The organism is Winogradskyella jejuensis (assembly GCF_900129745.1).
Classification (GTDB): domain Bacteria; phylum Bacteroidota; class Bacteroidia; order Flavobacteriales; family Flavobacteriaceae; genus Winogradskyella; species Winogradskyella jejuensis.
In genome coordinates this window covers 1-115,343 of the sequence record NZ_FQWS01000002.1, presented here as the reverse complement: position 1 = coordinate 115,343, position 115,343 = coordinate 1, and the positions used below count along the sequence as shown (strand labels likewise).

118 protein-coding genes, 2 tRNA genes and 1 pseudogene (1 of these 121 running past the window's edge) are annotated in these 115,343 nt (G+C 34.8%); 41 read left to right on the top strand and 80 right to left on the bottom strand.

Annotated elements, in window-relative coordinates:
• Positions 1-80: the final stretch of an orotate phosphoribosyltransferase gene (locus BUB95_RS08315; protein ID WP_073085418.1), read on the top strand. 316 nt of this gene lie to the left of the window's left edge; only the last 80 of its 396 coding nucleotides appear in the window; its start codon lies beyond the left edge, outside the window; its stop codon occupies positions 78-80.
• On the opposite strand, the gene BUB95_RS08310 is transcribed toward BUB95_RS08315, so the two are convergent.
• The gene (locus tag BUB95_RS08310) at positions 77-808 is read right to left on the bottom strand and encodes a biotin--[acetyl-CoA-carboxylase] ligase (protein WP_073085416.1); all 732 of its coding nucleotides are present in this window, start codon (positions 806-808) and stop codon (positions 77-79) included. The genes BUB95_RS08315 and BUB95_RS08310 overlap by 4 nt on opposite strands.
• Positions 809-902: 94 nt before the next feature.
• Between BUB95_RS08310 and rsfS the strand changes: the two genes are divergently transcribed.
• The 6 genes from rsfS to BUB95_RS08280 all read left to right on the top strand — a co-directional run bounded on the left by rsfS (position 903) and on the right by BUB95_RS08280 (position 5,671).
• Positions 903-1,274: a ribosome silencing factor gene (gene rsfS / locus BUB95_RS08305; protein WP_073085414.1), complete on the top strand. Its 372-nt coding sequence runs from the start codon at positions 903-905 to the stop codon at positions 1,272-1,274.
• Between the two features lie 15 nt (positions 1,275-1,289).
• Complete coding sequence (gene ftsH / locus BUB95_RS08300) at positions 1,290-3,227, top strand: ATP-dependent zinc metalloprotease FtsH (protein WP_073085412.1); 1,938 nt, start codon at positions 1,290-1,292, stop codon at positions 3,225-3,227.
• A gap of 105 nt (positions 3,228-3,332) precedes the next feature.
• On the top strand, positions 3,333-3,941 hold the full coding sequence (locus BUB95_RS08295) for an LUD domain-containing protein (protein ID WP_073085410.1): 609 nt from the start codon (positions 3,333-3,335) through the stop codon (positions 3,939-3,941).
• Entirely contained in the window at positions 3,942-4,766 is an 825-nt protein-coding gene (locus BUB95_RS08290) for a phosphatidate cytidylyltransferase (protein WP_073085409.1), read from the top strand.
• Entirely contained in the window at positions 4,756-5,412 is a 657-nt protein-coding gene (locus BUB95_RS08285) for a phosphatidylserine decarboxylase family protein (protein WP_073085407.1), read from the top strand. Before BUB95_RS08290 ends, BUB95_RS08285 begins: the two co-directional genes overlap by 11 nt.
• Positions 5,405-5,671 (top strand): acyl-CoA-binding protein, encoded by a 267-nt coding sequence (locus BUB95_RS08280; RefSeq protein ID WP_073085405.1) that lies wholly within the window; start codon positions 5,405-5,407, stop codon positions 5,669-5,671. Before BUB95_RS08285 ends, BUB95_RS08280 begins: the two co-directional genes overlap by 8 nt.
• 6 nt (positions 5,672-5,677) lie before the next feature.
• Here BUB95_RS08280 and BUB95_RS08275 read toward each other — a convergent pair whose 3' ends face one another.
• The 36 genes from BUB95_RS08275 to rpsL form a co-directional block, all read right to left on the bottom strand.
• Positions 5,678-6,589, bottom strand: coding sequence for a dimethylarginine dimethylaminohydrolase family protein (locus tag BUB95_RS08275; protein WP_073085403.1), 912 nt, complete (start codon positions 6,587-6,589; stop codon positions 5,678-5,680).
• A 69-nt stretch (positions 6,590-6,658) separates the two neighbouring features.
• Entirely contained in the window at positions 6,659-7,945 is a 1,287-nt protein-coding gene (locus BUB95_RS08270) for a citrate synthase (protein ID WP_073085401.1), read from the bottom strand.
• A gap of 176 nt (positions 7,946-8,121) precedes the next feature.
• Complete coding sequence (gene eno / locus BUB95_RS08265) at positions 8,122-9,414, bottom strand: phosphopyruvate hydratase (protein WP_073085399.1); 1,293 nt, start codon at positions 9,412-9,414, stop codon at positions 8,122-8,124.
• Between the two features lie 205 nt (positions 9,415-9,619).
• Positions 9,620-10,720 carry a glutamine-hydrolyzing carbamoyl-phosphate synthase small subunit gene (gene carA / locus BUB95_RS08260; protein ID WP_073085398.1) on the bottom strand — a complete coding sequence of 367 codons (1,101 nt, stop codon included), beginning with the start codon at positions 10,718-10,720 and terminating at the stop codon, positions 9,620-9,622.
• A gap of 228 nt (positions 10,721-10,948) precedes the next feature.
• Positions 10,949-11,422, bottom strand: a complete 474-nt coding sequence (gene rplQ / locus BUB95_RS08255) for a 50S ribosomal protein L17 (RefSeq protein ID WP_073085396.1) — start codon at positions 11,420-11,422, stop codon at positions 10,949-10,951.
• Between the two features lie 69 nt (positions 11,423-11,491).
• Entirely contained in the window at positions 11,492-12,484 is a 993-nt protein-coding gene (locus BUB95_RS08250; protein ID WP_073085394.1) for a DNA-directed RNA polymerase subunit alpha, read from the bottom strand.
• Between the two features lie 98 nt (positions 12,485-12,582).
• On the bottom strand, positions 12,583-13,188 hold the full coding sequence (rpsD, locus tag BUB95_RS08245; RefSeq protein WP_073085392.1) for a 30S ribosomal protein S4: 606 nt from the start codon (positions 13,186-13,188) through the stop codon (positions 12,583-12,585).
• 202 nt (positions 13,189-13,390) lie between these two features.
• Positions 13,391-13,774, bottom strand: a complete 384-nt coding sequence (gene rpsK, locus BUB95_RS08240; RefSeq protein WP_073085390.1) for a 30S ribosomal protein S11 — start codon at positions 13,772-13,774, stop codon at positions 13,391-13,393.
• Between the two features lie 101 nt (positions 13,775-13,875).
• Positions 13,876-14,250: a 30S ribosomal protein S13 gene (gene rpsM, locus BUB95_RS08235; protein WP_073085388.1), complete on the bottom strand. Its 375-nt coding sequence runs from the start codon at positions 14,248-14,250 to the stop codon at positions 13,876-13,878.
• Between the two features lie 118 nt (positions 14,251-14,368).
• Positions 14,369-14,485 (bottom strand): type B 50S ribosomal protein L36, encoded by a 117-nt coding sequence (gene ykgO, locus BUB95_RS08230; RefSeq protein WP_008269159.1) that lies wholly within the window; start codon positions 14,483-14,485, stop codon positions 14,369-14,371.
• Between the two features lie 22 nt (positions 14,486-14,507).
• Entirely contained in the window at positions 14,508-14,723 is a 216-nt protein-coding gene (infA, locus tag BUB95_RS08225) for a translation initiation factor IF-1 (protein WP_007094967.1), read from the bottom strand.
• A gap of 10 nt (positions 14,724-14,733) precedes the next feature.
• On the bottom strand, positions 14,734-16,080 hold the full coding sequence (gene secY / locus BUB95_RS08220) for a preprotein translocase subunit SecY (protein WP_073085386.1): 1,347 nt from the start codon (positions 16,078-16,080) through the stop codon (positions 14,734-14,736).
• A 10-nt stretch (positions 16,081-16,090) separates the two neighbouring features.
• Positions 16,091-16,543: a 50S ribosomal protein L15 gene (gene rplO / locus BUB95_RS08215; protein ID WP_073085384.1), complete on the bottom strand. Its 453-nt coding sequence runs from the start codon at positions 16,541-16,543 to the stop codon at positions 16,091-16,093.
• A gap of 17 nt (positions 16,544-16,560) precedes the next feature.
• Positions 16,561-16,740 carry a 50S ribosomal protein L30 gene (rpmD, locus tag BUB95_RS08210; protein WP_073085382.1) on the bottom strand — a complete coding sequence of 60 codons (180 nt, stop codon included), beginning with the start codon at positions 16,738-16,740 and terminating at the stop codon, positions 16,561-16,563.
• Between the two features lie 13 nt (positions 16,741-16,753).
• Positions 16,754-17,278, bottom strand: a complete 525-nt coding sequence (rpsE, locus tag BUB95_RS08205; RefSeq protein WP_073085380.1) for a 30S ribosomal protein S5 — start codon at positions 17,276-17,278, stop codon at positions 16,754-16,756.
• A 6-nt stretch (positions 17,279-17,284) separates the two neighbouring features.
• Positions 17,285-17,641, bottom strand: a complete 357-nt coding sequence (rplR, locus tag BUB95_RS08200) for a 50S ribosomal protein L18 (RefSeq protein ID WP_073087346.1) — start codon at positions 17,639-17,641, stop codon at positions 17,285-17,287.
• Positions 17,642-17,651: 10 nt separating this feature from the next.
• Complete coding sequence (rplF, locus tag BUB95_RS08195) at positions 17,652-18,194, bottom strand: 50S ribosomal protein L6 (protein ID WP_073085378.1); 543 nt, start codon at positions 18,192-18,194, stop codon at positions 17,652-17,654.
• Positions 18,195-18,207: 13 nt separating this feature from the next.
• Positions 18,208-18,606 (bottom strand): 30S ribosomal protein S8, encoded by a 399-nt coding sequence (gene rpsH / locus BUB95_RS08190; RefSeq protein WP_073085372.1) that lies wholly within the window; start codon positions 18,604-18,606, stop codon positions 18,208-18,210.
• A 79-nt stretch (positions 18,607-18,685) separates the two neighbouring features.
• Positions 18,686-18,955, bottom strand: a complete 270-nt coding sequence (rpsN, locus tag BUB95_RS08185) for a 30S ribosomal protein S14 (protein ID WP_073085370.1) — start codon at positions 18,953-18,955, stop codon at positions 18,686-18,688.
• A 2-nt stretch (positions 18,956-18,957) separates the two neighbouring features.
• Positions 18,958-19,509, bottom strand: a complete 552-nt coding sequence (rplE, locus tag BUB95_RS08180; RefSeq protein WP_073085368.1) for a 50S ribosomal protein L5 — start codon at positions 19,507-19,509, stop codon at positions 18,958-18,960.
• 2 nt (positions 19,510-19,511) lie between these two features.
• A complete protein-coding gene (gene rplX / locus BUB95_RS08175; protein ID WP_073085366.1) occupies positions 19,512-19,823 on the bottom strand; it encodes a 50S ribosomal protein L24 in 312 nt (103 codons plus the stop codon).
• A gap of 14 nt (positions 19,824-19,837) precedes the next feature.
• On the bottom strand, positions 19,838-20,206 hold the full coding sequence (gene rplN, locus BUB95_RS08170; protein WP_073085364.1) for a 50S ribosomal protein L14: 369 nt from the start codon (positions 20,204-20,206) through the stop codon (positions 19,838-19,840).
• 2 nt (positions 20,207-20,208) lie between these two features.
• Positions 20,209-20,466 (bottom strand): 30S ribosomal protein S17, encoded by a 258-nt coding sequence (gene rpsQ / locus BUB95_RS08165; protein ID WP_073085362.1) that lies wholly within the window; start codon positions 20,464-20,466, stop codon positions 20,209-20,211.
• 17 nt (positions 20,467-20,483) lie between these two features.
• Complete coding sequence (gene rpmC / locus BUB95_RS08160; protein ID WP_073085360.1) at positions 20,484-20,675, bottom strand: 50S ribosomal protein L29; 192 nt, start codon at positions 20,673-20,675, stop codon at positions 20,484-20,486.
• A gap of 11 nt (positions 20,676-20,686) precedes the next feature.
• Entirely contained in the window at positions 20,687-21,106 is a 420-nt protein-coding gene (gene rplP / locus BUB95_RS08155) for a 50S ribosomal protein L16 (RefSeq protein WP_073085358.1), read from the bottom strand.
• A gap of 23 nt (positions 21,107-21,129) precedes the next feature.
• Positions 21,130-21,852 (bottom strand): 30S ribosomal protein S3, encoded by a 723-nt coding sequence (gene rpsC, locus BUB95_RS08150; protein WP_073085356.1) that lies wholly within the window; start codon positions 21,850-21,852, stop codon positions 21,130-21,132.
• A 9-nt stretch (positions 21,853-21,861) separates the two neighbouring features.
• Positions 21,862-22,269, bottom strand: coding sequence for a 50S ribosomal protein L22 (gene rplV, locus BUB95_RS08145; RefSeq protein WP_073085354.1), 408 nt, complete (start codon positions 22,267-22,269; stop codon positions 21,862-21,864).
• A gap of 5 nt (positions 22,270-22,274) precedes the next feature.
• Positions 22,275-22,553 (bottom strand): 30S ribosomal protein S19, encoded by a 279-nt coding sequence (gene rpsS, locus BUB95_RS08140; RefSeq protein ID WP_008269180.1) that lies wholly within the window; start codon positions 22,551-22,553, stop codon positions 22,275-22,277.
• A gap of 13 nt (positions 22,554-22,566) precedes the next feature.
• A complete protein-coding gene (rplB, locus tag BUB95_RS08135) occupies positions 22,567-23,394 on the bottom strand; it encodes a 50S ribosomal protein L2 (protein ID WP_073085352.1) in 828 nt (275 codons plus the stop codon).
• A gap of 10 nt (positions 23,395-23,404) precedes the next feature.
• A complete protein-coding gene (rplW, locus tag BUB95_RS08130) occupies positions 23,405-23,695 on the bottom strand; it encodes a 50S ribosomal protein L23 (protein ID WP_073085351.1) in 291 nt (96 codons plus the stop codon).
• 7 nt (positions 23,696-23,702) lie between these two features.
• Positions 23,703-24,332, bottom strand: a complete 630-nt coding sequence (gene rplD / locus BUB95_RS08125; protein WP_073085350.1) for a 50S ribosomal protein L4 — start codon at positions 24,330-24,332, stop codon at positions 23,703-23,705.
• Positions 24,332-24,949 (bottom strand): 50S ribosomal protein L3, encoded by a 618-nt coding sequence (gene rplC / locus BUB95_RS08120; RefSeq protein ID WP_073085349.1) that lies wholly within the window; start codon positions 24,947-24,949, stop codon positions 24,332-24,334. Before rplC ends, rplD begins: the two co-directional genes overlap by 1 nt.
• 121 nt (positions 24,950-25,070) lie before the next feature.
• Positions 25,071-25,376 (bottom strand): 30S ribosomal protein S10, encoded by a 306-nt coding sequence (rpsJ, locus tag BUB95_RS08115; protein ID WP_007650482.1) that lies wholly within the window; start codon positions 25,374-25,376, stop codon positions 25,071-25,073.
• A gap of 18 nt (positions 25,377-25,394) precedes the next feature.
• Positions 25,395-27,521, bottom strand: coding sequence for an elongation factor G (fusA, locus tag BUB95_RS08110; RefSeq protein WP_073085347.1), 2,127 nt, complete (start codon positions 27,519-27,521; stop codon positions 25,395-25,397).
• A gap of 6 nt (positions 27,522-27,527) precedes the next feature.
• On the bottom strand, positions 27,528-28,004 hold the full coding sequence (rpsG, locus tag BUB95_RS08105; RefSeq protein WP_073085345.1) for a 30S ribosomal protein S7: 477 nt from the start codon (positions 28,002-28,004) through the stop codon (positions 27,528-27,530).
• 22 nt (positions 28,005-28,026) lie between these two features.
• Positions 28,027-28,401: a 30S ribosomal protein S12 gene (gene rpsL, locus BUB95_RS08100; RefSeq protein ID WP_008269190.1), complete on the bottom strand. Its 375-nt coding sequence runs from the start codon at positions 28,399-28,401 to the stop codon at positions 28,027-28,029.
• A 180-nt stretch (positions 28,402-28,581) separates the two neighbouring features.
• On the opposite strand from rpsL, the gene BUB95_RS08095 reads away from it, so the two are divergent.
• The 3 genes from BUB95_RS08095 to rlmB all read left to right on the top strand — a co-directional run bounded on the left by BUB95_RS08095 (position 28,582) and on the right by rlmB (position 32,784).
• Positions 28,582-30,270 carry a POTRA domain-containing protein gene (locus tag BUB95_RS08095; protein ID WP_083573351.1) on the top strand — a complete coding sequence of 563 codons (1,689 nt, stop codon included), beginning with the start codon at positions 28,582-28,584 and terminating at the stop codon, positions 30,268-30,270.
• A 72-nt stretch (positions 30,271-30,342) separates the two neighbouring features.
• Positions 30,343-31,986, top strand: coding sequence for an aryl-sulfate sulfotransferase (locus BUB95_RS08090; protein WP_073087342.1), 1,644 nt, complete (start codon positions 30,343-30,345; stop codon positions 31,984-31,986).
• Positions 31,987-32,049: 63 nt separating this feature from the next.
• Positions 32,050-32,784, top strand: a complete 735-nt coding sequence (rlmB, locus tag BUB95_RS08085; protein ID WP_073085343.1) for a 23S rRNA (guanosine(2251)-2'-O)-methyltransferase RlmB — start codon at positions 32,050-32,052, stop codon at positions 32,782-32,784.
• Positions 32,785-32,787: 3 nt separating this feature from the next.
• Here rlmB and BUB95_RS08080 read toward each other — a convergent pair whose 3' ends face one another.
• On the bottom strand, positions 32,788-33,522 hold the full coding sequence (locus BUB95_RS08080) for a rhomboid family intramembrane serine protease (protein WP_073085341.1): 735 nt from the start codon (positions 33,520-33,522) through the stop codon (positions 32,788-32,790).
• Positions 33,523-33,608: 86 nt separating this feature from the next.
• Here BUB95_RS08080 and BUB95_RS08075 point away from each other — a divergent pair, with 86 nt between their 5' ends.
• Complete coding sequence (locus BUB95_RS08075; protein ID WP_073085340.1) at positions 33,609-34,886, top strand: replication-associated recombination protein A; 1,278 nt, start codon at positions 33,609-33,611, stop codon at positions 34,884-34,886.
• On the opposite strand, the gene BUB95_RS08070 is transcribed toward BUB95_RS08075, so the two are convergent.
• From BUB95_RS08070 to radC, 4 genes are read right to left on the bottom strand one after another with little or no spacing between them, the layout of a single operon-like run.
• On the bottom strand, positions 34,883-35,779 hold the full coding sequence (locus BUB95_RS08070; protein ID WP_073085338.1) for a hypothetical protein: 897 nt from the start codon (positions 35,777-35,779) through the stop codon (positions 34,883-34,885). The two genes, BUB95_RS08075 and BUB95_RS08070, sit on opposite strands and share 4 nt — an antisense overlap.
• Before the next feature lie 49 nt (positions 35,780-35,828).
• The gene (locus BUB95_RS08065) at positions 35,829-36,515 is read right to left on the bottom strand and encodes a YjjG family noncanonical pyrimidine nucleotidase (protein WP_073085336.1); all 687 of its coding nucleotides are present in this window, start codon (positions 36,513-36,515) and stop codon (positions 35,829-35,831) included.
• Positions 36,508-37,806 (bottom strand): polysaccharide deacetylase family protein, encoded by a 1,299-nt coding sequence (locus BUB95_RS08060; protein ID WP_073085334.1) that lies wholly within the window; start codon positions 37,804-37,806, stop codon positions 36,508-36,510. The genes BUB95_RS08065 and BUB95_RS08060 overlap by 8 nt, the downstream gene beginning before the upstream one ends.
• The gene (gene radC, locus BUB95_RS08055; RefSeq protein WP_073085332.1) at positions 37,806-38,507 is read right to left on the bottom strand and encodes a RadC family protein; all 702 of its coding nucleotides are present in this window, start codon (positions 38,505-38,507) and stop codon (positions 37,806-37,808) included. The genes BUB95_RS08060 and radC overlap by 1 nt, the downstream gene beginning before the upstream one ends.
• Positions 38,508-38,568: 61 nt before the next feature.
• Between radC and BUB95_RS08050 the strand changes: the two genes are divergently transcribed.
• The 3 genes from BUB95_RS08050 to BUB95_RS08040 are packed head-to-tail and all read left to right on the top strand — an operon-like array spanning position 38,569 to position 40,230.
• Positions 38,569-39,012: a DUF1569 domain-containing protein gene (locus BUB95_RS08050; RefSeq protein ID WP_073085331.1), complete on the top strand. Its 444-nt coding sequence runs from the start codon at positions 38,569-38,571 to the stop codon at positions 39,010-39,012.
• Positions 39,012-39,602, top strand: coding sequence for an FMN-binding negative transcriptional regulator (locus tag BUB95_RS08045; protein WP_073085329.1), 591 nt, complete (start codon positions 39,012-39,014; stop codon positions 39,600-39,602). The genes BUB95_RS08050 and BUB95_RS08045 overlap by 1 nt, the downstream gene beginning before the upstream one ends.
• Positions 39,603-39,627: 25 nt before the next feature.
• Positions 39,628-40,230 (top strand): hypothetical protein, encoded by a 603-nt coding sequence (locus tag BUB95_RS08040; protein ID WP_073085327.1) that lies wholly within the window; start codon positions 39,628-39,630, stop codon positions 40,228-40,230.
• A 137-nt stretch (positions 40,231-40,367) separates the two neighbouring features.
• Here BUB95_RS08040 and BUB95_RS14445 read toward each other — a convergent pair.
• Positions 40,368-40,613 (bottom strand): annotated as a pseudogene (locus BUB95_RS14445) (phage tail protein); the annotation flags it as partial.
• A 241-nt stretch (positions 40,614-40,854) separates the two neighbouring features.
• Here BUB95_RS14445 and BUB95_RS08030 point away from each other — a divergent pair.
• The 3 genes from BUB95_RS08030 to BUB95_RS08020 all read left to right on the top strand — a co-directional run bounded on the left by BUB95_RS08030 (position 40,855) and on the right by BUB95_RS08020 (position 44,105).
• Positions 40,855-42,699: a PLP-dependent aminotransferase family protein gene (locus BUB95_RS08030; RefSeq protein WP_073085325.1), complete on the top strand. Its 1,845-nt coding sequence runs from the start codon at positions 40,855-40,857 to the stop codon at positions 42,697-42,699.
• Positions 42,700-42,845: 146 nt separating this feature from the next.
• The gene (locus BUB95_RS08025; protein ID WP_073085323.1) at positions 42,846-43,145 is read left to right on the top strand and encodes an immunity 53 family protein; all 300 of its coding nucleotides are present in this window, start codon (positions 42,846-42,848) and stop codon (positions 43,143-43,145) included.
• 75 nt (positions 43,146-43,220) lie between these two features.
• A complete protein-coding gene (locus tag BUB95_RS08020; RefSeq protein WP_073085321.1) occupies positions 43,221-44,105 on the top strand; it encodes a dienelactone hydrolase family protein in 885 nt (294 codons plus the stop codon).
• 10 nt (positions 44,106-44,115) lie between these two features.
• On the opposite strand, the gene BUB95_RS08015 is transcribed toward BUB95_RS08020, so the two are convergent.
• The 7 genes from BUB95_RS08015 to BUB95_RS07985 all read right to left on the bottom strand — a co-directional run bounded on the left by BUB95_RS08015 (position 44,116) and on the right by BUB95_RS07985 (position 52,483).
• On the bottom strand, positions 44,116-45,468 hold the full coding sequence (locus BUB95_RS08015; protein WP_073085319.1) for a UDP-N-acetylmuramate--L-alanine ligase: 1,353 nt from the start codon (positions 45,466-45,468) through the stop codon (positions 44,116-44,118).
• Positions 45,469-45,545: 77 nt separating this feature from the next.
• Positions 45,546-46,211: a helix-turn-helix domain-containing protein gene (locus BUB95_RS08010; RefSeq protein WP_073085317.1), complete on the bottom strand. Its 666-nt coding sequence runs from the start codon at positions 46,209-46,211 to the stop codon at positions 45,546-45,548.
• An 88-nt stretch (positions 46,212-46,299) separates the two neighbouring features.
• The gene (locus tag BUB95_RS08005; protein ID WP_073085315.1) at positions 46,300-47,703 is read right to left on the bottom strand and encodes a TolC family protein; all 1,404 of its coding nucleotides are present in this window, start codon (positions 47,701-47,703) and stop codon (positions 46,300-46,302) included.
• A 3-nt stretch (positions 47,704-47,706) separates the two neighbouring features.
• Positions 47,707-49,059 carry an HlyD family secretion protein gene (locus BUB95_RS08000; RefSeq protein WP_073085313.1) on the bottom strand — a complete coding sequence of 451 codons (1,353 nt, stop codon included), beginning with the start codon at positions 49,057-49,059 and terminating at the stop codon, positions 47,707-47,709.
• 11 nt (positions 49,060-49,070) lie between these two features.
• Positions 49,071-50,732 (bottom strand): peptidase domain-containing ABC transporter, encoded by a 1,662-nt coding sequence (locus BUB95_RS07995; RefSeq protein WP_073085311.1) that lies wholly within the window; start codon positions 50,730-50,732, stop codon positions 49,071-49,073.
• 3 nt (positions 50,733-50,735) lie between these two features.
• Positions 50,736-51,413: a TetR/AcrR family transcriptional regulator gene (locus tag BUB95_RS07990; protein WP_073085309.1), complete on the bottom strand. Its 678-nt coding sequence runs from the start codon at positions 51,411-51,413 to the stop codon at positions 50,736-50,738.
• A 119-nt stretch (positions 51,414-51,532) separates the two neighbouring features.
• Positions 51,533-52,483 carry a tetratricopeptide repeat protein gene (locus tag BUB95_RS07985; RefSeq protein WP_073085308.1) on the bottom strand — a complete coding sequence of 317 codons (951 nt, stop codon included), beginning with the start codon at positions 52,481-52,483 and terminating at the stop codon, positions 51,533-51,535.
• A 174-nt stretch (positions 52,484-52,657) separates the two neighbouring features.
• On the opposite strand from BUB95_RS07985, the gene BUB95_RS07980 reads away from it, so the two are divergent.
• Both BUB95_RS07980 and BUB95_RS07975 read left to right on the top strand, forming a co-directional pair.
• A complete protein-coding gene (locus BUB95_RS07980) occupies positions 52,658-58,774 on the top strand; it encodes an alpha-2-macroglobulin family protein (protein WP_073085306.1) in 6,117 nt (2,038 codons plus the stop codon).
• A gap of 99 nt (positions 58,775-58,873) precedes the next feature.
• Complete coding sequence (locus BUB95_RS07975) at positions 58,874-59,245, top strand: DoxX family membrane protein (RefSeq protein WP_073085304.1); 372 nt, start codon at positions 58,874-58,876, stop codon at positions 59,243-59,245.
• A gap of 100 nt (positions 59,246-59,345) precedes the next feature.
• On the opposite strand, the gene BUB95_RS07970 is transcribed toward BUB95_RS07975, so the two are convergent.
• The 4 genes from BUB95_RS07970 to BUB95_RS07955 form a co-directional block, all read right to left on the bottom strand.
• Entirely contained in the window at positions 59,346-59,900 is a 555-nt protein-coding gene (locus BUB95_RS07970) for a DinB family protein (RefSeq protein ID WP_073085302.1), read from the bottom strand.
• Between the two features lie 78 nt (positions 59,901-59,978).
• On the bottom strand, positions 59,979-60,497 hold the full coding sequence (locus BUB95_RS07965; RefSeq protein ID WP_073085300.1) for a DUF4136 domain-containing protein: 519 nt from the start codon (positions 60,495-60,497) through the stop codon (positions 59,979-59,981).
• A 69-nt stretch (positions 60,498-60,566) separates the two neighbouring features.
• Entirely contained in the window at positions 60,567-61,565 is a 999-nt protein-coding gene (obgE, locus tag BUB95_RS07960) for a GTPase ObgE (protein ID WP_073085298.1), read from the bottom strand.
• A 99-nt stretch (positions 61,566-61,664) separates the two neighbouring features.
• A complete protein-coding gene (locus BUB95_RS07955; RefSeq protein ID WP_073085296.1) occupies positions 61,665-62,777 on the bottom strand; it encodes an adenylate kinase in 1,113 nt (370 codons plus the stop codon).
• A gap of 151 nt (positions 62,778-62,928) precedes the next feature.
• Here BUB95_RS07955 and BUB95_RS07950 point away from each other — a divergent pair, with 151 nt between their 5' ends.
• From BUB95_RS07950 to BUB95_RS07900, 11 genes are all read left to right on the top strand, one after another.
• Positions 62,929-64,083 (top strand): 5-(carboxyamino)imidazole ribonucleotide synthase, encoded by a 1,155-nt coding sequence (locus BUB95_RS07950; RefSeq protein WP_073085293.1) that lies wholly within the window; start codon positions 62,929-62,931, stop codon positions 64,081-64,083.
• A 2-nt stretch (positions 64,084-64,085) separates the two neighbouring features.
• Positions 64,086-64,568 (top strand): 5-(carboxyamino)imidazole ribonucleotide mutase, encoded by a 483-nt coding sequence (gene purE, locus BUB95_RS07945; RefSeq protein ID WP_073085291.1) that lies wholly within the window; start codon positions 64,086-64,088, stop codon positions 64,566-64,568.
• Positions 64,569-64,688: 120 nt separating this feature from the next.
• A complete protein-coding gene (locus BUB95_RS07940; RefSeq protein ID WP_073085289.1) occupies positions 64,689-65,042 on the top strand; it encodes a GIY-YIG nuclease family protein in 354 nt (117 codons plus the stop codon).
• A 138-nt stretch (positions 65,043-65,180) separates the two neighbouring features.
• Positions 65,181-67,232 carry a M3 family metallopeptidase gene (locus BUB95_RS07935; protein WP_073085287.1) on the top strand — a complete coding sequence of 684 codons (2,052 nt, stop codon included), beginning with the start codon at positions 65,181-65,183 and terminating at the stop codon, positions 67,230-67,232.
• A gap of 88 nt (positions 67,233-67,320) precedes the next feature.
• Complete coding sequence (locus BUB95_RS07930) at positions 67,321-67,824, top strand: GbsR/MarR family transcriptional regulator (RefSeq protein ID WP_073085285.1); 504 nt, start codon at positions 67,321-67,323, stop codon at positions 67,822-67,824.
• A gap of 60 nt (positions 67,825-67,884) precedes the next feature.
• The gene (locus BUB95_RS07925; protein ID WP_073085283.1) at positions 67,885-68,205 is read left to right on the top strand and encodes a hypothetical protein; all 321 of its coding nucleotides are present in this window, start codon (positions 67,885-67,887) and stop codon (positions 68,203-68,205) included.
• The gene (locus BUB95_RS07920) at positions 68,202-68,555 is read left to right on the top strand and encodes a hypothetical protein (protein WP_073085281.1); all 354 of its coding nucleotides are present in this window, start codon (positions 68,202-68,204) and stop codon (positions 68,553-68,555) included. Before BUB95_RS07925 ends, BUB95_RS07920 begins: the two co-directional genes overlap by 4 nt.
• A 3-nt stretch (positions 68,556-68,558) precedes the next feature.
• Positions 68,559-68,951, top strand: coding sequence for a hypothetical protein (locus tag BUB95_RS07915; protein ID WP_073085279.1), 393 nt, complete (start codon positions 68,559-68,561; stop codon positions 68,949-68,951).
• 2 nt (positions 68,952-68,953) lie between these two features.
• Positions 68,954-69,850, top strand: a complete 897-nt coding sequence (locus BUB95_RS07910; protein WP_073085277.1) for a TIGR01777 family oxidoreductase — start codon at positions 68,954-68,956, stop codon at positions 69,848-69,850.
• Positions 69,851-69,907: 57 nt separating this feature from the next.
• The gene (locus BUB95_RS07905) at positions 69,908-70,462 is read left to right on the top strand and encodes a sigma-70 family RNA polymerase sigma factor (RefSeq protein ID WP_073085275.1); all 555 of its coding nucleotides are present in this window, start codon (positions 69,908-69,910) and stop codon (positions 70,460-70,462) included.
• Between the two features lie 4 nt (positions 70,463-70,466).
• Positions 70,467-70,718 (top strand): hypothetical protein, encoded by a 252-nt coding sequence (locus BUB95_RS07900; protein ID WP_073085273.1) that lies wholly within the window; start codon positions 70,467-70,469, stop codon positions 70,716-70,718.
• Here BUB95_RS07900 and BUB95_RS07895 read toward each other — a convergent pair.
• Positions 70,701-71,534 (bottom strand): UbiA prenyltransferase family protein, encoded by an 834-nt coding sequence (locus tag BUB95_RS07895; RefSeq protein WP_073085271.1) that lies wholly within the window; start codon positions 71,532-71,534, stop codon positions 70,701-70,703. The two genes, BUB95_RS07900 and BUB95_RS07895, sit on opposite strands and share 18 nt — an antisense overlap.
• 123 nt (positions 71,535-71,657) lie before the next feature.
• On the opposite strand from BUB95_RS07895, the gene gcvP reads away from it, so the two are divergent.
• The 4 genes from gcvP to BUB95_RS07875 all read left to right on the top strand — a co-directional run bounded on the left by gcvP (position 71,658) and on the right by BUB95_RS07875 (position 77,220).
• On the top strand, positions 71,658-74,507 hold the full coding sequence (gene gcvP / locus BUB95_RS07890) for an aminomethyl-transferring glycine dehydrogenase (RefSeq protein ID WP_073085269.1): 2,850 nt from the start codon (positions 71,658-71,660) through the stop codon (positions 74,505-74,507).
• A 177-nt stretch (positions 74,508-74,684) separates the two neighbouring features.
• Positions 74,685-75,743 (top strand): 3-oxoacyl-ACP synthase III family protein, encoded by a 1,059-nt coding sequence (locus tag BUB95_RS07885; protein ID WP_073085267.1) that lies wholly within the window; start codon positions 74,685-74,687, stop codon positions 75,741-75,743.
• 64 nt (positions 75,744-75,807) lie between these two features.
• A complete protein-coding gene (locus BUB95_RS07880) occupies positions 75,808-76,335 on the top strand; it encodes a methyltransferase (protein WP_073085265.1) in 528 nt (175 codons plus the stop codon).
• A 51-nt stretch (positions 76,336-76,386) separates the two neighbouring features.
• Positions 76,387-77,220 (top strand): glycosyltransferase family 2 protein, encoded by an 834-nt coding sequence (locus BUB95_RS07875; protein ID WP_073085263.1) that lies wholly within the window; start codon positions 76,387-76,389, stop codon positions 77,218-77,220.
• Here BUB95_RS07875 and pafA read toward each other — a convergent pair.
• The gene (pafA, locus tag BUB95_RS07870) at positions 77,217-78,887 is read right to left on the bottom strand and encodes an alkaline phosphatase PafA (protein ID WP_073085261.1); all 1,671 of its coding nucleotides are present in this window, start codon (positions 78,885-78,887) and stop codon (positions 77,217-77,219) included. The two genes, BUB95_RS07875 and pafA, sit on opposite strands and share 4 nt — an antisense overlap.
• A 106-nt stretch (positions 78,888-78,993) precedes the next feature.
• Here pafA and BUB95_RS07865 point away from each other — a divergent pair, with 106 nt between their 5' ends.
• Both BUB95_RS07865 and BUB95_RS07860 read left to right on the top strand, forming a co-directional pair.
• On the top strand, positions 78,994-79,731 hold the full coding sequence (locus tag BUB95_RS07865; RefSeq protein WP_073085259.1) for an MlaE family ABC transporter permease: 738 nt from the start codon (positions 78,994-78,996) through the stop codon (positions 79,729-79,731).
• Positions 79,731-80,498: an ABC transporter ATP-binding protein gene (locus BUB95_RS07860; protein WP_073085257.1), complete on the top strand. Its 768-nt coding sequence runs from the start codon at positions 79,731-79,733 to the stop codon at positions 80,496-80,498. Before BUB95_RS07865 ends, BUB95_RS07860 begins: the two co-directional genes overlap by 1 nt.
• On the opposite strand, the gene BUB95_RS07855 is transcribed toward BUB95_RS07860, so the two are convergent.
• Genes BUB95_RS07855 through BUB95_RS07845 form a run of 3 tightly spaced genes read right to left on the bottom strand, consistent with a single transcriptional unit; the run spans position 80,499 to position 83,704 of the window.
• On the bottom strand, positions 80,499-81,980 hold the full coding sequence (locus BUB95_RS07855; protein WP_073085255.1) for a DUF389 domain-containing protein: 1,482 nt from the start codon (positions 81,978-81,980) through the stop codon (positions 80,499-80,501). It lies immediately after the preceding gene.
• Between the two features lie 3 nt (positions 81,981-81,983).
• The gene (locus BUB95_RS07850; RefSeq protein WP_073087338.1) at positions 81,984-83,066 is read right to left on the bottom strand and encodes a mannose-1-phosphate guanylyltransferase; all 1,083 of its coding nucleotides are present in this window, start codon (positions 83,064-83,066) and stop codon (positions 81,984-81,986) included.
• Positions 83,067-83,107: 41 nt separating this feature from the next.
• Positions 83,108-83,704: a SprT-like domain-containing protein gene (locus BUB95_RS07845; RefSeq protein ID WP_073085253.1), complete on the bottom strand. Its 597-nt coding sequence runs from the start codon at positions 83,702-83,704 to the stop codon at positions 83,108-83,110.
• Between the two features lie 96 nt (positions 83,705-83,800).
• On the opposite strand from BUB95_RS07845, the gene BUB95_RS14325 reads away from it, so the two are divergent.
• Positions 83,801-84,526, top strand: coding sequence for a class I SAM-dependent methyltransferase (locus BUB95_RS14325; RefSeq protein WP_073085251.1), 726 nt, complete (start codon positions 83,801-83,803; stop codon positions 84,524-84,526).
• Positions 84,523-85,995: a hypothetical protein gene (locus tag BUB95_RS07835; protein ID WP_073085249.1), complete on the top strand. Its 1,473-nt coding sequence runs from the start codon at positions 84,523-84,525 to the stop codon at positions 85,993-85,995. Before BUB95_RS14325 ends, BUB95_RS07835 begins: the two co-directional genes overlap by 4 nt.
• Here BUB95_RS07835 and BUB95_RS07830 read toward each other — a convergent pair.
• The 11 genes from BUB95_RS07830 to porU all read right to left on the bottom strand — a co-directional run bounded on the left by BUB95_RS07830 (position 85,977) and on the right by porU (position 102,270).
• Positions 85,977-86,717: a glycosyltransferase gene (locus BUB95_RS07830; protein ID WP_073085247.1), complete on the bottom strand. Its 741-nt coding sequence runs from the start codon at positions 86,715-86,717 to the stop codon at positions 85,977-85,979. The genes BUB95_RS07835 and BUB95_RS07830 overlap by 19 nt on opposite strands.
• Positions 86,718-86,751: 34 nt before the next feature.
• Positions 86,752-90,789, bottom strand: a complete 4,038-nt coding sequence (locus BUB95_RS07825) for an FG-GAP-like repeat-containing protein (RefSeq protein WP_073085198.1) — start codon at positions 90,787-90,789, stop codon at positions 86,752-86,754.
• A gap of 32 nt (positions 90,790-90,821) precedes the next feature.
• The gene (locus BUB95_RS07820) at positions 90,822-91,466 is read right to left on the bottom strand and encodes an HAD family hydrolase (protein ID WP_073085196.1); all 645 of its coding nucleotides are present in this window, start codon (positions 91,464-91,466) and stop codon (positions 90,822-90,824) included.
• Complete coding sequence (locus BUB95_RS07815) at positions 91,467-92,153, bottom strand: SDR family NAD(P)-dependent oxidoreductase (protein ID WP_073085194.1); 687 nt, start codon at positions 92,151-92,153, stop codon at positions 91,467-91,469.
• Complete coding sequence (locus BUB95_RS07810) at positions 92,143-93,108, bottom strand: M28 family metallopeptidase (RefSeq protein ID WP_073085192.1); 966 nt, start codon at positions 93,106-93,108, stop codon at positions 92,143-92,145. The genes BUB95_RS07815 and BUB95_RS07810 overlap by 11 nt, the downstream gene beginning before the upstream one ends.
• Positions 93,109-93,191: 83 nt before the next feature.
• Positions 93,192-93,755, bottom strand: a complete 564-nt coding sequence (locus BUB95_RS07805) for a hypothetical protein (RefSeq protein ID WP_073085190.1) — start codon at positions 93,753-93,755, stop codon at positions 93,192-93,194.
• A 13-nt stretch (positions 93,756-93,768) separates the two neighbouring features.
• A complete protein-coding gene (locus BUB95_RS07800) occupies positions 93,769-95,406 on the bottom strand; it encodes a pyruvate dehydrogenase complex dihydrolipoamide acetyltransferase (RefSeq protein ID WP_073085188.1) in 1,638 nt (545 codons plus the stop codon).
• Positions 95,407-95,409: 3 nt separating this feature from the next.
• Complete coding sequence (pdhA, locus tag BUB95_RS07795) at positions 95,410-96,408, bottom strand: pyruvate dehydrogenase (acetyl-transferring) E1 component subunit alpha (RefSeq protein WP_073085186.1); 999 nt, start codon at positions 96,406-96,408, stop codon at positions 95,410-95,412.
• A 134-nt stretch (positions 96,409-96,542) separates the two neighbouring features.
• Positions 96,543-97,025 carry a cytidine deaminase gene (gene cdd, locus BUB95_RS07790; protein ID WP_073085184.1) on the bottom strand — a complete coding sequence of 161 codons (483 nt, stop codon included), beginning with the start codon at positions 97,023-97,025 and terminating at the stop codon, positions 96,543-96,545.
• A 72-nt stretch (positions 97,026-97,097) separates the two neighbouring features.
• Positions 97,098-98,354, bottom strand: a complete 1,257-nt coding sequence (gene porV / locus BUB95_RS07785) for a type IX secretion system outer membrane channel protein PorV (RefSeq protein WP_073085182.1) — start codon at positions 98,352-98,354, stop codon at positions 97,098-97,100.
• A gap of 61 nt (positions 98,355-98,415) precedes the next feature.
• The gene (porU, locus tag BUB95_RS07780; RefSeq protein WP_073085180.1) at positions 98,416-102,270 is read right to left on the bottom strand and encodes a type IX secretion system sortase PorU; all 3,855 of its coding nucleotides are present in this window, start codon (positions 102,268-102,270) and stop codon (positions 98,416-98,418) included.
• Positions 102,271-102,525: 255 nt separating this feature from the next.
• On the opposite strand from porU, the gene gldJ reads away from it, so the two are divergent.
• Positions 102,526-104,196 (top strand): gliding motility lipoprotein GldJ, encoded by a 1,671-nt coding sequence (gene gldJ, locus BUB95_RS07775; protein ID WP_073085178.1) that lies wholly within the window; start codon positions 102,526-102,528, stop codon positions 104,194-104,196.
• Between the two features lie 63 nt (positions 104,197-104,259).
• Complete coding sequence (locus BUB95_RS07770; RefSeq protein WP_073085176.1) at positions 104,260-105,543, top strand: UDP-N-acetylmuramoyl-tripeptide--D-alanyl-D-alanine ligase; 1,284 nt, start codon at positions 104,260-104,262, stop codon at positions 105,541-105,543.
• A 41-nt stretch (positions 105,544-105,584) separates the two neighbouring features.
• On the opposite strand, the gene BUB95_RS07765 is transcribed toward BUB95_RS07770, so the two are convergent.
• The 10 genes from BUB95_RS07765 to BUB95_RS07720 form a co-directional block, all read right to left on the bottom strand.
• A tRNA-Val gene (locus tag BUB95_RS07765) sits at positions 105,585-105,659 on the bottom strand.
• A gap of 43 nt (positions 105,660-105,702) precedes the next feature.
• A tRNA-Val gene (locus BUB95_RS07760) sits at positions 105,703-105,777 on the bottom strand.
• Positions 105,778-105,837: 60 nt separating this feature from the next.
• A complete protein-coding gene (locus tag BUB95_RS07755; protein ID WP_073085174.1) occupies positions 105,838-107,055 on the bottom strand; it encodes a bifunctional folylpolyglutamate synthase/dihydrofolate synthase in 1,218 nt (405 codons plus the stop codon).
• Complete coding sequence (locus tag BUB95_RS07750) at positions 107,056-107,904, bottom strand: energy transducer TonB (protein WP_073085172.1); 849 nt, start codon at positions 107,902-107,904, stop codon at positions 107,056-107,058.
• A 44-nt stretch (positions 107,905-107,948) separates the two neighbouring features.
• Positions 107,949-108,980 carry a cell envelope integrity protein TolA gene (gene tolA, locus BUB95_RS07745; RefSeq protein WP_073085170.1) on the bottom strand — a complete coding sequence of 344 codons (1,032 nt, stop codon included), beginning with the start codon at positions 108,978-108,980 and terminating at the stop codon, positions 107,949-107,951.
• Between the two features lie 27 nt (positions 108,981-109,007).
• Positions 109,008-109,400 (bottom strand): ExbD/TolR family protein, encoded by a 393-nt coding sequence (locus BUB95_RS07740; protein WP_073085168.1) that lies wholly within the window; start codon positions 109,398-109,400, stop codon positions 109,008-109,010.
• A 1-nt stretch (position 109,401) separates the two neighbouring features.
• A complete protein-coding gene (locus BUB95_RS07735) occupies positions 109,402-110,091 on the bottom strand; it encodes a MotA/TolQ/ExbB proton channel family protein (RefSeq protein ID WP_073085166.1) in 690 nt (229 codons plus the stop codon).
• Between the two features lie 57 nt (positions 110,092-110,148).
• Positions 110,149-111,540, bottom strand: a complete 1,392-nt coding sequence (gene nhaD, locus BUB95_RS07730) for a sodium:proton antiporter NhaD (protein ID WP_073085164.1) — start codon at positions 111,538-111,540, stop codon at positions 110,149-110,151.
• A 5-nt stretch (positions 111,541-111,545) separates the two neighbouring features.
• Positions 111,546-112,772, bottom strand: a complete 1,227-nt coding sequence (locus BUB95_RS07725) for a Glu/Leu/Phe/Val dehydrogenase dimerization domain-containing protein (protein ID WP_073087336.1) — start codon at positions 112,770-112,772, stop codon at positions 111,546-111,548.
• 62 nt (positions 112,773-112,834) lie between these two features.
• Positions 112,835-113,908: an anhydro-N-acetylmuramic acid kinase gene (locus tag BUB95_RS07720; protein ID WP_073087334.1), complete on the bottom strand. Its 1,074-nt coding sequence runs from the start codon at positions 113,906-113,908 to the stop codon at positions 112,835-112,837.
• Positions 113,909-113,999: 91 nt separating this feature from the next.
• Between BUB95_RS07720 and BUB95_RS07715 the strand changes: the two genes are divergently transcribed.
• Entirely contained in the window at positions 114,000-115,142 is a 1,143-nt protein-coding gene (locus tag BUB95_RS07715; protein WP_073085162.1) for an acyl-CoA dehydrogenase, read from the top strand.
• Positions 115,143-115,343: the final 201 nt, after the last annotated feature.

Genomic DNA, 115,343 nt, shown 5'->3' with positions numbered 1-115,343 from the left:
CTATGATGGCCATGATGATAAAAGGCCCTATCAATAAATTTTTAGAAACTTTGGCTACAAATATGCCAGCTTCAGTTTAGTAGAGAAGCTCTACTTCTTTGAGGTCGTATGCCATGTGCACATCATCCTCAAGAAGCAATTTTAATTTACCATCATCTGTTATACCCTCAATAAAACCAGAAAATATTTGGTTTGTTGGAGTCTTAAAAGTTGATGGTTTTTTTATGCGAAATAACTCAGCTTCATATTCTTTCTTTAATAGGTTTAAATCACCAGACTCAAGCCGCTTAAGGTAATGTTCAATATGCTTCAATATATTATGTAAAACTTCATCTTTACTATAAACAATCCCGGTAATTAAATGTAGTGAAGATGCATTTGGTAAATCGTCAAAAAACTTCTGATTAACATTTAGACCCATACCAATAATAGAACCTTCTAGCGTATTATTCTTTATGACATTTTCTATAAGAATGCCTGCAATTTTCTTGTTTTCTGACAAAATGTCGTTAGGCCATTTTATCTTTATTTTTGGTATTTGCAGTTCTTTTAATGCTTTGGACAGTCCTAGAGCTACAGCCATACTAATACAAAACTGATGAGACACCTTTAAAAAAGAAACATCTTTAAACACACTAAACGTTAGGTTTTTAGACGCTTCCGCTTGCCACTGTGTTCCCATTTGACCTCTACCATTAGTCTGCTCTTCAGCAACAACTACAGTAAAATCTTTAGGCATCTTTTTAAGACTTATAGTCTTTAGGTACGAGTTGGTTGAGTCGATGGCATCAAGTTTGATTATGTACATTAAATCAAAGGAATTATTTTATGGATTTCTTATGAGTATTTGACTTAGCAAGAACTAAAAAAGTAATAACTTTGTATAAATTTAAAACATTTTAATGACGGAAAGAAATAGCAATGCCGACCAGCTCATTACAACGATAATTAGCGGAATCGAAGACGTTAAAGGAAAAGAGATTATACTTTTAGATTTAAGAGAAATAGAAAATACAGTTTGCGATTACTTTATAGTGTGCGAGGGAACTTCTAACACCCAAGTCAATGCCATTGTAAATTCCATCCAAAAACAAGTAAGTAAAACCATTAAAGATAAGCCTTGGCATATTGAAGGTACAGATAATGCCGAGTGGGTTTTAATGGATTACGTTAATGTAGTTGTACACGTTTTTCAGAAGCATATCAGAGAATATTATGATATCGAAAGCTTATGGGGTGATGCAAAAACTACAGAAATAGAAACAAGTTTATAAAACGAAACGCTAAGAATGGCAAAAGAAAATAAGAATTTAAACAAAAAACCTAAAGTAAGTCCATATTGGATATATGGAATAGTTATAGCTATAATTCTAGGACTACAGCTGTTTGGAGGTAGTGCTTTTCAAAGTTCTAAAGAAATAAAAACTTCAGAATTTATCAATTACCTTGAGCAAGGTGATGTAAAAGAAGTGGTTATTATTAGTAACACTAAAACTGCTAGAGTCTATCTTACTGAAGAAGCTCTCAAGAAAGATGTTCACAAAACAGCTCGCTCTAAAGGATTTTTACCGTCAGGTAACATTCCAAACTATACATTAAAGTTTGGTGATTTAGGTAATTTTGAAGACCGTATCGACGAAATCATTACTAAAAACAATCTACCAACTTCTCGTAACGCAGATATAGAGAATAACGCCTTTGGCGATTTTCTAATTTCTCTACTTCCATTTATACTTATCATTGGCGTATGGATTTTCATTATGCGTCGTATGTCTTCTGGTGGCGGTGGCGGTGCTGGTGGACAAATATTTAATATAGGTAAATCTAAAGCAAAACTTTTTGACGAGAAAACTGATACCAAAACATCATTTAAAGATGTTGCTGGTCTTGAAGGTGCAAAAGAAGAAGTGCAAGAAATTGTAGATTTTTTAAAGTTTCCAGAAAAATACACCTCTCTTGGTGGTAAAATCCCCAAAGGAGCCCTACTTGTAGGACCCCCGGGAACAGGTAAAACCTTACTAGCAAAAGCTGTAGCAGGTGAAGCTAAAGTACCTTTCTTCTCTCTATCAGGTTCTGATTTTGTAGAGATGTTTGTAGGTGTTGGAGCATCTCGTGTAAGAGATTTATTTAAACAAGCAAAAGAAAAATCGCCTTCAATTATATTCATTGATGAGATAGACGCTATTGGTCGTGCTAGAGGAAAAAACAATTTTTCTGGCTCTAACGATGAGCGCGAAAATACACTAAACCAACTCTTAACAGAGATGGACGGTTTTGGTACCAATACAAATGTTATTGTATTAGCTGCAACAAACCGTGCAGATGTTTTAGATAGCGCTCTTATGCGTGCTGGACGTTTTGATAGACAGATTTATGTAGACCTACCAGACGTTAGAGAGCGTAAAGAAATATTTGAAGTGCATCTGCGTCCGCTTAAGAAAGAAGAAACCCTAGATGTAGACTTCCTGGCTAAACAGACTCCTGGTTTCTCTGGTGCAGATATTGCAAACGTATGTAACGAGTCTGCTTTAATTGCTGCTCGTAAAGGTAAGAAAGCAGTTAATAAACAAGATTTTTTAGACGCAGTAGACCGTATTGTCGGTGGACTAGAAAAGAAAAATAAAATCATTACACCAGACGAGAAAAAAGCTATTGCTTTTCATGAAGCTGGTCACGCTACAGTAAGTTGGATGCTTGAACATGCAGCACCGCTGGTTAAAGTAACTATTGTTCCTCGTGGGCAATCACTTGGAGCTGCTTGGTATTTACCAGAAGAGCGTCTTATTGTAAGACCAGAACAAATGCTTGACGAAATGTGTGCTACTATGGGTGGACGTGCTGCTGAAAAAGTCATCTTTGATAAAATATCAACAGGAGCATTGAGTGACTTAGAAAAAGTAACAAAACAAGCAAGAGCTATGGTTACTGTTTACGGTCTAAGCGATAAAGTTGGAAATGTGACTTACTACGATTCTTCTGGACAACAAGCTGGTTTTACTAAACCTTATAGTGAAGAAACCGCTGTATTGATTGACAACGAAATTTCTGAAATTATTGAAGAACAATACCAACGTGCGATAAGAATCTTAGAAGAGAATAAAGATAAGCTTACTGAATTGGCTGAAGTTCTATTAGAAAAAGAAGTTATTTTTAAAGACAACCTCGAAAAAATATTTGGAAAACGTCCGTTTGAAAAAACGACTTTAGTTTCTGAAGAAGAAGAATAGACCTTACTCCCATTCGACGAAAAAACTTAAATTAACCCTTAGTTAGTTTAAGTTTTTTTATATTTGGAATAATTGACTAAAGACGCGTATTAATCGTATTTGTAAATGAGTTTATTCAGAAAAATTTTTGGAGGAAAAACCCCCGGTTCCGAAGAAAAAGTTCCTAATGATGAGCGCAGCAAATACATGCCCGAAATCAAGCTTCCTGTAGATGAGCGTTTTACCATAAATTTTAAGGCTAACGGTGGAAAATTCCTCTACTGTGAGAATATTGAAGAGGTATACAATAGCTTCGAAAATATAATTGCCGAAAATAAGTGGGAAGATAAAAAGGTATTCCTCTTAGATGATAGATTAGAAGATTTATTCAAAGGATTTGAGCTTAAAACCACTAAGAAAACTTCAGATAGTAGTTATTTTTTCACCACTTGTGAGCATTTAATTTCTGATGATGGCTCACTTCTAATTTCTTCCAAGCAAATTGCCGAAAAGAAGCTTAAAGAATTACCAGCAAATTTTGTAGTCTATGCTACCACAAGTCAATTGGTTGAAAACATAGGCGAAGGTTTAAAAGGCATTAAAAACAATAACAAATCAAAAATTCCTACAAATATTACGACCATAAAGCATTTTAAAACTAATGAAGATAAAGACTTTTTAACCTACGGAAGTAGTGCTAAGAATTTGTATTTATTGCTATTAGAAGACTTATAAATGAAGGAACTTTTAACCCGTGCCATCTCTGGCCTTCTTTATGTATCACTGCTTATTGTCTCAATGTATTGGCAAAACGCCCTACTTGTTGTACTCTTTGTTTTTGGTTTAGTTTCTTTAGCCGAATTTAATAAACTCATTAAGCTAAAAGCATTTCCATTAACAGCTATAATTTTCACGGCGTTATATTTTGGCTTTTGGTATTGGTGTATGATTCATACATCCAACACTGGCACCAATGAAGCTATACAAATACTACTAGTTATTACCATTTTTGTTAACCTATTTCTAATCAAAGATTTGTTTACAGAAAAGAAGATTCCGTTGTTTGAATCAAAACGCTACATCGCTACAACCTTTTATTTATCTAGTGGTTTTGTTTTTATGCTTCTTATCGCTAATTACCTTAATACATTTACGCCTTTTTTACTGTTAGGTAGTTTTATTTTGGTTTGGGTTAACGATAGTTTTGCATACCTCGTAGGTAAGAATTTTGGACGTCAAAAATTATTCCCAAGTGTGTCTCCTAAGAAAACTGTAGAAGGTTTTTTAGGCGGCTTATTTTTCGCTTGTGTTTCTAGTTATTTTATTGCTACCTACACCGAAACATTAGGTTTTACAAGCTGGCTTATTTTAGCCATTATTGTTAGTGTTTTTGGTACTTTGGGCGATTTAATTGAATCAAAATTTAAGCGTCAAGCTGATGTAAAAGATAGTGGCGTAATAATGCCCGGACATGGAGGTCTGTTAGACCGCTTAGATAGTATTATCTTTGCAGCACCATTTATATATTTATTTCTAAGAATTTTAAGTTATGTTTCATAAAGAAGGCCATAAAATAATACTCATTACGTTAGTTATTGTGGTTACTGCAATTTTTACTATCGATTATTTTGTTTCTTTAGAGTGGTTACGAAAATCACTAATGCTACTCGTTTTGGTGTTTTTTGTGCTTATCCTTCAGTTTTTTAGAAATCCAAAGCGTTTTACAAATCCTAATGAAAAGCAAGCCTTATCGCCAGTTGATGGTAAGGTTGTGGTTATAGAAGAAGTCTTTGAAAAAGAAGTCTTTAAAGACAAGCGTATACAAGTATCTGTATTTATGTCTCCCGTAAATGTACACGTAACGCGTTATCCTATTGCAGGTAAAGTAACCTATAGTAAATACCATCCTGGCAAGTATCTAGTGGCTTGGCATCCAAAAGCTAGCGAAGAGAATGAGCGTACAACTGTTGTTGTAGAGAACGAAGGCTTTGGAAAAGTCTTATACAGGCAAATTGCTGGAGCTTTAGCCAAACGTATTGTCAACTATGCCATAGTAGACGATACTGCAAAACAAGGTGCGGATTCTGGATTTATAAAATTTGGGTCGAGAGTTGATTTATTTTTACCTTTGGATGCAGACATTAAAGTCACTTTAAACCAAAAGGTTAAAGGTGGTGAGTCTGTGATTGCAGAAATGAATGGATAAAAGTGAATTAGATATAGCATTTGAAGATGCCGTAAAACGGATTAACGACCATACGGACCCATTTCCTGCTGACTTTTTATTACGTCTTTATGCTTACTACAAAAAAGCGACTAACGACTACGGCAGACCAAGTAGTAAAAAGCAAATTATTAACGCTTTTAAGACCAATGCCTTATTTCAAGTACAAGACATCTCCCAAGATGAAGCCAAACAACACTATATAGATTTGGTAAATCATTACTTTTTGTACGGGAAGTAAAATAGATTACTCCCTAATCAAGGGCATAGTACTACAACGTAGTAAACCTTCTTGCTTAGCAATCTCCGCATAAGGGACTTCTTCAACCGTAAAACCTTGCTCACGTAACCATGTATTTAAACGTGTAAAATTTTGCTCAGAGATAATCACAGCTTCAGAGATGGAGAAGATATTACTATTCATATCATACATTTCGTCTTTGGTGATTTCAAAGACATTGTCTTTTCCAAAGAAATCAACCAACCATTGGTATTCTTCTTCAACCAAAAAACCGTTTTTATGAATAATAGCTTTATCCTTACCTATTGGCTGAAAACAGCAATCTAAATGCAAAGCGTTTTCTTTTGGGTCGGTATTAGATTTACGCAATTCAAAAGCCTTTACTTTTTTATGCGGAAATAAGTCTTGTATGGCTTTTACTGCATGTATATTGGTACGAGCCGTAATATAATCTGGATAATCCTCGCCTGTATAGGTGCCGATAAAAATATATTCGTTCCAAGGCATTACATCACCACCTTCTACATGGCACTCATCTGGAAGGATAATTCGTTTTTCTTTTGCAACGGTACTCCAAACATACTCTGTAGCCTCAACCTCGAACTTACGGTCGGGTAAAATATTAGCAATTATAATTTTGTCTTCGATAACAAAAGAAATATCGCGAGCAAAAATCTGGTTATAATTCTCTAAAACTTCTGGGCGATAAACTGTAACATCATACTTTTTTAAAACTTCTGCTACAGCTTCCATTTCTTTAACCATGTCTTCCTCTTTGGGATAAGTACCTGCCAATACGTGAAGCCTACTCTTTGGGTCGTAACAGTCTTCCACTTTTGGAGTTGGACCGTTACTCTCAGCAGTTCCTAAAATTACAGCTCTAAGCCTAGAAGTTTCGTTTTGTATGTTGAGTTTCATTAAACTAAATATAGTGATGTTAAGACACAAAAAAGCTCCATAATTTCTTATGAAGCTTGTTTTTGCTTTTTATCTTTTTTCGATTGGCGTAAACGCCCTTAATGTTTCGCCAGTATATAGCTGTCTTGGACGACCAATTGGCTCTTTACGCATGCGCATTTCTTTCCATTGTGCAATCCAGCCTGGTAAGCGACCTAATGCAAACATTACTGTAAACATCTCTACTGGAATACCCATAGCACGATAAATAATACCTGAATAGAAATCTACATTTGGATATAATTTACGATCTACAAAATACTTGTCTTCTAAGGCTTCTTTTTCAAGTCCTTTTGCTATATCTAAGATTGGGTCTTCAACACCTAAATCTCCTAATACTTCGTCTGCAGCTACTTTAATGATTTTAGCTCTTGGGTCAAAGTTCTTGTACACTCGGTGACCAAAGCCCATTAAACGGAAAGGGTCGCTCTTATCTTTTGCTTTAGCCATATATTTCTTTGTATCTCCACCATCTTCTTTAATAGCTTCAAGCATTTCTAACACAGCTTGGTTAGCCCCACCATGTAATGGTCCCCAAAGCGCAGAAATACCCGCAGAAAGCGATACAAATAATCCGGCATGCGATGAACCTGTAATTCTTACTGTAGATGTAGAACAGTTTTGCTCATGGTCTGCGTGTAAGATTAATAATTTATCTAAAGCATTAACTAAAATATCGTTTTGCTCATAGTCTTTGTTCGGGCTCTTAAACATCATTTTAAGAACATTCTCTACATACCCTAAATTATCATCCCCATAATCTAGCGGCAAACCTTGTTTTTTGCGCATAGTCCAAGCTACTAAGACTGGGAATTTCCCTAATATACGGACGATAGCGTTGTACATCTCTTCTTCAGAATCTACGTTTACAGAAGAAGGATTAAAAGCGGTTAACGCACTAGTTAATGAAGATAACACACCCATTGGATGAGCTGACTTAGGAAAAGCGTCAATAATTTTCTTAACGTCATCATCTACAACAGAATGCGACTTGATATCTGCATGAAATTTATCTAACTGCTCTTGGTTTGGTAATTCGCCAAAAATCAACAAATAAGCCACTTCTAAGAAATCTGCCTTTTCTGCTAATTCCTCAATAGAATATCCACGATATCTTAAAATCCCTTTTTCACCATCTAAAAATGTAATAGCACTTTCGCAGCTACCTGTATTTTTATATCCTGGGTCTAATGTAATAACACCTTTTGTAGAACCTCTAAGTGCTTTAACATCAATGGCTACTTCATTTTCTGTTCCGGTAATTAATGGAAACTCGTATTTCTCCCCACCAATTTCTAATATCGCTTTATCTGACATATATCTGTGTGATTTATCTTTATTAAAAGGAATACAAAATTACGAAATCTACATCGATTTCGGAACGGTATTTACAATCGTTTTAACAATTACAGTATTCTTACTTTCTATTGAAAACAAAAGCGATTACCTTAATTCGGTAATCGCTTTATAAAGTGAGTATTAGAAGTATATATTTACTTTACTTTGAACGCATTAGTCTGCGGAAAATAAGCAACTTCATCTAGTTCTTCTTCAATACGAAGTAATTGATTGTATTTTGCCATACGATCACTACGTGATGCTGAACCTGTTTTGATTTGTCCAGTATTTAATGCCACAGCTAAATCTGCAATTGTGTTATCTTCTGTTTCTCCAGAACGGTGAGACATTACAGATGTATAACCAGCATTATGCGCCATGTTTACAGCAGCTATAGTTTCAGTTAACGTACCAATTTGATTAACTTTAATTAGAATAGAATTTGCAATACCTTCAGAAATACCTCTTCCTAAACGCTCAACATTAGTTACAAATAAATCATCACCAACTAACTGAACTTTATCTCCAATTTTGTCCGTTAAGTATTTCCAACCTTCCCAATCGTTTTCGTCCATACCATCTTCAATAGAGATAATTGGGTATTTAGAGGCCAATTCTGCTAAGTAATCGGCTTGTTCTTGGCTTGTTCTTACTTTACCTGATTCGCCTTCAAAAATCGTATAGTCGTATTTACCGTCTTTATAGAATTCTGCCGCAGCACAATCTAAAGCAATCATAACATCATCACCTAAATTATAACCCGCATTAGCTACAGCTTTAGCGATAGTCTCTAAGGCATCTTCTGTACCACCGGCTAAGTTTGGTGCAAATCCACCTTCGTCTCCTACTGCAGTGCTTAAATTACGGTCGTGTAATACTTTTTTAAGATTATGGAAAATCTCAGTTCCCATTTGCATAGCATGCGTAAAATTCTTTGCTTTTACTGGCATTACCATGAACTCTTGAAATGCAATTGGTGCATCACTATGAGAACCACCATTAATGATGTTCATCATCGGAACTGGTAACGTATTGGCAGAAACACCTCCAACATATCTGTATAAAGGCATCCCTAGTTCATTTGCCGCAGCTTTGGCAACCGCGAGTGAAACACCTAAAATAGCATTAGCTCCTAATTTTGATTTATTTGGTGTGCCATCTAAATCAATCATTAATTTATCGATTAGATTTTGTTCGAAAACAGAAACACCTAATAACTCTTGAGCTATTATAGAATTAACATTTTCTACAGCTTTTAAAACACCTTTACCCATATAGTTATCTCCACCGTCTCTTAGCTCAACTGCCTCGTGTTCACCTGTTGATGCTCCAGAAGGTACTGCAGCACGTCCCATAACACCATTTTCTGTTAACACGTCTACTTCTACTGTTGGATTACCTCTTGAATCTAATATCTGTCTTGCGTGAATGTTAATAATAATACTCATTATGATTTTCTTTTTATGATTATAAAATATTGTATTGATTGATGTACTGAAATATGTTCAGTATGACAAACTTGTTTGTCAAATTTACGAAAAAAGCTGCCTGATTTTCTGACAAAAGTCAGTATTGCGATTAATATCTACGAAAATGTTTTCGCAACTAAAAAATGGCAACAGAATATTGATTTTGTTGCCATTCTTTCAAGAATTATTTCTTTAAGTTTTCTATAAACTCATCAAAAAGATAGATGGAGTCGTTTGGTCCTGGACTAGCTTCTGGATGGTACTGAACAGAAAACACATTCTTATCTTTCATCCTAATTCCGGCTACGGTATTATCATTAAGATGTACGTGTGTAATTTCAATATTTGGATGTGCTTCTGTTTCTTCTCTGTTTATAGCAAAACCATGATTCTGAGAAGTGATTTCTCCTTTACCAGTTAATAAGTTTTTTACTGGATGATTAATACCTCTGTGACCATTGTGCATTTTATAAGTTGAAATTCCATTTGCTAATGCTATGACTTGATGCCCTAAACAGATACCGAATAACGGCTTATTCTTGGCTATGATTTGCTTTGCTACATCTTGGGCCTCAACTAAAGGCTCTGGATCACCAGGACCATTAGACAAGAAATAGCCATCAGGATTGAATGCTTCTAGTTCTTCGAACTTTGCGTTGTAAGGAAATACTTTGATGTAAGCATCACGCTGGGCTAGGTTTCGGAGAATATTCTTTTTGATGCCAATATCTAATGCAGCAATTTTATAAGTAGCATTTTCATTTCCATAGAAATAAGGCGCTTTAGTCGAAACTTTAGACGCCAGCTCTAAACCATTCATACTTGGTTGCTCTGCTAATTGTTTTTTTAGACCTTCAACATTATCAACCTCAGTAGAGATGACAGCATTCATAGCGCCATTATCTCTTATGTAGCTTACTAGAGCTCTAGTATCTACATCTGATATGGCCAACGTATTATTCTTTTCAAAAAAATCTTCTAAAGACCTATCTGCTGCAGGACGCGAGTATTCAAAGCTGAAATTTTTACAAATTAAACCTGCAATCTTTACAGAATCTGATTCTACTTCAGAATCTTTTGTACCATAATTACCGATATGTGCATTGGTAGTGACCATTAATTGCCCAAAATAAGATGGGTCGGTAAAAATTTCTTGGTAGCCTGTAGTACCTGTATTAAAACATACTTCTCCAAATGCAGTACCTTCTTTACCAATAGATTTACCATAAAAAATGGTTCCATCTGCAAGTAAGATTAGGGCTTTTTTTCTTTGCTTGTATTTCATTTGTTGTGCTGTGTTGTTAGTTTTATATAGTTTTTCTTTCTATTTCACTTTGACTTCGCTCGGTGCATCGCAAAATTCCAAAAAAAAAGGATAAACTGAAACAGTTTATCCTTTATATTATTTAATGTTTATCAACACTCGATAATCGAGGTTTATAAAATGAAGAAAGCTGTCTAAAAGTAATATCAATATTGAATTTACAATCTATTTGCTTTCTTACTTGCATTTTTATTCTTCTTCGTTAGTAGCCTTAGTTTCTACTGGAGCAGCTGCACCAACTTTTTTACCACCTCTTCTACTTCTACGAGTTGTTTTCTTAGCTGTTTTACCAGCGTTGTAAATCTCGTTGTAATCTACTAACTCAATCATTGCCATATCAGCATTATCACCAAGACGGTTTCCTAATTTGATGATTCTTGTATAACCACCTGGACGGTCACCTACTTTTGCAGCTACATCTCTAAATAATTCTGCAACAGCTTCTTTTTGTCTTAGTTTAGAAAACACAATACGTCTGTTATGCGTTGTATCTTCTTTAGACTTAGTAATCATTGGCTCAACATACTGCTTTAAAGCTTTTGCTTTTGCAACAGTTGTGTTAATACGCTTGTGCTCTATTAAAGAACATGCCATATTAGCTAACATCGCTTTTCTATGCGCTGTCTTACGACCTAAATGATTGAATTTTTTTCCGTGTCTCATGACTTTTGTTTTAAACCTCTATCTTGCTACAACACTCTTTTGAGGAGCAAATTATAAAGGAGTTTATAATTAATCTTTATCTAATTTGTATTTACTTAAATCCATTCCGAAGTTAAGACCTTTAACGTTTACAAGTTCTTCAAGCTCAGTTAAAGACTTCTTACCAAAGTTTCTGAATTTCATTAAATCGTTTTTATTGAAAGACACTAAGTCTCCTAAAGTATCTACTTCTGCAGCTTTTAAACAGTTAAGTGCACGTACAGAAAGATCCATATCAACTAACTTAGTTTTTAATAGCTGTCTCATATGAAGTGATTCTTCATCATAAGTTTCCGTCTGTGCAATTTCGTCCGCCTCTAGAGTGATACGCTCATCAGAGAATAACATGAAGTGGTGGATTAGTATTTTTGCTGCTTCAGTCAATGCATCTTTTGGATGAATTGAACCGTCTGTTTGAATTTCGAAAACTAATTTTTCGTAATCCGTTTTTTGCTCAACACGGAAGTTCTCGATTCCGTATTTTACATTTTTTATAGGTGTGTAAATTGAGTCAGTAAAGATAGTACCTATTGGTGCAGAAGCTTTTTTATTTTCTTCTGCTGGTACATAACCTCTACCTTTTTCAATTGTAATTTCCATGTTAATATTAACCTTTGGATCTAAGTTACAGATAACTAAGTCTGTATTTAATACTTGGAAACCAGAGATAAACTTTTGGAAATCACCTGCAGTAATTTGTTCTTGACCTGAGATAGAAATTGTAACCGTTTCGTTATCAACTTCATCAATCTGACGCTTAAAGTTAACTTGCTTTAAGTTCAAAATCATTTCAGTTACATCTTCGACTACACCAGAAATTGTAGAAAACTCGTGATCTACACCTTCTATTCTTACAGAAGTGATTGCAAAACCTTCTAAAGAAGATAATAATACACGTCTTAAAGCATTACCTACTGTTAAACCATAACCAGGCTCTAATGGTCTGAATTCGAATTTTCCATCGAACTCATTAGAATCTATCATGATTACTTTGTCAGGCTTCTGAAAATTTAATATTGCCATGTTTTTCTTCGTTTTAATTGTTATTTAGTTGCGCGGTCTATAAGTTTGAAGAAGACCTGTAAACCCTTTGGCTAAATACCAATATGATTATTAATTGATTATTTAGAGTAAAGTTCAACGATAAATTGCTCGTTGATTTGCTCAGGAATTTGGATACGTGCTGGTACAGAAACATAAGTACCTTGTTTTGTATCGTTGTTCCAAGTAATCCATTCGTAAACATTGCTAGAATTAGCTAATGAATTTTGAATAGCTTCTAATGATTTTGACTTTTCTCTTACACTTACAACATCACCAGCTTTTAATTGGTAAGAAGGAATGTTTACCTTTTCACCGTTTACTGTTATGTGTCTGTGAGATACTAACTGACGTGCAGCACTACGTGTTGGAGCTATACCCATTCTGTAAACCACGTTATCTAAACGAGACTCACATAATTGTAATAATACTTCACCTGTAATACCTTGTGCAGCTGTTGCTCTTTTGAACATATTTCTGAACTGACGCTCTAAGATTCCGTAAGTGTACTTCGCTTTTTGCTTTTCTGCTAATTGGATTGCGTATTCAGATTTCTTTCCACGACGACGGTTATTTCCGTGCTGTCCTGGAGGATAATTTCTTTTTTCGAAAGCTTTATCGTCTCCGAAAATTGGTTGCCCGAATTTACGAGCGATTTTAGTTTTAGGACCAGTATATCTTGCCATTTCTAATTTGTTTTGAGAGTGATTGTAGAATTAAGGTCTTAAGCTTATCCTTCTAAACCGTCTGCCTCTCGGTGATACTTGTTATTATTTTTCAGTTTGCAAAAATACATAAAATAAACTAACGCCAAACATTTTGACGTTAGTTTATGTATATATTTTTAATCTTCAACAGGTTGGAAAACCTGAACGAAGTTAGATTGTATTATACGCGACGTCTCTTTGGAGGACGACAACCGTTATGTGGTAAAGGCGTAACATCAATAATTTCTGATACTTCGATACCTGCATTGTGTATAGATCTGATAGCAGACTCACGACCGTTACCTGGACCTTTTACATATACTTTTACTTTCTTTAAACCAGCTTCTTTTGCAACTCCCGCAGCATCTTCTGCAGCTAATTGAGCAGCGTAAGGCGTGTTCTTTTTAGAACCTCTAAAACCCATCTTCCCAGCAGATGACCATGATATTACGTCACCTTTTTTGTTTGTTAAAGAAATAATGATATTATTAAAAGATGCTGTTACGTGAGCTTCACCAACTGCATCAACAATTACTTTACGTTTTTTTGTACTTGACTTTGCCATATTTTTTAGTTTCTAGTGTTAGCTTTTAGTTTTGAGAATCCTAAACTTTTACATTTCAAACAGATCCATCTAACCTAATTACTAATGACTACTGTCTTTTATTATTTAGTTACTTTCTTTTTGTTAGCAACCGTTTTTCTTCTACCTTTTCTTGTACGAGAGTTGTTCTTAGTACGTTGACCTCTTAACGGAAGACCAGCTCTGTGACGGATACCTCTGTAACATCCAATATCCATTAAACGCTTAATGTTTAATTGAGTTTCAGAACGTAATTCACCTTCAATCTTGAAAGTTCCTACAGCCTCACGGATAGCTCCGATTTGGTCATCTGTCCAATCTTGTACTTTTGTGCTTTGATCAACTTTAGCAGTTTCTAAAATTTCTTTAGCACGACTTCTACCTATTCCATAGATATAAGTTAAAGAGATCACTCCTCTTTTTTGTTTTGGTATGTCTACACCTGCAATTCTTGCCATATTTGTTTTAGTTTTAGCACTGACGCTTTTTTGTCAGTACGGTTTTTAGTTGTTAGAATCCTAAACCAATCGATTTCGAACAGATTCATTTCAGTCTAATAACTAAACTTTTTAGTGTTTATCCTTGTCTTTGTTTAAACCTAGGGTTCTTTTTGTTAATTACGTAAAGTCTCCCTTTTCTACGTACCAATTTACAATCGGCACTTCTCTTTTTAACTGATGCTCTTACTTTCATCTGTTTTGATTTTTAAATACTATTAGTATCTATAAGTTATACGAGCCTTAGTTAAATCGTAAGGACTCATTTCTAATTTTACTTTATCTCCTGGTAACAACTTAATGTAATGCATACGCATTTTACCAGATATGTGTGCAGTCACAATATGACCATTTTCTAATTCTACACGGAACATAGCATTAGATAATGCTTCTATAATTGTACCGTCTTGCTCTATTGCTGCTTGTTTTGCCATTGTATAAATATTATGCTACTGCTTTTCTATTTTTACCTGATTTCATCAAACCGTCATAGTGCTTGTTCAACAAGTAAGAATTTACCTGTTGCATCGTGTCTATTGCAACTCCAACCATAATTAATAGTGATGTACCTCCAAAGAATAAAGCCCAACCTTGTTGTACGCCCATTAACTTAACTACAAATGCTGGGAACACAGCAATTAATGCTAAGAAAATAGAACCTGGTAAGGTAATTTGAGACATAATTTTGTCTAAATATTCTGAAGTTTCGCTACCTGGACGAATCCCTGGTATAAAACCACCACTACGTTTTAAATCGTCTGCCATTTTGTTCGTAGGAACAGTAATAGCAGTATAGAAATATGTAAATACAATAATTAAAAGTGCAAATACTAAGTTGTACCAAAATCCGAAGATATCAGAAAAGTTAGCTTGCATCCACTGACCTGCGTCAGTATCTTTTAACCAAGATGAACCACCAATTAAACCAGGAACAAACATAATAGCTTGCGCAAAGATGATTGGCATTACACCAGATGCATTAAGTTTTAATGGTAAAAACTGACGTGAACCAAATACGTTTTTCTCAAAACCGCCTGAAGCAGTTCTACGAGCGTATTGTACTTGTACTTTACGTACGGCCATAACTAATAGTACTGATGCTAATATGATTAAAAACCATATTACCAATTCGATTAATATGAGCATAAATCCACCATTACCTTCTGTTCTAGAAGCTGCATTAAGTAAGAACGATTGAGGTAAAGTAGCAATAATACCTACCATAATTAATAATGATATACCATTACCAATACCCTTATCTGTAATCTTCTCTCCTAACCACATTGCGAAAACACAACCCGTAACTAATATTACTATTGATGAAAAGTAGAAGATACCTCCTGTACCTAATAAAAAGGCGCTTGAAGGAATTCCTAAACTTGGCAAACTTACTAGATAACCAGGTGCTTGTACTAAACAAATAGCTATAGTTAACCAACGCGTAATTTGGTTGATTTTTTTACGGCCACTTTCACCTTCTTTTTGAAGCTTCTGTAAATAAGGAATTGCAATTCCCATTAACTGAACTACAATAGAAGCTGAGATATAAGGCATGATACCTAAAGCAAATACAGATGCATTTGCAAAAGCTCCACCTGTGAAGGCATTTAATAAACCTAAAATACCACCATCAGTTGTGTCTTGTAAACCACCTAATTGCGTTGCATCAATACCTGGTAAAACTACTTGCGCTCCAAAACGGTAAACTAATAATAACCCAAGAGTTAAAATTATTCTATCCTTAAGCTCTGTAATTTTCCAGACGTTTTTTAATGTATCTATTATTTTCATTATATATGTCTTATAAAGTTACAGCTTCACCACCAGCAGCCTCAATAGCAGCTTTAGCCGACGCAGTAAATTTATGAGCTTTAACTGTTAATTTTGTTTTTAATTCTCCACGTCCTAAAATTTTAACCAACTCGTTTTTACGAGCCAATCTTAATTCTACTAGTGTATCAAAATCAACAGTATCTTTAATTTTCTTTGCTTCTACTAACTCTTGTAATGTATCCAAGTTTACACCTTGATACTCTACTCTGTTAATGTTAGTAAAACCAAACTTAGGCACACGACGTTGTAATGGCATTTGACCACCTTCAAATCCTAATTTCTTAGAATAACCAGAACGTGACTTAGCCCCTTTATGACCACGTGTTGCAGTTCCACCTTTACCAGAACCTTGACCACGACCAACGCGTTTTCCTTGTCTTTTTACTGAACCTTCTGCAGGTTTTAAATTACTTAAATCCATCTGTTAAGTTATATTTTTTAAGCTTCCTCTACAGAAACTAAATGTTCAACTTTCTTAACCATACCAAGGATATTTGGTGTGGCATCGTGCTCTACAACTTGCCCGATTTTTCTAAGACCTAAAGCTTCTAATGTTAGCTTTTGTCTTTTGCTACGGTTAATTGCACTCTTAACTTTCTTTACTTTAATCTTTGCCATCTTATCCTAATGATTATCCGTTAAATACTTTTTCAAGTGAAATACCTCTTTCTTTAGCAATAGCACCTGCATCTCTTAATTGTAATAAAGCATCAAAAGTTGCTTTTACCACATTATGAGGGTTAGATGATCCTTGAGACTTAGATAATACATCATGTACACCTACGGCTTCAAGAACTGTTCTTACAGCACCACCAGCAATAACTCCTGTACCAGGTGCAGCTGGGATAATGTTTACTCTAGCACCACCAAATTTACCTTTTTGCTCGTGTGGTAAAGTACCTTTAATAATAGGTATTCTTACTAAGTTTTTCTTAGCATCTTCTACTGCTTTTGCAATTGCTGTAGCTACATCTTTAGATTTCCCTAAACCGTGTCCTACAACTCCTGCTTCATCACCAACTACTACAATAGCAGAAAAACCAAATGCTCTACCACCTTTTGTTACTTTAGTAACACGTTGTACGCCTACCAAGCGATCTTTTAAATCTAAACCTCCTGGTTTTACTAGCTCTGCGTTTTTATATTTTTGATACATAATGTCTTAAAATTTAAGTCCTGCTTCTCTAGCACCTTCTGCTAATGATTTTACTCTACCGTGGTATAAGTATCCACCTCTATCGAAAGAGATAGTTTCAACACCAGCTTTTAATGCTCTTTCAGCAATTGCTTTACCAACTAAAGCAGCAACTTCGGTTTTATTACCTTTTGCACCACTTACATCTTTATCTCTTGAAGATGCAGCAGCGATAGTTTTACCAGTCACGTCATCTACGATTTGAGCATAAATTTCTTTATTACTTCTAAAAACAGATAATCTTGGTCTAGCTTCAGTACCAGATACAATCTTACGTATTCTGTTTTTTATCCTTTGTCTTCTTTCGTTCTTTGTTAATGCCATAACCTTACTATTAAGCTGATTTACCTGCTTTTCTTCTGATTTCCTCACCAACAAACTTAACACCTTTACCTTTGTAAGGCTCTGGCTTACGGAAGCCACGGATTTTAGCCGCTACTTGCCCTACCAATTGCTTGTCATGAGACGTTAATTTTACGATTGGATTCTTACCTTTTTCAGAAACTGTTTCAATTTTAACTTCTGGGGCAATATCCATAACTATATTGTGTGAAAAACCTAAAGCTAAGTCTAACTTCTGTCCTTGGTTAGAGGCTCTATAACCTACCCCTACCAATTCTAATTCTTTAGTCCATCCTTTAGACACACCCTCAATCATGTTAGCGATTAAGGCTCTGTACAAACCGTGTTTAGATTTGTGTTCTTTCTTTTCTGAATGACGCTCTAATGTTATTGTAGCATCTTCAATCCTGATATCAACACCTGAAAACTCTTGAGTTAATTCGCCTAACTTACCTTTTGCAGTTACAACGTTATCTTTAACTTCTACAGTTACACCTTCAGGAATTGAAATTGGGTTTTTACCTATTCTTGACATAATATTCCTGTTTTTAGTAAACGTAACATAAAAGCTCTCCACCAACGTTTTCTCTTTGCGCTTGTTTACCTGTCATTACTCCATGAGAAGTAGAAACAATTGCAATACCTAGACCGTTAAGGACTCTTGGCATTTCGTTAGCTCCAGCATACTTACGTAAACCTGGTTTACTGATTCTTTGAATTTTTTTAATTACTGACTCTTTAGTGTCTTTGTTGTACTTAAGGGCAATTTTAATTGAACCTTGAGCAGTAGAGTCATCGAATTTGTAACTTAAAATATATCCTTGGTCGAATAATATTTTGGTTATCTCTTTCTTTAAGTTAGATGCAGGGATTTCTACCACTCTGTGGTTAGCTTTTACTGCATTTCTAACTCTCGTAAGATAATCCGCTATTGGATCTGTATACATAGTTATTAATTTGCGGTAACGGTATTCAGTTTTTAACTCTTAAAAACCAAACCTGAAACCAATTTATAATTCTTTTTAATTACCAGCTTGCCTTTTTAACACCTGGAATTAACCCTCGATTAGCCATTTCTCTGAACATTACACGAGAAATTCCAAATTGTCTCATGTATCCTTTTGGACGTCCAGTAAGCTTACAACGATTATGTTGACGAATTGGAGAAGCGTTTTTTGGTAACTTTTGTAATGCTTCGTAATCTCCAGCTTCTTTTAAAGCTTTACGTTTAGCGGCATACTTAGCTACTGTTTTAGATCGCTTAACCTCGCGGGCTTTCATTGATTCTTTAGCCATAATTAATTCTTTTTAAAAGGTAATCCTAGTTCTGTTAAAAGTGATTTAGCTTCTTTATCTGTCTCTGCGGTAGTCACAAAAGTAATATCCATACCAGAGATTCTATTGATTTTATCAATATCGATTTCTGGGAAGATAATTTGTTCTGTAACTCCTAAGTTATAGTTTCCACGACCATCAAAACCATTAGCCTTGATTCCGTTGAAATCTCTAACTCGTGGCAAAGATGAAGTTACTAATCTGTCTAAAAACTCATACATCTGCTCACCTCTAAGTGTTACCATAGCACCAATTGGCATACCCTTACGTAACTTAAAAGATGCAACATCTTTTTTAGATAAAGTAGGAACAGCTTTTTGTCCAGAAATTTTAGTTAATTCTTCTACTGCATGGTCAACTAATTTTTTATCTGCAACAGCAGCACCAACACCTCTAGATATAACTATCTTAGTAAGCTTAGGTACTTGCATTACATTTTTGTAACCAAATTCTTCTGTAAGAGCAGCGACAACTCTGTCCTTATACTCTTGTTTTAATCTTGCAACGTAAGCCATAACTAAATTACTTCATTAGATTTTTTAGAAAACCTCACTTTATTGTCACCATCCATTTTGTAACCTACTCTAGTAGTTTCACCTTTACTTGTTAGTAAAGATAAGTTTGAAACGTGGATAGCTGCTTCTTTCTCTACGATACCACCTTGAGGACTTTGTGCACTTGGCTTAGTGTGTTTCTTCACCATATTTACACCTTCAACGATGGCTTTATTCTTTTCTTTTAATACTTTAAGGACTTTACCTTCTGAGCCTTTATGGTCTCCAGCAATAACTTGTACAGTATCTCCAGTTTTTATTTTAAGCTTTGTCATTTTTTCTTAATGTATTAAAGCACCTCTGGTGCTAATGATACAATTTTCATGAATTGTTTGTCACGAAGCTCTCTTGCTACTGGTCCAAATACACGTGTACCTCTCATCTCACCTTGTGGGTTTAATAAAACACATGCGTTATCATCAAAACGGATGTATGATCCGTCAGGACGTCTAACCTCTTTAGCCGTACGCACAACAACAGCTGTAGATACAGCTCCTTTTTTAATGTTACCATTTGGTGTAGCAGCTTTTACTGAAACTACAATCTTATCACCAACTGACGCGTAACGTCTTTTTGTACCACCAAGAACACGGATAGTTAATACTTCCTTTGCTCCTGTGTTATCAGCTACTTTTAATCTTGATTCTTGTTGTACCATAATTACTTCGCTCTTTCAATTATTTCTACTAATCTCCAACATTTAGACTTACTTAAAGGTCTTGTTTCCATGATCTTCACAGTATCTCCGATATTGCAGTCGTTTGTTTCGTCATGAGCAACATATTTCTTTGTTTTCAAAACGAATTTACCATACATAGGGTGCTTTACTTTTTTCACCTCAGATACAACAATTGATTTTTGCATCTTGTTACTTGTAACAACTCCTATACGTTCTTTTCTTAAATTTCTTTTTTCCATCTTTCAGCAGAATACAATTATTGATTGTCTCTATTTGTTAACTCAGTCGCTAATCTTGCTACGGTACGTCTTACGTTACGTAACTGGATAGGATTCTCTAACGGAGATATAGCATGAGCCATTTTAAGGTCTGTATAACTCTTCTTAGTTTCACCAAGTTTTTCTTGTAACTCAGCTGTAGATAGCTGTTTAATTTCTGATTGCTTCATAATATTTTTTATTAAGCTTCGTAATCTCTAGCTATGATAAACTTAGTTTTTACTGGAAGTTTTTGTGCTGCTAAACGTAATGCTTCTTGTGCTACGTCTAATGGTACACCACTTACTTCAAATAAAACGCGACCTGGTTTTACAACTGCTGCCCAATATTCTACAGCACCTTTACCTTTACCCATACGTACTTCAAGAGGTTTCTTTGTGATAGGCTTGTCTGGAAATATTTTAATCCATAACGACCCTTCTCTCTTCATGTAACGAGTAGCGGCAATACGCGCTGCTTCTATTTGACGTGCAGTAATGAACGATGAATCTAGGGATTTGATACCGAAAGTTCCATTTGATAACAAATGACCTCTTCCAGAGTTACCCTTCATGCGTCCTTTTTGCTGCTTACGAAATTTTGTTCTTTTAGGCTGTAACATTTTCTTTTCTTTACTTTAAAAAATTACTTTCTACGACGTTGGTTTCCGCCTTTTTTGGCACCGCCACGTCCACCTTTTCCTTTTTGTTTAGAAAGGCCTACTAATGGAGAAAGTTCTCTTTTTCCATAAACTTCACCTTTCATAATCCAAACTTTTACACCTAAACGACCGTAAGTCGTGTGTGCTTCAACTAAAGCGTAATCGATATCTGCTCTAAAGGTAGATAATGGAATACGACCTTCTTTGTAGTGCTCAGAACGTGCCATTTCAGCTCCGTTAAGACGACCACTAATTTGAATTTTGATTCCTTCTGCATTCATACGCATTGCCGCAGCAATAGCCATCTTAATTGCACGTCTATATGAAATTCTACTTTCAATCTGACGAGCAACAGAAGCTCCTACTAGATACGCATCTAACTCAGGTCTCTTAATTTCAAAGATGTTCAACTGAACTTCTTTACCAGTAATTTTTTTAAGCTCTTCTTTTAACTTGTCTACCTCTTGACCGCCTTTACCGATAATAATACCAGGTCTTGCAGTAGTGATAGTAACGGTTACAAGCTTAAGCGTACGCTCAATAATCACTCTTGACACACTTGCCTTAGATAAACGAGCGTGAACATACTTTCTAATCTTATCGTCTTCGGCTAACTTATCTCCATAGTCATTACCACCGTACCAGTTAGATTCCCATCCTCTGATAATACCTAAACGATTTCCGATTGGATTTGTCTTTTGTCCCATATCTCTATCTTAGCTTTGTGTTTTGTTTAATGAATCTACCACAACTGTTACATGGTTAGATCTTTTTCTAATTCTATGTGCTCTTCCTTGAGGTGCAGGACGTAGTCTCTTCAACATTGTACCACCATCTACTCTAATTTCTTTTACAAATAAATTAGCTTCCTCAATATCTGCATCTTCATTTTTAGCTTGCCAGTTTGCAATAGCAGACAATAACAACTTCTCTAAACGACGAGATGCTTCTTTTTGGCTAAATCTAAGAATCTGCAGCGCTTTATCAGCCTTTTCACCTCTTACTAAATCTGCAACTAAGCGCATCTTGCGTGGAGATGTAGGACAGTTATTTAGCTTAGCGAAAGCAACTTGCTTCTTCTCAGCCTTAATGGCTTCTGCCATTTGTTTTTTACGACTTCCCATGATTCTTATTTTTTACCTTTATTTTTAGCACCAGCGTGACCACGGAATGATCTTGTTGGTGAAAATTCTCCTAACTTATGACCTACCATGTTCTCAGTAACATATACTGGAACGAATTGACGACCATTATGTACAGCTATAGTTTGACCAACGAAATCTGGAGAAATCATAGATGCTCTAGACCAAGTTTTGATAACTGTCTTTTTGTTTGAAGCTACATTTTCTGCAACTTTCTTTTCTAACTTATAATGGATGTAAGGTCCTTTTTTTAATGAACGTGCCATACTACTTTCTTAATTATTTCTTTCTACGTTCTACAATGTACTTATTACTCGCTTTAGTCTTAGAACGTGTTCTATAACCTTTAGCAGGAATACCGTTTCTTGATCTTGGGTGACCTCCTGAAGACTTACCTTCACCACCACCCATTGGGTGATCAACTGGATTCATTACTACTGGTCTTGTCCTTGGACGTCTACCTAACCATCTGCTTCTACCAGCTTTACCTGACACTAACAATTGATGGTCTGAGTTAGAAATAACACCTATAGTTGCCATACAATTAGCAAGAATCATTCTTGTTTCACCAGATGGTAACTTAACGGTAGCAAATTTCCCATCTCTTGCCATCAACTGAGCAAATGCACCAGCACTACGGGCCATTACAGCACCTTGACCAGGACGTAACTCTATACAAGAGATAATTGTTCCTAATGGTATTTCACTCAATGGCATTGCGTTCCCTATTTCAGGAGCTACTCCGTTTTGACCAGATACAATATTTTGCCCTACTTGTAAACCATTCTGAGCGATAACGTAACGCTTCTCACCATCTTGGTAATTAAGTAATGCAATAAATGCTGTTCTGTTTGGATCGTACTCAATTGACTTAACTTCTGCTGGAATTCCAGTTTTGTTACGCTTGAAATCGATGATACGATACTTTTTCTTATGACCACCACCTATATAGCGCATAGTCATTTTTCCTTGACTGTTTCTACCACCAGACCTTTTTTTCGGAGCAAGCAAGCTTTTCTCCGGCTTATCAGTAGTTATGGCGTCAAATCCATTTACTACTCTAAATCGCTGGGCTGATGTAATCGGTTTTAATTTTCTTACTGACATTGATGTCTAATTACATGTTAGCGTATAAATCTATTGTTTCACCTTCCGCCAGTTGTACAATTGCTTTTTTAACAGCATTTGTTTTACCATGTTGAATACCCGTTTTTGTGTAACGAGTTCTTCTATCTGGACGGACATTTATTGTACGAACTTTTTCAACAGAAACGCCATAAGCTGCTTCAACAGCTTTTTTGATTTCTACCTTGTTCGCCTTTGTATTCACTTCGAACGCATACGCGTTAAGCACCTCGCTTTGCATGGTGGCTTTTTCAGTGATTATCGGTTTTATTAAGATACTCATTGGTGTTCTATTTATTTAAATTCGATTCAATTCCTTCTAATGCACCTTCTAATAGAACAACTTTATTAGCGTTCATTATCTTGTAAGTGCTTAATTCTGAAGAAGTTACAACTTCAGAGCGTTTTAAATTGCGCGACGACAAATATACATTATTATTTGAGTCACCCAATACAAACAGTGTTTTTTTGTTTTCTACCTCTAAGGCTTTCAATACATTAACAAAATTCTTTGTCTTTGGTGTGTCGAAGTTAAAGTCCTCTAACACAACTATTGACTTGTCATTTGCTTTGATTGATAAGGCCGATTTACGTGCTAAACGCTTAACATTTTTGTTAAGTTTAAACCCGTAATTTCTTGGTCTTGGACCAAACATACGTCCACCACCTTTAAATACACCAGACTTAATAGAACCTGCACGTGCTGTACCTGTTCCTTTTTGTTTTTTAATCTTACGTGTACTCCCAGTAATTTCTGCACGTTCTTTAGCTTTGTGCGTTCCTTGTCTTTGGTTAGCCAAGTATTGCTTTACATCTAAATATACAGCGTGATTATTTGGTTCAATAGCGAATACGTCTTTAGAAAGCTCAGCTTTTCTACCCGTATCTTTTCCGTTTACATCTAAAACTGCTACCTTCATTACTTCTGAATAATTACATAAGAGTTTTTGTGTCCTGGAACACAACCTTTAACTACAAGTAAGTTCTTTTCCGGAACTACTTTGTAAACTCTTAAATTTTGAACTTTTACTGTTTCTCCACCCATTCTTCCGGCCATCTTCATTCCTTTGAATACTCTCGCAGGATAAGAAGCTGCACCAATAGAACCAGGAGCTCTTAAACGGTTGTGTTGACCATGCGTTGCTTGACCTACACCTCCAAAATTGTGACGCTTTACAACACCTTGAAAACCTTTACCTTTTGAAGTACCTGCTATATCAACAAATTCTCCTTCGATAAAGTGCTCTACTGTGATTGCATCACCTAACTTGTACTCCGCATCAAAACCTTTGAACTCAGCAACTTTGCGCTTTACAGAAGTACCCGCTTTTTTAGCATGACCTAGGTCTGCTTTAGTAGCGCTTTTTTCTGTCGCGTCATCGAAACCTAGTTGAAGCGCACTGTAACCGTCCACTTCTTCAGTTCTGACTTGGGTAACGATACATGGCCCAGCTTCGATAACAGTACATGGAATGTTTTTTCCATTCTCGTCGAAGATGCTGGTCATACCGATTTTTTTTCCAATTAACCCAGACATATTTATTATTTATTTAATTATTAATTCTTGTTTAAACTCAAGGCTGAAAATACGTTTCAGCCTTGAATTGTATTTTTTCCGTTTTTCCATCGCTCGCAGCTCAGGACATGTTTAGTTCAAATTACACTTTGATTTCAACTTCAACTCCACTTGGTAATTCAAGCTTCATTAATGCATCAATCGTCTTAGAAGATGAAGAGTAAATATCTAATAATCTCTTGTAAGAACTTAATTGAAATTGTTCTCTAGACTTCTTGTTTACGTGCGGTGAACGTAACACAGTGAAAATTTTCTTGTGCGTTGGTAATGGGATTGGACCCGTTACAACAGCACCTGTACTTTTTACTGTTTTTACAATCTTATCAGCAGACTTGTCAACTAAATTATGATCGTAAGACTTTAATTTTATTCTAATTTTCTGACTCATTTTCTTTTAGTTTTAAGCTTAAGCTTCTACGCCTTTTGCTGCTTTGATTACTTCTTCTGATATATTTGATGGAGTCTCAGCATAGTGAGAGAATTCCATAGTTGATGTTGCTCTACCTGAAGATAATGTTCTTAATGTAGTTACATAGCCAAACATTTCAGACAATGGCACTGTAGCTTTTACAGTTTTAGCACCAGCTCTATCACCCATGTCACTCACTTGGCCACGACGACGGTTTAAGTCACCTACGATATCACCCATGTTTTCTTCTGGAGTGATAACTTCAAGCTTCATGATTGGCTCCATAATTACGGCTTTAGCAGCTTTAGCGGCATTCTTAAATCCTAATTTAGCAGCTAATTCGAACGATAACTGATCAGAATCTACATCATGGTAAGAACCATCCTTTAATGTAACTTTCATCGCATCAACTTCGTAACCTGCTAATGGACCATTAACCATTGCCATTTTGAATCCTTTTTCAATAGAAGGGATAAATTCTTTAGGAACGTTACCACCTTTAATCTCAGATACAAACTCTAAACCTACTTTTCCTTCTTCAGCTGGCTCAACCGTGAATACGATATCAGCAAACTTACCACGACCACCAGATTGTTTTTTATAAACCTCTCTGTGATCAGCAGCTTGAGTAATAGCTTCTTTGTACTCTACTTGTGGTTGACCTTGGTTAACCTCAACTTTGAACTCACGCTTTAAACGATCTACAATGATATCTAAGTGAAGCTCACCCATACCAGAGATAATAGTCTGGCCTGATGCCTCATCAGTACGTACTGTAAATGTTGGATCTTCTTCAGCAAGTTTTGATAAAGCCATACCTAATTTATCAACATCTGCCTTAGTCTTAGGCTCAACCGCGATACCAATTACTGGATCTGGGAAGTCCATAGATTCTAATACGATAGGATGCTTTTCATCAGACATAGTATCACCAGTCTTGATATCTTTAAATCCAACTGCCGCTCCAATGTCACCTGCCTCGATATATTCGATAGCGTTTTGTTTGTTAGAGTGCATTTGGTAGATACGAGAGATACGCTCTTTTTTACCTGAACGGTTATTAAGAATGTATGAACCTGCATCTAAACGACCAGAATAAGCTCTAAAGAATGCTAAACGACCTACAAAAGGGTCTGTAGCAATTTTAAATGCTAATGCTGAAAATGGCTCTTTTACATCTGGCTTACGAATCTCTTCTTGATCAGTGTTAGGATTTATACCTGCAATACCTTCCTTATCCACAGGAGAAGGTAAATAACGACACACAGCATCTAATAAGAACTGTACACCTTTATTTTTGAATGCAGAACCACATATCATAGGAATGATAGACATATCCATTACAGCAGCTCTAAGCGCAGCATGCACTTCGTCTTCTGTGATAGAATCTTCATCTTCCATATACTTTTCTAACAGATTCTCATCATAAGCAGCAACCTCTTCAATAAGCTTACCTCTTAATTCTGCAGCCTCTTCTTTTAATTCTTCAGGAATATCAATAACATCAAATGTTGCTCCTTGTGTTTCGTCATGCCAAACAATGGCACGGTTCTTTACTAAATCAACGATACCTTTAAAATCTATCTCGTCACCAATGTTCATTACAATTGGCACTGCATTAGACCCTAACATATCTTTTACCTGTTGACATACGTTCATAAAGTTAGAGCCTTGACGGTCCATTTTATTTACGAAACCAATACGTGGCACTTTGTAGTTATCTGCAAGTCTCCAGTTAGTTTCAGATTGTGGCTCAACACCATCAACCGCACTAAATAAGAATACTAAACCATCTAATACACGCAAAGAACGGTTTACCTCAACCGTAAAATCAACGTGACCAGGAGTATCTATAATATTAAAATGATATCCTTTAGTTTCGTTAGTAGGCTGACCATTCTCCAACGGGAAGTTCCATGTACAAGTTGTAGCAGCAGAAGTAATTGTAATACCTCTTTCTTGCTCTTGCTCCATCCAGTCCATTGTTGCTGCACCATCATGAACCTCACCAATTTTATGAGAAACACCTGTATAATAAAGGATACGCTCTGTAGTGGTAGTTTTTCCAGCATCAATATGTGCCGCAATACCTATATTTCTTGTAAATTTTAAATCTCTTGCCATTTCTTATTAAAATCTAAAGTGTGAGAATGCTTTGTTTGCTTCTGCCATCTTGTGAGTATCAACTCTTTTCTTAACAGCAGCACCTTCTTCTTTAGCAGCCGCTAAAATCTCTGAAGCTAAACGTTGTGCCATAGATTTCTCGTTTCTTTTACGAGCGTAACCTATTAACCACTTCATTGCAGTAGAAACTTTACGGTCTGGACGAATTTGCATTGGAATTTGAAATGTTGCACCACCTACTCTACGGCTACGTACTTCTACGTGAGGCATAACGTTAGATAAAGCATCTTTCCATAGCTCTAATGCTGTTTTTTCGTCATCTGTTTTCTTTTCTTCTACGATATCAATTGCATCGTAAAACACTTTAAACGCCACAGACTTCTTACCATCCCACATCATGTTGTTTACAAAACGTGTTACCAACTGGTCATTAAACCTTGGGTCTGGTAAAAGCGGTCTTTTTTTCGCTTGTCTTTTTCTCATGTCTTCTTCTTAAAGTTTTAAATTACTTCTTAGGGCGTTTTGCACCATACTTAGATCTACGTTGAGTCCTTCCAGCAACACCTGCTGTATCTAAGGCACCACGAACGATGTGATATCTAACACCTGGCAAATCTTTTACCCTTCCACCTCTAACCAATACTATCGAGTGCTCTTGTAAATTGTGACCTTCTCCACCGATGTATGCATTAACCTCGTTTCCGTTTGTTAAACGAACCCTTGCTACCTTACGCATTGCTGAGTTTGGTTTCTTAGGTGTCGTTGTATAAACACGAGTACATACACCACGTCTTTGAGGACACGAATCTAAAGCAGCCGATTTACTCTTCTTGGTTATTTTGGCTCTTCCTTTTCGTACTAATTGTGAAATTGTTGGCATATATTTCTATATAAATTTTTGTTAACCCTCTCTTTTGAGGGCTGCAAAGGTAGAAATATATATTTATTATTCAAATAGTTGACAATTAATTTTGCGAAGAAAATTTAATACTCAATATAACACTATACATTTAACTGTATTTTTACGTTGTCTAACTAAACTATTCACCTTACAAATTTTATGAAGAAACAGTTTTTGTTTGTTTTACTCATTATAGGATTTATATTCAATCCGTTTTGTTACGCGCAAAATTTAGTTCTAAAAATTAATGGTGAATCTGAATTGGCTACAAAAGAAATAGATTCTATTGGTTATACCAAAAGCTTCCCTAACTATTTAGAGCTCGAAACCGAAGTATCTTCAATTAAAAACAAACTTATTAGAAGAGGTTTTATTGACACTAAGATTGAAAAAATTGAAAAGCAAAACGATACACTATTTTATGCATACCTATATATAGGTGTAAAATTAAATACTGTCAGGATTTCTTTTGATTCAGATTTTGACGCAGAGCTTCTCGGCGTCATTGACGTGAAAGTTGAATCTAATTATTTTGAAGTTACTATTGAAAACCTAGAAAACACATTAAAGCTTCTAAATAAAAGAATAGCAGAACAAGGCGACCCATTTTCTACATTACAACTACAAAACATCCGAAAAGAAAATACCGATTTAATCACAGCGGATTTATTCACTAAAACCAACCAAAAAAGACGTATTGATAAAATTGTAGTAAAAGGCTACGAGAAATTTCCAAAATCATATCTCAAACGATTTTTAAAGCTTAAGACTGGTCAGTCTTTTAACCTTGAAGAGATAAAAGCAAAAACTGAAGAATTTCAAAATTTAAGGTTTGCAAAAGAAATAAAAGCTCCTGAGGTTTTATTTACAAACGACTCTACTATTCTCTATCTATATACTGAAAAAACAAAGAGTAATAATTTTGATGGTTATCTAGGCTTTGGAACTAACGAGAACACAAACCGAATAGACTTTGATGGTTATGTTGATTTGAGATTAATTAACAACTTGAATTATGGGGAGTCTTTGAGACTTTTTTACAAAAGTGATGAGATAGACCAGCAAACATTTGATGTAAAACTTAATGCTCCTTATTTATTTGGTTCTCCAATAGGTTTAGACATTAACTTAAACATCTTTAGAAAAGATTCCACCTTCTCAACCACAAGACAGCAAGTTCGACTTAATTATCAAATAAATCCAAATCACAGATTAAGTGCTGGCATTGGCAGCACTATTTCGAGCGACTTACTTAATACAAGCTCTACATTAATCGAAGATTATAACTCAAACTATTATCAATTAGGATACAACTACATTAAACCTCAATATTACGACCCTCTTTTTCCGATTAATTTTTGGCTAGACATTAGCACCAACTTTGGAAACAGGACTCAAAACGGAAATGAGATTCAACAAAACGCTTACACTATTGAAACTTATAAAATCTTTAATCTCAATAAAAGAAATAGCTTCTTTTTAAGACTTACTGGAGCAAGCCTTAACTCGGATAATTATTTAGATAATGAGCTCTATCGTTTTGGAGGTATAAACTCTATCAGAGGGTTCGAAGAAAACAGCTTGGTCGCCAATTTATTTGGAGTCATAAATACAGAATATAGGTATCGATTAAGCAATACAATATATGTGCATTCAGTTATTGATGCTGCTTATTTTGAAAATGACCTAATAAACACAAAGAACAAGCTATTTGGTTTTGGATTTGGTCTTGGCTTATTAACCAAAGCAGGGTTATTCAAACTAAACTATTCTAGCGGTAAAACTGAGAATGTACCTTTTAAATTATCCGATTCTAAAATTCATGTGAGTTTAACTACTTCGTTTTAACATATCAATTCTTCCTGCACTGGATTATAAATCTAAAAAAATCATTAGGTTTGCAAAAAAATGCTAGCTGATATGAAGAAACGACTACTCATACTTTTTATTTTCACAGCCTACTTCTCAACATCACAAAACACAATAGGTACAATATCTGTTACCCCAGATGTGTATGAAGGCTACACTTTGTTTTCTACTCATCAAAAAGCATTTTTAATTAGTAATTGTGGTGAGGTTGTGAATTCTTGGAACAGTTCTTATCTCCCTGGAAACTCTGTTTATCTTTTACCAAATGGCAATCTCTTAAGAACAGGAAGATTTGTACAAGGAACTAATCCTGTGACCCTGCCAGGAAATGGAGGCATAATAGAATTATTTGATTGGGATGGAAATCTAATTTGGTCTTACATTGATAGTTCAGACGCATCAAGACAACATCATGATGTTTTTCCGATGCCAAATGGTAATATATTGATATTATCAGCAACAGTAATGACTCAAGCTGAAGCTATACAAGCTGGTAGAGACTCAGGCTTACTAGATGATGGTGAATTATATAACGAAAGAATATATGAGGTCGAGCCTGTTGGTATTGGCGGACCAAGTAGTGGCTATTCAGCTAACGTGGTATGGGAATGGAATGTAAAAGACCATTTGATTCAAGGCTTGGATAACACAAAAGATAATTTCGGTGTCGTTGCTGATAATCCTGGAAAAGTTGATGTCAACTTTTTAAATGGATGGCCTGCAGAAAATAATTGGCTTCATATCAATGCCATACAGTATGATGCAGAATTTGACCAAATTGTAATAAGTACGCGAAGATTGAGTGAAATTTGGGTAATAGATCATAACACTACGACTTCTGAAGCTGCTGGTCCTGCTGGTGATATTTTATACAGATGGGGAAACCCTCAAGCTTACGACCAAGGCACAGCTGGTGATAGAAAATTATTTGGACAACACACGCCTTATTATATTCCTACTGGATTACCAAATCAGAGAAAAATAATGCTTTTTAATAATGGATTAGATAGAACACCTCTGTATTCTGAAGTATTAATGATTGATCCTCCTGTAGACAATTTAGGAAATTACACTTATACTGCAGGAACAGCATATGGCCCAAATGATGCTTTTTTTAGATATCCTGAGACTGCTCCCACTTCAGATTCCGAGTTTTATTCAGCTATTGTAAGTAGCGGCAGACAATTACCAAATGGTAACATTCTTATTTGCGAAGGAAGAGAAGGGTTCTTTTTTGAAATTGACAGTAGCAATAATATTGTTTGGGAATATGCATCTCCTGTAAGTAATGGAGATGGCACAGTTTATGACCAAGGCGACCCAATACCACCTACAAATTTTGCTTTTAGAGCAACTAAATACAGTACATCTTACAGTGCTTTTGATGGTAGAGATTTATCACCTGGCCCTCCAATTGAAAACAATCCAGATATAACAGCCTGTCAAGCAGCTCTAGACTCTGATACATTTGAATTCGTTGACTTTAGTGTTTACCCAAATCCAACTCAAGATTACCTAAACATTAATTCAACTAATACAATTGACAAAATAGAAATCTACAATATTACGGGTAGCAAAATATTAGAGCCTACAAGTGAGAGTTCTATAAACTTATCTTCTCTAGATAAGGGTGTTTATTTTGTAAAAGTTTATAGTCAAGGAAAATCGATTAGCAAAAAGATATTGAAAAACTAACACTACTAATTTAAAAACAGAAGAACCACCTTGTTTACAGGGTGGTTTTTTTATTTTTGCAATATGAAAAACGAAACAACCATATTTGGATTACGCGCTATTATTGAAGCCGTCAACTCAGGAGAACAAATCGATAAGGTTTTTTTACAGAAAGGACTAAGAGGTGAATTATTCAACGAGTTAGAACAGGTATTGAGACAAGCAAAAATAAATAGCTCTTATGTGCCTGTGGAAAAACTTAATCGTTTATCTAAAGGAAACCACCAAGGCGCAGTAGCACAAATATCTCCTGTGGCTTTTCATGATATAGAAGATTTAGTAATGTCGGTAATTGAATCTGGAAAAACCCCTCTATTCCTTCTATTAGACCAACTAAGTGATGTTAGAAATTTTGGCGCTATTGTTCGTACTGCTGAATGTACAGGCGTTTCAGGGATTATAATTCAGAAAAAAGGTGGTGCTCCTATTAATGGAGATGCCATTAAAACAAGTGCTGGTGCGGTTTTTAAAATTCCTATTTGTAAAGTTGACCACATTAAAGATGCCGTTTTTCATATGCAAGCCTCAGGTATTAAAGTTATAGCAGCTACAGAAAAAGCAAAAAGCTTAATCTACGATGTAGATTTAAAAACACCTTGCGCCATTATCATGGGCTCTGAAGGTCGAGGTATAAATCCTTCCGTCTTGAAGGCTGTAGATGAGCATGCGAAATTACCCATTCTTGGAGAAATTGAATCTTTAAATGTTTCGGTTGCTTGTGGTGCTTTTTTATACGAAGCTGTAAGACAAAGAGTGTAGCAGTTACTCTTCAGATTCTTTATAGATATAATTGATTTCTCTTTGGGTAGTACTTTCGTCTTCATTTTCATCTTCTGGTAAAATTTCAATAAAATTTCCATCCTCATCAAAATGCTTCATGAAGGGGTCATCTTCTTCATTATAAGCTTCCGTTTCCCATAGATATTTTTCAGGCTTAGCGACTTTGCTCTTAAAGAATAAAGCCAACAAAAAACCAGTTATCAAACCACCTAAGTGTCCTTCCCAAGACATCCCATCTTTTATAGGAAACACATACCAAATCATACTTCCATATAAAAAGATAATAATTAGAGATAATGCTATTAATCTATAATGCTTAGCAATAATTCCTTTAAAAAAAATAAAACTTACCAGCATGTAAATGACACCACTTGCTCCGATATGGTTTCCAGATTTACCTATGACCCATGTGAGTAATCCAGAAATTAACATCCCAAAAAACAATACACGCCAAGCTATTTTATTATAGAAATAAAACAACGCCATTGAGAGTATTAGCAAAGGAATAGAATTGTTGTATAAATGACTTAAGCCAGAATGAAGAAACGGGCTTGTAAATATCCCTAAAAGCCCTTCTATCTTTTGAGGATAAATACCAAAATACCTAATCCCTGAATCAATCCTAACTTGATACCAAAAGACCAACCAAATCGAAAACACAAGCAATAGAGGAAATACTATTACTGAGTTTGAATATCTAAACTGTTGCTGCGCCATGTTCAAATTTAGGAGTTACATTTCAAATTTAGAGCCAAGTATTTATTTTATGAAATATTGTCACGCTGATTTAGTAATTTTAGAGCATGAATACACCACTAGCTGAACGTCTTCGCCCAAAAACATTGAATGATTATATAAGTCAGACACATTTAGTCGGAAAAGATGGCCCACTCTATCAACAAATAAAAAGCGGTGTTTTACCCTCTCTAATTTTATGGGGACCTCCAGGTATTGGAAAAACTACCTTAGCTAATATTATTGCTAATGAATCTGAACGTCCTTTCTTTAAACTTAGTGCTATAAATTCTGGAGTAAAGGACATAAGAGATGTTATAGACAAAGCTAAAAAAAGTGGCGGTTTATTTACGGCCAAAAACCCCATTCTCTTCATAGATGAGATTCATAGATTTAGCAAATCTCAACAAGATTCATTACTCGAAGCTGTAGAAAAAGGCTGGGTGACATTAATTGGAGCAACAACAGAAAATCCTAGTTTTGAGGTAATTCCCGCACTGCTATCACGTTGCCAAGTCTATATTTTAAATTCATTTAGCAAAGAAGATTTAGAACAACTCTTGCATCGAGCGATGAAAGAAGATGAAACTCTTTCAAAAAAGAAAATTAAACTAAAAGAAACCGAACAACTCTTGCGTCTATCTGGAGGTGACGCTAGAAAACTATTAAATATTTTTGAACTTATAGTTGCTTCCTTTGTAGATGACAAAATCATTATTACAAATGACGTGGTTTTAAATCAAGTACAGAATAACACGGCTCGATATGACAAAACTGGAGAACAGCATTACGATATTATTTCGGCTTTTATAAAATCAATTAGAGGTAGCGACCCTAATGCGGCTGTATATTATTTAGCTCGAATGATTGAAGGTGGTGAAGATGTAAAATTTATTGCTAGACGCTTACTAATTTTAGCAAGTGAAGATATAGGTAATGCCAACCCTACAGCTTTAGTCATTGCTAATAACACATTTCAAGCTGTGTCAGTAATTGGCAATCCAGAATCTAGAATAATTCTCAGTCAATGCGCTACATATCTTGCATGTTCTCCTAAAAGCAATGCTGCATATGAAGCAATAAAAAAAGCCCAACATCTCGTTAGAGAAACAGGAGACTTATCTGTACCACTTTCCATAAGAAATGCACCCACAAAATTGATGAAAGATATTGGTTACGGAGACAATTACAAATATGCACATAGCTACGAAAACAACTTTGCTGACCACGAGTTTTTACCTGAAGAAATAAAAAAGACGCAACTTTACAGCCCAGGTAATAACCCTAGAGAAAACGCACAACGTCAATTTTTAAAACAACTATGGAAAGACAAGTACGGCTACTAAAACTTGATATTCAGTGCTTTTTTGGTATCGTTTTCTGAATAAAACCAAATATCTCCTTCTCTAAAAACTATAGCATCTTTACCTTTAACTGTATATACATTTGGTGCAGCAGTTTTTATAATAACCATAACTACTTTTGGAGAAGCATCTACTAACTGAAACCCATTATCTAGAGGTTGAGCATATAGCACATCTGATAAATTTTTAGGCTTAGAACTTTCTAATGTTTCGGTTTTAGTAACCTCCATTTTTTGCTTCTCTTTCTGTTTTATTTCAGAAGACTTTTTTTCTGCTTCCTCTTTAGTTTTAGCATCAGCAAGAGCTTTCTGCTTTTTTAGATTTTCGACTTCTTTCTTTAAACGCTCTACTTCAGCTTTAGCTTGTTCGGCTTCTTTGTTATCTTCTTTAATGCTTTCTACTTTAGAAATCACTTTTGCTTTAGAACCTACATAATCAGAAGGATTATATTTGTATTGTAAGAACTCAATACTTTTAAAAGCTTCTTTAATAGCAACAGGATACGCTTTGTTATATTCCTTTATTTTGGTTGAACCTTCTTGAGATAGTAAAACTTGACTACCTCGACAATCTTTCAATTCTATCTGTACTTTATTCCTCAAAAGACCAGACAATTTTATAACATCTGCATATAAGGCTAAACACCTATCATTGAACAATTCTTTTGGAAGTTCTTCTTCGTCAAAATAAACCTCAAAACCTTCTTTTTTAAACAAGTAACGTAGTAGCGTACTTGTTCTGTAAGTATCTTTTCCTTTTAAGAAATCAAACTGCAACGGTACAACGACATATTTGTAGTCGTTGATACTAGATTGCGCAAATGATGATATTGCTATAAAAAGAACTAAAACGGTGATGACTATTTTTTTTGACATTTCTATAATTTTAATCGGGTAAATATAAGTATTGTGCTTCAATAGACTATTAAAGAAAATCTTTAAGCTCAATCAAATTTGTTATTCTTTTATAGTTTTCTTGGTTATTAGAATTGCTATAATCAAAATAAACCGATTGCATCCCAATGTTAATGGCACCTTGCACATCTGCCTCTATATTATCTCCAATCATTAAACTGTGTTCTGGTTTGGCATTCGCCATTTCTAAAGCAAAATTAAATATTCTCGGATTTGGCTTTTTTACACCTACCATTTCTGAGTTTGTAACTGTCTTGAAATATTGTCTAAGATTTGAAGCTTTGAGTTTTTTCTCTTGCGCTTCTTCAAATCCATTAGTTATTATATGCAACTCATAACTATCCTGTAAATATTCTAAAACATGATGCGTATGTTCAAACACATGATTAAAAGTTGTTAGGTAATTGATGTAGTCTTCAGAGAGATGATGTATCAATTCATCAGAAACATCTACTCTAATTTCATCAAAAGCATCTTTTAATCTTCCGTACCGCAACTCAGACTTGGTTACCTTTTCTTCTCTGTAAAGTTTCCAATACTTAAAATTTATAGGCTCATAAGAATTCAGAAATACATCTAACTCGACATTCACCTTATGAATATCAAAAATCTTACCAAATGTCAATCCTGAGTTTTTATCAAAATCCCATAAGGTGTGGTCTAAATCAAAGAAAATGTGTTTTATGTTGTTATGCATTTGCAGAATTTAATACTAAGTTAAAAAGCTCTCTAAATCCGTTCCATTTTTCATCATTACCCAAAGAATAGTTATGAAAAACAGGACTAAATGTGCCATCTACCTTTTTAATATTTGAAATAAAACGTTCGAGATGCTGTTCTTTATCAAGTTGTGACTCATATTTTAACAATGCAAAATCCATACAGTGGTATGTATGTACTTGTAATGGTGTTTGCACTTCGTAATCTAAATCGTAAAACAAAAAAGGAGTACATGTACCAGCCCTAAAACCTAGTTCGTTCACATAGCCCATAGTATGTTCCTGAGGTATTTCAAGCTCTACTGCGTTACGATAAGTAAAAGGTAAATTTAGTTTAGAATGCGAATTCCTTATAGCCAATAAGTTTACATTGGTAACTTGCTCCAACTTTTGCTTTTCTTTTTTTAATATTTCAAAATCATCTAAGGCAAAGTAAGAGGCTTTGAGTCCTATATTGCAATAATCTCCAATAGATTTTATGAGAGATATAAAGCCCCGTTTATTTATGCTTATATTTTTATCATATGTTGAATAGTCTCCTATTAAAAAGAATACGTGAAACTTAAATTCGATACTTTTTTGTCTATTTATAAGCCAATTAAAGGTATCAAAAGGGTCTTTCTGAAAACCTAGTAAAACAGACGAACGCTCATAAAATTGCTTAAACTTAAATCTAAAAATGTCTCCAAAAATTCCCCCAATAGTCCGGAGCAAACCTTTGTACCGATACTTGTATGCACTAGGTATATCTATTATTGGAGCTATCTTATATTCTCGCTTTGGAAATTGATAATCTGAAAAGCGTTCTTTTAGAATATCCCTGAGTTTATAAGCCCAAATATCTACTACAGGCTCATCTAAAAATCCTTCTTTTTTGGCCAAACTTTCTGATGCTAAAAATCGTCCATAATCATCATTTACATGAGGCAAATACTCTTCATATCTGCTCAAAAGATAAAATGAAGCTGCAAAAATATCATACGGCAAATCGCTTCGCTCTCCCGTCGCAAAAAAGCCTTTGGTGTCGTCCCATTGATTAACACTAATGTCTAAATCCGATAAGCCTTGCTCAAAAAGTAAGCTATGACTTCTTACAAAAATCTCATTACTTAAAGGCTGCTTTGTATAAGACATTTTTATAGAGTCGTGAGCAATAAAATCTTCAATTTTTGAAGTAAAAGCCACCTCTATTCCTAGTATGCGCTTGCATAAATGCTTGAACGTATAAGTTAAACGTGGTGTGATTTTATGAGTGTATACTAATAGCATTACGGCATCATTTCTTTATCAGCAAAGCTAAAATATGCAGTTTCGGTTATAATCAAATGATCTAAAACTTTAATATCTAGACTCAATGCCGCAGCACTTAGCTTTTTAGTAATTAGACGGTCTGCCTCACTTGGTTTTAATGTCCCTGAAGGATGATTATGGCACAAAACTAGAGCTACTGCTCCAACTTCTAAGGCATGTTTAAGTACCAAACGTACATCTACCATTGTCCCGGTAATACCACCTTTGCTCAATTGTTGCTTTTGTAAAACTTTATTAGAATTATTAAGGTAAAGTATCCAAAATTCTTCATGAGGCAATTCACCAATAATAGGTTGCATGATATCATACACATCTCGACTACTTGTTATTTTTTCTTGCTTTAACGCTTCTTCTAATTTTCGTCGACGCCCTAATTCTAATGCCGCAGCAATAGTAATTGCCTTTGCTTCACCAATACCTTTAAATTCTTGTAATTGCTTTAAGGACAGTTTGCCTAAAGCGTTTAAGTTATTTCCTGCACTTGCCAAAATTCGTTTACTTAAATCTACCGCACTTTCATCTCGGCTACCAGAGCCAATAAGTATAGCTACTAGTTCTGCATCGCTTAGTGAAGACTTACCTTTATCTCTTAATTTTTCTCTAGGCTGATCGTCTTGCGACCATTGCTTTATAGAAAATGAATTTGAAGATTCTGACATGCTCTAAAGATAAAAAATTGTAAATTCCGATGTCAATTTAAATCAATTAATTCTACTCAACATGAAATCATTTTTTGAAGATGGTGTTTATGAGGAAATCTCAACACGAATAAACAGTCTAAGCGAAGATACAAAAGCAAAGTGGGGAAAGATGAATCCAGGGCAGATGCTTCATCATTGCCAGATGCCATTGAACATTATTTTAGAAAAAGAGGATTACGGTGTAAAACCAAATTGGTTAATTAATCTTTTGTTTAAAAAATCAATGTATAGCGATAAGCCGTGGCGAAAAAATATGCCAACTGCCCCAGGTTTTAAAATTACGGAAGACAAGAATTTTGAAGCTGAGAAAACAGAAATTATTTCCCTTATTAATGAATTAAATGCGCAGCGCGAAAGAAAAGATTGGCAACCGCATCCTGCATTTGGAAAACTTACCAAAGACCAATGGGGCAAAATGCAATACAAACATTTAGACCATCATTTAAGACAGTTTGGCGTATAATGAAGTATCCACCAAAACATCACCAAGATAATGACATCAATCACATGATTGAGGTCATTAAAACCTATCCGTTGGCGACTGTAATATCAGTAAAAGATAATCAACCGCTAATAACATATTTACCATTAGTTTACGAAAAAGACAAACTCATTGGGCATATCGATATTTACAATCCACAAGCTCAATTGCTAAAAGACAATAATGATGTAACTATTTTATTCTCCGGACCAGAATGTTACATTTCCCCTAGTGTTTACACAACCACTCAGCTACCTACTTGGAACTACATTAAAGTACATCTTAAGGGTAAAGTAAAAGGTATAGAAAGTAAAGCTGCTTTAAAACAGTCATTAATTACTATGACCGAGTTCTTAGAAGCTCCAGACCACAAATACGTTTTAGAACCAGACAATCCTAGGTTAGACAGAAATTTAAACTATATTGAAATGTTTGAAATTGACATCACCCATTGGGAAGGCAAATTTAAACTCTCACAAGACAAAAACCCTAAAGATATAAGAGCTGCTAGAGCAGAATTAATGAGAGCCAATCAAGAAAGCATAGAGCAATTTTTGGATAAAGTGTTTTAAAAGTAAACCGAATTTTTAGTCTTTAATGAAATCAAATCTATTTAAATATCTCATTATACTGTTTATAGTTATTTCATGTAAAAAAGAAAAATGGAATTCAGTCAATATTCATTCAACAAGCAATGATTCAGTTACTAAGAGCACTAAAGTGTACTACGAAAATAAATACTTAATTTATGGTGCAAAAAAACGCAGAGAAACCATTCTAGATTCAATGACTTTCAAACAAGCACCAGGGAAATTCACTCTTGGTATTATTGAAAACAATAATCCCTTAAATAAGTTAATAGTCTTCTATGACACAGACACTTTAAAAATTGCAAAATTGAATAACAATAACTTATACAAATATTGTCTCCTTAACGAAATTAAATCTATGAGGAAAGACAGTACTATATTAAAATGCTCAATCGATGATTATTATGAAGATATATTCGGTGAATATTACGAAAAGTATATCAATTATAGTTTTACAACTAATAACAGCGATACTATTGCATTTCAAAAAAGTATTTACTCAAAAGTAAATGGCAAGCTAGTAACATTTCATTTTCTTACTGAAACGGAAGAAAAATTCTTTGAGCTACAGGAAATGTTTGAAGAGTTTGCTAATCAAGTTGAAAATTAAGACTTCAAACATTTCCTTTTTATAATAATTATTAAAAATGTTTTTCAACTCCTCGAAGGGTAGAAACCTTGAAGGCATATAATATAATTGAGACCCAACGTAGATTGCGTTTTTGCATTTCCAGAGTCACCCTCATTTACGGATTTACCATTACTTTTTTGACCGAGCTTCACTGGCGAAAGTCCAGGTCCAGTCCCAGGCGATACCGGAACACGACCTCTTAAATCTGGTAAAGCAAAAGTCGTACGGCCATCACCACCATAATAAGTACCTAGTAAAGAAAATAAAGCTGAATTCGACGATATAGACAACAGCTGACCTTCACAAAGTGCCCAACCTCTTGGTGCAAAATTTCCTGCAAAGAGTCTTATTTCACCTAACATAGCGTCTTGAGCAGAGGCTTCATTTGTATAACTCAATGAAGTAAATAGAATAGCGATTAATAGTAGTTTTTTCATTTTTAAAAGATTTAGAATTCTCCTAAATATACAAATATGGTAAGTCTCTTAAAAAACCATATTAAAAACATAATCGAATTCTTCACAGAATGACAAAATAGCTTCATATCTAGAACATTAAAAAGTTCTAAAATTATATCTTTGAAAACCATTAGACATCCAAAGTATGCAAGACCAAAATATCCAGAATTATATAAAAGGCGTATTAAAAAATATGCCCTCAGATTGGCTGAATTTAACCACGCATAGGTTAGATATCTACAATGAAAAATTGGCAAAAACCGATTTTATTAATCAATTCGAAATATTGTTCAATAACAATAACTCTGAAGCATCAGCACTCAAAACGCTACCAACAGCTTACGACTATATTAGATTAGGTCACCCATTGTCTTCTATTTTTGAATGGGCCATTTCCAAAATTCATAATGTCCACCCAAGTCATGTGATTAGTTTTTTGTCTCTAGCTATGCCAATTCTCGCTGTGCTTAGAAAGAACTTGCTGGAACATAAAAATACGCTAATCACTTACCAAAAAGAGCTACCAGATAACTTTAATACTGAAATTATAAAACGCGTTTACGGTTATAATTTTGAAATAAAACAAATAGAGAACATAGATGCTATACCTGAATTTAATGGCAGCATTATTTATGTTTCTAGTGAAGATGCAATCAGTGCAAATCATCTCAACCCAAATATTGATTTTTATATAAATCTTTATGAAGATTTAGGCAGCGTTATTTTAATTAATGGCGAACAAAACAAAAACTACGTTTCGGAAATTCAGCATGTGAGACGTAGGGAAAGCATTGCCATGACGCCACAAAATACCTTGGTTGCTTTGAATGCTTTAGTTGAAAATTCTACTATAAAAAGGCCAAACAATAATCGCGAAGCGAATAAAAAACGTGTTTTAGAGTCTATCAAAACCATCACTGCAACAACAGGACAACCTTTAGTTGGTTCAAGCGGATTGTCTATACAATATGCGATTATGATGGGATTGATTGACGATGCGCAACAAAACCACCGAGGCAAAGCCATAAAATTTATTGTACCAACAAATTGCTATGGCGGTACAAACGACCAAGCTAGACGTGTTGTGGCATGTAATGAAAATGTAGAAATTGTTGACCTAGAAGTCGATGGAGATAACGATATGGTAAGCAGCCTAAAAATGGTTTTAGATGCTATTGCCAAACAAGATGCCATACCATATATCATTGCAGAAATTCCGACGAACCCAAGAGTTGAAGTTCCGGACTTAGAGGAGTTAAAAGCGGTCTTGGCTAAAGACCGAAAAACAGACTCTGGCGCTAAAGCTATTTCATCTGTTTTTATTTTAGACCAAACCTTCTGCCCAAATATTCAGTTTTTAAAAGACGGCGAAATCTTAGCATCTGGTAAAGCATTATCGTATGCTAGTGGCTCCAAGTTTCCAAGTGGTGGAAAATGCACCGCTGGTTATTGCGTGGGCAATAAAAATTCTGAACAACTTATGGAGAAAATTGCCATTCATTTGTCACTTTGCGATAATGAAGCTACCGATTTTCAGTATGAGGTTTTGGCAGAACAAATGCCATCAATGAATCAAAGAATTGATGATGCATACAAGAATACACGCGAATTTGTAGACTATATAAGTGAAAAACTTCCTGAAGCCAAAATCAATTTTGTGAGTGAAGAACTCGCTGCACGTGGTTTTACACCATCTGTTTTTTCTTTAGACTTACCTACAAAAGGAGATACAGAAGAAGAAAGAGAAGCTTACAAACGACAACTTAATCACAAACTCATCAATATGATGATTACCAAAATCCCTAATGAAAGTAAATACTGTGTAAGCTATGGACAATTAAAAGGCTGTTATTGGACGATTCCTGCAACCTCAACACAAGGTACCACCAAAGAAGGTGATAAAGATTACATTGCTCGTGTGGCACTTTCTGGTCATATGGATTTAAAACGTCACAAAGCGGTATTTCAAGAATTTATTGATAACATATAATAACGTCAGTTCGAGTGATTTCGAGACAAGAGAAATTGTATCGAGAACTAAAGTCAAAGCAAAATTCTATTCTCTATACAAACTTTACTCATTAGCAATCGTAAAATTCACTCGAATTGACGAATTTCACTATATAAAAATAATTAATGGATATTATAGACTGGATACAAGATTGGTTTGCTAATAATTGTGATGGCACTTGGGAAAAAAACGAAATTATTCAAATTACCAACATAGACAACCCTGGTTGGGAAGTCGAAATTGATATCTCTAAAACCTCAATCTCAAATCTTGAAGTAAAATGGATATTAAATGAAAACAGAAAACAAGATTGGTACGGCGTAAAAATTGAAAACCAAAAATTCACGGCTGCAGGTGATATTAAAAAACTGCCTTTTTTACTTAACTTGTTTAGAGATATGATTGAGAAAGTAGAGCATCAATAAGGTTTACCTATCAAATAGATGCTCTAAAATTCGTAACTTACTACCAAGCAATTAATTTACTTTTTCAGCATCATTATGAAAGACCTTAAGAAAGAAGATATCAACCAAGATGTATTTGATTTGTATGACGATTATGCGCATAACAAATTAAACCGCAAACAATTTATTGAAAAACTAGGCATCTATGCCGTTGGTGGCTTAACCGTATCATCCTTGCTCAGTTTTATGTCTCCTAATTATGTGGACGCTTTACTTGTAAAACCAGATGACCCAACTTTAGATTCTGATTACATCACTTACGATTCTCCAAAAGGAGGCGGAACAATAAAAGGTTTGTTATCTAAGCCAAAAGGCGCTAAAAAATTACCAGGTGTTATTGTTGTTCACGAAAACCGAGGACTTAATCCATACATTGAAGATGTAGGGAGACGCACCGCTAAAGAAGGCTTTATAAGTTTAGCTCCAGACGCCTTATCACCTTTGGGTGGTTATCCTGGAAATGATGACGATGGTAGAGCCATGCAAAAAAAACGTGACCGAAACGAAATGCTCGAAGATTTTATCGCCGCGTATCATCATTTGAAAAATCACGAAAATTGCACAGGCAAGGTTGGCGTTGTAGGTTTTTGTTTTGGTGGCTATATTTCTAATATGATGGCCGTACGCTTACCAGACTTAGGAGCTGCAGTGCCTTATTACGGTAGACAACCTGAAGCTGAAGATGCTAAAAAAATTAAAGCTCCTCTACTCCTCCAATATGGTGAGTTAGACAAACGTGTTAATGCGGGTTGGCCAGCGTTTGAAGAAGTTTTGAAAGCAAATAATATAGAACATACGGCTTATATTTATCCAGAGGTCAACCACGGTTTTCACAACAATACAACACCACGTTACGACAAAGAAGCTGCGAATTTATCTTGGGAACGTACTATTGCTTTTTTTAAGAAGCATTTGAAATAATGACAAAACATTAAAACAACCCTTTCACCTCATCAAAATCCAAACCTCCATAATTACCTGAACTCATTAACAATAAGGCTTTATTTTCAAAATTCTGTGAGAATAAAAAGTCTTTAAAATCTTGTGGATTGGTATAAATAATTAAATCATCACGCTCAAAAGCATCCGCAATTTGTTGGTGTGAGACTTCCTCAAGTTTTTTAATTTCTACGGCATGCGGTGAGTAAAACACGACAGCTTTGTCGGCAGTGTCTAATGCGCCTTTGTATTCTTTTAAAAACTCTGCATTAAGGCTAGAATAAGTATGTAATTCTAAACAAGCCAGTAATTCTTTGTCTTTGTATTGTACTTTTACAGCTTCGGTTGTGGCTTTTACTTTACTTGGCGAATGCGCAAAATCTTTATAAGCTACAGCTGTTTTAGATTCGGCTATTTTTTCTAAACGTTTACTCGCGCCTTTAAAGGTAGAAATGGCTTCGTAAAAATCATCTTCATCAATGCCCATATGCTGGCAAATCCATTTGGCGCCAGCTAAATTATTAAGGTTATGTGCACCAAAAACTTCAATTGGCATTGGACCTTCGGGAGTTTCTAAAAGTGTTTCGCCATCTTCAACAGTGTACTCAGGCGTTTGGTAAGGTAATTTTCGTATTTGATTTTCAGACGCTTGAACAACACGTTTTACTTCTGCATCTTCTTCATTATAATTTATGCTTCCGCCACGCACTATGCTATCTACAAAGATGCTAAACTGCTCCACATAATTTTCATAAGTTGGAAATACGTTAATATGGTCCCAAGCAATACCACTTAACAAGGCAATATTGGGTTTGTACAAATGAAATTTTGGTCGTCTATCTATTGGCGAACTTAAATACTCGTCACCTTCTAAAACAATAAAATCGTTATCCTCGGTGAGTTTTACCATGACATCAAAACCTTCCAATTGCGCACCAACCATATAATCTACATCTCTATCGTGGTAATGCATCACATGCAAAATCATAGAGGTTATGGTTGTCTTTCCGTGACTTCCTCCAATAACCACTCGCGTTTTGTCTTTGGATTGCTCGTACAAAAATTCGGGATAACTATAAATTTTTAAGCCTAATTCTTGTGCTTTTAGCAGCTCAGGATTATCAGCTTTGGCATGCATGCCGAGTACAATGGCATCTAAATCTGAGGTGATTTTTTCTGGAAACCAGCCAAACTCTTCAGGCAGTAAATATTTAGCTTCTAATCGAGATTTTGAAGGGTCGAAAATAGTATCGTCACTTCCTGTGACTTTGTATCCTTTATTATGAAGAGCGATGGCCAAATTGTGCATTGCAGCGCCACCAATAGCTATAAAATGTACATTCATAGTTCAAATATAAAACTTAGACTTTAGAGATGAGAAAAAAAACAGAATCAATAAACAGTTTTATATCCTAAATAGTTTTAAAAACTAAACGAACGTTCTTGTTTTTTCATTTTAAAATCTAGAAATATTCCAAAACAGATTACTAATAAAGCTACAGAAATTACTCCTATTTTGATACTATAATCTATTTTACTTTGAACACTAAAACCAACCGCAAAAGCTAATGCGAAACTAGCTGCCCAAGTTGTATAATAACCATTTGGAACGAAACGTAATTTATCTTTTAAATACCTCTTAAATTTAGTAAGTTTCTTTTTGAACATTTCATTACTAAACGACGGTATTTTTTCAAGCTCTAAATATTTTATATAACTTTCTATACCTTCTATCTGCTGAGGAGTTAAATCCTTCTCTTTTAACTTTTCCAAAAGTTCTATAAATGTTTCAAACGTTTTGATTTCTGATTTTTTATTGGTTTTTGAAAGCTGCTTTTTTAGAAAAACAATAGTAGCTCTCATATCGTTTGTTTCAACAATTAAATCTGAACCAATTAAATCAGCTAATTCAACATCTAAAGCGATTGCTATTCTTTTAATCGTTTCACCTGTTGGTTCTGATTCATTATTTTCAATTCTTTGAATTGTCCGCAAGCTGACTCTTGATTCATCAGCTAAATATTCTTGAGACATCCCACGAAGAGCTCTTAATTCTCTTAAGTTTTTTGCCAAATCTTTTGTTTTCATTTTGAATCTTATTTTTTGTTTCAGCAAATGTATATCTTAGACATATCTGGTTGTTACGTCAAGTTAACGTCATCTTTACGTCAATTATTTAAAGCTCAGGGTTAACTGCTAAACTATTAAATAGCTTTGCCTTGGTATTAAAAAACTTATTCTGAATTTCGATAGCCTTCAATTGCCCTTCGATAAGTTTGGACTCACGAGAATTCACTAAAAACAAAGAGCTTTCTCCTAATTGAAACTTACGCTCTTCGGCAATCAGCATTTGCTGATAATCTGTAACCATTTGAACGGTAATTTCGTTTTGAGTCACATAAGAATCCAACTCTTGTTTTAAACCATTAATCTTATTCTGAAGATTAACACGAGTGGCATCGATTTCAAACTCTGTGTCTCTTAATTTAATTTTTGCCAATTTTAAATCGCCTCTTTCCTTTCTTAAAAACAAAGGCATACTTACATTAAGTCCTCCTTTGTATTCAGCAGTATTAAAAGAACGACCTATATCTGGTGTTTCGGTTAAGAAATTGTATTCCAAATCAACTCTCGGCAACAACATATTTGCTTTGAGACGTTTTTCTACATTTAGGCTTTGACGTTTGTAGTCTAATGATAAGAGTTTTGGGTGCTCATCGATGATGACTTCAACATTTCGTAATTGATTTATATCGAAAGTAGCATCAACAATAGGCTCTGTATCTACATCTGGAATTACATTAGGCTGCAATTCTACGGGTATGTTATTATCTAACCACAAAAAGGTTGATAATTCTAATGAAGCCTTAAGCATTTTTATACGTGCTTGCTCTAAACTCAGCTTTCGATTATTCAATGCAATTCTGGCTTCTGTTGCATCTATTTGTGCGTTTTCACCCAATTCCACACCTCTTAAAATACCTCGATAGCGCAACTCGGCATTGGTCAGAAAGTTTTCAAAAAGCCTGAGCTCATTATAAGCCATTAGCCACTTAAAGTACACTTTAGAAGCTTCGAATAAGATGTTGTTGACATAGATATCTCTATCTGCCTTAGCTTGCTCTCTAAATAACCGCGCTTGTTTTAATGATGCCATTCTATCATTGATGAGTAATCCACGTGCAATAGGCACGGAAACTCCTGCAGAATACAAGCCATCTTCTGGCACAAAAGCTTCAGGATTTAAGAAATCTCCCGAATTTTCTTCAAAATTTGCTTTAAGCTCGATACCAAACCAAGTAGGTATTTTAAAGGTACCATTCAATTTATCGAAATACTCTGTGCCTTTAAACTTCTTTCTATCGTAATCTACATCAATCTTAGGGTCAAAAGCGCCACGAGATTTCATAAGCTTGGCTTGACTTTCGTCAATAACTAACTCAGCCTGCTTAACGATAGGATGAAATTTCTTGACATAACCCAAATATTCATCAAAACGTAAAATATTGGCTAGGCTATCTGACTGAGCATGCCCAACAAAACAGAAACCGACTAAAATGAGTACTATAAGATATCGCATCTGCTATTTCTTTTTAGTGTTTTTTGCCGTATCTATAGGCTGATAATAATTTGGTGGAAAACCATTAAGCTGCCTCCATAACTCAAACCAAATTGGCACATCTTCTAACAACGCCATTGTAAATGCACCCGAACCTGGACGCACATCTTTTGGCCAAGCATGGTCTTCTGGGTCAGGCTTGAGTAGAACTCTAAATTTTCCGTTTGGACTAATAAAACGCTCTACAGCTACAACCTCAGCACCATAAGTTCCGTAAGACACATTAGGCCATCCACTAAAAATTATTGCAGGCCATCCATCGAATTGCACACGTACTTTTTCACCTTTATGAATTAATGGTAAATCTATAGGCTCTACAAAAGTCTCTACAGCTAAGTCAACATTTTCTGGGATAATACCTACTAGCTCTTCGCCTTCTTTGAAAGTTTGCCCAATACCACCACGAAGCGCAGTTTGTATGTATCCATCATAGGGCGCAGTAACATATAGTAATCCATTTCGTATGGTATAGTTTGAGACTTCATTTTCTAATTTTTGCACTTGGGCTTCTGTGTCTAATTGATTAGATAATGCTGAAAATTTTTCACTCTCGGCTTTAGAAATCTTGTCTGCATATTCTGCCTGAATGCGGGCAATATCTAACCTTGCATTAATCACTTCGTTTTTACTAACTAAAAGTTTAGCTTCTTGAGAGGTTTCTTTTGCCTGAGTTTCTTGCAACTTAACTCTTGCGTCTTCTACACGTTTTAATGCCGTAAATCCATCTTGATATAATGAATCTGCTCGGTTATATTTTGTTTGCGCAATGCTTAGATTGGTTCTTGCGGCTACCAAATCTATACTATCAGCTTTTACTTTTTGAAGCGCTTGTAAAATTTTATTCTCAGCCATTTCTAGCTTTAGCTTCCTTTCTCTTACAAGTGCACCAATTCTAACATTTTGCGCTTTTACCTTTCCTTGATAAGACTCAACAGAAAAAGATTTTGCTTGTCTTTGCTTTTCTGTTCGCTGTACAAGATTAGGATCGAAATACTCACTTTTGATTTCGGCAATTTTCATAATGGTATCACCTTTCTTTACCTGATCACCTTCGCGCACATACCATTGTTGTATACTTCCAGGAATTGGGGATTGTATGGTCTGTGGACGCTGCTCTGGCGTAAGTGACGTTACTTTACCTCGACCCGAAATATTTTGAGTCCACGGTAAAAAAAGTATAATAAAACAAACGATAGCAAATCCTCCTAAAAATCGTCTCCAATACTTGTAATAATCTTTATTAAATACATGACTTGCAGATTTGAAGTGACTTAAATCTACATCTTTATTTAATGGGTTACGAGAAATGTTTAACATAATACTTTTATTTAAACGATTTGACCTTTACTTAGGTTTAAGATTTGAGTACAGCTATCTGACCACTCTGGATTAAAACTTACAACAATTAAAGACCAAGGATGGCTTGCATCTGTGAGGTATTTGATAATTCGTTTTGTCTCTTGCGCTTCAAAATGCTCTAGAGGTTCTTCTAAAATCATCATATTAGGTTTTTTAAGAATCGCTCTTGCTAACATGATTTTTTTGGTAACTGTAAACGGAATCTGTCGTCCTTCTGGATAAATCACGGTATTTAAACCTAATTCTGTTTCCTTTAAGAAATCAACTAAACCGACAATAGATAAAATTTCTTCTATTTTCTGTTGGGTTATTGACTCGTCTCCAAGAGTTAAGTTCTCTCTAATACTGCCTTCAAAAGGTGTCTCATCACTTAACACCAATCCTAAATGTGCTCTGTAACTATTTAATTTTAGATTGTTAACAGCTGTATCATTCAAGAAAATACGACCTGTAGTTGGTCTAAAGATTCCAGAAAGTATTCTAATTAGTGTGGATTTTCCTGAGCCACTCTCACCTTTTACTAAAATTCTACTTTTAGAATTAATTTTTAATGACACATCATTAAGAATTGGCAAACTTCTGTCTGGTACAACATAGGATACTTTTTCTAACTCTATATTAAAATCTTTATCGACTCTGACTTCTTCACCATCTTGAGATTCGATTTTTTTATCTACTACCTGACCCATCTTCTCTAAAGAGGTTAGTACATCATAAAAAGATTCTAAACCTAGAATCAATTTTTCTACTGACCCGATGACTAAAAGAATAATAATTTCTGCCGCGACAAACTGTCCAATATTCATTTCTTGATTAAGCACAAGTAAACCACCAATTAGTAAAAGTCCAGCAGTAACTAAAACCTTGAACCCAATCATTTGGATAAATTGAATAATTAATATCTTAAAGTGACTTTCTCGCGCTATTAAATAATCTTCGACTAGCTTATCATTTTTGTCAATGGCCAAAGATGTTTTACCTGATATTTTAAAGCTCATGATAGCTCTAGCCACTTCTTGAATCCAATGGGCTACGATATATTTTTTCTTAGACTCCTTTAAACTCGTGTCCATACCACGTTGGATTGTATATTTAAATACAATATATATGAGCGCTATAAGCAATACACCAAATGCTATAAAAAACGGATGGTAAAATGACAGTAAAACAAGCGCAAATACAATTTGTAGCACAGCCGTTGGTACGTCTATCAACAGTTTTGCCAAACCCTTTTGCACTGTGAGCACATCAAAAAATCGATTTGCTAACTCCGGCGGATAGTAGTTATGTAGCTCATCCATCCTAATTTTTGGAAAACGATAGGTGAACTCAAAAGATGCTCGCATGAACAAACGCTGTTGAATAGTCTCAATTATACGCATTTGCATAAGTTGCAAAATTCCAACAAAAGCTACACCAATAGTCACTAAACTAACAAGTACTATCCATGATGTACTTACTTGGGCACCTTGGATTAAGTTTATAATAGCCTGAATTCCTAGAGGCAGGGTTAAGCCTATTAATCCAGAGAAAACAGCATAGTATATCACTTGAAATAAATCTTTTTTTTCAAGCTTAAGTAACCCAATGAAACGTTGCCATGGGGTTAAAAGTGGTTTTTCTTGAAGCATATCTTATTTTGGTTTAATAGCGTTAATCGTTAAATCTTGAAAGAATTTAGTTGGTGTAACTTTTTCGCTACAATCAGTAATAGATTTAAAATGGTCTTTAAGAAAATGTTGATGTAAAGCGCCTTCTACTATAGTACTAGAAATACTAGACGCAAATTTATACTCAGGATTAATATTCAAAATCATATCTCTAAGTCTCGTAATTAAACGCTTATAGACTTCAAAATAGCCTTCTTTGTTTTCGCTATCAACTTCTTTTGTTAGATAGGATTTAGAATACTCATTAATGATGATTTGATTAAGCTTTACCTCATTAACATGAGAGAAATCGTAATCCTCTTTAATCGTTTGCGTTACTATTTCTATAGCTTTAAGCAATCGCTCTTCAGGATTAGGAATGTTAGACGTGGAAAACACTAATTGATATTCTATCCAAGCCCAATACCATGATGTTAAGTATAGTAGTAGCTTATGTTTACTTTCAAAATATCGGTATATAGAACTCTCGTTAGAGCCAATTTTAGTTCCCAATTTTTTAAATGTAAAATTATCGAAACCAATCTCATCAATTAACAATATACTATGTTCTATAATGCGCTTTCCTAAATCCGAAGACTCAGGGTCTTTCAGAAATATCTTCTCTGGCACTGAAATCTTAATACTGGAGAGTAAATTTTTCATCATTAATTATTTAAAACGCGAATTTAATAGTAATACTATCACCTTTGCGAATAATTAACAAATGTTTAAGTATTATTACTATTAACCTAAACAAGACGACCTAAAATGAAAAAAAAATATTATTTTGAAATTGCAGCTTTTTCCTTTAAAGCTTGCTTAAAGTCAGAACGAAGAGAAAGCGCTCTATCTATATAATTTAGCGCTTTTTTTGAGTTTTTTTTATGCTTGTAAATCTGTGCCAAACGATAGTAAGCCCATTCTAATGGCACGCCATCTGCTGAAGTATAATTTTTTATGTATTGAAGCAAACATTGCTCTCCTTTATCTAGTTGAATATTATAATCTGCAGAAACTTTACCTAATTGATAATGCAGTGCATTACGTTTGTGCTTATCCTGAGAAGCCTCTATAGTCTCGATAGCTTTTTCAGGCTCATTCTGTGATTCGTATAGATTGGTTAGCTTTTCGTAGCAGGTTACAGAACCACCAACCTTTACTGCCATTTTATAATACTTTTCGGCGAGTTCTGGCTCGTCATCATACTCATAGATATAGCCTTTGGCAAGATATCCATCAACTTTTGACAACGCCTCAAGCTCATTAGCATACTTCAAAGATTTCTTTTTACTTCCACCTACAATTCCAGGCAAGGTCATGTAAAGTTCAACTAATGCCCAACGTGTATCAATGTGTTTAGGGTCTAACTCCGCAGCTTTTAAAAAAGAAGATTTTATGTCGCCAATACTACCAAGAGCTCTGAGCTTGCTCATAGTCAAAGCTTTCATCCCTAAAGCGCCTCCATATTTATAATGATAGTTAGCATTATTAGTTTCTAAGTCTTTGAGTAATTCATAGTGCTCAATAGCTTCGTCCCATTTTTTTTGATAGCCGTATGCATCAGCAAGCAACTCTATAGCTTCTTTATCTGATGGATGTTCCAAAACATAATCCATCATTAATCTCTGAGCTTTTACATACTGCTTTTGAGCTATATAATTAGAAGCGTCTTCTTTAGGTGTTTGCCCTAAAAGAAGACATGGGAAGCTTAAAAAAAGAAAAATGTATCTCATTTGAACTGCTAAAATACAATTTGAAGTATAAATTTAAAGTCGGAAATATTTTAAATTTCTTACACACCAATTCCCTCATAAAATTGCTAACTTCACTCAAGCAAAACTAAAAGTGACGCATTGTGTCTTTTTTGGAATACCTTTTGAAGGTATTTTGCTGTAAAATTAATTAATATGAAATACCATATAATTGCCTTGATATTCATTTGTTTTTCTTCATTTTCAACAGCTCAGAACACTAATTACGATTCTGATTGGGCTGCTGTAGAGAAGTTAGAAACTGAAGGCTTAACCAAATCGGCTTCTGAAGCTGTAGATAATATATTTAAAAAAGCAAAGTCAGAAAAGAATAGTATTCAAATTGTAAAATCTTTATTGTACCAAAGCAAGTATTTGCAAATCCTTGAAGAAGATTCACAACTTAAAATTATTGAAAATTTTAAAACCGAAATTGAATCTCAAGATGTTGTAACAAAACATATCCTAGAAAATTTATTGGCAAAACTCTACTGGCAATACTACCAAAACAATCGTTATAAATTTTACAACCGTTCTAAAACATCTGAGAAAGTCGCTGACGATTTTAGAACTTGGGACTTAGAAACACTATTTGCCGAAGTTCATCACTATTACCAACGTTCTTTGCAAAGTGGATTGGTGCTTCAACAAGAACCTTTAGAAAAATACAAAGCCTTGTTAAACGAGGTAGAAAACTCTAAAACTTACAGACCGACGCTATTCGATTTTTTAAGCCATAATGCTCTAGAATTTTACAAGAGTAGTGAAAACGGCATCACGCAACCGGCTTATAAATTCACTATCAAAAATCCTGAGTTAATCTCGAAGGGCGATGTATTTATGGGACTAAACATCACTTCTAAAGATTCTGTAAATCTTCAGCTGAATGCTCTAAAAATTTATCAAAACCTTTTACGATTTCATCAAAAAGACAAAAACTCTAAAGCATTTATTTCGGCAAATATCGAAAGACTCAACTTTGTAAAACAAAACGCCACTTTTGAAGCTGTTGAATCAGAACTTATCAAAACACTTAATGAGGAATTACAACCTATAAGCAACACTAAAAACTCAGGTTTATACAGTTTTGAGCTCGCAGCTCTTTTAAGCAATCAAGCTAGAAAATACAATGCATATTCTAATGAAGACAGAGAACAATTCAGATGGAAAAACAAAGAAGCAATAGCGATTTGCGATGCTATCATTTCTAAATTTCCAGAAAGTGATGGGGCAAAAAAATGTGCCGTTTTAAAAGAACAGATTTTAACTCCCAATCTGAGTTTAAAGACGGAGAAATATATTCCTATTAATCAGCCTTCACTAGTTTTAGTGAATTACAAGAATCTTCAAGGTTTAGATTTCAAAATTTACAAAGTTAATTCGTCGCAACTCGATAAATTGAATAGGCAATACAGACCAGAAGAAAAATCAAAATTCCTCAAAAGATTAAAGATTCATAAATCTTTTTCAAGTCAACTAAAAGACGAAAACGATTATCAAAATCACAGCACAGAAATTGTGCTTCCTAACTTAGAAAATGGCATTTATATCATTTCGGCGCATACAAATTCAGATGTTTTTGCGACTACAGATATTCAGGTCACCAACATGGCTCTTGTAGAAACACAGGAGAATGACAAAGTGAGTTACCAAATTATTAATCGTAATAACGGCAGGCCTATTGTTGACGCCAGAGTAAAGTTGGTGTATTCTGCTTCATACGACAGAAACGATAGAAGAGAAAAGAAATTCACTACAGACCAACAAGGTCGATTTGTCTTCGACAAGAATAACAATCGCTATTACGATGTGGTAACAACCATCACCAAAGGCAACGAAAAAGCAATCTTTGGCGAATCTTACATTAACAGAGCTTACAAACAACAAAAGAATACAAAACCAAATTACAGAACGTACATTATTACAGATAGAAGTATTTATAGACCTGGACAAACCGTATATTTTAAAGGCATTTCTACTGTAACCCAAGATAAAAAAACAGTAGTTGTTCCAAATGAGACTATAACAGCAACTTTGCATGATGTTAATGGCGAACAATTAAGCGAACTCCAATTTACAACCAATGAGTACGGGTCTTTTCATGGCGAATTTATTTTACCAAATAGTGGATTAACAGGCGATTTTTCCATAAGAACAAATTCTGAAGTATTAGGCTTTGCATCGCAGTACTTCTCAGTAGAAGAATACAAACGCCCAAAGTTTGAAACCCAATTTTTACCAGTCACTGAAACCTATAAGGTGAATGACAGTGTAACAATAAAAGGAAACGCCATTGCTTTTGCAGGAAGTAACATTACGGATGCCAAAGTGGTGTATCGCGTAAAACGAAATGTACAGTTTCCTAGTTGGTATTATTGGAGACGACCGAGTTATAATTCCAGCGAACAAGAAATCACATTTGGAGAAACAAAAACGGATGCAAAAGGTGAATTTGAAATTACCTTTAAAGCATTACCAGACGAAAAGGCATCTAAAGAAAATCTACCTGTTTTTACATACGAAATTACTGCTGATGTCATAGACATTAATGGCGAAACAAGAAGTGCGTCTACAACCGTTCGTGTGGGCTATCATGCCTTAACAGCAAATATTAATGCACCTCAACGTATTGATAAGTCTAAAAAAACGACTGAAATCAGTATCAACACCACAAATCTTAATGGTGAGTTTATACCAGCTAAAGGTTTAATAAAAGTTTATAAGCTTAAACACCCTGATGCAGTTTTAAGACCACGACCTTGGCAAACACCAGATTATAAAGTTTTGAATGAATCTGAATTTAAAAAACTATTTCCGCATTGGGCTTATGATAACGAGAGCCAAATACAAAACTGGGACAAAGGAAAAGCAGTTTTTGAAACGGATTTTGATACCGAAAAATCGAAAGAAATCACCCTAAAGCGCACCAAAAATTGGGAATCTGGCACTTATCTTATCACACTAGAAAGCAAAGACAAGTTTGGTCAAGATGTGAAAGACCAGGTCTATACATTTCTATTTAGTGACTCGGACAAAACTGTTGCTGACAATAATTTATTTGACGCTAGTTTAGATAAAGCCGAATACCAACCTAACGAAAATGCTAAGCTTACCTTTGGCACTTCTGCTAAAGCTATTACGGTAACCATAGACATTGAAAAAAACGGAAGCATTACCGAAACCCAAATTCATAATCTTAGCGATTCTAAGCAAAGCATAGCATTACCAATTATTAATGCAGACTTAGGTGGTTTTGTGGTACATTATAGTTTCTCTGCATTTAATTATTTTAGGTCAGGTTCAGTTTTTGTAAAAGTACCTTATCCTAAAACGGACTTACAAATTGAAACCAGCACCTTTAGAGACAAACTTCAACCAGGACAGGATGAAACTTGGCAGTTTAAAATCAAAGGACCAAAAGGCGATAAGGTCGCTGCTGAGGTTTTAGCCAGTATGTATGACGCTTCTCTAGATGAGTTTACGCCCAACAATTGGAGCTTTTCGCCTATTAATAATCCCAACTATTATTCTAGACTAAATAAGAACAGTTATAGAAGCTATAACATTGCCAATTTTAGAAATACCAATTACTTTAAAGTCACAAAGAGTTACACCTATCAAGGTTTTGATAGTTGGAATTGGTTTGGGTTTTATTTTGGAAGAGATGACATTCGTATTAGAGGCTATGCATCAACTCAAAGAAAATCAAAAAATAATCTTGATGAACTAATTTTTGTTGAAGAACTTGCGGAAGCAGCTGTTGCACCTCAATACATGAAAGAGTCTAAGTTTGCAAATAATGATGATTTAAATGACCCAGAATATCAATTTATTTCAGACAAAGTAAAATTAGTTCCCGGAGATTCAACTATCGTGGGAGCTGCATATATGAAAATTTATGGCGTGCCAACCAATCAAATCCAAATCCGCAAAAATTTTAAAGAAACGGCGTTTTTCTTTCCTCAATTGCAAACGGACAAAGATGGCAATGTAAGTTTTAATTTTAAAGCTCCAGAAGCCTTAACCAAGTGGAAATTACAACTTTTAGCACATACCAAAACTCTAGAAAGTTCGGTAGCGCAATTTGAAGCAGTTACCCAAAAAGAGTTGATGGTCTTGCCAAATGTACCCCGTTTTTTTCGCCAAGGTGATGCCATTACGATTAGCACTAAGATTGCAAATCTTACAGATAAAGAATTGAGTGGAACTGCAAGTCTCATACTTGAAGATGCAATAACTGGAAAAGACATAACATCAGACTTGCTCAGTTCTTCCCCTTTGGGGAAGTTAGATGGGGCTAACTTTTCAGTCGATGCCAAAGGAAATGCTAATGCAAGTTGGTCTTTAACTATTCCTGATAACATTCAAGCAATACAATATAAAATCATCGCACAAACTGAAAATTTTAGCGACGGGGAGCAAAATGTCTTACCCGTTTTAACCAATAGAATGTTGGTGACTGAGAGTTTACCGATGTGGGTGCGTTCAAATCAGACTAAAACATTCACTTTAGATAAGTTGGCGAATAATTCGTCTACAACATTAAAAAACCACAAGCTCACGTTAGAAATCACCTCAAATCCTGCGTGGTATGCCGTGCAAGCTTTGCCGTATTTAATGGAATATCCATACGATTGTAATGAGCAAACATTTAGTCGCTATTACGCTAATGCATTGGCACAACATGTTGTTAACTCTAATCCTAGAATAGAAGCAGTTTTTAACCAATGGAAGACTACTGATTCTGATACTTTGATTTCAAACTTAGAAAAAAACCAAGAGCTAAAATCTTTATTAATAGAAGAAACACCTTGGTTACGGGATGCACAATCTGAAACAGAGCAGAAAAAACGCATTGCCTTATTATTCGATTTAAACAAAATGAATAACGAGCTACAAGGCGCATTACGAAAACTAAAAAACAATCAGTATAATTCTGGTGCTTGGCCTTGGTTTAATGGCGGCAGAGATAACAGATATATTACACAGCATATAGTTTCTGGTTTTGGACATCTAAAGCATATTGGAGTCATTTCAAATTCTGACCAAGATGAAATGATAAAAAAGGCTATTAAATATTTAGATCAAGAATTCGTCAAAGAATATAAAGACCTTAAAAAGTACAGTTCTAAAGTAGATTTAAACAAAGACCATTTATCGTACACGCAATTGCATTATTTATATGTCCGCAGCTTTTATCCTGAAATTAAAGCTTCAAAAGAAGTCTCTAAAATTATGGAGTATTACAATGGGCAAATTCAAAAATACTGGCTAAAACGTTCGCTTTATGCCAAAGGTTTAATGGCGTTGGTTTCTCATAGAAATCAAAATGAAAAAACAGCCTCTAAAATCTTAAAATCTTTGGAAGAAAATTCAATTACATCCCAAGAATTAGGCATGTACTGGAAAGAAAACACAGCATCATGGTATTGGCACCAAGCACCAATAGAAACACAAGCCTTATTGATTGAAGCGTTTTCTGAAATTCAAAACGATGTAGAAACTATTGACAACCTGAAAATTTGGCTACTTAAAAACAAGCAAACCAATAAATGGGAAACCACTAAAGCAACTACAGAAGCGGTTTATGCTTTATTATTACAAGGAAGCGATTGGTTAAGTGTTGAGGATACTATTGAAGTCAAGGTAGGAAATGAAACTATTTCACCCTCTAAATTAGAGAACGTAAAAGTTGAAGCCGGTACAGGCTACTACAAAACTAGCTGGAATGGTTCTGAAATTAAACCAGAGCAATCTAAAGTCACGCTTTCTAAAAAAGGAGATGGCATTGCTTGGGGTGCGCTTTATTGGCAATATTTTGAGGATTTGGATAAAATCACACCTGCTGAAACACCGCTTAAACTGAAGAAAAAAATATTCCTAAAAACCAATACTGACCGTGGTGAAGAAATCACAGAAATTACTAAAGACACCAAACTCAATGTTGGCGATTTAGTAAAAGTCCGTATAGAATTACGTAGTGACCGCGATATGGAATTCCTTCATCTTAAAGATATGCGTGCTGCAGGTTTTGAGGCTATCAATGTGTTATCACAATACAAATGGCAAGACGGCTTAGGCTATTATGAAAGTACAAAAGACGCCGCAACCAACTTCTTTATCGATTATTTACCAAAAGGCGTTTACGTTTTTGAGTACGATTTGCGTGTTAATAATGCTGGAGATATGAGTAATGGAATTACCTCAATTCAATCGATGTATGCGCCGGAGTTTAGCAGTCATTCTGAAGGCATAAGAGTAACTGTAGAATAGTATTTGTTAGTTTGTCAGCACGTTACCGACGAAAGCTGAGTAATACAAAAAAATAGATTTTGTAAATTATATAATACTAACTAATTAAATTTTACAATTATGAATTCAAAAGTTTTTACCGTTCTTAGACTACTGCTTAGTGTATTTATCCTTGTATTTGGTGTAAATAAGTTTGCTAACTTCTTACCAATGCCAGAATTAAACCCAGAAGCTGGTGCTTACTTTGGAGCTTTATCAAGTTCTAAAACTCTTGCTCTTGTAGGTATTATTGAAATCGTTGCAGGATTAGCTCTATTGCTAAATAAGTTTGGTGCTTTACTAGCCCTAATACTCATGAGCATTTCAGTTAATGCTGTTTTATTTCATGCTGTGTTAGACCCAGCAGGAATTGCCGGAGCTGCAGTTTTATTAATTCTTAACATTGCAGTTTTGTATGGTTATAAAGATAAATACAAACCCTTGTTGAATTAAAAAATAAAATGTCACATTGAGCTTGTCGAAATGTTTTGTCATATTGGATAAATCACATCGGTTTCGACAGGCTCAACCTGACGTTTAGTTGAAATGTCAATTACTTAATCCGTTTACTAATCATAGCTAACTGTCCCATGTGATTAGCTTGATGTTCCATCACATGATACCATGCCCAGTGATTTGTCATTCCGTTGTTATTTTTTGCAAACCATTTATCGTCTTTAGTTTTCAAAAGTTCTTTCGTTTTTGCTCTAACTTCATCGTAAATTTCTAAATAATAAGATATAGGCTTTCCAACAAACTCCTTACGAGCTTTATCACCAAGACTTAAGGCAGTTCCCCATTTGGCTTCTTCTTCTTTATTAAATTGTCTGCCTTCAAAAGTGTACACCTGATAATATTTCTCTGTTGCTGCTAAATGATAAATCATGGCACCAGGTGTATTGGCATTTTCATCAAGTAGAAAATCAGTTGCGTTTTGGTCCATATTTCTAACAATACGTGTGACTCTTTCTTTTAAGCCATCGAGCATCGACACCATATTACCAATATTTTGAGTGTAGCCTTTTGGTGGTTTTACATCGTATTGTGCATTAGAAAATGAGAAGATAGCAATGCATAAGATTGCTAGTGTGTGTCTTAAAGATTTCATTTGATTGTTGATTTTGTTACCTAAATGTAATAGGTAGATGCTCTAATACAAGCCCACTTAACAACACCTTAACGAAACTTATTTTTGCTTTGGAGGAAATTTACTAAAGACTTTTTCTATTAATTTATCGAAACTTTCCTCGCGTTTTTCTGGAGTGTTTCCAAGATTAGATTGTGTCGTCACGGCTTGCCAAAATGTTCCATTTTTAGAGTCGTCAACAAATTCAATTTTTATTTCACGCATAGCTCTATTGCCTCCAACAGGAATACCAATAGAGACGCCACCTCCAACATTACGACCAGTTCCGCCAATCCCAACACCAACATTACTATTAGAGTTATTGGTGACTTCTGCGGTTGATATATCGATATTAAAACTAGGCGTTTCTGACTTTGTATATCCCAAAAGCTTCATTTTAGCATCTATAGAATTCATTATACGGTTTAAATCTAATTGACTTAATCCAGATTGCATATCGGTAAAATAGTTATAGGTCTTGTACTCTGAAAAATTTGTGTTTTTATCGTAGTCGTAGTCTACATAAGCTCCGCAGGAAGTGAATAATGCGAAAACTAAAAAATAACGTATTAGCTTCATCTTTTTCTTTTAAAGATACTAAATTTTGAAGCTGAAGAATAAATTTTAACGCTTTACAAATGCGTATAATTAGGAATTAAGCATCTTCCAAAGCTTATCCTTTAACTCCTGAATACCTTGGTGTGCTACTGAAGACATAAACATATAATCAATATTTAAATCCTTGTCTAACTCTACTTTCATTTCAGCTTTTAACTCCTCATCCAATAAATCAGATTTAGATACTAAAAGAAAACGTTCCTTGTCTAACATTTCAGGATTATAACGTCTTAATTCGTCTAAAAGAACTTCGTACTGTTTTACTATATCATCAGCATCTGCAGGTACTAAAAACAGTAAAATTGAATTACGCTCTATATGTCTTAAGAAGTAATAACCCAAACCTTTTCCTTCTGCAGCACCTTCTATAATTCCAGGAATATCAGCCATAACAAAAGACTTAAACTCACGATATTTTACAATACCTAAATTAGGTTTTAAGGTCGTAAACTCATAATCTGCAATCTTAGGTTTTGCAGACGTCATTACTGATAATAATGTAGACTTTCCTGCATTTGGAAAACCAACTAAACCAACATCTGCTAAAACTTTTAGCTCAAGAGTAATGTGTTTTTCTTCTAAAGGAATCCCTGGTTGCGCATAACGAGGTGTTTGATTTGTTGAGCTCTTAAAATGCCAGTTTCCTCTACCACCTTTGCCTCCTTTTGCTATAATTTTTTCTTGACCATTTTCTGTGATTTCAAAAAGTATCTCGTTACTTTCTGTATCTCTAACAACAGTTCCAAGTGGAACGTCTAGATATTCATCTTGACCATCAGCACCCGTACTTCTTGCAGAACTTCCATGCTCACCATGACCGGCTCTAATATGTCTTTTGAACTTAAGATGCAGTAGTGTCCAGAGGTTTTCGTTACCACGAATAATAACATGTCCACCACGTCCTCCATCACCACCATCAGGTCCGCCTTTGGCGTTATATTTTTCGCGATTTAAGTGCGAAGAGCCTTTTCCTCCGTTTCCAGAAGAGACGTGCATTTTTACGTAGTCAACAAAATTTCCTTCAGTCATATTTGATGTTTAGTTGTACTGTTAAGTCGTTTTATTTTATGGAGTTGTGATTTCAATAATGAATATTGACTTTACAACTTAACAACAAGCAACTCTCATTTAGAGCTTATCTAAAACTTCACTCAACCGTTCAGTAATAGTTTCTATACTTCCAACACCATCTACTCCAAAATATTTATCTTGAGCAGAATAGTAATCCTTAAGTATTGCCGTTTTACTGTAATATTCTTTAATTCGGTTTCTAATAATACTTTCATCAGCATCATCTGGCCTACCACTTGTTTTACCTCTTTCTAACAGGCGACCTACAAGTACCTCATCATCAACCTCTAGAGCAACCATAGCATTTATTTGAGAATCTTTAGAGTTCATTAATACATCCAATGCTTCAGCTTGAGCGTTTGTTCTAGGAAAACCATCAAAAATAAATCCTTTGGCATCAGCATTTTTTTCTACTTCTGCATTAAGCATATCTATAGTCACCTCATCTGGAACTAACTCGCCTTTATCCATGTAAGATTTCGCCAAAGTGCCGAGGGCGGTTTCGTTTTTAATATTATATCTAAACACATCTCCAGTAGAAATATGCACCAAATTGTATTTGTCTTTTAAGAAATTTGCTTGTGTACCTTTGCCTGCTCCTGGAGGACCAAATAATACAATATTAGTCATATGTTGTGTAGTTTTAAGTTGATATACAGCTGGCAAATCTCTTCCTAAACCATTATAATCTAAGCCGTAACCGACAATAAATTTGTTAGGAATCTCTAAACCAACATAATGTAATTTAAAGTCTTTTTTGTAAGCTTCTGGCTTGTAAAACAAAGTCGCGATAATGAGTTGTTTTACGTTTTCATTTTTAAAAATACGATGAACTTCTTCGAGCGTGTTTCCAGAATCAATAATATCTTCGAGAATAACAACCGTTCTGTCTGTTAAGTCTTGAGTTAAACCAATTAGACGTTGAATATCTTCAGTAGACTTCACGCCATCATAAGATGCTAGCTTTATAAAAGTAACCTCACAAGGATGAGGATACTTTTTCACAAAATCACTAACAAACATAAAAGACCCGTTGAGAATACCAACAAAAATGGGCATTTCGTCCTTTAAATCTACTGCAATAGCATCTACCATTTGCTGTACAGCATCTTGTATTTTCTCCTCGGAAATAAAGGGTTTAAAATATAAATCTTGAAGCTTAACGAGCATGTTATTATTTTGAAAGTGCAAAGATAATCAATAGATTGAGGATTGACTATTTTTGGTTTCCTATTTTGGAATATTCTTCTATAATTAGTGTATTTTTGTTAGCAAATTATGTTGAACGTAAAAAAGATTTCTGCTCTCGCGGAACGTGAATATGAGCTATTTTTCATCAAACTTTAAACTCGGTATATTGGGTGGCGGCCAATTGGGCAAAATGATGCTTTATGTCACCAGAAAATTTGATACTACAACAAAAGTTATTGATTCTAGCCAAGATGCACCAGCGCGATTAGCTTGTGATGAATTTATTCAAGGTGATATTTTAGATTATGATACCGTTTTAGATTTTGGACGTTCGGTGGATGTCTTAACTTTTGAAATTGAAAATGTAAACGTTGATGCTCTTGAACAACTAGAGCACGAAGGCAAAAAGGTGTTTCCTTCCTCGAAAACGCTGAGAATCATTCAGAATAAAGCCACACAAAAATTGTTTTATACCGACCATAACATTCCAACAGCACCATTTTCACGTTTTGCCTATGTTTCAGAAATAGAAGATGCCATAACCAATGGTGGATTAGAATTACCATTTGTTTGGAAAAGCGCGCGTTTTGGTTATGACGGTCAAGGCGTAAAAGTCGTTCGCTCATTTTCGGATGTAAAACAATTACCAAAAGGCGAATGTATTGCTGAAGACCTCATTCCGTTTAAAAATGAATTATCTGTAATTGTGTCTCGAAACGTATCTGGAGAGATTAAAACGTATCCTACGGTTGAAATGGAATTTCACCCTGAAGCCAATCAAGTAGAATATGTATTGTGTCCTGCCCGATTACCAAAAGAGATAACGGATAAAGCAGAGCGCTTGGCATTGAAGGTCTCAGAAGCATTTCAGCATGTTGGCCTGTTGGCCGTTGAAATGTTCTTAACTAAAGATGACGAAATTTTGGTGAATGAAGTGGCCCCAAGACCACACAATTCTGGTCACCAAAGTATCGAAGGTAGCTTTACCTGCCAATTCGAGCAGCACATAAGAGCCATTTTAGATTTACCATTGGGCAATACCGAGAGTAAAGTTGCGAGCGTTATGGTAAACCTTGTTGGTGCAGAAAATCATACAGGTGATGTGGTTTACAAAAATATTGAAACTATTATGGCTATGGATGGTGTAACACCGCACATTTATGGAAAAAAACAAACCAGGCCGTTCCGTAAAATGGGACATGTAACCATTGTAGATAAAGACATAAACAAAGCGCGCTCAATAGCGCAAAGCGTTAAGGAAACTATAGAAGTAATAAGCAAATAATTATGAGTAAAGTAGGCGTAATCATGGGTAGCAAGAGTGACTTACCAGTCATGCAAGATGCTGTAGATATTTTAAAAGGTTTTGATATTGAAGTCGAAGTCGATATTGTATCGGCACATCGTACACCAGAAAAATTATTCGACTATGGAAAAAATGCTCACGAGCGTGGCATAAAAGTAATTATTGCTGGCGCTGGTGGTGCAGCGCATTTACCTGGTATGATAGCCTCATTATCGCCACTTCCTGTAATTGGTGTTCCAGTTAAAAGTAGCAATTCTATTGATGGCTGGGATTCGGTGTTGTCTATTTTGCAAATGCCTGGTGGCGTACCTGTAGCAACCGTTGCCCTTAATGGTGCAAAAAATGCTGGAATTTTAGCAGCACAGATTTTAGGTTCTAGCGACAAATGCGTTTTAGATAAAGTTTTAGTCTATAAAGAAGGCTTAAAAGCTAAGGTTATTGAATCTGCTAAGGATTTGAAGTAAGAGACTTTTTATCTTGTCCGTTCGAGCGCAGTCGAGAACTCTGGACTCATTCTATACTAAAAAAGGTATCGACTTACCAGAAGCGTCGGGAAGACCAGGCAGACATCTTAGTTATTAAACATGAAATCATACTACATTTACATAATAAAATGTTCTGATGGTTTGTTGTACACAGGTTTCACAAATGACATTAGTAGACGATTTAAAGAACATGAACAAGGCCTAAACAAATCTTGCTTTACCTATAAAAGAAGACCGTTGCATTTAATATTTCATCAAGAGTTCAATGATGTAAACCAGGCCATCTATTTTGAAAAGAAAATTAAAAAATGGAGCGCTAATAAGAAATTAGCTTTAGCAAATGGTGACTTTGATATGTTGCAGATATTATCGGAATGTCGGAACTTTACAAATTCAAAATTTAGACCAACAGATGAAGAAATTTTAAATGCTTTAAAATCTCTTGATAATTAAAAAATATTATTTCGATAATTTTTAATTGAAAATAATGATATTAATCTGTCTGCTCGAGCGCAGTCGAGAGCTATTGAACATTAAAACACTTAAAGGTCTCGACTGCGCTAGACCAGACAAACAGACAACCTTCTATTTATGACAATCCTAAATAAACCCTTTAATACACCATACAATACTGCACCATTTTCATCAATTAAGACTGAAGATTTTATGCCGGCCTTTACAACGGCAATAGAAAAAGCAAGAGCAGAAATTGATGCTGTTGTGAATAATTCTGAAGCACCTTCATTCGAAAACACGATTGAAGCGTTAGATTATTCAGGTGAAGAATTAGACCGAATTTCAAGTATCTTTTTCAATCTAAATTCCGCTGAAACTAATGACGAGATTCAGAAGATTGCTCAAGAAGTTTCGCCATTATTATCAGAATTTAGTAATGATATTACACTGAATGAAGATTTATTTAAGCGCGTTAAGGCGGTTTATGATTCAAAATCTGATTTAAAATTAACAACCGAACAAAGCACACTTCTCGATAAAAAATACAAGAGCTTTTCTAGAAACGGCGCTAATCTTTCTGAAGATAAGAAAGGAAGACTTCGCGAAATTGACAAACAATTAAGTCAGCTAAAACTCAAGTTTGGCGAAAATATTCTTGCTGAAACCAACAAGTTTGAACTATTGATTACTGATGAATCGGATTTATCTGGTTTGCCTGATGGTGCAAAAGAAGCTGCAAAACAATTGGCAGAAAGTAAAGACAAAGATGGTTGGCTCATTACTTTAGATTACCCAAGCTATATTCCGTTTATGACGTATGCGGATAATCGCGAATTAAGGGAGAAGCTTTCAAAAGCATTTGGGAGCAAAGGGTTTAAAGGTGATGAACTTGATAATCAAAACAACGTCTTAGAGATTGCAAAACTCAGAAATGAGCGTGCCCAACTTTTAGGCTACAAAACGCATGCGCATTTTGTATTAGAAGAGCGTATGGCAGAGTCACCAAATAAGGTTCAAAAATTCTTAAATGAATTATTAGAAAAAGCGAAACCAGCTGCGGAAGAGGAATTCAAAATATTAGAGAACTTCGCAAAAGAATTAGACACTTCGACTGCGCTCAGTGCAAGTGACCAACTGCAGAAGTGGGATTCGGCTTATTATTCTGAAAAGTTGAAGCAGAAATTATTCAGTTTGGATGACGAACAATTGAAACCTTACTTCAAACTAGAAAATGTTATAGATGGAGCGTTCACAGTTGCTGAAAAATTATTCGGGTTACGTTTTGAAGAAATTAACACCATAGACAAATACCACGAAGATGTGTTGACCTATACAGTTGTTGACTCTGATGGCGAATTGGTTTCCATTTTTTATGCCGATTTTTTCCCGAGAGCAGGAAAACGAAATGGTGCTTGGATGACGTCTTTTAAACCCCAGTACATCAAAGATGGACAAAATCATCGTCCGCATGTATCTATTGTTTGCAATTTTACAAAGCCTACAAATAGCAAACCTTCACTCCTGACCTTTAATGAGGTGACTACATTATTTCACGAATTTGGTCACGCACTTCACGGCATGTTAGCCAACACAACCTACCCAAGTTTATCAGGTACAAGTGTACATTGGGATTTTGTGGAATTACCAAGTCAGATTTTAGAAAACTGGTGCTACGAAGAAGAAACATTGAAGCTTTTTGCTACACATTACGAAACTGGTGAGGTCATTCCGATGGAATTGATAGAAAAAATAAAAGCTTCGGCAACCTTTCAAGAAGGTATGCAAACCTTACGTCAATTGAGTTTTGGATTGTTAGATATGGCTTGGCATTCGCATGAAAATCCTTCGGAAATTACTTCTGTAAAAGATTTTGAAGAAAAAGCTTTCGGTGACACCAACTTATATCCTGACGTAAAAGAAAACTGCATGAGTACAGCCTTTGCACATATCTTTCAAGGCGGCTATTCATCTGGGTATTACAGTTACAAATGGGCCGAAGTTTTAGATGCCGATGCTTTTGAATACTTTAAAGAAGAAGGTATTTTTAATAAAACAGTTGCGCAAAAATTTCAGGCTTATGTATTATCCCAAGGTGGCACAGAAAACCCAATGACCTTGTACAAAAAGTTTAGAGGACAAGAGCCTAAGCCAGAAGCGTTGTTGAGACGTGCTGGGTTGATAAAGTAAATTCACTAGACTCTATTCAATTCTTTTGTATGACAAAATAAACTTTCAATAATTATTGAAAGTTTAAAAATTATTGTATATTTGCCTTATGGAATATCAAGAGGCAAAAGATAAATTTATAAGTACTTGGGGAAGCCTAGGAACGCTATGGGGCATAAATAAAGCCATGGCACAAATACAAGCCTTGCTTTTTATATCTACAAAACCATTGTCTATGGAAGACATCATGGAAGACCTTAAAATCTCTCGAGGTAACACAAGTATGAATTTAAGACAACTTATGGATTGGGGCATTGTAACTAAAGTCTTAGTCTCTGGGGAACGAAAAGAATTTTTTACTACTGAAAAAGACGTACAAGAATTAGCTAGAGTTATTGCAAAAGAGCGCAGCCGAAGAGAGATTAAACCCGTAATAAAAGTTTTAGACGAAGTCTCCTCTATTAAAGACGACGGCACTGAAAAAACGAAAGAATTGATTAAACAAACTAAAGCTTTGCATAATTTAACGCAGGACGCAGACGCGATGATAAATAAACTTATGGACCAAAAACAAAATTGGCTGACGAAATCTGTTTTTAAACTCATAAAATAGATTTCTATTTTTTTAAACTTAACTTTCAATATTTTCTGAAAGTTTTAAACATATGAAATTATGAACAAACTATTTAAAATTAATCTCGTCCTTTTTTCGATTACTGCAGCACTCTATCTCATAGTTTATCTCGGTATGCTATTTAGCATGGTACTCGGAGCGGCTCAAATACTAATGAGTCTTGTAATACTTTATTACTTCAAAACGCTAAGCAAAACGACAAAAATACTTTTTGCTTTTTACTTAATCCTAGCAGCTTCGGTTTTATCACTTGTCTATTTGAATAGCGTTTTTGATAATGTCTTATTATACTTTGGTCTACCAATGCTAACTGCACTATTCCACCTTTACATCACATACAGAATAAAAATTGAAAGATGAACTACAACCTCATCACATATTGCATCTACTTGCCTATTATCATTTTTATAATGGTAAAAATCGGTTGGTTGTTTTATAAAAATGGAGAAGTGTTTTTACTTAATCTTTTTCAGAACAATTCTGAGCTTGTAAAAAGCATAAATAATCTCCTTTTAATAGGCTATTATCTAACCAATATAGGATACGCCATCATTACAATCGCCTATTGGGAATATGTCGATTCAGCAATTGAAATGCTTAACTCATTATCGCATACCATCGGAAAAATAATACTGCTACTAGCTTTAATGCATTACAACAACATATTCTGGCTAAAGCATCTAAATAAATCGAAACTCTTAAATCAATAAATTATGGAAAATTCAAAAATTATCATCGGCTACATCATCTATCTACCAATTGTTATTTGTCTTACCATCTACATTTCTAAAATGCTCTTTAAAAACGGTAGACTCTTTATGATAGATATTTTTAAAGGAAAAGAAGATATTGCACTAGCAACTAACAAACTTTTTGAAATTGGTTTTTACCTTATCAATATTGGGTTTGCATTGTATATCATGAAAATCTACGGTTACAGCTCAAATTACCAAATGAGCAATCAAACACTCATGGAAATTCTAAGTAAAAAGATTGGAGGCTTCACTATTTATTTGGGCATAATGTTATTCCTCAATCTATTCTTATTCTTTAGAGGAAGAAAAAAATCTAGACGCTTTACAACAAAAACCACCAAAGTTCTATAGTTATGGAAACAATTGTAATAGCAGGAGGAACAGGGTTTTTGGGTCAGTTTTTAGAAACCTATTTTCAAGATAAAGGATATACAATCAAAATCTTGACTCGAAAACCTGTAAAGAAAAACCACATCTTCTGGGATGGCAATAATCTTGGAAACTGGACTAAAGATTTAGAAAACACTTTTGCGCTTATAAATCTTGCCGGAAAATCTGTGGATTGTAGATATACTGAAGAAAACAGGAAACGTATACATGATTCAAGAATAGACTCAACCAATGTCCTTGGTTTAGCTATAAATTTATGTGAAAATCCACCCAAATATTGGTTCAATTCTTCCACAGCAACAATATATAAAGACTCATATCAAAAAGAGATGACTGAAGAAAACGGAGATATTGGTGATGATTTTTCAATGAATATTGCAAAGTCATGGGAACAAGCATTTAATTCTATTACCAACCCAAAAACCAAAAAGATAATTATGAGAACGTCAATTGTTTTTGGGAAAAAAGGTGGCGCTTTTATACCATTAAAGCGATTAGCTCAATTTGGATTAGGCGGAAAACAATGGCATGGTAATCAAAAAGTAAGTTGGATTCATGAGCTAGATTTTGCGAGAGCTATTGATTTTATTATGACCAATGATTTAGATGGTACTTTTAATATCGTAGCTCCAAAGCCTACTAATAATAAAACGTTAATGAAAACCATTAGAAAAGCTTTGAAAATTCCTTTTGGTCTTTCACACCCAAAATGGTTATTAGAGTTTGGCGCAAAACTCATTGGTACAGAAACAGAATTAGTTTTAAAAAGCCGAAATGTAATTCCAGAACGACTAAGTGCATATGGTTTCAAATTTAAATACATTACTATCGGAGATACGATAAGAGCAATCAGTAGTTAGATATAAAATTCTCATTTTTTTACGCTATTTTTGAATTTGAAATTTATGTCCTAAACAATGGCAGAACATACTATAAATCCTAACAATTGGATTAAACTCTACTCCGATTATCTTTTCAATTACACCATAACCCGTGTTAGCGAAAGAGAAATTGCGCAAGATTTAGTTCAAGAAACCTTCTTGGCAGGATTAAAATCTATGGCAAACTTTAAGGGTGAAGCCAGTGAACGTACTTGGTTAATCGCTATTTTAAAGCGGAAAATTATAGACCACTACCGTAAAATAAATTCTAATAAAGGTAAAGCTGAAGTCCGCATGGCTTACAATAGTGATGCAGAGACTGAAGGCGATTGGCTTGAAGAACGTGTTGCTGACCCTTTTGATAAAACTGCGGAAGATACTATTGAAAACACTGAACTTGGAGTTGCTATACACAACTGTCTAGGTAAATTACCAGAAAAGCAAGCGAAGGTTTTTAAGATGAAAACTTTATTAAATTATGAAACTGAAGCCATTTGTAATGAATTAGACATTACAGCGTCTAACCTTTGGGTAATTATCCATAGAGCTAGAACAGCTATGGCGAGTTGCATGGAAGAAAATTGGTTTTAATATTATGAATAAACTAAAATTAGAATGTCACGAAGCAAATCACATTTGTGACAAAAATCAATATAAAGAAGCAACGTTAAGAGAGAAAATCATCTTAACATTTCATCTATTGTACTGTAGGGCGTGCAGAAAATATACATCTAGAAACACAAAGCTTACAAAGCTTGTTAAAAACCCTAAAGTTGAAACTTTAGACACTTCTGCAAAAGACAAATTACAGCAAGCTCTCGAAGCCGAACTAAGTAAACAGCAATAATGCAAAAAGCCAAAAAACTGGTATAGCTTCTACCCAAAAAGCACTATAATACTTAGATTGCTGTTTTGAAGCAAACATTAAAAACAAAAAAGTAATAGATAGCAAAATAAGAGTTGAAAGAACCGAACCGCTATCGAGTTCATCCTTAAAAAACTCAAGTATCAAAAAAACCAAAAGCAATAGCAAGCCTATTATTTTGGTTTTTTTTATGCCTATTTTTTGGGGTATGGTCGCTAGTTTCAAACTATCGTATTTTAAATCTCTAATCTCAAAAGGCAACATTAACACAATAACCAAAAAGAAACGTTGAAACAGTGTAAGTACAACATCGCTATTAATCTCATACTGTGCATTAATAAGTGGAATTAAAACCGTTACCAAACTCCAAACTAAAGCTATAATATAAACTTTGATACCACCTACTTGGCGTAAGTTTTGTTGCTCATCAAACAAATATTTCTTTGGTATAAATGGAATGGCATATAAAAAAGTAACAATGCCTAAAGCAAAAATAAGCACCAAGACATCAAAATTTAAATGTAATACGTAGTAACACATCAAAATAAAAGCAATTGCAGAGAATACTTGTATTGCTTTTAGCCAGCTTGCCAAACGCCGATGATGAAATTTTGCCAAGCCAAAATACTTTACAAAATTGTAAGCTGTAATTGTTGCATAAAACACAAAATAGAGTGCATTTTCATCATAAGCCAAATCAAAACTTAGCAAGGTTATCCAAGTCATTGCATATACCGCTAAAGCTACATGAATACTACTATTAGTGTAGAAGTTAAAAATGGTCTTAAACACCTTCATGATGTAAAAATAACCAAAGTGTTAATAACACTAGTTTTCGGTTAAAAACTTTAGTATTCCTTAACTAAAAAAAAGGGCATATTCCGTATTTTTGCATATCAAAAAAATTAGCTACTTAAAAGAATGGACACAACATCTTTTGCATTAAGACACATTGGCCCAAGTCCTCAGGAACAAAAAGCCATGCTAAACACTATTGGTGTTACAAGTATTGAACAATTGGTATCAGAAACGGTACCTGCTGATATTCGTCTTAAAAATGATTTAAACTTGGACACTGCAATGAGTGAGCAGGAGTACTTAAATCATATTTATGAGTTATCACTTCTCAACAAAGTATATAAATCTTATATAGGGTTGGGATATCATCCTGCTAATTTACCAGCAGTTATTCAACGTAACATTTTAGAAAATCCGGGTTGGTATACAGCATATACGCCTTACCAAGCAGAAATTGCCCAAGGACGTCTCGAAGCTTTGCTTAATTACCAGACAATGGTCATTGACCTTACTGGTATGGAAATGGCAAACGCTTCACTTCTTGATGAAAGTACTGCGGCTGCTGAAGCAATGAGTTTACTTTTTGCAGTTAGAGAACGTGATCAAAAGAAAGCGGGAATCAACAAGTTTTTTGTTTCTGATGCTATTTTACCTCAAACACTTTCACTTTTAGAAACTAGAGCAATTCCTATTGGTGTAGAATTAGTAATTGGTAATGCTGAAGATTTCAAATTTACTGAGGATTTCTTTGGTGCTTTGCTACAATACCCTGGGAAAGACGGACAGATTTCTGATATTAAATCATTTATAGAAAAAGCAAATGAAGCCCAAATTAAAGTTGCTGTAGCTGCTGATATTTTAAGCTTAGTAAAACTAGAAGCACCAGGTAAATTTGGAGCTGATGTTGTTGTTGGCACAACACAACGTTTTGGTATTCCAATGGGTTATGGTGGTCCTCATGCGGCATTTTTTGCAACAAAAGAAGCCTATAAAAGAGATGTGCCTGGACGCATTATTGGTGTAACTCGAGATGTAAACGGAAATCGTGCATTACGTATGGCTTTACAAACTCGTGAGCAACATATCAAGAGAGATAAAGCCACATCAAACATTTGCACCGCACAAGTATTATTAGCAGTTATGGCTGGTATGTATGCTGTATACCACGGCCCAAAAGGCTTAGAATTCATTGCTAATAAAGTTAATAATTCTACGGCGACGTTAGCTGAAGCTTTGACTAAATTGGGTCTAGAACAAACTAATAGTCATTATTTTGACACGCTTCAAATAAAGACTGATGCTTCAAAAGTGAAAACTGAAGCTGAGAAACATGAAGTAAATTTCTATTATCCTGATGCTAATACAGTAACGATTTCTTTAAACGAAACGACTTCGATTTCAGATTTAAATCAAATCGTTTCTATTTTTGAGGCTGTAACAGGAAAATCAACAGACAAAATTTTATCACTCTCTGAAGTAGAAACAATTCAAAATGAATTAAAGAGAACATCAGAATTTTTAACTTTTGATGTATTTAACTCTTATCATTCTGAAACTGAATTAATGCGTTACATTAAACGCTTGGAGCGAAAAGATTTGGCATTAAATCATTCTATGATTTCATTGGGCTCTTGTACAATGAAGCTTAACGCGGCATCAGAAATGTTACCTCTAAGCTGGAGCAGCTGGGGAAATATACACCCTTTTGCACCTATAGAACAAGCTAAAGGCTATACAACTATGCTTGAAGCATTAGAAAAGCAACTAAATGAAGTTACAGGTTTTGCAGGAACATCACTACAGCCAAATTCTGGTGCTCAAGGTGAATTTGCTGGTTTAATGGTCATAAGAGCTTATCACCATTCTCGTGGAGACCATCATAGAAATATTTGCTTAATTCCTTCTTCTGCCCATGGTACAAATCCTGCTAGTGCAGTTATGGCCGGGATGAAAGTTGTAGTGACTAAAGCTTCAGACGATGGTAATATCGATGTTGAGGATTTAAGAGAAAAAGCAGAATTACATAAAGACAACTTAGCTGCTCTTATGGTAACTTACCCTTCAACTCATGGTGTTTACGAATCTGCAATTAAAGAAATTACTCAAATTATCCATGATAACGGAGGCCAAGTCTACATGGACGGTGCTAATATGAATGCGCAAGTAGGTTTAACAAATCCAGGGAATATTGGTGCTGATGTTTGTCACCTTAACTTACACAAAACCTTTGCTATTCCGCACGGCGGTGGTGGACCAGGTGTAGGACCTATTTGCGTTGCGGAGCAACTAGTGCCTTTTCTACCTTCAAATCCTATTATTGCTACTGGAGGCGACCAAGCCATAACTGCAATTTCTGCAGCACCTTTTGGTTCGGCTTTGGCATGTATCATTTCTTATGGTTACATCAAGATGTTAGGAGCTAAGGGCTTAAAACAAGCTACTGAGGTTGCTATTCTAAATGCTAATTACATTAAAGAGCGTCTTGAAGGCTATTACCCTACTCTATATACTGGTGAAAATGGACGCGCAGCCCACGAAATGATTATTGATTGTCGCGATTTTAAAGCTAATGGCATTGAAGTTGTTGATATTGCCAAGCGTTTGATGGACTACGGTTTTCATGCACCAACAGTATCTTTCCCTGTTGCAGGAACTATGATGATTGAGCCAACAGAAAGTGAAAGCAAAGCCGAAATGGACCGTTTTTGTGATGCCATGATTTCTATTAGAGAAGAAATAGACACGGTTACTAAAGATGAGCCAAACAATATGCTTAAAAACGCACCTCATACAATGGCAATGTTAACTTCAGACGAATGGGACTTACCATATTCTAGAGAAAAAGCAGCATTTCCATTAGAGTTTGTTACTGATAATAAGTTCTGGCCTACCGTTAGACGAGTTGATGAGGCTTATGGAGACAGAAACTTAATCTGTAGCTGCGCTCCAATTGAAGCCTATGCAGAAGTTTAATTATCAAAATACTGATTTAAAAAGCATCCTCAAAAGGATGCTTTTTTTATGGTTTTTACAGAAAAATTGCAAAATATTAAGAATATCAAAAAAATAATTCGATTTAGGGTTTAAAATCTCTGTAATTCAATTTATTAGTTAGTTTAGTTGATTAGTTTTAATAAGACAAAAAGAAATATGGCCATAAAAATAACAGGAACAGGAAGTTTTATACCACAAAGTATTGAACGTAATGAGGATTTTCACGAGCATCAATTCTTAAATACTGACGGTTCGAGAATTGACTATTCTAATGAAGTTATTGTAGAAAAATTTAAAGCTATTACGGGTATTGTTGAGCGTCGTTATGCAGATGAGCAATTAACCTCATCAGATTTAGGTTTCCTTGCCGCGCAAAAAGCCATTGATGATGCAGATATAGACATGGAAACCATAGACTACATTATATGTGCTCACAATTTTGGAGATGTAAAACATAATACTGTTCAGAGCGATATTTTACCTTGTTTAGCCTCTCGTATAAAACACCGTCTTCGCATTAAAAATCCTAAATGTGTTGCTTACGATATTTTATTTGGATGCCCAGGTTGGGTAGAAGGTGTTATCCAAGCCCAAGCCTTTATTAAAGCAGGTATGGCAAAACGCTGTTTAGTAATCGGTTCTGAAACTTTATCGCGTGTTGTTGATAAACACGATAGAGATTCTATGATATATTCTGATGGTGCTGGAGCAACTATCATTGAAGCCACAGACGGGGACGATGGAATTTTAGCACACGAAACCGCATCCTTTACTTACGAAGAAGCTTATTACTTATTCTTCGGAAAATCTAACAACAAAGAAGATGTTTCCGATACACGTTACATAAAAATGCACGGTCGCAAAATTTACGAGTTTGCATTGACCAATGTGGCTCAAGCTATGAAAGATTGCTTGGATAAAAGTGGTATTGATATCTCTGAAGTAAAGAAAGTACTCATCCATCAAGCCAATGAAAAAATGGATGAAGCAATCATCAAACGTTTTTACAGACTCTACAAATCTAAAGCTCCGGAAGGGATAATGCCAATGAGTATTCATAAGTTAGGAAATAGCTCTGTGGCTACCGTTCCTACATTATTTGACTTAATAAGAAATAATAAATTAGATAATCACAAGATTAATAAAGGTGATGTTATTATTTTTGCAAGTGTAGGCGCCGGCATGCACATTAATGCTATCGTTTACAGATACTAATTCGTCAAAAAAATCAATCATTTTTTAAGGTTGAAAAAACGTCCCGCTCTTGTGGGTAATACTTATGTACAAATATTTTCCGCATAAACGCTATAAGCACACGTTAGAATTTTTAGAAACACATATTTCGAAGTCTGAATCTATTTTAGACTTAGGTGTTGAAAATCCTTTTACAAAAATCATGAAAGAACATGATTACAAAGTTGAAAACACAATAGGTGAAGATTTAGATTTAGACACCTCAACAATAGAAAATTCTGATGCTACTGTGGTAACTGCCTTCGAAATATTTGAACATTTACTCTCTCCTTTTACGGTTTTAAAATCTATTAAAGCAGATAAGTTAGTAGCAAGCATACCTATGCGTTTATGGTTTTCGGCAGCTTACAGAAGCAAAACAGATATGTGGGACAGACATTATCACGAATTTGAAGACTGGCAGTTCGATTGGCTTTTACAAAAAGCAGGTTGGGAAATAAAGGCAACAAAAAAGTGGACAAACCCAACTAAAAAAATTGGAATTAGACCTCTACTTAGATGGTTTACACCACGTTATTATATTGTATATGCTGTAAGAAATTCCAAAGACTAAATTCTATTATCCAATCTTGTTTATGTAGATTTGGAATTTGAACATTGATATTTGGAATTCTACATCGTCATACCTGCGCACAACGAAGCTGATTTTATTGGCCTCACTCTTGAGTCGCTTGTAAATCAATCATATCTACCCAAAAAAATTGTTGTAGTTAATGACAACTCAACTGACTCTACAGCAGAAATAGTTGAAAGCTTTTCCAAAAAATACAGTTGGATTACATTACTAAACACCTCATCTACTGATGCTCATATCCCAGGAGCAAAAGTTATTAATGCATTCTACAAAGGCTTCAATACACTAGACGAGGACTATGATATCATTTGTAAGTTTGATGCAGATATTATTTTACCTACAAATTATCTCGAAAGACTTTCAGAATTATTTTCTGATAATAATACCGGAATTGCTGGCGGACTCGCATACATTGAAAAAAACGGAGCATGGGTTTATGAAAATATATCGAACAAAAATCATGTTCGAGGACCTTTCAAAGCTTACAGAAAAGCATGCTTTAAAGCTATTGGTGGATTAAAACACTCTATTGGTTGGGACACAGTTGACACCTTATTGGCTAAGTATCATGGTTGGGAAGTAAAAACTGATGCTAATCTAAAAGTAAAACATCTAAAACCTACTGGAAACACCTATAATTCATCTTCAAGATTTCTACAAGGTGAAGCGCTTTACAAAATGCGTTATGGTATTGTAATCACACTCATATCTGCATTAAAAATGGCTTTCAAAAAAAGAAGCTTCAGTACGTTCTTTAACTATATTATTGGCTATTTTAAAGGAAAAGAACGAATAATAACCAAAGATCAAGGTAAATTTATCCGTAAGATTAGGTGGAAAGGAATTTTAGAAAAATCGTCTTAATCCATAACAAACCCCAAAGGCAAACCTGTTGCACCATTAGGGAAACTTATCCCTAAAAGTGCAGAAATCGTTGGCGCAATATCGGGAATTACTGTTTTTTGTAGTGTTTCACCTTGTTTTATACCTTTTCCAAAGAATATTAGTGGTACATGCGTATCGAAGTTAAGGCCGCTGCCATGCGTCGAACCTGTTCGTCCGTAAGGTATATGTGCAATATCATCGACTACAATGACATCTCCAGAGCGTTTTTGATTAAAGCCATTTTGCAGCAAAGCTTCTATCCCAGTTGTGAAATTTGTAGAATTCATTGTTGTAGCTGTATATACCTTTGCGATATTTGGATAACTGATTTGCTCATCAACCAAATCTTGTTCTAGTTCATGAAGGTTTAAATTCAATTCTTTAATCTTTTCCTTGTTAAAGAATATCTGATTATTACTGACATTTTCAACAACATCTTTTGTCCCATATTTTTCTTCGAGGAAGGCTACAAATTTTTCTTTCCTAGAATTAAAATCTAAATACCCTGCTGGGATTTTTACAGACTGTAAATACGCTGGAACATTTACTGCACCGTGGTCTGCTGTTAAAAAAACGGTGTATTCTCCCTCTCCTACTTGTGCATCTAAAAACTGAAAAAAGCGCTCTAAGTCTTTGTCTAATCGAATATAAGTATCTTCGATTTCTTTTGAGTTAACTCCAAAATTATGACCTACATAATCCGTAGAAGAAAAACTTAACGTCAATACATCTGTGACTTCATCAAGACCCAAGTTTTCACCTTTTACAGCGGCTATGGCAAAATCTGTCGTTAAACTATTGCCGTAAGCTGTTGCTTTTAAAATATCAAAACCGCCGTTTTCATCTTTCAATTTTGCCAAATCGTATGGGAACGTTGCTTTTTCTTTTCCTTTAAAACCAGCTTCAAAATTGTTATCATCGCTTCCACTTTCGGTATACGAATCGATATTATAATACGTGTCCCATGTTTTTAAATACGATTCAGCCGCGTCGGAATTATTAAATTCATTTACCCAATTAGGCAAATTAGTTCTGTAAAACGAACTTGTAATCCATAAGCCTTCATCCTTTCCATGAAACCAGTACGCGCCATCTGCTGTATGACCCGCAGGTAAAATAGCACCTCTATCTTTTATAGCCACACCAATAGTTTTTCCACGCATTTGCGTAAATAGCCTATTTTCGTCTGCAAAAGTTGTTGTGAGCATTCTATGCGGAGACATCTGTCCTGCTTTATTCTCTGTTCCAATGGATTCTACGCCGTCATCTCCAGCACAGTAAACGATTTTCTTTTGTTCTTTATCATACCAATTATTAGATATTATTCCATGATATTTTGGCGTAGTTCCTGTGAACACAGAAGCATGACCTGGCCCAGTATAGGTTGGCACATAGTTAAAATGATTATTCTTACAATTAAAACCTTCGTTTATCATACGTATAAAACCACCTTTTCCGAACTTTGATTGAAATCGCGTTAGATAATCATAACGCATTTGGTCAACAACAATACCAACGATTAGCTTTGGATTAGTCGTCTCAATTTTTGGATTACTAGATAATGACGCCTTTGCTGTTTCTTGCGCATTACAAGAAAACAAGACTAAACAGATTAAAATTTTAATGGTAAGAAATTTGATTTTCATATCTATTTTAATTGAAGTACAAAAATAAAATATTCTAATGCATCTAAATTTAATAAATCATTAATTAACGCTGATATTTTTATAATTTAGCGGTAATTCTACTTTCATGAAGTACCTACACAATATTGGTGTTTATTTTTTGATGATTAAAGATATGTTTCGCAAACCAACTAAATGGTCTGTGATGCGTACATTGATACTTAAAGATATCGACGACCTTATCATTAATTCGCTTGGTATCGTAGCCTTTATTTCGTTCTTTGTTGGTGGTGTGGTTGCTATCCAGACCTCTTTAAATATTTCTAATCCGCTTATCCCAAAATATCTCGTTGGTTTTGCAACGCGACAATCCATAATTTTAGAGTTTGCTCCAACATTTATTTCAATAATCATGGCTGGTAAAGTAGGCTCATTTATTACATCTAGCATAGGAACCATGCGTGTTACAGAACAAATAGACGCACTAGAAGTTATGGGTATTAATGCTTTAAATTACCTGGTTTTTCCAAAATTTATAGCCTTGTCCTTGTACCCTTTTATAATATCTATAGCCATGTTTTTAGGTGTTCTTGGCGGATTAGCGGCTTGTGTTTATGGTGGGTACGGGACGTTTGAAGACTATATTCAAGGTATACAAACAGATTTTATACCGTTTCATATTGTTTATGCATTTATCAAAACCCTTGTATTTGCGATTTTATTGGCTACCATACCATCTTTTTATGGTTATTATATGAAAGGTGGCGCCCTTGAAGTAGGTAAAGCAAGCACAACCTCTTTTGTTTGGACCAGTGTTGTTATTATTTTGGCAAATTACTTTTTAACCAGTTTACTTTTAGGCTAATGATAGAGGTTAAAGACTTACATAAATCGTTTGGTGAAGCTCATATCCTAAAAGGTATAAGTACAAATTTTGAAAAAGGAAAAACAAATCTAATTATCGGGCAAAGTGGCTCTGGAAAAACAGTTTTTTTGAAGTGCCTTTTAGGACTTTTTGACTATGAGAAAGGAAGTATAGCATATGAAGGCCGTATAATTAGTGAAATGAAACCCGATGAGAAAGGCAACTTACGAGCTGAAATAGGTATGGTTTTTCAAGGCAGTGCCTTATTTGATTCCATGACCATTGCTGAAAATGTTATGTTTCCACTACGGATGTTTACCAAACAAAGTAAAAGTGAAATGGAAGACCGCGTTGATTTTGTTTTAAAGCGTGTAAATCTTCCTGATGCGCATCACAAAATGCCTAGCGAAGCTTCAGGAGGTATGCAAAAACGTGTAGCGATTGCTCGTGCTATTGTGAATAATCCCAAATACTTATTCTGTGATGAACCGAACTCGGGCTTAGACCCAAAAACAGCAATTGTTATAGATAATCTAATCCAAGAAATTACTGATGAATACCAGATGACTACTGTCATTAATTCTCACGACATGAATTCTGTAATGGAGATTGGCGAAAAAATTGTATTCCTAAAAGATGGCCTAAAAGAATGGGAAGGCTCTAAAGACACCATTTTTAAAACAGATAATAAAGCCGTAACAGACTTCGTATATTCATCTAACTTATTTAAAAAAGTTAGACGAATGTATATTGAAGAAAATCAGTAACTACTCTCTCTTAATCTTTATCTTATCTGTTTTTAAAACACCTTCTAACCAAGAGAATAATTCCTTTTCTCGTACAAGAACCAAACTATCACTAAGCGAAGATTTCCAAGAAATATTAACAACATTTAATGTGTCTATTTTTATAAAATCTTTAGACTCTAACATCTTGCCATAGCTAAAATATTCTAAATCAATAAACCTAATTTTAGCATCTTTTGCCAACGTAGAAAAGGGAATGTCCTCTTTACTGGTTTTTGCTTCAAGCTGCTGATTTAAGCCTGTAATATTCTCTTTAAGTTCTTCTATTTGCTTTTGTAATCCTGAGATAATATTATCCTTTTCGTCTAAGTCTGTTATGGCTCTATCGTAGGCATCAGAAAGCTTATCAAAACTTCTATTTTTGTTACCAATAACATCTAAATCAAAATCGCTTATATATTCGTAATTCTTCAATTCATTTCGTAAATCTGTTTCTGTGGCAAGCGAAATTTCATCATTAAAATAAAGCTTTATGGTTTTGTTTTCGAAATCAGGAATATCTTTTTGAAACCATAAATCCGGATTAGAGCTCACCTCTTTTTCCATAAACTGATCGTAATCTACCTCTTGGCGCTTTTCTTTTACTAAATCGACAAATTTAATAGTAGGCCAAATCATAACCAGAATAGCCACTAAAGATGCTAATTGAGAGATACGTTTTCTTTTCTTAGAATTAGCATATCTAAGCATTGGGAAACGCAATATTTTTAAAACTAAAAACGTAGCTAAGGCAATGAAAATAGTATTAATGGTAAACAAATACATAGCACCCACAAAAGATGGCCAATCATTGGCTAATCCGTAACCTGCTACACATAATGGTGGCATTAAGGCCGTGGCAATAGCAACACCAAAAATTACCGAAGCTATAGTGCCTTTTTTTGTTCTTGCAATTATAAGCGCTAATCCACCAAAGAAAGCTATTAAAACATCTCTTATGTCTGGTTTTGTACGTGCAAATATTTCGTTATTACCTAAATCTGCTGTTGGAAAAAATTTAAAAAACAAAAATGCGGTCAACAAACTCAGCACTATCATTACGGCTAAATTTATCAGCGACTTTTTTAGCGTATCTATATCGTTAATAGCAATAGACATACCTACACCCAATATTGGTCCCATTAAAGGCGAAATTAACATGGCACCAATAACAACAGCAGTAGAATCGGCATTAAGTCCCACCGATGCTACAAAGATTGAACAAATTAAAATCCAAGCTGTCGCTCCTTTAAACGGAATATCATTTTTTATTGCGGTTATTGTAGCATCTCTATCAGTATCGTCTCTAAAATCCAATAATTCACTTAAAAAGTTAGACATACTGGCAAAAAGACCTTTAGCATCCTGCCTTACAGCTTCCTTTTTTTCCTCGACCGCTTTTTCTTTGTCGACTTGTTTTTTTTCTTCTTCTTCAGAAAAATTAAATTTATTCTCTTCGCTCATAAATTAACCGTATTGCTCTCCAAATTTATCCTTTACAGATTGGAGTACCTTTTTGATATCTTGCTCTTTTGCTTTAGGAAAGATAAGTAAAACTTCGTCTTTGTCTACAATAATATAATCTTCTAGCCCATCCACAACGACGATTTTATCGTTTTTAGTTCTAATCATGTTTCCTGATGCCTCTGTAGTTAACGTTTTGGCATTAACGACCGCGTTACCAGAACCATCTTTTTCTAATTTATCGTATAAACTGCCCCAAGTTCCTAAATCGTTCCAATCGAAAGTGGCAGGAATAACATAGACATTATTACTTTTCTCCATGATTGCATAATCCACAGAAATATTCTCGGCTTTACCATAGTTATCTCTTATAAAATCGTCTTCAAACTCTGTATTATAAACAGGCATGCCTTTTTCAAAAAGTTGAAAAAGCGCTGGTTGATTCTTTCTAAATGCGTTGATGACAGTAGCTGCACTCCACATAAAAATTCCGGCATTCCATAGAAAATTACCTTGACTTAAAAACAATTTTGCCGTTTCGTAATCTGGTTTTTCTCTGAATTGATTAACCGATTTGATATTTGACTCTGAAGATTTATCGTATTCTATATAACCATACCCAGTATTTGGGAATGTAGGCGTTATACCTAATGTCATTAAAGCATCACTAGTCTCGCAGAAATCGAAAGCTTGTCTTACATTTTCACTAAAAGCATTTTCGTCTTCTATCCAATGATCACTAGGCGCAACAATCATTACTGCATCTGGATTTTCTTTTTGGATTTTAAGTGATGCGTACAATATACATGGCGCAGTGTTTCGCATTGCAGGTTCTAAAACAACTTGACGTTTAGTAACGCTAGGTAATTGCTCAAAGACCAAATCATTATAACGCTCGTTGGTAAGTATAAATATATTCTCTTCTGGTATTAGTTGCGCTAAACGATTAAACGTTTTTTGGATTAAGGTATCACCAGTACCCAACATATCATGAAATTGCTTTGGAAAATCTTGTGTGCTCACTGGCCAAAACCTTGAACCAACTCCACCGGCCATTAATATGGCATAATAATTTTTGTTTTTCATATCTAACATTAAGACCTTTCGACTGCACTCAAGGTGACAAACTATTCTAAAACCTCCACTTCGGCATTTGGATTAAACAAATATAACTTTCCTGAGCTTATCTCTAAACACTCGTAGCGTTTTCTGCGCTTTGCACCTTTTCTAAATATACGTCCGTTGTAAAGCTTAAATGTTACACCTTGCGGAATTTCGAAAACATAGGTTTTATCCTGATTTTCATCGTAACGTTTTAAAGCTAATGCTAAATTCTCATCAGTATCACTTGACGCCTTAGGATTTTTAAAATGCTTTGCAAGTAGTGGTAATAAATCGATTGGAAATATTTCGGGCCTTAAAAACGGCAACATTAAATGCTGAAACGTTAATTTCCATTCTTTTCCATGAGGCTTGATAAATCTACCATGTTTTTGATAAGCTTCTAAATGCGCAATTTCATGAATTAACGTTATTAAAAATCGATAAGAATTCAGATTAGAATTTACAGTAATTTGATGCTTTCCGTTTGGTAGTTTTCTGTAATCACCATGTCTTGTTTTGCGTTCGCCTTTAACTTTGATTACTAAATTATCTGCACTTATTAAGTCCTGAATTTGGGCTTTTGCTTCGTGCGGAATAAAGTTTAAAACGGTTTTTTGCATTCAACAAAAATAACTAAACCAGACAATTAAGTTGTGTAGTTAAAATAATAGTTTGTTAATTAGCTATCTTTATTTTTGAAAAACTAAAAGCACCTAATGTTCGAAAATTACCCAAAGAAAAGACCTCCATTATCAGAGAAAATTCAGGATATATATGACGAACAGTATAAATCTAATAGAGATGGTAGTACACCTGCTTCTGGTTTAGCACAAAAGATGGAACGATGGCTTCATCAGAAAGTTTGTTCTGATGTCGGTAGAGTACATAATAAAAAAACTCTTGAAATAGGTGCCGGCACATTGAATCAACTTGAATATGAAGAATCTAATCATTATGATATTATTGAACCTTTCAAAAAACTTTATTATAAGTCGCTTTACTTAGAAAAAATTAAAAATATTTATAGTGACATTGACGAAATAGACCTTTCTAACAAATACGATAGGATTACTTCTATTGCTACATTTGAGCATATTACAGATTTACCAAAAGTTGTAGCAAAATCCTGTTTGTTATTAAAGCCTAAAGGCAGTTTGAGAACTAGTATACCCAACGAGGGCACATTTTTATGGACGCTTGGCTGGAAACTAACAACAGGTATAGAGTTTAGATTAAAGCATGGTTTAGATTATGGCAACTTGATGCGGCATGAACATGTAAACAATGCACGAGAGATAGATGAGATTTTGAACTATTTTTACGAGAATAATACATGTTCGGTTTTTGGCTTAAGCAAGGGAATTGGTTTCTACAGGTTCTATGAGAGTAAAAACCCTAATAGAGATAGAGCAGAAAATTACCTAAAGACATTACAAGAATGACTGTAAAGACTAAAAGACTAAAAGCTTCTCTACTATTTTTTTGCTTCGCTTTTATAGTTTGCCTTGGGTTAAACTATCAAATCTTCTACGATTATGCCTTTCTTGATACTAACGAACTTATTTATACGGCGAGTAGAAATAACGATTTCCATAATATCTTTATTGAAAATGGGAGACCTTTATTAGGTTGGTGGTCAGAGTATTTATACGGGCACGTTTTTACTAAGATTTCGGACTTAAAATGGGCACGTTTTTTTACGCTCCTCATCTGCGTTTTGTTTTCTACTCAAGTTTTTAGATTCCTACTCAACATTGGTCTTAAGATATACGAATCAGCTATATTCTCAATTTTAATATTAGCCCTACCTAGTTTTACCGTTTACTATGGCTGGAGTGCTACGGCTCAAATTCCCTTACTACTGATTGTTAATTTCTATGCTGGTGAATTGTTGCTTAGAGCTTTAACTAAGAGAAAGGTTATATCCTTGGATACTATAATTGCGGCTCTTATTGTATTAGTTTCACTATTCATGTATCAATCAGTAGTAATGATGTTTATAGTACCTTTTTTAATTACTACAATTAAAACGAACAACTACAATGTAAAAAGATGGTGGTACATTATCATATTTACATTGTTCTGCTTTATAGTTTACTATATGTCTTTTAAAATTATTGCTGAACTTAATAATCTAGAAACAGCAAACCGAACTGCCCTTAACATTCTAGATATTCCTAAAAAAGTTATTAAATTTTATCTCTTTGAACTTAGTATTTTATTGAAGAACAGTGGCTTTCTTATCATCTCAATTATTTCACTTTTACTCGGATTAATTGGTTCTATTGGCTTTGTCTATCGTCAAAGTATTGATAGTAAATCATTACTTTTTACTATAAGTTTTATTCTTGCCTTACCATTTAGTTATGCACCTAATATATTATCAGGACAGGATTACTTCTCACTAAGAACCATAGCTACAACAGCGGTTATTGTACTTTTCTATCAGTTTTGGTTTTTAAGATACCTGAGTATAAAATATTTAAAGCTGAAAAAAGTATTGCTACTATTACCAATCGTCTTTTTATTTTTTAGCATGTATAATCAGAGTAATTATGTTGCTGGCCTGCAACATAAAGAATACAATGTTGTAAAAAACGTATTTCATAATGTAGATATTAAAAACAAATCAGAAATTGTGATAATTATTCCCGAATACGGATTTTTACAAAAACATGGGTATTTAAAAAATGGTTTTTCTGATGAGTTTGGTAATCTATCCTCAGTAAAAGAATGGTCTTCACCTCATCTTTTCGCACAAATAAAATGGGAACAACTAGATACTAATGATAATACTATTTCTCCTTTTCCTCCTGAGAATGTAATAATACAAACCAAGGATACGCTTCAAGAAAGAAATGATTTAAAAGTGATTAATCTAATCGAATATTTTCACAAGGCTTTTGAATAAGCTTTTAAAATATGGTATCTAATTGGTAAACTTAGAACATCAAAAAACATTCTAAAAGACGAAGAAAATAGATTGATGGTAGATATTGTATTACCTTCAAACTGAACAGGTATTCGCTTTATTCTTAGATTATATTTGTAGCACAAATAAATGGTTTCTACATCAAAAGCAAACCCGCTTATCTTTAGTTTAGAAAAAATATTGTCTGCTGTCTGAGCGGTAAATCCCTTTAAACCACATTGCGTATCACCTACCTTATCTATCACAAACTTTGTAATAAAAAACGTAAAGATTTTGCTAGAAATAGTTCTAAAAAAACTACTCTTTACTCTGTATTTTGAAGCTTTCTCTACTCGACTACCAATACAAACATCAAAATTCTTAGAATCTAAATGTTCTAGGGTTTCATTAATTTTTTTAAAACCATAAGGTATATCTGCATCGGTGAAGACTTTATATTTTCCTTTTGCTCGGAGCATTCCTTGTTTTACCGCATGTCCTTTTCCTTTATTTGATGGATATGAGATTAGAGCAAGACAATCACTGTTGCTTATATTCTTTTTTAAAAGAAGTTCCGTATTATCTGTACTACCATCATTGACCAAAATTACTTCTATAAGATAGTCTTGTTCTATCATCCAATCTTTAAGTCGCTGTATACTATCTTCAATAAAAACACCAGCATTATAAATAGGAATGACTAAACTTAACTTTGGTTGCAATTTATAGTGAGTTTATTTCTTAAAGCTATTGAAACTATTTACTTATAGCTACCATTTTAGAGTTATCATTTACTCGCAGTACGTAAAGCCCAACAACAGCATTGCTTAACTTTATTCTTGTAACTCTAGTATCCTCGTTATAGTCACGTTCCGAAAGTTCAATTTTTCGTCCTCTTATGTCGAAGATAGCAATATTGTCAGTTTCTAAAGTCTCTGAAATAAAGAATTGCTGATTATCTGAAGGATTCGGATAAATCTTTTGATTAGTTATATCTATTTCGGTGTCAACTATATTTGACTCAAAATAAGGTACAGCAAATTCAAACGTATCATCTGCAACTTTTTGACCAATAAAGCGTCCAGGAATATCATCCGCTGGCGGATGAATTCCACCCCAAATTCTAGATAAACTTGTTTGGTCAGATGCATCTCTATACGTTGCCCATTGCAAGACAACATCTACAGATGGTCCTTTTTCAAAAACGAGGAATTCGTCTTTTTTAGCAACAAACTCACCTACACCACCAGGAAAAAACGGACTTCCTGTAATTTTGGTTAAAATTTCTGAAGCCGCTCTAGAATAAGTTGAATGACCTGAGACATAACCTGCAAAAGGCGGCGTAACAAATGTTGGTCTTTGGTATGGATACCAATCTTCTGCCAATATCCAACCGACACCTGCTGTATCTGTTGCTGGGTCGTTTATAAAGTCGTGACCTCTCCATGTATACAACTTTACCTTACCAATATTTTGTCCAAAAAAACCTGCTAATGGATCACCTGCCTCAACCAATTCAATATATCCAGGAATCAGTTTGAAACCTGACACACTGTAATTTGGAAGACTTTCGTCAGAACTTTGACCTTGTTCATCTCCCATATAACGGATGGCAGAAATGGGTCTTATATAGTCGTACCAACCTTTAACACTCCATGCTGCAATAGCTGCATCGTGCATACCACCGCCTAAAATAAAGTACGCTTTCACATCCCATTCTAATCCATCTAAAACATCACCTTCACCTTGAAAACGTTTTTCTAATTGTGGATGATCATTAACATAGTTTAATATAGAAAACCAATGTCCTGGAGGTGTTTCAGAATCTGGACCATCTGCCCAAAACTCAGCTAAAACTCTTGCATAATCTGCTCTCGGAACTATATTAGGTTCATAAGCAGAAGATGTAGTTGGATTTAAGGAGTGCCCTGTACCTATATCTCCACCATCAGTAAAATTATAAAATGATGGATACTGTGAAAAATCGGTAGGAAAATCTGCAATATCTGTATTACCTATGGCACCTGGCGAAATGTCTATCATCACACCATCTGTTGGGTCTAAATGAGATTGCCATACCGAAACCATGGAAAATCCCCATTTGTATTGTTCGCTTTCTTCATCTTCTACTGTCGTATTGATTTTTGGCGGCGCTTGAGGATCATGGAAAACACGATAATTATTGCCATCTCTATTATAAACCGTTACGTCCTCTTCTTTAAGAGCAAAACCTTTTACATTACCCCATTCTGGACTTAAAAATTCTGGTACGTTTCCTTCTACAACATTACCACCCTGATCTATAAATGTATCTAAACCAAGAGGTTGCCAGCGATTAGGGTCTACTACAGGCGGATTGTTATCAATCTCTAAATTATAAGCCTGGTTAATTGGCTGATAGTATGCGTTATCGTACCCTGTGCTTTCTCTAGAACCATCTTGCTGACCATAATCTATAATTATTTGTGCTACATAATTACCCAGTGCGGCCGCGTTACCAAATTCGTATAATACTGAAGTAAACGTTGTTTCGTAACCTAATTTATCCATCAATAAATCGATACGCTCTTGGTTAGCTTCAGCGCCAGGAGAATTTTGAAAACGGTATGACAGCAAACGGTACATTGCATAACTAATGGCCTCTCTTACGGATTCTTCATTTGAATTTATTGGAATAAAATCTTCAAGCTCACTTGAAAATCCATTAACCTCATTTCCTATTAAATAGGGTCTTGCTTGCTCGTCATAAATTGCCCAAATATCATACATAGCAACACTGGTATGAAACAAATTCCTAGCGTGTACCGTTGGCCTAGCAAAATCGCCTCTAATAGCATCAAGAAGCGCTTCATTCCAAAGTCTAGCAATGGAAATGTTTTCTGGTAAATCTGTAGCGTTTAATTCAACACTAACAGAAATTTCTTGACTAGAGCATTGTTCATCGGATTCTACTACTGAAACTCTTCCTTCAGCTTCTAATTCCCAATGTACTGTAATAGTATCGGTGCCCTGTCCACTTAGTATCTCACCTCCAGAAACGCTCCAAACCGCTGTTGAATTTGCTCCTAAAGTATAAGAATATGTTTGTGTTGAATAAAATGCTGCGCTAGTTGCTCCAACAATTGTTTGAGCATCTAGATATGTACAGCTACCATCTTCTAATGTAGCCTCTGGATTATAAGAACAAGAAACTGGGTCAGTACAACCGTATATTTTCTGACTTGGCTCTATATCTAAAACTTCGATTCCTTGTCCTTCAATAGCTTTCATTGTTACATCGGCACTAAGGTTAGAATATGTTTCTACCAAACCTGATGGCCAACGTATTTCTATTTCTGAAATTTCTGTGATATCATCTAATCCAAAATGAAGCGGCATTAAACTCTGACTCAAAAAGCCAACACCAGATTTATATCTTATTAGTGTGCCATCTGCTGTAGTTAACTTTACAATTGTACCAACCGCATCTCTATTAGATGTTGTTCCTTGAAGTTCTAACTTAAACCAATGTAAGGTTGGACTAACATCATCAAAATCTAAAGTTCTATTTTCGTATAAGAAAGATGGCCCTTCATTATTTGTAACATACAAATCTATATCACCATCATTATCATAATCCCAATCAATGGCCTCAACACTTACGGTTTGTGTATCGAGGTTTAATTCTTGTGAGGCATCTTCAAAATTATTTTGTCCTTGGGCATGTAAATTTCTAAAGTAGAAATTGGGCTCAGTACTTCTGTTTTCAAACTCGTACCCATTAACAACATATAAATCTTCGTCACCGTCTAAGTCGAAATCTGAAAAGCGTGTTCCCCATGCCCAAAGTGTATTTCCTAAACCAAAAGCATCCGCATTTTCAGTAAATGTATTATCTCCATTGTTTGTTAACAGGAAGTTATTATCAATTGCTGTTATAAATAAATCAAAGTACCCGTCTTTATTGTAATCTCCTATGGTAATGCCCATATCGTCTCCCATGGTATCTACTCCAAAAGTTTGAGCTTGGTTAGAAAACGAAGTTCCGCTATTGTTTATATACAAATCATTAGGTTCGTCGAAATCATTTGAAATATAAAGGTCCATAAAACCATCTTCGTTAAAATCGAATGGTAGTGCTACATAACTTGCTAATCCATTTGTGGCTTGAATCCCTGTAGATGCTGTAATATCTGTAAATGTATTATTACCATTGTTTCTGAATAACTGATTGCTATCGCATTCATCCCAATCGCTTACATAGATATCTAAGAATCCGTCATTATTGTAATCGAACCAAGTTGCGCCAGTATTTCTACAATCGTTTAAAGAATCAAAACCAGCAATAGAAGTAAGATTTACAAAAGTACCGTTACCCAAATTTCGCCATAGCTGTACTTTAAAAGAATAGGTTAGAAACAAATCTGGAAAGCCATCATTATTATAGTCACCCCACGATGCTCCACTTTTCTGACCCTCTAAACCAAACCAATCTGGGCCACCTTCGCCTTCAGAAAGTAAATTTGTTAATCCAGCAGACTCCGTAACATCCGTAAAAGAACCATCATTATTATTTCTAAATAAACGGCTTAATGTTTTTGGACTATCTGGATTATCATTAGCTCTAGCGACTACAAAAATATCAAGGTCGTTGTCGCCATCATAATCTGCAACAGCCACACCATTATTTTCTTCAAGAATTCCTAGACCAGCAATATCTTCTACTCTATCAAAAGTTTGACTTGATAAATTTTGGATTGAAAAACCCAAAACCATAAGAATAAGAGGGAAGTTTTTGAGTATTTTTCTTAACATAAATTTCTTTTTTGCTAATATAAAAATTACTCTTAATTTTCTGTTAATAAGAGAGGTAGATTTAACATGCTAACAAACGTCTTATCGGCTATTTTAGACAGTTCGTCATTATAATCATGAGCAGTGTAAGCAAATACTTTAAAACCTCCTTTTTTTGCTGCTTCAACTCCTGTTAAACTATCTTCAATTACCAAACATTCTTCTGGTAAAAAACCCATTGTTTTTGCCGCTAATAAAAATATATCTGGCTTTGGTTTCCATTTTTGAATTGTGTAACAACTAAATATCTTTCCACCAAAATAAGGCAGTAATCCTGTTAAGCCAAGATTAAGTATAATCTTCTTTTCTGGACCACTTGAAGCTACACAAAAAGGTATGTCTAAATTTTGAATTACACTCTTAATACCTTCAATCGGTTTTATCTGCTTTTCGAATGCTTCATAAGAACGCTTTCGGTATTCAGAAACAAAATCATCAGTAAGATTTCTATTTGTTATTGAAGAAATATGCTTAATACAATCATAGATTGAGTTTCCTTTAAAATATTTGAATGCGTATTCTATATCGATTGAGGCTCCTAATTCATTAGCCATATCAACCAAAACTTGATTACCAATCGGCTCACTATCTACAAGTACACCATCACAATCAAAAATAATACACTTGTACTTACTCATCTATGGGGTAGAATTGGAAACTTGAAGCACTTTTCCATTATAGAATTTATTCCCGTTCAACGAAAAGTCTAAAACATACTCTGCCATTTCCAAGGCAGTAGTTGGTGCTTGATAGCCCGGAAATGCCTCTTCTAACATTTCAGTTTGTACGGCACCAAGGGCCAATACATTAAATTGAGGTCCAGTTTCTTTATACTCTTCTGCCAATAACTCGGTTAAGGTAATTACCGCGCCTTTGCTAGAACTGTAAGCGGCTAAACCAGGAAACTTCATACTTCCTTGAATACCTCCCATTGAGCTAATGGTTAAGATATGACCGTTCTGTTTCATGAATGGCAAAACTATTCTTGTCATTTCCGAAACACCAAAAACATTTGTTTGGTAGACTTTGGCAAAATCCGAAATAGTGGTCTCTGCAAAAGGTTTGTTTAAAAGCATTCCTGCATTATTTATAAGAATGTCTACATGCTGCCATTCATTATTTATAAAAGTTTCAACCTTTTTGTAATCGTCTTCATTAGATAAATCAAAAGAAAAAGATGTGACATTTTTTAGACTTAGGTTATCAACAGGCTCATTATTTCTCGATAAAGCTAATACCTTATGCCCTAGTTTCGAAAATAATTTCACCAATTCAAACCCAATACCACGACTTGTACCTGTTATAATAATATGCTTACTCTTCATTAAGTAAAATTTCTTTAGTTGGGGTATTTATAAGGATTTCAATTCCTGACATGGCTTTATTTATAAAGCTAGACATAAACTCGTAATTCATTTTATCAGCCTCATCACCAACTTTGTGGTAATGGTCGAAATTAGTTAAATCACAAGACGAAATGGTATGACTTGGCACATTAAACTCTTGAAAAAACGCATAGTTATCTGAACGCATAAATAAACTATACTTTTTTGAGACATCAGAGAATCCTATAACATTACTACCTTGATACTCATTAAATTTTGAAGCAAAATTTGACCTATCGAATCCGGTTAGAAATACATCATAATCGCGTCCTTTAAAAGGTACGCCAAGCATTTCAAAATTAAGCATCGTATATAAGTCTATATTTTTTGCTTTTAACTTTTTGGCTAAATCTGCCGAACCTCTTAAGTCCATCTCTTCAGCAGAGAATAATGCAAAAATTACACTACGCTTATTATTCTTTTTATCTGCTAAATATTTAGCGATACTCATTACAGTTGCCGTACCTGTAGCATTATCGTTTGCTCCATTGGCTATAGAATCGTTTTCAACTTTTCTTCCAAATCCTATATGATCGTAATGCGCTCCGATGACAACAAATTCATTTTTTAATTTATCGTCATTACCTTCAAGATAGCCTACTACATTATAGCCTGTAATACTATCTTCAGCTCTACTCTTAAATTTAAATTCGTCTTTAAAATTTTCAAAGTAAGGCCTCACACCATATGATTTCAATTCCTTTTGAATGTAATCTGCCGCAGCATCAATACCATATGTGCCTGTATTTCTCCCTTTTAATTCGTCAGACGCTAGATAACTTACAATAGTTTTAACTTCTTCTGTTGTTATTGTTAGTCCTTGTTTCTCTTCCTTTTGTGCTTTACAATTTAAGGCTAGGAAAGGAACTATTAAGATGAGTAGTATTTTTTTCATGTTGAATTTATTTAATGACTAAAGATAAAAAAACCTGACTCGAAATAAATTCAAATCAGGTCAATTATTAATATTATTTAAAACTAATCTATTGGAAATGATAATCCAAGTGCAACTGCGCCAGAAAACTGTTTTTCTTGAGGCTGAAAATAATAGGTTAAACCTAAATCGACTCCATGATTTTTACCAAGTTCTAAACCCAACGCAACTGGAATATGATAAGCTAATCCCGATTTATCTACAACATCAAAAGCAGTGATTGTAGTAAACTTACCTACTGAAGCCCCAACACCTAATTCGATATACGGTGCCACGTAAGGAATTGGTGCCCTCAACCTAAATTTACCACCTAAAAAAACAGCGGTAGTTTCGGCTAATTCTGGAGAAGGATTTCCGTTTATATCTTCTCCATTAGAATTTGTTGTAATAAACCCAAAATATGGTTTGAGTTCAAACCAAGATTTTACGGTAAGAACATATTCACCTTGAATAAAAAAACCTGTACTTGATACATCGTCTACACTATTATATGGAGCAGTAAGTCCTAAACCAATTTGTGCGTTGATACTTCTTTCTTTGATAAATTGTGCTTGAATTGCATTTGCAAAACCAACAAACACAAACAAAAAAATTATTTTTTTTAGCATAAAATACAAGAAATTAGACCAACATTGTAACAGGATTCTCAATATATCCTTTTAATGTCTGAAGGAACTGAGCTCCTGTAGCACCATCAACCGTTCTATGGTCGCAAGCTAAAGTTAACTTCATAGTATTACCTGGCACAACAACACCATCTTTAACCACTGGTTTTTGTACAATTGCACCTACTGATAAAATTGCTGAATTAGGCTGATTAATAATGGAAGTAAAACTCTCGATACCAAACATTCCTAAATTAGAAATCGTGAATGTGCTACCTTCCATTTCATCAAGAGTCAATTTCTTATCTCTTGCTCTACGCGCATAGTCTTTAACCGCTGCTCCAATTTGTGGTAAACTCTGTTCATTTGCAAAACGCACTACTGGCACAACCAATCCATCTGGTACCGCTACTGCAACACCGATATGAACATGATTGTTCATGCGCATTTTATCATCAAACCACTGAGAATTAACTTGTGGATGCTGACGTAAGGCTAAGGCACATGCCTTTACAATCATATCGTTAAAGGAAACTTTTGTGTCTGGTAATGAGTTGTATTGTGTACGGAAAGCAATAGCATTATCCATATCGAACTCAACACTTAAATAATAATGAGGTGCGGTGAATTTAGACTTTGCTAAATTCTTTGCAATGGCCTTACGCATATTACTGTTTGCAACCTCATCGAAATCTTCTTGTCCTGTAGGTACAAATTTAGCAACTGGAGCAGAAGACGTGGCAGCTGCTGCTGGCGTAAAGTTTTCTATATCTCTTTTTACAATTCTACCATTTTCTCCAGAACCTTTTACCTGACTAAGATTTATACCTTTTTCTTCAGCCATTTTTTTAGCTAATGGCGAGGCAAATACACGTCCATTTGAAGTTGAGTTAGAAACTGGTTCAGAAGCTTTTGGAGTTTCTTTTTTAGTTTCAACTGCTTTTGGTGCTTCAACTTTTTTCTCTTCTTTCTTAGGCTCAGACTTTGCTTCAGTGCTACCTACTTTAAAGTTTTTAGCTACTCCCGAAACATCAGTCCCTGCTGGACCAATAATGGCTAAAAGTGAATCTACCTTTGCTGAATCACCTTCTTGTAAACCAACATGTAGTAACGTTCCTGAGTTAAAAGATTCAAACTCCATAGTAGCCTTATCTGTTTCGATTTCGGCTAAAATGTCGCCTTCTTCAACCTCGTCACCAACTTGTTTCAGCCATGTCGCAACCGTACCTTCTTCCATAGTGTCGCTAAGACGTGGCATTGTTACCACAACTACACCTTCAGGTAATTCATTAGCCTCTTCAGAGTTATCAGATGTTGTTTCTTTTGTGTCGTCAGAATTAGAAGAATCATCTTGAGTTGTATCTTCAGATTTAGGCTCTGAAGCATTTCCATTTAAAAGACCCGAAATATCTTCGCCTTCCTCACCAATAATAGCTAAAAGCTCATCGACTTTTGTAGTTTCTCCTTCTTGAACTCCAATGTGAAGTAGGGTTCCTTCGTGAAAAGACTCAAACTCCATTGTAGCTTTATCTGTTTCGATTTCAGCTAAAATATCACCTTCCTCTACTTTATCTCCAACTTGTTTTAGCCATGTCGCAACGGTACCTTCTTCCATGGTATCGCTCAATCTTGGCATATTAATTACTTCTGCCATAGCTTATAATTTATGTTGTATAAATGGATAATCTTCTTGCTCGTAAACTGAATCGTACATCACACTTTTATCTGGATAAGGTGACTCTTCTGCGAACTTCTCACATTCTGCGACTAAGTCTTTAACACGCTTATCGATAACTTTAATATCTTCTTCTGAAGCATATTTCTTTTCAAGAATTATATCTTTTACTTGCTTTATCGGATCAATTTTTTTGTACTCTTCAACCTCATCCTTAGTTCTGTAATGTTGTGCATCAGACATGGAGTGTCCTCTATAACGGTAGGTTTTTACCTCCAAAAATGTTGGTCCTCCACCATTACGTGCTCTAGAAATTGCTTCGTCAAAGGCTTCAGCAACTTTGACTGGGTTCATACCATCAACTGGTCCACAAGGCATTTCGTAACCTAACCCCAATTTCCAGATATCTGTATGGTTTGCTGTACGTTCTACTGACGTCCCCATAGCGTAACCGTTATTCTCACAAACGAAAACTACAGGTAAGTTCCATAGCATAGCTAGGTTAAATGTTTCATGAAGCGATCCTTGTCTGGCAGCACCATCTCCAAAGCAACATAGTGTTACTGCATCACTGTCGTGGTATTTATCTCCAAAAGCAATACCAGCTCCTAAAGGAATTTGGCCTCCTACTATACCATGACCTCCGTAAAAACGATGTTCTTTAGAAAATATATGCATCGAACCTCCTAAACCTTGAGATGTTCCTGTAGCTTTACCGTATAGTTCTGCCATTACACGTTTTGGGTCAACACCCATACCAATTGGCTGGACGTGATTACGGTAAGCCGTAATCATTTTATCTTTTGTTAAATCCATTGCATGTAATGCTCCGGCTAAAACAGCTTCTTGTCCATTATATAAATGAAGAAAACCTCTTACTTTTTGTTGTATGTATACTGCAGCTAGTTTGTCTTCAAACTTTCGCCAAAACAACATGTCCTCATACCATTTTAGGTAAACTTCCTTTGTTACTTTTTCCATCTATTTAATTTATAAAAATGAATTATCCGCTTTAACGTTATAGCAGAATAGCAAAAATAATATTTCTAAGAATAACCTTAAAGAACAATCTCGTAAAAAATCAATGAATTGACGCTAATTTTTTTACGAAAACGTTACAGTACTGAACTTTCGAAAACCAATGGCAGTAAATTGGCTAATGATTTTGATTTTACGACTTTTCCTTTTGCTCCCATAAAGTAAATCTCTATTGGTAAATCTTGTTTTACCTCATATTCTGCTATAGCTTGCCTACAAGCTCCGCATGGAGGAATGGGTTGCAATGTTAACTGATTCTGAGAAGAGGCAGTTAATGCCATTTTTAGCATTTTTGCTTTTGGGTATTTTGCACCAGCATAATATATAGCAGTACGCTCAGCACAGAGCCCTGATGGGTAGGATGCATTTTCTTGATTACTTCCTGAAATTATTTCACCATTATCTAGTAATATTGCAGCACCTACATCAAATTTAGAATATGGAGAATATGCTTTATCACGAGCCTTTACGGCTTCTTTCATTAAGTTTTGAATATCCTGAGAAGTATCTTCTATGGCATCGTAAATCTCAAGAGTTGTTTCAATTTTAACTTCTTTCATTACAAACTATTTTAGACAAAAAAACTACTGCTGTAGGCAATAGTTCTTTGTGTATAGGATTACAATTTACGATTAATATTCGGTATACTCACCATCTCCAAAATTAAAGGTTAGCGAGAATCGTAATGTGTTTTCTAATGGACTTTGTACTCTTGAGGCTGAGAATAAGTACGATAAATCTAATTGTATAGTTGTGTACTTAAATCCTGCTCCTAAAGCAAAAAACTGACGTGCTCCTTTTTCTTCAGATTCGTTAAAATAACCTGCACGCAGCGCAAACGAATTGTTATATGTATACTCTGCGCCGAGAGACCAAGTAAACTCTTGAAGTTCTTCACTGAAACCACCTGGTGCATCACCAAAAGATTGAAAAACTCCAGACAAGAAACTTACATCATTATCTTGACCTGCAATGATTACATTCTCAGCAGAAGCATCCATTTGTTCTTGGGTTTGTGTATCTCCATCAGCAGGATTAAAAACACCGTCTCCATTAGCATCTGTAAAAACAATACGCTCTCCTCTCTGTGGAGGCGTTGGCACTAAGTATTTAGAGACTTCAGCAGTTAAAGCTAGTTTACTATTTTGGTCAAAAATAAAATCGAAACCACCTCCAAGTCTTAAGTTTGTTGGCTGAAAGACATCTTGCCCACCATCATCATAACTAAACTTTGGTCCTAAGTTTTGCAACGCAAAACCTAAACGCCAACGACCATTAAAGTCGTTGTAAGCATTTTCTTCACTCTGATAGTATCCTGTAATATCAGCACCAAAAGAACTTCCAGGATTAGCATTTGGATCAACCTGACCTATACGCAAAGCCGATCTAAAATAACGTAAACCAACTGCCATAGAAAATTGATCATTCAGCTTTAAAGCATAAGCTAAGTCCACAGCATATTCATTTGGCTTTACCGCAACACCTGGATCATTTGCATCTTGAGTTAATACAATTTCACCTAAACTAAAATACTTAACACTAGCTGAAACAGCGCTATAATCACTTAACCTATTAAAATAAGTTAGATAACTAATTGAAATATCGTTTACCAGTCGTGTTAAATAAGGTGTGAAACTAACACCCACACCTGATTTGGTTTCAGAAAACGCATATTTTGCGGGGTTATATTGCTGTGAAAAACCATCTACTGATGTTGCTACACCCATATCTCCTAAAGCAGCAGATCTTGCATCTGGTGATACAAGCATAAAGGGAACACCTGTAGTAATTACTCGGCTATCGTTTTCATTTGGTATAATCTGAGTTGTATTTTGGCTAAATGCGCTATTTGCTATAACAACTAATATTAAAAGAAGTGTTTTTTTCATATTTCATTGAGTCTTGACGCTATACAATACGTCAAATAGTGTTGACAAATATAATTTAATATTATAGTATTACAAGTTTTTGAATTTTTTCAATCTGTTTATTTAAACGTTGAGATTTTACTTTTAGTTTATAGATATACGTTCCTTTTCCGATTTTGTCTCCAAAATCGTCTCTCCCATCCCAAACTATATCTCGAGACAAGGTGCTTGTAGACTTACCAGAAGTATTAGTTTGTCCGTTTATGGTCTTAACCAATTTTCCTGAAATGGTAAATATTTGAACAGAAATATCTAGCACATCACTGCTATTGTGATTAAACCAAAACTCTGTGTAATCTACAAATGGATTTGGATAGTTAAGCACATTGTTAATGACTAACTCTTCATTATTATTGAAAACCTCAAACTGAATTTCTGATGTTGATGAATTATTATAAACGTCCCAAGCTTTAACCGTTAGCGTATGTAATCCAGGTTCTAAATCTCTAAATCCAAAAGTCACAGTACCGTTAGTAAAATCATCAAGACTAGCTTCGTAATAATCATTAAGTACAAAAGGGTTTGTTTCGTCACCGTCTAAAATTGCCGTAATATCGTGACCGATACCACTTGCGGTATTAATACCATTATCATCTTGTAATTTAACTAACAAAGTTGGCGATTCATTTGTAATACCTCCAGACACAAAATTCTCGTCATTCATAAACAAGTTGATAAGTGGACCAATATTATCCTCTTCCGCATTTTCATTAATCCCTCCAACTTGTATGTCAAAGCTATGACCTGTTTGATCCTCAAGTGCATTATTTCGTTTTGCATAAAAACTTACTTTACCCTGACCAATTGGAATACCAACATCTCTTGGAACCACAAAATTAAAATCGAATTGTCCGTTTTCTACGGTAGCTTGCCCTTTAAAAAGTATTTCACCAAGAGTGGTAAAATCTAAGACTATTAAACCACTAGCATCAGAAGTGTTATCATTAGCTAAAGTACTCCTCTGAATCTCTTTATCAAATACGGTTGCTGTTAACACACCATCATAATCGCTTATTAGATTTCCATTGACATCAACAACTTCACCAGACATTTTAACGCGGCCTAAGGCTTGTAAAACATCTGTAGTCTGGGTTATTGGTACATCATTAATATGTGTTAACCTTATACTTGGTCTTGGGATTGCTAATTTCATTGCAGGATCTCCAATAAAGTGGACTAAACGTTTTTGAAAACTTCCAGCAATCTGAGGGTCTAATTTAGTTAATCTTAAAGCTTCTGCCATAGAAGGATAATCGTTAGAACCGTATGCAAATAGGTAATCTTCTAAAACTTCGTTATAATTTGTACCAACAGTAACAAAAATTTGACGTGTAGTTGTAATCAAGCCTATAGCTCCGCCTCTTGTATTCCAATACGTAAACTCCCCAGCTGTTTGCAAATCAGGATTGTCGTATTTAGTATATTCACATGTTACTGTTACAAAACAATTAAAACGACAATTGTTGTTTATGCTTTGCGAGTCATTAATATCAAAAATTCTTTCATCGGCTAATCCCAATTCTCCTCCATGACCAAAATAATTTACAAGCAAAACTCCAACATCAATAGCATTTTTGATTGCATCGTTAACCTCTGGATACCTATCACCTCCTGATGATGATAATTGCTGAAATGAATCTGAATGTACTTTTATAGAATTCAGAAAGGGCTTCTGAGCTTTTACATCTGTAGCAACATCATCAGTAGTTTGCTGTAGTATGCGCTCAAAAGGTTCATCAACATCATCAGAAACTAAAAGTATATTATTTCTCCAACTCCCATAAGATTCTTGTGCATAATACGCTTCAATTTTATCTACTATTTCTTTTGCGCGTTGTGGGCTATCAGCTAGCATTCTTCCAACAGCAATATCTAACCTATTAGAGGTAGCTAATGTTCCTTCATTATCATCCATTAAACCATAAAAATCATCAGAAATCAAAGAACCAGTAACACTAAAACTATTGAGAGAAAACCACGAAGGCACAAAATTGGTATTATTTCTAAGACGATCTTTGTAATCGTAGGAGGCATCTCCAAAAAGGCCAACATATTTTACACGCCTATCAGGGGCACTTGCATTATTATATACATAACGCACAAAATTTCTGATTGCTGCAATATCTTGATTTCCAGAGCTAAACTCGTTGTAAATTTGCTGAAGTGTAACAACCTTTACTGCTATATTATTTTGCAGCCTATTAATTGCTGCTAAACGTTCTGCTTGGGCTAAAAATAATTGAGGCGTTATTAGTAGGTAATCTACATCTTGAAACTGTCCTTGGTCATCACTTAACACAGTTCCTTTTAGATTTTGATTACTAATTTGAGTGATGGCATCTCTTTGTGGCTCTAAAAAATCGGAATTTGAAAAAGCCACATAATCTCTAACTTCTCCAGCATTAGTTTTAAAACTTAGATTTGAATCTTGATTACCGTTTTCAACAAACTGAATATTGAATATATCTGTAACATCCCAAATCTGTTGCACATTTGAAGCATTACTTATATTATACTGAACCACACCAGAACTAGACCCTACAGAATTGTTTTTAAAAAACAATTGTTCATTTGCATATTGCAATTGTCTTGTAGCTACTATATTAATGTAATCAAGATAAGTCGACGCTACAGGATTACCGCCATTATTATATTCTAAGCCAATATCTAAAGTTTCTCCTGAAACCGTCACGGCATCATTAAAAAAAGCTCCTGTAGCAAAAATAAAACTATCAGGATTTATTGCTGGCAAATTCACATTAGAAACAGCACCATTAATATTTACAGCCATAGAACTTGGTAATTCTGAAACAGACCCAAAGGCTAAACTAATATTTACCGGTACAGATGTATCTATATTAGGTATCTCAAAACTATAGCTTCGTTGAGTTTCAACATCAAAACGGTCACCAAACCATTGTCTTCCTAGTTTTACAAGATTAAACTCATCGACTTCATAAAAATCATAATCTTGAAATGTGTCTACTATTAAATCTGGCGCTTGGTCAGGTTGAGGAATTTCAGAAATACGCTTTCCATTTCCGCCACTAATATTTACATAGTAATAAGTCTTATCGGTGTATAAATTTAAATTTGTGTTTTGCTCTTGATTAAAACCTTGTGGTCCTTTAGCATAAAAAAGAATATAATCTTGGTCGTCAAAACTACCATCAGCTTCACCAACAAAATGAATTGCATTCTCAGTTAAATCTATTAAGTTATTCTGAGAATTTAAATATGGTAACATCTCGCCACCGTTTCCGTAAATCTTAACGGTTCTTGGGTCAACTGAATTTACATTAACCCCTAATTGACTCAAAAAACTTTTAGATAAGCGATGTACTCCTGTTGTATCTACATAAAATCGGTACCATTCACCCGAAGCTAAAACAGAATTACTTATTGTATTAAATCGTGAGGCACTACTTGAAGCTCTATTAGCGCTACCCAAACTATAATTAAGGGTAAAACTCATTACCTTTTTATAGGAGTTTCCCTCTTTTACAATAGGATTAAACTGAAAATACACGGAATGCTTTCCTCTAGCTTCGGTATTAACAAGTTTATAATCTAAGTTAGACTTTATAGTTGTAAGTTCTAAATCTTTTAATTCAGAACGAGAGATTGGATTGTAAACAACGTTAGAAAGGTTAACTGAAGTTTCATTAACTAAGCCACTCTCTTTCCATTCTGAATAATAAGTTAAACCAGACTCTACATTGTAACTAAAATGGTTTTCATCAAAAGAAGGTACAACTACTTTTGCGTAACCAGCTTCTAGATTTTTATCACCATTCCAATTAATGGTAAATTGCTTTTGCTGGGCAAACGAAAAAAAACAAATAAATAGTAATGTAATCGTAAAGCTCTTTTTCATGGTAAATAAACGTACAAGTTTATGCCTTATTATGAGGTGACAATTTTTATTTCAAAAGTACAACAATAATTTATTTTGACTACCGTTATTGTTTAGTGAAATCAGCGGTTGAAACGACAAAATATCCGTTGTAATGAACAAAAAACAGGATGAAATGCATATTTTTTTACACTTTATCGGTAAAAAATGTTGTTTGTTTGTCTTTAATTGCTATATTGCACGTCCAATTTAAAAGAACTTACTTAATCGACAGTTATGAGAAACGTCATGAATTTTAAATTATTAGCAGCTACAGCCCTAATAGTTACTGCTTTTAGTTGTAAACGCTCATCCAACTCCAGTAATGTAGATAGCGCTACTGGTTGGGCTATTAATGACAAGCAAGGTGGATTTCAATACAACACCAAGTTTAAAGAACAAGAGACTCCTCCAGGAACAGTATTTATTGAAGGTGGTACCTTTACCATGGGTAAAGTACAAGACGACCCAATGCACGACTGGAATAACTCTCCATCTCAACAGCACGTTCAATCTTATTATATGGACGAATCAGAGGTTACAAATGCTAACTACTTAATGTATTTAGATTATTTAAAGAGTGTTTATCCTCCTGAAGATCCAAGTTATGCAAACATATACAAAGGTGCACTACCTGATACTTTGGTATGGAGAAACCGCCTTGGATACAATGAAATGATGACTGAAAACTATCTTCGCCATCCTGCTTACGGAAATTATCCTGTAGTTGGTGTAAGTTGGATTCAAGCTGTTGAATATGCGAGTTGGAGAACGGATAGAGTTTCAGAGATGACTTTACAAAAAGCTGGTTACTTAGAAAGAGATTCTCAGTTTACAGCTACAGCTGGAAGTACATTTAATACTGATACCTATATCAACGCGCCTACTAAAACTTATGGAGGTAATGATTCTATCATTAATCCAGTAAAGTCTAGGAGACGTATGCAAGTTAATGCTCAAGGTGATACTATTAATGTATATGCAAAAAGAGAATCCGGACTAATTGGTCCTAAATATAGACTTCCAACAGAAGTTGAGTGGGAATATGCTGCCCTAGGCATGAGCGAATTAAGAAGCTACAATATCTATAGAGGTCGTAAGAAATATCCATGGGATGGACAATACACTAGATCAGGAAAGCGTGCGAAACGTGGCGATCAGTTAGCTAACTTTAAGCAAAGTAAAGGTGATTATGGTGGAATTGCTGGATGGTCTGATGACGGTGCAGATATTACACAAGAAGTAAAATATTACGAACCAAACGATTACGGTCTATATGATATGGCTGGAAATGTAGCGGAATGGGTAGCTGACGTATACAGGCCAATAGTAGATGACGAGTTTAATGACTTTAACTACTATAGAGGTAATACCTATTTTAAAAATGCTATTAATGATGATGGGAGTGTAAAAATTGTTGAAGAAACAGTTTATGACACATTAAGTAACGGTAGAATTGTTGCTCGTAATTTACCAGGAGAAATTGAGAGAATTCCTGTGGATGGCGAAGACACTTACTTAAGAACAAACTTCGACAGAAGCGATAACAGAAACTATAGAGACGGTGACCAAAAATCATCTAGATACTATAGAGATAATTTTGAAGATGACGAAGATGGAAAATTTGATACACGTAAAATGTATAACTCTCCCAAGCACAATATTGAAAGAGATTCAGCTAGTGGAAAACTTTTAAAAGAATACGATAAGTCAGACAGAAGAACTTCTCTTATCAATGATGAGGCAAGAGTTATCAAAGGTGGGTCTTGGAGAGATAGATCTTACTGGATTGATCCTGCACAACGTAGATACTTCCCACAAGATATGGCAACAGACTATATCGGGTTTAGATGCGCAGTATCTCGCGTTGGTTCTAAATCTAAAACAAATAAGAAAAAACGTAACTAATAACGTTATTAAATTATATCAAAAAGTCCTAACAATACGTTAGGACTTTTTTATTTTTATAATATGAATATAAAAGCTTTATACACCCTTTTTACCAAATACAAATCGGTTTGTACAGACACTCGTAAACTTAAAGAAAACGACATCTATTTTGCCTTGAGAGGCGAAAACTTTGACGGTAATAAATTTGCTGAAAAAGCTCTGAAACAAGGTGCAAGTTTCTGTGTTATTGATGATAAATCATTAGAAAACGTATCAAATAAATTCGTTTTAGTAAACGACACTCTTGCAGCATTACAACAGCTCGCCAACTATCATAGAAGAACTTTTAGCTTTCCTATTATAGCGTTAACTGGTAGCAACGGAAAAACAACAACAAAAGAGTTGATTAATTGTGTACTCTCATCAAAATATAGAGTAAAAGCCACCAAAGGTAATCTCAATAACCATATTGGCGTTCCATTAACCCTCTTAAGTTTTGATAAAAGTTTAGATTTCGGAATAGTAGAGATGGGCGCTAATCATCAAAAAGAAATAGAATTTTTAGCTTCAATCGCCGAACCAGATTATGGCTTAATTACCAACTTTGGTAAAGCACATTTAGAAGGCTTTGGAGGAGTTGAGGGTGTTATTAAAGGCAAGTCTGAATTATATACATATCTAAAAGAAAACAATAAAACTATTTTCTTAAATACTGATGACGCTACACAAATAAAACAAATTGGTGATTATTCAAAAGTTCTGACTTTTGGGACGAAATCTACAAATGATTGCACTGTTAAATTTGTAGACGCTAATCCTTTTGTGAGTCTATCTTATGACGACACATTAATAAACAGTCAATTGATAGGTGAATATAACTTTACAAATATTGCTGTGTCAATAGCCATAGGAAAACACTTTGATGTTGAAACCAATACTATAAAAACAGCCATTGAAACATACGTTCCGGACAATAATAGATCAGAAATTCGAGAGATTAGTGGTAATAATATTATTCTTGATGCCTATAACGCTAATCCAACGAGTATGATAGCAGCACTAAAAAACTTTAAACAATTAGATGCTGATAAAAAATATTTGTTCTTAGGTGATATGTTTGAGCTTGGCGATTCAGCTAAAGAAGAACATCAAAGTATTGTAGATTTGGCTGAGAGGTATTTTGATGAAAACATCATTTTAGTAGGAGAGAATTTTTATAAGACGAAAACAAAAGCTTCAACTTATAAATTTTCATCTTTTGAGGACTTAAAATTAGAGTTTAAAGCCCAAAAGATTACTAACACTACTATACTAATCAAAGGCTCTAGAGGCATGGCACTAGAGCGGATTTTAGATGTCTTATAACTAAAAACGTCCAAACAAAAGTTTGAACGTTTGGACTGATGTGGGTCATACTGGATTCGAACCAGTGACTTCTACCCTGTCAAGGTAACACTCTAAACCAACTGAGTTAATGACCCTAATCTATAAAACCAAAAAAGTCCACATTTCTGTAGACTTTTGTGGGCGCGAAGGGATTCGAACCCCTGACCCCTTGGGTGTAAACCAAGTGCTCTGAACCAACTGAGCTACGCGCCCGATAATTGGATTGCAAATATAGACTAGTTTTTAAAATCTCAAAAGAATTTCAATAAAAAATTACAATATTTCTGCAACAACAAATGTGCTGCCACCAACATAGATAACATCATTTTCTGAAGCGCTACGCTTTGCCTCTAATAATGCTTGATTAACAGACTTATAACTTCTGTTTTTTAGACCTTTATTATTGAAGGCTTTTGCTAATTCTTCAATATTTAACCCACGTTGAATATTTGGTTTTGCCAAATAATACTCTGCTTCTTTAGGGAGTAAAGACATAATATCACCCAGATTCTTATCGTTTACAACACCAAAAACAATATGCAGCTTCTCAAACGATTCGTTTTGCAACTGCTTCATAACATAAGATAAGCCTTCTTTGTTATGCGCAGTATCGCAGATAATTTTAGGGCTTTGACTTAAAACTTGCCACCTGCCCATTAAACCCGTATTTTTTACAACATTTAATAATCCTTCTTTTAAGTCCTTTTCTGAAATGGTATATCTTTTAGTTTTCAAAATTTCAACAGCTTGTATTACTGTCTTTATATTCTGATTTTGATACGTTCCTTTTAAATCACTTTCTAAGACTTTATCAATAGTTTGGTCGGCAAAATAGATTTCAGATTTTGTTTCTTTGGCTTTAGTATTGAAAACCGGAACCGTTTCTGGATGCGTTTCTCCAACGACTACAGGAATATTGGTCTTAATGATACCTGCTTTTTCTAAGGCTATTTCAGGCAACGTATTACCCAAAAATTGAACATGATCCATTCCTATATTAGTAATTACAGAAAGTTCTGGTGTAATGATATTGGTAGAATCTAACCTTCCGCCTAAACCCACTTCAATAATAGCGATATCTACTTTGGACTTTACAAAATAATCGAACGCCAAACCTACTGTCATTTCAAAAAAGGAAAGCGAGTTTGTCTCAAAGAAAGACTTGTGCTTTCTAACAAAACCCATTACAAATTGCTTAGAGATTTCTTTCCCATTAATTTTAATTCGCTCTCTGTAATCTTTAAGATGTGGTGATGTATACAAGCCTACTTTATAACCCGCTTCTTGAAGAATTGAAGCCAGCATATGACTAGTTGAACCTTTTCCATTTGTTCCTCCGACATGTATGGACTTAAACTTGCGCTCAGGATTATTGAGATAACTGGCTAGTAAATGAGTATTTGATAAATCTTTTTTATAAGCTGATTTACCTTGATTCTGGTACATAGGTAGTTGGTTGAATAACCAATCTACGGTCTCTTTGTAATTCATTTATTGACTGACATCAAAATTGATACTCACAAAACCAACTTGTTTAGCTGGCGCATTGGCATCAGCTGGCCATTTGTGAGATAAGGCTATTTTTTTTGCTGGAGCTAACAAGCAAGGATGCGTGTTAGTAGAACCTTTTGCTCCTGGTGTAGCGGAAGTTACTTTTCCACTTTTGTCTACCTCTATACGAACAATAACTAAACCATACTCATTACAATCTTGTTTAAAGATTTTCTTACTTGGTCTTCCTCGACCACTTAAGCCGTATCCTACTCCACCTTTTCCTGGCCCGGAGCCGCCAAAATAGCTTGGTGCATAAGGATTGCCGTCTAGTTGGCCTTTATTCCCAGGCTTGCCGTCTGGGCCTTCACCTCCATTATCATTTCCTTTGGAGTTCTTTACACCTCCAATAAGGTTATCAAGTTTTTTACGTTTTTCAGCTTCTTCTCTCTTTTTTCGTTCTTCAGCCTCACGTCTTAAGCGTTCTGCTCTTTCAGCTTCTGCCTTAGCTTTAGCCTCAGCCTGCTGTTTCTTTTTTATAGCAATCGCCTCTTCTGTTTCTTGAGTTAAAAGGTCTTCTGTTTTAGGTTGAGAGGTTTGAGGTTTAACTTCCTCCTGTTTGATATTTTGCTCTTCTGATTTTTTTGGAATATCTGCTTGCTTAGGCTTACTTAATGGCTTATTACCACTACCAAAATCGTTAGTACCGAAGTTTACAGCAACACCATACTCTTCTGGCGGATCCATATATTGTGGCCCGACAACAAAAATGAGCAACATTAATATTAAGATTATTAATGCAGTAATCTTTGCAGAATTTTTCTCGTGTTTAGTTTTTAAATACTTCATTAAAGCACTTTGTTAGCTATACAACGTGAAAAGTTACAGTGATATTATTGTGCTTTAAACCTTATTGGTATTGAATATGGCACTTTTACTGGCTTTCCTTGCTGTAAAGCAGGTTTAATATTTGGCAACAAACCTATAACTCGTTTAGTTTCTGCTACAAGGTCTGGATGAGCTGCTATAACCCTAACTCCAATAATCTTGCCAGTTTCATTTATGTCAAAACGAATTTTAATAGATTGATTTCCTGTAAAACCTAAATTTTCAGCTAAATCAGAATCAAATTGATTTGTGAAAAATGTACTGATTTTCTGATTCATACAGGTTTTTCTATCTGCATTATTTTTCCCTTCACAACCTGGATAAACTGGACCTTCCTGACTTAATTTAAAGCCAGCGGCATCACTTCCTCCACTTTTATTTTTCTGTGCGGCGGCCGCTGAAGCTGCAGCTTTTCGGTCTGCTTCTGCTTTTGCTGCTTTCGCAGCAGCTGCTCTATCTGCTTTTTCCTTAGCTTCTCTTGCGGCTTTAGCTTTAGCAAGACGCTCTGCTTTAGTTTTTGCCGCAGCCAACTTTTCAGCCTCTAACTTCTCCTTTGCTTTTTTTTCTGCTTCTGCTTTTGCTTTAGCTTCTTCGGCTTCTTTAATCCTAAGAGCCTCTTTCTCTTGTTGCGCCAATAACTCTTCAGCAGCTTTTTGCTCTGCTGCTTCTAATTTGGCAGCTTCTTCTTTAGCAGCCTCTTCCGCTGCTTCTTGTTCAGCTAATTTTTGAGCATCTTCTTCGGCATTATCTTCAACTTCCTCTTCAGGTATTTCCTCTTCAACAATATCATCAATTTGCTCTTCTGGAGTAACGTCTTCTTGGTTGTCTTCAACAACATCTTCAGATTTAGAAGGATTATCTATAGCAGCGTTGTCATTAACTACGCTTGGTTCTCCAAAGTTGATGGCTACACCATATTCTTCTGGAATTTCTTTGTAGGGAGGACCAACCACAAAAAATAACAATGCCACAATAAGGACTGTTAAACTTGTAATTTTGGCTGAATTACGCTCATGTTTGGTATTGAGGTATTTCATAGTTGGTTTGGGGTTTTATAAAATCTGCTAATTGGATTTTACCGCTAGCGTAGATTTTATTTTATTCCTGTTGGCTATATCCATAATAAAAACCACATGCTTTAAATCTACATCTTGGTCTGACCTTATGGTAATTGTTGGTGAGTCTGAACTTCCAACTTTATCGAGTACAGCAGCTTCTAATTGGTCTTTAGATACCTGCTTTAAGTCTACAAAGTATTGTAGCTGCTTATTAACACTTACTGATACATTTTTAGTTTGCGTGGTCTTACTAGAAGATTTTGGCAGCAATAAATCTATGGCTTCTGCCGAAACTAGTGTAGAGGCAATCATAAAAAAGATGAGCAACAAGAATACAATGTCAGTCATTGAGGACATATTAAATTCCGGTGTTACTTTATTTCTTCCGCGTAAATTCATATTAAATAGGCTCGTTTAAAAGATCTAAGAACTCTAAAGAGTTGGCCTCCATTTGATAAACCACTTTATTGGTTTTAACTACTAAATGGTTGTATGCTATATACGCAATAATACCTACAATTAGACCACCTACTGTTGTCGTCATAGCTGTATAAAGACCGTCTGCTAAGGTTTTTATATCTATTGAACCTCCAGAATTAGCAATTTCGAATATAGATAAAATCATCCCGATTACTGTTCCTAAGAACCCTATCATTGGTGCTGCTCCAGAAATTGTAGCTAACACACTAACGTTTTTTTCTAAACCATAAATCTCAAGTCGACCTGCATTTTCTATAGCTGTATTTATATCGTCTAGAGGTTTTCCTATTCTTGAAATCCCTTTACTAATTAACCTAGATACAGGAGAATTTGCTGTAGAACATAAGTTTTGTGCTGAATCAATCTTTCCATCACTGACATAATCTCTAATTTGATTCATGAAGTTTGAATCTACTTTGGAGGCTTCTTTAATAGCAAAAATTCTTTCAAAATAAATGTAAATAGCAGCAATAAATAAAATACCAAGGATGGCAATAATTATAATACCCGCAGTACCACCAGTAGTAATTAACTCTATTATGGATAACGTTTTTTCTACTGATTCTCCTTCAACTAAAGCTTCTGCATCTTGTAAAGTTGTGTTTAACATACTCGTTTGTTTGATTTAATATTTTGTTATAACGTAAAAAATAGAATTAACGTGTGCTTAGAACAAAGTTCTTGTAACCATAAATGCTGCTGCTCCAGCTATAAAGCCTAAAAGCGCTAACCAAGAAATCTTTTTAAGATACCAAAAGAAGTCAATTTTTTCCATTCCCATGGCCACAACTCCAGCTGCAGAACCAATAATAAGCATACTACCTCCAGTTCCTGCCGAATATGCGATAAAATGCCATAATTCATTATCTAAAGGCTCAGAGAACATTCCTAAACTTGCTGCCACGAGTGGTACATTGTCAATTACTGCTGAACCTACTCCTAAAAGAAGAACAACTAAATCTGAAACTCCTTCACCATGCATTTCTGTCCCCATCATAGGCATTGTATCTTGAAGTGTATTAGCAAAACCAAACAAAATACCTAAAGACTCTAATGCAGCTACAGCCATTAAAATTCCTAAGAAAAACAAAATACTCGGCATTTCGATTCTTGATAGTGAACGATGAACAGGACTATGGTGGTCGTGTGTAAATGCCTCACCTTGTTCAACTTGAGTCATGGTAAATCTAGAGCTCGTGTAAATCTCAGCAAATATGGCTACAATACCTAAAGCTAACATCATACCTACGTATGGAGGTAAATGTGTTATAACTTTAAAGAAAGGTACAGAAACTATAGCTCCTAATCCTAAGAATAACATTGTGGAGCTAAATCTATGTTTTGGCTTATCGTCATCATCTTGTAACTCTAAATCTCCTTTAAAAGGTTTTAAGAAAGATGCTATTACAGTTGGCACTACCATACATAATATCGATGGTATAAATAAATACATAAATAATTTACCTGTAGACACTTTATTACCAATCCAAAGCATGGTTGTTGTTACATCTCCTATAGGTGACCATGCACCTCCTGCATTTGCAGCAATAATAATTAATCCAGCATACCAAATACGAATATCTCTATCTTTAACTATTTTTTGAAGTATAGAAATTAAAACAATCGTTGCTGTTAGGTTATCAATAATTGCAGATAACACAAAAGCTAATATGGAGAACAACCAAAGCAATTTCTTTCGGCTTTTGAAATTAACTGCTGATTTTATAGTAGAAAAACCATCAAAATAATCTATAATCTCAACTATAGTCATGGCTCCGAGTAAGAAAACAAGTATCTCTGCTGTTTTACCCAAATGGTGAAGCAATGTTTCTTCCATTAAATGCATTTTTTCTTCATGCGGAAGCAGGCCAAAGTTGTCCATTAAGGTATGTTTTGCAGAATCAAACCACTGTGGAAAAGCGTCAATACCTAAAGATATCAAAGCCCAACTGATAGCCATCATTACCAGTGCTGGTATAAGCTTATCTATTTTAATGGTGTGTTCTAGAGTAATGGCTAGATAGCCAAAAACAAATACTAATACTATAATGGTTTCCATAGGTTTTATATTAATTGTTTAAGTGCAATTTCGAAAGCAGTTGCACTAATTCCTGTTTTATTGTTATTATTTTTATATAAGTCTTGAAGTGCTTTTTTTATAACTTCTGAAGTGTCTTCAAAAATAGCATCATCAGTCATTTGAACTTTGCGCTCCATAAAATAAGCAAAAACTCTTGCCATTCCACAATTTGAAATAAAATCTGGAATCAAGCTTACTTTATTATCCGTGTATTCCATTATCGGACCAAAGAAAATTTCCTTGTCTGCAAAAGGTACATTTGCTCCGCAAGAAACAACTTCTAAACCGCTATCGATTAATTGGTCAATTTGATTTTGCGTAATTAAACGTGATGCCGCACAAGGGGCAAAAACTTCAGCCTCTAAAGACCATATTTTTTCATTCATTTCTTCAAATGAAATCAGATTCTTATTGCCAAGCGTATTTCTGTTTTTGGATAAATACATATCTCGTACTTCCTCAAATGAAAAACCATCTTCGTTAATCAATCCGCCAACGCGGTCAATAATTCCAACAATTTTAGCACCCATTTGAGCTAGATAAAATGCTGCCGCAGCTCCGACGTTTCCGAACCCTTGAACAATAGCGCGTTTTCCTACGATACTTTCGTTATGGATATCATAAAAATGTTTTGCAGCTTCTGCAACTCCAAAACCAGTAATCATATCTGCCACAGTGTACTTTTTTGAAACGTCTGGTGAGTATTTTGGGTTTTCTATCACCTTAATAACACCGTGTCGTAACTGCCCTATTCTGTTAATCTTATCTGCAGCTGTTGGCTTAAAATGTCCTTCGAAAACGCCTTCTTGTGGATGCCAAACACCACTCTCTTCAGTGATAGGAATCACCTCATGAATTTCATCTACGTTAAGATCTCCTCCTGTTCCGTAATAACTTTTAAGTAAGGGTGACACTGCTGCGTACCAACGTTCTAAAACGCCTTTTTTACGTGGGTCTTGTGGATTGAAATTAATTCCAGATTTTGCACCTCCAATATTTGGTCCAGATACTGTAAACTTCACTTCCATTGTTTTTGCTAAGGAGAGTACTTCGTTCATATCCAAACCTTCACGCATGCGCGTTCCTCCACCTGCGGCACCACCACGAAGCGAATTTATAACCGTCCAACCTTCTGCTTCAGTCTCTGGGTCATTCCAGTGAAAAACGATTTCTGGAGCTTTGTTTTCGTAAGTATTGAGTAAATCTTTGATTAAAGACATTAGTTAGTTTTAGTGATTAACAAATATAAAAAACTCTAAATGCATAATGTAAATTATACATTAATTTTAGGATGAAATATTACACCTGAAGAATGGTCTTTTTTTGCTCCAGTTACACTCTTTAAGCAATTAATTTCGTTTCTGTCTTTTAATACGCCTAACAAACCAAAAATTAAAGCCTCTTTATATTCAATAATAGCTTTATCTGGAATTATTATTTCAGCCTCAGAAAGTGCTTTAATACGTTCAATTAAAAATAAATTGTATGCACCACCTCCAGTAATTAATACTTTTGAATTAGGATTATCAAGATATTTTGAAATCTGAATTGCCGCATGTTCTACAAAAGTCCTTAATAGGTCTTTAGTCTTAATATCAAATCTTTCTATTAAAGGCATTACTTCTTGTTGAACCCATTCTAATCCTAAAGACTTAGGAGGATTCAAGTTATAAAATGGTAAAGCATTTAGGTTTTTTAATAATTCAGAATTTATAAGTCCTGATTTTGAAATTTTCCCCTTATCATCGTATTCAATACCTATAGATGAAACAAAATAGTTGAGTACTATATTAACAGGACAAATATCGAAAGCTATTCGTTCTCTATTCTTATCGAAAGAAATATTAGCAAACCCACCTAGATTGACGCAGAAGTCGTATTCTGAAAATAATAGTTTATCACCAATAGGCACTAATGGCGCACCTTGACCTCCCAAATTAACATCTTGAACTCTAAAGTCGCATATAACTTTTTTACCAATCTTATCAGCTAATATCTGTTGATTTCCTATCTGGCAAGTGTAACCATCTTCTGGATTATGTAATGCTGTATGTCCATGAGATGCAACAAAATCAATATCTCTTATATCCCTTTTTATTATGAACTCTGAAATTTTTTCAGCTAAATAAACCGAATATTCATCATCGATAGTTTTTAATTCATCTTTGGAATACTGGGTTAGAGTTTTAAGTTTTTCGTACCATATCCTTGGATATTTTACAGTTTCAAAATCTAAGATTTCGAACTGCAACTGACCAAAAAATAAAAACTTAGCATATAATAAATCGATACCATCTAGAGATGTACCAGACATAACAGAAACAACATTATAGCTTTTTGTTAACATATAAGTAAAATTAAGATTATCCATTGAAAATACCACAACAAAGCATTATCTTTGCATGGAATTTTTAAGAAATCAATAATAAACAACTTATATGGACTTTAGCTTAACAGAAGAGCATTTAATGATACGCGATGCTGCTCGCGATTTTGCACAAACAGAATTACTTCCTGGTGTTATAGAACGTGATGATAAACAGACTTTTCCGCAAGAATTAGTTCGTAAAATGGGCGAGCTAGGCTTTATGGGTATTATGGTTGACCCAAAATATGGTGGAAGCGGAATGGATACCATTTCATACGTTTTAATCATGGAAGAATTATCTAAAATTGACGCTTCTGCATCGGTTATGGTTTCTGTAAATAACTCTTTAGTTTGTTACGGTCTTGAAGCTTATGGTACTGAAGAGCAGAAACAAAAATACTTAACCAAATTGGCTACAGGTGAGCAAATTGGTGCGTTTTGTCTAAGTGAACCAGAAGCAGGTAGCGATGCAACTTCTCAAGCTACTACAGCTATTGATAAAGGTGACCATTATGTTATTAATGGTACAAAAAACTGGATTACTAATGGTGGACGCTCTGACGTTTACTTAGTAATTGCACAAACAGATCGCGAAAAAGGACACCGAGGTATCAACGCTTTTATTGTTGAAAAAGGAATGCCTGGTTTTGATATTGGACCAAAAGAAGATAAGTTAGGAATTCGTGGAAGTGATACGCACACATTACAATTTAATGACGTGAAAGTGCCAAAAGAAAATAGAATAGGTGAAGATGGATTTGGTTTTAAATTCGCCATGAAAACCTTATCTGGTGGACGCATTGGTATCGCCGCACAAGCCTTAGGGATTGCATCTGGTGCTTACGAATTAGCTTTAAAATATTCTAAAGAGCGTAAAGCGTTTGGTACAGAAATTTGTAACCACCAAGCTATTGCCTTTAAATTGGCAGATATGTACACAGAAATTGAAGCAGCACGTATGTTAGTAATGAAAGCAGCTTGGCAAAAAGACAAAGGCGAGAATTATGATATGGCTAGTGCAATGGCTAAACTATATGCTAGTAAAGTTGCTATGGAACAAACTGTTGAAGCTGTACAGATTCACGGTGGGAACGGTTTTGTGAAAGAATACCACGTAGAACGTTTAATGCGTGATGCAAAAATTACTCAAATATACGAAGGCACTTCTGAAATTCAGAAAATTGTAATTTCAAGAGGGGTTATAAAAGGATAATCTACCTTTTAAAATATTGTGAAGGCTCATCAAATAAATTGATGGGCTTTTTTTATGGCTTCATACTCTAAAAATTAATTAGTAGTATTAAAATTTAATTCTCACCTTATTCAAGGGTATCCAAACGATTATGATTAGTTTATTTGGAGAGAATCGTAAGTGAGAGCCTTCTTTTGTTTTTATTAATTATAATAAAATACT

Coding starts and splice junctions, on each gene's coding strand:
- BUB95_RS08310 (WP_073085416.1), bottom strand. CDS start 808: ATGTACATAATCAAACTTGATGCCATCGACTCAACCAACTCGTACCTA.
- rsfS (WP_073085414.1), top strand. CDS start 903: ATGACGGAAAGAAATAGCAATGCCGACCAGCTCATTACAACGATAATT.
- ftsH (WP_073085412.1), top strand. CDS start 1,290: ATGGCAAAAGAAAATAAGAATTTAAACAAAAAACCTAAAGTAAGTCCA.
- BUB95_RS08295 (WP_073085410.1), top strand. CDS start 3,333: ATGAGTTTATTCAGAAAAATTTTTGGAGGAAAAACCCCCGGTTCCGAA.
- BUB95_RS08290 (WP_073085409.1), top strand. CDS start 3,942: ATGAAGGAACTTTTAACCCGTGCCATCTCTGGCCTTCTTTATGTATCA.
- BUB95_RS08285 (WP_073085407.1), top strand. CDS start 4,756: ATGTTTCATAAAGAAGGCCATAAAATAATACTCATTACGTTAGTTATT.
- BUB95_RS08280 (WP_073085405.1), top strand. CDS start 5,405: ATGGATAAAAGTGAATTAGATATAGCATTTGAAGATGCCGTAAAACGG.
- BUB95_RS08275 (WP_073085403.1), bottom strand. CDS start 6,589: ATGAAACTCAACATACAAAACGAAACTTCTAGGCTTAGAGCTGTAATT.
- BUB95_RS08270 (WP_073085401.1), bottom strand. CDS start 7,945: ATGTCAGATAAAGCGATATTAGAAATTGGTGGGGAGAAATACGAGTTT.
- eno (WP_073085399.1), bottom strand. CDS start 9,414: ATGAGTATTATTATTAACATTCACGCAAGACAGATATTAGATTCAAGA.
- carA (WP_073085398.1), bottom strand. CDS start 10,720: ATGAAATACAAGCAAAGAAAAAAAGCCCTAATCTTACTTGCAGATGGA.
- rplQ (WP_073085396.1), bottom strand. CDS start 11,422: ATGAGACACGGAAAAAAATTCAATCATTTAGGTCGTAAGACAGCGCAT.
- BUB95_RS08250 (WP_073085394.1), bottom strand. CDS start 12,484: ATGGCAATATTAAATTTTCAGAAGCCTGACAAAGTAATCATGATAGAT.
- rpsD (WP_073085392.1), bottom strand. CDS start 13,188: ATGGCAAGATATACTGGTCCTAAAACTAAAATCGCTCGTAAATTCGGG.
- rpsK (WP_073085390.1), bottom strand. CDS start 13,774: ATGGCAAAGTCAAGTACAAAAAAACGTAAAGTAATTGTTGATGCAGTT.
- rpsM (WP_073085388.1), bottom strand. CDS start 14,250: ATGGCAAGAATTGCAGGTGTAGACATACCAAAACAAAAAAGAGGAGTG.
- ykgO (WP_008269159.1), bottom strand. CDS start 14,485: ATGAAAGTAAGAGCATCAGTTAAAAAGAGAAGTGCCGATTGTAAATTG.
- infA (WP_007094967.1), bottom strand. CDS start 14,723: ATGGCAAAACAAGCAGCAATAGAGCAAGACGGTACAATTATAGAAGCA.
- secY (WP_073085386.1), bottom strand. CDS start 16,080: ATGAAAATAATAGATACATTAAAAAACGTCTGGAAAATTACAGAGCTT.
- rplO (WP_073085384.1), bottom strand. CDS start 16,543: ATGGATTTAAGTAATTTAAAACCTGCAGAAGGTTCAGTAAAAAGACAA.
- rpmD (WP_073085382.1), bottom strand. CDS start 16,740: ATGGCAAAGATTAAAGTAAAGAAAGTTAAGAGTGCAATTAACCGTAGC.
- rpsE (WP_073085380.1), bottom strand. CDS start 17,278: ATGTATCAAAAATATAAAAACGCAGAGCTAGTAAAACCAGGAGGTTTA.
- rplR (WP_073087346.1), bottom strand. CDS start 17,641: ATGGCATTAACAAAGAACGAAAGAAGACAAAGGATAAAAAACAGAATA.
- rplF (WP_073085378.1), bottom strand. CDS start 18,194: ATGTCAAGAATAGGTAAAAACCCAATTTCAATTCCTGAAGGTGTAACT.
- rpsH (WP_073085372.1), bottom strand. CDS start 18,606: ATGTATACAGATCCAATAGCGGATTATCTTACGAGAGTTAGAAATGCA.
- rpsN (WP_073085370.1), bottom strand. CDS start 18,955: ATGGCTAAAGAATCAATGAAAGCCCGCGAGGTTAAGCGATCTAAAACA.
- rplE (WP_073085368.1), bottom strand. CDS start 19,509: ATGGCTTACGTTGCAAGATTAAAACAAGAGTATAAGGACAGAGTTGTC.
- rplX (WP_073085366.1), bottom strand. CDS start 19,823: ATGACAAAGCTTAAAATAAAAACTGGAGATACTGTACAAGTTATTGCT.
- rplN (WP_073085364.1), bottom strand. CDS start 20,206: ATGGTACAACAAGAATCAAGATTAAAAGTAGCTGATAACACAGGAGCA.
- rpsQ (WP_073085362.1), bottom strand. CDS start 20,466: ATGGAAAAAAGAAATTTAAGAAAAGAACGTATAGGAGTTGTTACAAGT.
- rpmC (WP_073085360.1), bottom strand. CDS start 20,675: ATGAAGCAATCAGAAATTAAACAGCTATCTACAGCTGAGTTACAAGAA.
- rplP (WP_073085358.1), bottom strand. CDS start 21,106: ATGTTACAGCCTAAAAGAACAAAATTTCGTAAGCAGCAAAAAGGACGC.
- rpsC (WP_073085356.1), bottom strand. CDS start 21,852: ATGGGACAAAAGACAAATCCAATCGGAAATCGTTTAGGTATTATCAGA.
- rplV (WP_073085354.1), bottom strand. CDS start 22,269: ATGGGAAGTCGTAAAAAACAAATGGCAGAAGCCATTAAGGCTGAGAAG.
- rpsS (WP_008269180.1), bottom strand. CDS start 22,553: ATGGCACGTTCATTAAAAAAAGGACCTTACATCCATTATAAGTTAGAA.
- rplB (WP_073085352.1), bottom strand. CDS start 23,394: ATGTCAGTAAGAAAATTAAAACCGATTACATCAGCCCAGCGATTTAGA.
- rplW (WP_073085351.1), bottom strand. CDS start 23,695: ATGAGTATCTTAATAAAACCGATAATCACTGAAAAAGCCACCATGCAA.
- rplD (WP_073085350.1), bottom strand. CDS start 24,332: ATGAAGGTAGCAGTTTTAGATGTAAACGGAAAAGATACGGGTAGAAAA.
- rplC (WP_073085349.1), bottom strand. CDS start 24,949: ATGTCTGGGTTAATTGGAAAAAAAATCGGTATGACCAGCATCTTCGAC.
- rpsJ (WP_007650482.1), bottom strand. CDS start 25,376: ATGAGTCAGAAAATTAGAATAAAATTAAAGTCTTACGATCATAATTTA.
- fusA (WP_073085347.1), bottom strand. CDS start 27,521: ATGGCAAGAGATTTAAAATTTACAAGAAATATAGGTATTGCGGCACAT.
- rpsG (WP_073085345.1), bottom strand. CDS start 28,004: ATGAGAAAAAGACAAGCGAAAAAAAGACCGCTTTTACCAGACCCAAGG.
- rpsL (WP_008269190.1), bottom strand. CDS start 28,401: ATGCCAACAATTTCACAATTAGTACGAAAAGGAAGAGCCAAAATAACC.
- BUB95_RS08095 (WP_083573351.1), top strand. CDS start 28,582: ATGAAGAAACAGTTTTTGTTTGTTTTACTCATTATAGGATTTATATTC.
- BUB95_RS08090 (WP_073087342.1), top strand. CDS start 30,343: ATGAAGAAACGACTACTCATACTTTTTATTTTCACAGCCTACTTCTCA.
- rlmB (WP_073085343.1), top strand. CDS start 32,050: ATGAAAAACGAAACAACCATATTTGGATTACGCGCTATTATTGAAGCC.
- BUB95_RS08080 (WP_073085341.1), bottom strand. CDS start 33,522: ATGGCGCAGCAACAGTTTAGATATTCAAACTCAGTAATAGTATTTCCT.
- BUB95_RS08075 (WP_073085340.1), top strand. CDS start 33,609: ATGAATACACCACTAGCTGAACGTCTTCGCCCAAAAACATTGAATGAT.
- BUB95_RS08070 (WP_073085338.1), bottom strand. CDS start 35,779: ATGTCAAAAAAAATAGTCATCACCGTTTTAGTTCTTTTTATAGCAATA.
- BUB95_RS08065 (WP_073085336.1), bottom strand. CDS start 36,515: ATGCATAACAACATAAAACACATTTTCTTTGATTTAGACCACACCTTA.
- BUB95_RS08060 (WP_073085334.1), bottom strand. CDS start 37,806: ATGCTATTAGTATACACTCATAAAATCACACCACGTTTAACTTATACG.
- radC (WP_073085332.1), bottom strand. CDS start 38,507: ATGTCAGAATCTTCAAATTCATTTTCTATAAAGCAATGGTCGCAAGAC.
- BUB95_RS08050 (WP_073085331.1), top strand. CDS start 38,569: ATGAAATCATTTTTTGAAGATGGTGTTTATGAGGAAATCTCAACACGA.
- BUB95_RS08045 (WP_073085329.1), top strand. CDS start 39,012: ATGAAGTATCCACCAAAACATCACCAAGATAATGACATCAATCACATG.
- BUB95_RS08040 (WP_073085327.1), top strand. CDS start 39,628: ATGAAATCAAATCTATTTAAATATCTCATTATACTGTTTATAGTTATT.
- BUB95_RS08030 (WP_073085325.1), top strand. CDS start 40,855: ATGCAAGACCAAAATATCCAGAATTATATAAAAGGCGTATTAAAAAAT.
- BUB95_RS08025 (WP_073085323.1), top strand. CDS start 42,846: ATGGATATTATAGACTGGATACAAGATTGGTTTGCTAATAATTGTGAT.
- BUB95_RS08020 (WP_073085321.1), top strand. CDS start 43,221: ATGAAAGACCTTAAGAAAGAAGATATCAACCAAGATGTATTTGATTTG.
- BUB95_RS08015 (WP_073085319.1), bottom strand. CDS start 45,468: ATGAATGTACATTTTATAGCTATTGGTGGCGCTGCAATGCACAATTTG.
- BUB95_RS08010 (WP_073085317.1), bottom strand. CDS start 46,211: ATGAAAACAAAAGATTTGGCAAAAAACTTAAGAGAATTAAGAGCTCTT.
- BUB95_RS08005 (WP_073085315.1), bottom strand. CDS start 47,703: ATGCGATATCTTATAGTACTCATTTTAGTCGGTTTCTGTTTTGTTGGG.
- BUB95_RS08000 (WP_073085313.1), bottom strand. CDS start 49,059: ATGTTAAACATTTCTCGTAACCCATTAAATAAAGATGTAGATTTAAGT.
- BUB95_RS07995 (WP_073085311.1), bottom strand. CDS start 50,732: ATGCTTCAAGAAAAACCACTTTTAACCCCATGGCAACGTTTCATTGGG.
- BUB95_RS07990 (WP_073085309.1), bottom strand. CDS start 51,413: ATGAAAAATTTACTCTCCAGTATTAAGATTTCAGTGCCAGAGAAGATA.
- BUB95_RS07985 (WP_073085308.1), bottom strand. CDS start 52,483: ATGAGATACATTTTTCTTTTTTTAAGCTTCCCATGTCTTCTTTTAGGG.
- BUB95_RS07980 (WP_073085306.1), top strand. CDS start 52,658: ATGAAATACCATATAATTGCCTTGATATTCATTTGTTTTTCTTCATTT.
- BUB95_RS07975 (WP_073085304.1), top strand. CDS start 58,874: ATGAATTCAAAAGTTTTTACCGTTCTTAGACTACTGCTTAGTGTATTT.
- BUB95_RS07970 (WP_073085302.1), bottom strand. CDS start 59,900: ATGAAATCTTTAAGACACACACTAGCAATCTTATGCATTGCTATCTTC.
- BUB95_RS07965 (WP_073085300.1), bottom strand. CDS start 60,497: ATGAAGCTAATACGTTATTTTTTAGTTTTCGCATTATTCACTTCCTGC.
- obgE (WP_073085298.1), bottom strand. CDS start 61,565: ATGACTGAAGGAAATTTTGTTGACTACGTAAAAATGCACGTCTCTTCT.
- BUB95_RS07955 (WP_073085296.1), bottom strand. CDS start 62,777: ATGCTCGTTAAGCTTCAAGATTTATATTTTAAACCCTTTATTTCCGAG.
- BUB95_RS07950 (WP_073085293.1), top strand. CDS start 62,929: ATGAGCTATTTTTCATCAAACTTTAAACTCGGTATATTGGGTGGCGGC.
- purE (WP_073085291.1), top strand. CDS start 64,086: ATGAGTAAAGTAGGCGTAATCATGGGTAGCAAGAGTGACTTACCAGTC.
- BUB95_RS07940 (WP_073085289.1), top strand. CDS start 64,689: ATGAAATCATACTACATTTACATAATAAAATGTTCTGATGGTTTGTTG.
- BUB95_RS07935 (WP_073085287.1), top strand. CDS start 65,181: ATGACAATCCTAAATAAACCCTTTAATACACCATACAATACTGCACCA.
- BUB95_RS07930 (WP_073085285.1), top strand. CDS start 67,321: ATGGAATATCAAGAGGCAAAAGATAAATTTATAAGTACTTGGGGAAGC.
- BUB95_RS07925 (WP_073085283.1), top strand. CDS start 67,885: ATGAACAAACTATTTAAAATTAATCTCGTCCTTTTTTCGATTACTGCA.
- BUB95_RS07920 (WP_073085281.1), top strand. CDS start 68,202: ATGAACTACAACCTCATCACATATTGCATCTACTTGCCTATTATCATT.
- BUB95_RS07915 (WP_073085279.1), top strand. CDS start 68,559: ATGGAAAATTCAAAAATTATCATCGGCTACATCATCTATCTACCAATT.
- BUB95_RS07910 (WP_073085277.1), top strand. CDS start 68,954: ATGGAAACAATTGTAATAGCAGGAGGAACAGGGTTTTTGGGTCAGTTT.
- BUB95_RS07905 (WP_073085275.1), top strand. CDS start 69,908: ATGGCAGAACATACTATAAATCCTAACAATTGGATTAAACTCTACTCC.
- BUB95_RS07900 (WP_073085273.1), top strand. CDS start 70,467: ATGAATAAACTAAAATTAGAATGTCACGAAGCAAATCACATTTGTGAC.
- BUB95_RS07895 (WP_073085271.1), bottom strand. CDS start 71,534: ATGAAGGTGTTTAAGACCATTTTTAACTTCTACACTAATAGTAGTATT.
- gcvP (WP_073085269.1), top strand. CDS start 71,658: ATGGACACAACATCTTTTGCATTAAGACACATTGGCCCAAGTCCTCAG.
- BUB95_RS07885 (WP_073085267.1), top strand. CDS start 74,685: ATGGCCATAAAAATAACAGGAACAGGAAGTTTTATACCACAAAGTATT.
- BUB95_RS07880 (WP_073085265.1), top strand. CDS start 75,808: ATGTACAAATATTTTCCGCATAAACGCTATAAGCACACGTTAGAATTT.
- pafA (WP_073085261.1), bottom strand. CDS start 78,887: ATGAAAATCAAATTTCTTACCATTAAAATTTTAATCTGTTTAGTCTTG.
- BUB95_RS07865 (WP_073085259.1), top strand. CDS start 78,994: ATGAAGTACCTACACAATATTGGTGTTTATTTTTTGATGATTAAAGAT.
- BUB95_RS07860 (WP_073085257.1), top strand. CDS start 79,731: ATGATAGAGGTTAAAGACTTACATAAATCGTTTGGTGAAGCTCATATC.
- BUB95_RS07855 (WP_073085255.1), bottom strand. CDS start 81,980: ATGAGCGAAGAGAATAAATTTAATTTTTCTGAAGAAGAAGAAAAAAAA.
- BUB95_RS07850 (WP_073087338.1), bottom strand. CDS start 83,066: ATGAAAAACAAAAATTATTATGCCATATTAATGGCCGGTGGAGTTGGT.
- BUB95_RS07845 (WP_073085253.1), bottom strand. CDS start 83,704: ATGCAAAAAACCGTTTTAAACTTTATTCCGCACGAAGCAAAAGCCCAA.
- BUB95_RS14325 (WP_073085251.1), top strand. CDS start 83,801: ATGTTCGAAAATTACCCAAAGAAAAGACCTCCATTATCAGAGAAAATT.
- BUB95_RS07835 (WP_073085249.1), top strand. CDS start 84,523: ATGACTGTAAAGACTAAAAGACTAAAAGCTTCTCTACTATTTTTTTGC.
- BUB95_RS07825 (WP_073085198.1), bottom strand. CDS start 90,789: ATGTTAAGAAAAATACTCAAAAACTTCCCTCTTATTCTTATGGTTTTG.
- BUB95_RS07820 (WP_073085196.1), bottom strand. CDS start 91,466: ATGAGTAAGTACAAGTGTATTATTTTTGATTGTGATGGTGTACTTGTA.
- BUB95_RS07815 (WP_073085194.1), bottom strand. CDS start 92,153: ATGAAGAGTAAGCATATTATTATAACAGGTACAAGTCGTGGTATTGGG.
- BUB95_RS07810 (WP_073085192.1), bottom strand. CDS start 93,108: ATGAAAAAAATACTACTCATCTTAATAGTTCCTTTCCTAGCCTTAAAT.
- BUB95_RS07805 (WP_073085190.1), bottom strand. CDS start 93,755: ATGCTAAAAAAAATAATTTTTTTGTTTGTGTTTGTTGGTTTTGCAAAT.
- BUB95_RS07800 (WP_073085188.1), bottom strand. CDS start 95,406: ATGGCAGAAGTAATTAATATGCCAAGATTGAGCGATACCATGGAAGAA.
- pdhA (WP_073085186.1), bottom strand. CDS start 96,408: ATGGAAAAAGTAACAAAGGAAGTTTACCTAAAATGGTATGAGGACATG.
- cdd (WP_073085184.1), bottom strand. CDS start 97,025: ATGAAAGAAGTTAAAATTGAAACAACTCTTGAGATTTACGATGCCATA.
- porV (WP_073085182.1), bottom strand. CDS start 98,354: ATGAAAAAAACACTTCTTTTAATATTAGTTGTTATAGCAAATAGCGCA.
- porU (WP_073085180.1), bottom strand. CDS start 102,270: ATGAAAAAGAGCTTTACGATTACATTACTATTTATTTGTTTTTTTTCG.
- gldJ (WP_073085178.1), top strand. CDS start 102,526: ATGAGAAACGTCATGAATTTTAAATTATTAGCAGCTACAGCCCTAATA.
- BUB95_RS07770 (WP_073085176.1), top strand. CDS start 104,260: ATGAATATAAAAGCTTTATACACCCTTTTTACCAAATACAAATCGGTT.
- BUB95_RS07755 (WP_073085174.1), bottom strand. CDS start 107,055: ATGAATTACAAAGAGACCGTAGATTGGTTATTCAACCAACTACCTATG.
- BUB95_RS07750 (WP_073085172.1), bottom strand. CDS start 107,904: ATGAAGTATTTAAAAACTAAACACGAGAAAAATTCTGCAAAGATTACT.
- tolA (WP_073085170.1), bottom strand. CDS start 108,980: ATGAAATACCTCAATACCAAACATGAGCGTAATTCAGCCAAAATTACA.
- BUB95_RS07740 (WP_073085168.1), bottom strand. CDS start 109,400: ATGAATTTACGCGGAAGAAATAAAGTAACACCGGAATTTAATATGTCC.
- BUB95_RS07735 (WP_073085166.1), bottom strand. CDS start 110,091: ATGTTAAACACAACTTTACAAGATGCAGAAGCTTTAGTTGAAGGAGAA.
- nhaD (WP_073085164.1), bottom strand. CDS start 111,540: ATGGAAACCATTATAGTATTAGTATTTGTTTTTGGCTATCTAGCCATT.
- BUB95_RS07720 (WP_073087334.1), bottom strand. CDS start 113,908: ATGTTAACAAAAAGCTATAATGTTGTTTCTGTTATGTCTGGTACATCT.
- BUB95_RS07715 (WP_073085162.1), top strand. CDS start 114,000: ATGGACTTTAGCTTAACAGAAGAGCATTTAATGATACGCGATGCTGCT.